The 115,343-nt window shown below is 60.9% G+C and carries 91 protein-coding genes and 3 pseudogenes (1 of these 94 running past the window's edge); 49 read left to right on the top strand and 45 right to left on the bottom strand.

Annotated features, from left to right (window positions below):
- The first annotated feature begins 380 nt into the window (after positions 1-380).
- Entirely contained in the window at positions 381-1,439 is a 1,059-nt protein-coding gene (locus EV283_RS15910) for a nitronate monooxygenase (protein WP_130327346.1), read from the top strand.
- A gap of 213 nt (positions 1,440-1,652) precedes the next feature.
- Here EV283_RS15910 and EV283_RS15915 read toward each other — a convergent pair whose 3' ends face one another.
- Together EV283_RS15915 and EV283_RS15920 are read right to left on the bottom strand one after the other, a co-directional pair.
- The gene (locus EV283_RS15915) at positions 1,653-2,750 is read right to left on the bottom strand and encodes a biotin carboxylase (RefSeq protein ID WP_130327017.1); all 1,098 of its coding nucleotides are present in this window, start codon (positions 2,748-2,750) and stop codon (positions 1,653-1,655) included.
- Between the two features lie 151 nt (positions 2,751-2,901).
- Positions 2,902-3,450: a TetR family transcriptional regulator gene (locus EV283_RS15920; RefSeq protein ID WP_130327019.1), complete on the bottom strand. Its 549-nt coding sequence runs from the start codon at positions 3,448-3,450 to the stop codon at positions 2,902-2,904.
- Between the two features lie 71 nt (positions 3,451-3,521).
- Here EV283_RS15920 and EV283_RS15925 point away from each other — a divergent pair, with 71 nt between their 5' ends.
- Together EV283_RS15925 and EV283_RS15930 are read left to right on the top strand one after the other, a co-directional pair.
- Complete coding sequence (locus EV283_RS15925) at positions 3,522-4,211, top strand: DUF1349 domain-containing protein (protein WP_130327021.1); 690 nt, start codon at positions 3,522-3,524, stop codon at positions 4,209-4,211.
- Between the two features lie 5 nt (positions 4,212-4,216).
- Positions 4,217-4,762: a sugar O-acetyltransferase gene (locus EV283_RS15930; RefSeq protein ID WP_278044232.1), complete on the top strand. Its 546-nt coding sequence runs from the start codon at positions 4,217-4,219 to the stop codon at positions 4,760-4,762.
- A gap of 207 nt (positions 4,763-4,969) precedes the next feature.
- Here the strand turns inward: EV283_RS15930 and EV283_RS15935 are convergent, their stop codons facing one another.
- Together EV283_RS15935 and EV283_RS15940 are read right to left on the bottom strand one after the other, a co-directional pair.
- A complete protein-coding gene (locus EV283_RS15935) occupies positions 4,970-5,989 on the bottom strand; it encodes a LacI family DNA-binding transcriptional regulator (RefSeq protein ID WP_347400223.1) in 1,020 nt (339 codons plus the stop codon).
- A 4-nt stretch (positions 5,990-5,993) separates the two neighbouring features.
- Positions 5,994-7,235: an MFS transporter gene (locus EV283_RS15940; protein WP_242616012.1), complete on the bottom strand. Its 1,242-nt coding sequence runs from the start codon at positions 7,233-7,235 to the stop codon at positions 5,994-5,996.
- 134 nt (positions 7,236-7,369) lie between these two features.
- Here EV283_RS15940 and EV283_RS15945 point away from each other — a divergent pair, with 134 nt between their 5' ends.
- From EV283_RS15945 to EV283_RS15965, 5 genes are all read left to right on the top strand, one after another.
- The gene (locus tag EV283_RS15945) at positions 7,370-9,691 is read left to right on the top strand and encodes a glycoside hydrolase family 3 C-terminal domain-containing protein (RefSeq protein ID WP_242616013.1); all 2,322 of its coding nucleotides are present in this window, start codon (positions 7,370-7,372) and stop codon (positions 9,689-9,691) included.
- A 137-nt stretch (positions 9,692-9,828) separates the two neighbouring features.
- Entirely contained in the window at positions 9,829-13,101 is a 3,273-nt protein-coding gene (locus EV283_RS15950; protein WP_130327025.1) for a TonB-dependent receptor, read from the top strand.
- Positions 13,102-13,156: 55 nt separating this feature from the next.
- Positions 13,157-13,858: a SapC family protein gene (locus EV283_RS15955; RefSeq protein ID WP_130327027.1), complete on the top strand. Its 702-nt coding sequence runs from the start codon at positions 13,157-13,159 to the stop codon at positions 13,856-13,858.
- Positions 13,851-14,885, top strand: a complete 1,035-nt coding sequence (locus tag EV283_RS15960) for a cupin-like domain-containing protein (RefSeq protein WP_130327029.1) — start codon at positions 13,851-13,853, stop codon at positions 14,883-14,885. Before EV283_RS15955 ends, EV283_RS15960 begins: the two co-directional genes overlap by 8 nt.
- On the top strand, positions 14,882-16,381 hold the full coding sequence (locus EV283_RS15965) for a tryptophan halogenase family protein (RefSeq protein WP_130327031.1): 1,500 nt from the start codon (positions 14,882-14,884) through the stop codon (positions 16,379-16,381). Before EV283_RS15960 ends, EV283_RS15965 begins: the two co-directional genes overlap by 4 nt.
- A 308-nt stretch (positions 16,382-16,689) precedes the next feature.
- On the opposite strand, the gene EV283_RS15970 is transcribed toward EV283_RS15965, so the two are convergent.
- From EV283_RS15970 to EV283_RS15985, 4 genes are all read right to left on the bottom strand, one after another.
- Positions 16,690-18,123, bottom strand: a complete 1,434-nt coding sequence (locus EV283_RS15970) for a sulfotransferase (RefSeq protein ID WP_130327033.1) — start codon at positions 18,121-18,123, stop codon at positions 16,690-16,692.
- Positions 18,124-18,203: 80 nt separating this feature from the next.
- The gene (locus EV283_RS15975) at positions 18,204-21,209 is read right to left on the bottom strand and encodes a TonB-dependent receptor (protein ID WP_130327035.1); all 3,006 of its coding nucleotides are present in this window, start codon (positions 21,207-21,209) and stop codon (positions 18,204-18,206) included.
- A 2,109-nt stretch (positions 21,210-23,318) separates the two neighbouring features.
- Positions 23,319-23,621 (bottom strand): hypothetical protein, encoded by a 303-nt coding sequence (locus EV283_RS15980; protein WP_130327037.1) that lies wholly within the window; start codon positions 23,619-23,621, stop codon positions 23,319-23,321.
- A gap of 948 nt (positions 23,622-24,569) precedes the next feature.
- The gene (locus EV283_RS15985) at positions 24,570-25,136 is read right to left on the bottom strand and encodes a hypothetical protein (protein WP_130327039.1); all 567 of its coding nucleotides are present in this window, start codon (positions 25,134-25,136) and stop codon (positions 24,570-24,572) included.
- Between the two features lie 728 nt (positions 25,137-25,864).
- Here EV283_RS15985 and EV283_RS15990 point away from each other — a divergent pair.
- From EV283_RS15990 to EV283_RS16000, 3 genes are all read left to right on the top strand, one after another.
- Positions 25,865-26,539 carry a hypothetical protein gene (locus EV283_RS15990; protein ID WP_130327041.1) on the top strand — a complete coding sequence of 225 codons (675 nt, stop codon included), beginning with the start codon at positions 25,865-25,867 and terminating at the stop codon, positions 26,537-26,539.
- Positions 26,540-27,027: 488 nt separating this feature from the next.
- Positions 27,028-28,854 carry a DUF885 domain-containing protein gene (locus EV283_RS15995; protein WP_130327354.1) on the top strand — a complete coding sequence of 609 codons (1,827 nt, stop codon included), beginning with the start codon at positions 27,028-27,030 and terminating at the stop codon, positions 28,852-28,854.
- A 366-nt stretch (positions 28,855-29,220) separates the two neighbouring features.
- Positions 29,221-29,634, top strand: a complete 414-nt coding sequence (locus tag EV283_RS16000; RefSeq protein ID WP_130327043.1) for a DnaJ domain-containing protein — start codon at positions 29,221-29,223, stop codon at positions 29,632-29,634.
- A gap of 988 nt (positions 29,635-30,622) precedes the next feature.
- Here EV283_RS16000 and EV283_RS16005 read toward each other — a convergent pair.
- Complete coding sequence (locus EV283_RS16005) at positions 30,623-31,210, bottom strand: helix-turn-helix domain-containing protein (RefSeq protein WP_130327045.1); 588 nt, start codon at positions 31,208-31,210, stop codon at positions 30,623-30,625.
- Here EV283_RS16005 and EV283_RS16010 point away from each other — a divergent pair.
- From EV283_RS16010 to EV283_RS16020, 3 genes are all read left to right on the top strand, one after another.
- Positions 31,171-32,238 carry a hypothetical protein gene (locus EV283_RS16010; RefSeq protein ID WP_130327047.1) on the top strand — a complete coding sequence of 356 codons (1,068 nt, stop codon included), beginning with the start codon at positions 31,171-31,173 and terminating at the stop codon, positions 32,236-32,238. The two genes, EV283_RS16005 and EV283_RS16010, sit on opposite strands and share 40 nt — an antisense overlap.
- A 15-nt stretch (positions 32,239-32,253) precedes the next feature.
- Positions 32,254-32,565, top strand: coding sequence for a S41 family peptidase (locus EV283_RS16015; RefSeq protein ID WP_130327049.1), 312 nt, complete (start codon positions 32,254-32,256; stop codon positions 32,563-32,565).
- Positions 32,566-32,723: 158 nt separating this feature from the next.
- Positions 32,724-33,404: a haloacid dehalogenase type II gene (locus tag EV283_RS16020; protein WP_130327051.1), complete on the top strand. Its 681-nt coding sequence runs from the start codon at positions 32,724-32,726 to the stop codon at positions 33,402-33,404.
- 24 nt (positions 33,405-33,428) lie between these two features.
- Here EV283_RS16020 and EV283_RS16025 read toward each other — a convergent pair whose 3' ends face one another.
- From EV283_RS16025 to EV283_RS16035, 3 genes are all read right to left on the bottom strand, one after another.
- Positions 33,429-35,849 carry a PAS domain S-box protein gene (locus tag EV283_RS16025; RefSeq protein ID WP_130327356.1) on the bottom strand — a complete coding sequence of 807 codons (2,421 nt, stop codon included), beginning with the start codon at positions 35,847-35,849 and terminating at the stop codon, positions 33,429-33,431.
- Positions 35,850-36,285: 436 nt separating this feature from the next.
- Entirely contained in the window at positions 36,286-37,296 is a 1,011-nt protein-coding gene (locus tag EV283_RS16030) for an amidohydrolase family protein (RefSeq protein ID WP_130327053.1), read from the bottom strand.
- Positions 37,290-37,997, bottom strand: coding sequence for an SDR family oxidoreductase (locus EV283_RS16035; RefSeq protein ID WP_130327055.1), 708 nt, complete (start codon positions 37,995-37,997; stop codon positions 37,290-37,292). The genes EV283_RS16030 and EV283_RS16035 overlap by 7 nt, the downstream gene beginning before the upstream one ends.
- A 128-nt stretch (positions 37,998-38,125) precedes the next feature.
- Here EV283_RS16035 and EV283_RS16040 point away from each other — a divergent pair, with 128 nt between their 5' ends.
- Entirely contained in the window at positions 38,126-39,040 is a 915-nt protein-coding gene (locus EV283_RS16040; protein ID WP_130327057.1) for a LysR family transcriptional regulator, read from the top strand.
- Between the two features lie 68 nt (positions 39,041-39,108).
- Here the strand turns inward: EV283_RS16040 and EV283_RS16045 are convergent, their stop codons facing one another.
- The gene (locus EV283_RS16045; protein ID WP_130327059.1) at positions 39,109-39,957 is read right to left on the bottom strand and encodes an oxidoreductase; all 849 of its coding nucleotides are present in this window, start codon (positions 39,955-39,957) and stop codon (positions 39,109-39,111) included.
- Positions 39,958-40,006: 49 nt separating this feature from the next.
- Between EV283_RS16045 and EV283_RS16050 the strand changes: the two genes are divergently transcribed.
- The 6 genes and pseudogenes from EV283_RS16050 (at position 40,007) to EV283_RS16080 (ending at position 48,065) form a co-directional block, all read left to right on the top strand.
- A complete protein-coding gene (locus EV283_RS16050) occupies positions 40,007-40,621 on the top strand; it encodes a TetR/AcrR family transcriptional regulator (protein WP_130327061.1) in 615 nt (204 codons plus the stop codon).
- A 1,016-nt stretch (positions 40,622-41,637) separates the two neighbouring features.
- Entirely contained in the window at positions 41,638-43,998 is a 2,361-nt protein-coding gene (locus EV283_RS16060) for an EAL domain-containing protein (protein WP_242616014.1), read from the top strand.
- Between the two features lie 821 nt (positions 43,999-44,819).
- Positions 44,820-45,575: a Crp/Fnr family transcriptional regulator gene (locus EV283_RS16065; RefSeq protein WP_165391806.1), complete on the top strand. Its 756-nt coding sequence runs from the start codon at positions 44,820-44,822 to the stop codon at positions 45,573-45,575.
- A 634-nt stretch (positions 45,576-46,209) separates the two neighbouring features.
- The gene (locus tag EV283_RS16070) at positions 46,210-46,476 is read left to right on the top strand and encodes a DapH/DapD/GlmU-related protein (RefSeq protein WP_278044233.1); all 267 of its coding nucleotides are present in this window, start codon (positions 46,210-46,212) and stop codon (positions 46,474-46,476) included.
- 99 nt (positions 46,477-46,575) lie between these two features.
- A pseudogene (locus tag EV283_RS16075) lies at positions 46,576-47,329 on the top strand (IS5 family transposase).
- Positions 47,330-47,717: 388 nt separating this feature from the next.
- On the top strand, positions 47,718-48,065 hold the full coding sequence (locus tag EV283_RS16080) for a PilZ domain-containing protein (protein WP_130327360.1): 348 nt from the start codon (positions 47,718-47,720) through the stop codon (positions 48,063-48,065).
- Between the two features lie 642 nt (positions 48,066-48,707).
- Here EV283_RS16080 and EV283_RS16085 read toward each other — a convergent pair.
- The 6 genes from EV283_RS16085 to EV283_RS16110 form a co-directional block, all read right to left on the bottom strand.
- Positions 48,708-49,112: a BLUF domain-containing protein gene (locus tag EV283_RS16085; RefSeq protein WP_130327067.1), complete on the bottom strand. Its 405-nt coding sequence runs from the start codon at positions 49,110-49,112 to the stop codon at positions 48,708-48,710.
- A 571-nt stretch (positions 49,113-49,683) separates the two neighbouring features.
- On the bottom strand, positions 49,684-51,957 hold the full coding sequence (locus EV283_RS16090; protein WP_242616015.1) for an EAL domain-containing protein: 2,274 nt from the start codon (positions 51,955-51,957) through the stop codon (positions 49,684-49,686).
- Between the two features lie 830 nt (positions 51,958-52,787).
- A complete protein-coding gene (locus EV283_RS16095; RefSeq protein ID WP_130327069.1) occupies positions 52,788-53,291 on the bottom strand; it encodes a ferritin-like domain-containing protein in 504 nt (167 codons plus the stop codon).
- Between the two features lie 84 nt (positions 53,292-53,375).
- Positions 53,376-53,840, bottom strand: a complete 465-nt coding sequence (locus tag EV283_RS16100; RefSeq protein WP_130327071.1) for a hypothetical protein — start codon at positions 53,838-53,840, stop codon at positions 53,376-53,378.
- Between the two features lie 81 nt (positions 53,841-53,921).
- Positions 53,922-55,094 carry a zinc-dependent alcohol dehydrogenase gene (locus EV283_RS16105; RefSeq protein WP_130327073.1) on the bottom strand — a complete coding sequence of 391 codons (1,173 nt, stop codon included), beginning with the start codon at positions 55,092-55,094 and terminating at the stop codon, positions 53,922-53,924.
- A 515-nt stretch (positions 55,095-55,609) separates the two neighbouring features.
- On the bottom strand, positions 55,610-55,936 hold the full coding sequence (locus EV283_RS16110) for a hypothetical protein (protein ID WP_130327080.1): 327 nt from the start codon (positions 55,934-55,936) through the stop codon (positions 55,610-55,612).
- 624 nt (positions 55,937-56,560) lie between these two features.
- On the opposite strand from EV283_RS16110, the gene EV283_RS16115 reads away from it, so the two are divergent.
- Entirely contained in the window at positions 56,561-57,085 is a 525-nt protein-coding gene (locus EV283_RS16115; RefSeq protein ID WP_130327082.1) for a DUF937 domain-containing protein, read from the top strand.
- A gap of 410 nt (positions 57,086-57,495) precedes the next feature.
- Here EV283_RS16115 and EV283_RS16120 read toward each other — a convergent pair whose 3' ends face one another.
- Positions 57,496-57,903: a DUF3597 family protein gene (locus EV283_RS16120; protein ID WP_130327084.1), complete on the bottom strand. Its 408-nt coding sequence runs from the start codon at positions 57,901-57,903 to the stop codon at positions 57,496-57,498.
- Between the two features lie 150 nt (positions 57,904-58,053).
- Between EV283_RS16120 and EV283_RS16125 the strand changes: the two genes are divergently transcribed.
- Entirely contained in the window at positions 58,054-58,647 is a 594-nt protein-coding gene (locus tag EV283_RS16125) for a DUF4142 domain-containing protein (protein WP_347400224.1), read from the top strand.
- Between the two features lie 965 nt (positions 58,648-59,612).
- Here the strand turns inward: EV283_RS16125 and EV283_RS16130 are convergent.
- Complete coding sequence (locus EV283_RS16130; RefSeq protein ID WP_130327086.1) at positions 59,613-61,136, bottom strand: sialate O-acetylesterase; 1,524 nt, start codon at positions 61,134-61,136, stop codon at positions 59,613-59,615.
- Between the two features lie 224 nt (positions 61,137-61,360).
- Between EV283_RS16130 and EV283_RS16135 the strand changes: the two genes are divergently transcribed.
- Positions 61,361-62,398, top strand: coding sequence for a cupin-like domain-containing protein (locus EV283_RS16135; RefSeq protein ID WP_056050027.1), 1,038 nt, complete (start codon positions 61,361-61,363; stop codon positions 62,396-62,398).
- Between the two features lie 78 nt (positions 62,399-62,476).
- Here the strand turns inward: EV283_RS16135 and EV283_RS16140 are convergent, their stop codons facing one another.
- A complete protein-coding gene (locus tag EV283_RS16140) occupies positions 62,477-65,962 on the bottom strand; it encodes a LamG-like jellyroll fold domain-containing protein (protein WP_130327366.1) in 3,486 nt (1,161 codons plus the stop codon).
- An 82-nt stretch (positions 65,963-66,044) separates the two neighbouring features.
- A complete protein-coding gene (locus EV283_RS16145; protein WP_242616016.1) occupies positions 66,045-66,995 on the bottom strand; it encodes an ROK family protein in 951 nt (316 codons plus the stop codon).
- Positions 66,996-67,254: 259 nt separating this feature from the next.
- On the opposite strand from EV283_RS16145, the gene EV283_RS16150 reads away from it, so the two are divergent.
- From EV283_RS16150 to EV283_RS16210, 14 genes and pseudogenes are all read left to right on the top strand, one after another.
- Positions 67,255-70,434 carry a TonB-dependent receptor gene (locus EV283_RS16150; protein WP_207223165.1) on the top strand — a complete coding sequence of 1,060 codons (3,180 nt, stop codon included), beginning with the start codon at positions 67,255-67,257 and terminating at the stop codon, positions 70,432-70,434.
- 142 nt (positions 70,435-70,576) lie between these two features.
- Complete coding sequence (locus tag EV283_RS16155) at positions 70,577-72,091, top strand: tryptophan halogenase family protein (RefSeq protein WP_278044236.1); 1,515 nt, start codon at positions 70,577-70,579, stop codon at positions 72,089-72,091.
- A complete protein-coding gene (locus EV283_RS16160) occupies positions 72,084-73,334 on the top strand; it encodes an ROK family transcriptional regulator (RefSeq protein WP_130327090.1) in 1,251 nt (416 codons plus the stop codon). The genes EV283_RS16155 and EV283_RS16160 overlap by 8 nt, the downstream gene beginning before the upstream one ends.
- A gap of 43 nt (positions 73,335-73,377) precedes the next feature.
- The gene (locus EV283_RS16165; RefSeq protein ID WP_242616018.1) at positions 73,378-74,601 is read left to right on the top strand and encodes a glycoside hydrolase family 27 protein; all 1,224 of its coding nucleotides are present in this window, start codon (positions 73,378-73,380) and stop codon (positions 74,599-74,601) included.
- Between the two features lie 544 nt (positions 74,602-75,145).
- Positions 75,146-75,418, top strand: coding sequence for a PadR family transcriptional regulator (locus tag EV283_RS16170; protein ID WP_130327374.1), 273 nt, complete (start codon positions 75,146-75,148; stop codon positions 75,416-75,418).
- 71 nt (positions 75,419-75,489) lie between these two features.
- Positions 75,490-76,053: a hypothetical protein gene (locus tag EV283_RS16175; RefSeq protein ID WP_130327092.1), complete on the top strand. Its 564-nt coding sequence runs from the start codon at positions 75,490-75,492 to the stop codon at positions 76,051-76,053.
- A gap of 199 nt (positions 76,054-76,252) precedes the next feature.
- On the top strand, positions 76,253-76,642 hold the full coding sequence (locus EV283_RS16180) for a hypothetical protein (RefSeq protein WP_130327094.1): 390 nt from the start codon (positions 76,253-76,255) through the stop codon (positions 76,640-76,642).
- Between the two features lie 343 nt (positions 76,643-76,985).
- On the top strand, positions 76,986-77,978 hold the full coding sequence (locus EV283_RS16185; protein ID WP_165391808.1) for an alpha/beta hydrolase: 993 nt from the start codon (positions 76,986-76,988) through the stop codon (positions 77,976-77,978).
- Between the two features lie 419 nt (positions 77,979-78,397).
- Positions 78,398-78,631, top strand: coding sequence for a hypothetical protein (locus tag EV283_RS16190; protein WP_130327098.1), 234 nt, complete (start codon positions 78,398-78,400; stop codon positions 78,629-78,631).
- Between the two features lie 232 nt (positions 78,632-78,863).
- Complete coding sequence (locus EV283_RS16195) at positions 78,864-79,292, top strand: hypothetical protein (protein WP_130327100.1); 429 nt, start codon at positions 78,864-78,866, stop codon at positions 79,290-79,292.
- A 213-nt stretch (positions 79,293-79,505) separates the two neighbouring features.
- Positions 79,506-79,709: a hypothetical protein gene (locus EV283_RS16200; RefSeq protein WP_130327102.1), complete on the top strand. Its 204-nt coding sequence runs from the start codon at positions 79,506-79,508 to the stop codon at positions 79,707-79,709.
- A gap of 88 nt (positions 79,710-79,797) precedes the next feature.
- Positions 79,798-79,875, top strand: a pseudogene (locus EV283_RS19230).
- A gap of 627 nt (positions 79,876-80,502) precedes the next feature.
- Positions 80,503-80,718 carry a hypothetical protein gene (locus EV283_RS16205; protein WP_130327104.1) on the top strand — a complete coding sequence of 72 codons (216 nt, stop codon included), beginning with the start codon at positions 80,503-80,505 and terminating at the stop codon, positions 80,716-80,718.
- A 179-nt stretch (positions 80,719-80,897) separates the two neighbouring features.
- Positions 80,898-81,587 carry an acyl carrier protein gene (locus tag EV283_RS16210; RefSeq protein WP_130327106.1) on the top strand — a complete coding sequence of 230 codons (690 nt, stop codon included), beginning with the start codon at positions 80,898-80,900 and terminating at the stop codon, positions 81,585-81,587.
- Positions 81,588-82,719: 1,132 nt separating this feature from the next.
- Here the strand turns inward: EV283_RS16210 and EV283_RS16215 are convergent.
- From EV283_RS16215 to EV283_RS16225, 3 genes are all read right to left on the bottom strand, one after another.
- Positions 82,720-83,352 (bottom strand): tyrosine-type recombinase/integrase, encoded by a 633-nt coding sequence (locus EV283_RS16215; protein ID WP_130327108.1) that lies wholly within the window; start codon positions 83,350-83,352, stop codon positions 82,720-82,722.
- A gap of 78 nt (positions 83,353-83,430) precedes the next feature.
- Positions 83,431-83,568, bottom strand: coding sequence for a hypothetical protein (locus tag EV283_RS19235; RefSeq protein ID WP_165391809.1), 138 nt, complete (start codon positions 83,566-83,568; stop codon positions 83,431-83,433).
- 875 nt (positions 83,569-84,443) lie between these two features.
- A complete protein-coding gene (locus EV283_RS16225) occupies positions 84,444-85,181 on the bottom strand; it encodes a Crp/Fnr family transcriptional regulator (protein WP_130327112.1) in 738 nt (245 codons plus the stop codon).
- Between the two features lie 572 nt (positions 85,182-85,753).
- Here EV283_RS16225 and EV283_RS16230 point away from each other — a divergent pair.
- Genes EV283_RS16230 through lysA form a run of 4 tightly spaced genes read left to right on the top strand, consistent with a single transcriptional unit; the run spans position 85,754 to position 88,057 of the window.
- Positions 85,754-86,017: a hypothetical protein gene (locus tag EV283_RS16230; RefSeq protein WP_130327114.1), complete on the top strand. Its 264-nt coding sequence runs from the start codon at positions 85,754-85,756 to the stop codon at positions 86,015-86,017.
- Positions 86,018-86,031: 14 nt separating this feature from the next.
- Positions 86,032-86,529: a methyltransferase domain-containing protein gene (locus EV283_RS16235; RefSeq protein ID WP_130327116.1), complete on the top strand. Its 498-nt coding sequence runs from the start codon at positions 86,032-86,034 to the stop codon at positions 86,527-86,529.
- An 11-nt stretch (positions 86,530-86,540) separates the two neighbouring features.
- The gene (locus tag EV283_RS16240; RefSeq protein ID WP_130327118.1) at positions 86,541-86,804 is read left to right on the top strand and encodes a hypothetical protein; all 264 of its coding nucleotides are present in this window, start codon (positions 86,541-86,543) and stop codon (positions 86,802-86,804) included.
- 20 nt (positions 86,805-86,824) lie between these two features.
- Positions 86,825-88,057 (top strand): diaminopimelate decarboxylase, encoded by a 1,233-nt coding sequence (gene lysA, locus EV283_RS16245; RefSeq protein ID WP_130327120.1) that lies wholly within the window; start codon positions 86,825-86,827, stop codon positions 88,055-88,057.
- A 585-nt stretch (positions 88,058-88,642) separates the two neighbouring features.
- On the opposite strand, the gene EV283_RS16250 is transcribed toward lysA, so the two are convergent.
- A complete protein-coding gene (locus EV283_RS16250; RefSeq protein ID WP_130327122.1) occupies positions 88,643-89,377 on the bottom strand; it encodes an SDR family oxidoreductase in 735 nt (244 codons plus the stop codon).
- 90 nt (positions 89,378-89,467) lie between these two features.
- Here EV283_RS16250 and EV283_RS16255 point away from each other — a divergent pair, with 90 nt between their 5' ends.
- Positions 89,468-90,367 (top strand): LysR family transcriptional regulator, encoded by a 900-nt coding sequence (locus tag EV283_RS16255; protein ID WP_242616019.1) that lies wholly within the window; start codon positions 89,468-89,470, stop codon positions 90,365-90,367.
- A gap of 302 nt (positions 90,368-90,669) precedes the next feature.
- Here the strand turns inward: EV283_RS16255 and EV283_RS16260 are convergent, their stop codons facing one another.
- The 9 genes from EV283_RS16260 to EV283_RS16300 all read right to left on the bottom strand — a co-directional run bounded on the left by EV283_RS16260 (position 90,670) and on the right by EV283_RS16300 (position 101,596).
- The gene (locus EV283_RS16260; RefSeq protein ID WP_242616020.1) at positions 90,670-92,214 is read right to left on the bottom strand and encodes a L,D-transpeptidase family protein; all 1,545 of its coding nucleotides are present in this window, start codon (positions 92,212-92,214) and stop codon (positions 90,670-90,672) included.
- Between the two features lie 183 nt (positions 92,215-92,397).
- Positions 92,398-93,024 carry a methyltransferase domain-containing protein gene (locus EV283_RS16265; protein ID WP_242616021.1) on the bottom strand — a complete coding sequence of 209 codons (627 nt, stop codon included), beginning with the start codon at positions 93,022-93,024 and terminating at the stop codon, positions 92,398-92,400.
- 495 nt (positions 93,025-93,519) lie between these two features.
- The gene (locus EV283_RS16270; protein WP_130327128.1) at positions 93,520-93,786 is read right to left on the bottom strand and encodes a hypothetical protein; all 267 of its coding nucleotides are present in this window, start codon (positions 93,784-93,786) and stop codon (positions 93,520-93,522) included.
- A 66-nt stretch (positions 93,787-93,852) separates the two neighbouring features.
- Positions 93,853-94,368, bottom strand: a complete 516-nt coding sequence (locus EV283_RS16275; protein ID WP_130327130.1) for a ferritin-like domain-containing protein — start codon at positions 94,366-94,368, stop codon at positions 93,853-93,855.
- Positions 94,369-94,750: 382 nt separating this feature from the next.
- Entirely contained in the window at positions 94,751-95,023 is a 273-nt protein-coding gene (locus tag EV283_RS16280) for a DUF3253 domain-containing protein (RefSeq protein WP_347400225.1), read from the bottom strand.
- A 559-nt stretch (positions 95,024-95,582) separates the two neighbouring features.
- Complete coding sequence (locus EV283_RS16285) at positions 95,583-95,870, bottom strand: hypothetical protein (protein ID WP_130327132.1); 288 nt, start codon at positions 95,868-95,870, stop codon at positions 95,583-95,585.
- Positions 95,870-99,133: an error-prone DNA polymerase gene (locus EV283_RS16290; RefSeq protein WP_130327134.1), complete on the bottom strand. Its 3,264-nt coding sequence runs from the start codon at positions 99,131-99,133 to the stop codon at positions 95,870-95,872. The genes EV283_RS16285 and EV283_RS16290 overlap by 1 nt, the downstream gene beginning before the upstream one ends.
- Positions 99,130-100,671, bottom strand: a complete 1,542-nt coding sequence (locus EV283_RS16295) for a DNA polymerase Y family protein (RefSeq protein WP_130327136.1) — start codon at positions 100,669-100,671, stop codon at positions 99,130-99,132. The genes EV283_RS16290 and EV283_RS16295 overlap by 4 nt, the downstream gene beginning before the upstream one ends.
- 163 nt (positions 100,672-100,834) lie before the next feature.
- Positions 100,835-101,596 (bottom strand): protein ImuA, encoded by a 762-nt coding sequence (locus tag EV283_RS16300; protein WP_242616022.1) that lies wholly within the window; start codon positions 101,594-101,596, stop codon positions 100,835-100,837.
- A gap of 194 nt (positions 101,597-101,790) precedes the next feature.
- Between EV283_RS16300 and EV283_RS16305 the strand changes: the two genes are divergently transcribed.
- Together EV283_RS16305 and EV283_RS16310 are read left to right on the top strand one after the other, a co-directional pair.
- Positions 101,791-102,237, top strand: a complete 447-nt coding sequence (locus EV283_RS16305) for a hypothetical protein (protein ID WP_130327138.1) — start codon at positions 101,791-101,793, stop codon at positions 102,235-102,237.
- A gap of 240 nt (positions 102,238-102,477) precedes the next feature.
- Positions 102,478-103,265 (top strand): annotated as a pseudogene (locus EV283_RS16310) (IS5 family transposase).
- Here the strand turns inward: EV283_RS16310 and EV283_RS16315 are convergent.
- Positions 103,235-103,369: a hypothetical protein gene (locus EV283_RS16315; protein ID WP_242616023.1), complete on the bottom strand. Its 135-nt coding sequence runs from the start codon at positions 103,367-103,369 to the stop codon at positions 103,235-103,237. The pseudogene EV283_RS16310 and the gene EV283_RS16315 overlap by 31 nt on opposite strands.
- Before the next feature lie 38 nt (positions 103,370-103,407).
- Here EV283_RS16315 and EV283_RS16320 point away from each other — a divergent pair, with 38 nt between their 5' ends.
- Complete coding sequence (locus tag EV283_RS16320) at positions 103,408-103,572, top strand: hypothetical protein (RefSeq protein WP_242616024.1); 165 nt, start codon at positions 103,408-103,410, stop codon at positions 103,570-103,572.
- 153 nt (positions 103,573-103,725) lie between these two features.
- Here EV283_RS16320 and EV283_RS16325 read toward each other — a convergent pair whose 3' ends face one another.
- Positions 103,726-104,058: a nucleoside deaminase gene (locus tag EV283_RS16325; RefSeq protein ID WP_130327140.1), complete on the bottom strand. Its 333-nt coding sequence runs from the start codon at positions 104,056-104,058 to the stop codon at positions 103,726-103,728.
- A 183-nt stretch (positions 104,059-104,241) separates the two neighbouring features.
- Here EV283_RS16325 and EV283_RS16330 point away from each other — a divergent pair, with 183 nt between their 5' ends.
- The 3 genes from EV283_RS16330 to EV283_RS16340 are packed head-to-tail and all read left to right on the top strand — an operon-like array spanning position 104,242 to position 107,487.
- A complete protein-coding gene (locus EV283_RS16330; protein ID WP_130327142.1) occupies positions 104,242-105,198 on the top strand; it encodes a YihY/virulence factor BrkB family protein in 957 nt (318 codons plus the stop codon).
- The gene (locus tag EV283_RS16335; protein ID WP_130327144.1) at positions 105,195-106,208 is read left to right on the top strand and encodes an AI-2E family transporter; all 1,014 of its coding nucleotides are present in this window, start codon (positions 105,195-105,197) and stop codon (positions 106,206-106,208) included. The genes EV283_RS16330 and EV283_RS16335 overlap by 4 nt, the downstream gene beginning before the upstream one ends.
- Before the next feature lie 34 nt (positions 106,209-106,242).
- Positions 106,243-107,487, top strand: coding sequence for a DUF2254 domain-containing protein (locus EV283_RS16340; protein ID WP_130327146.1), 1,245 nt, complete (start codon positions 106,243-106,245; stop codon positions 107,485-107,487).
- Here EV283_RS16340 and EV283_RS16345 read toward each other — a convergent pair.
- The 7 genes from EV283_RS16345 to EV283_RS16375 all read right to left on the bottom strand — a co-directional run.
- Positions 107,463-108,317, bottom strand: coding sequence for a Brp/Blh family beta-carotene 15,15'-dioxygenase (locus tag EV283_RS16345; RefSeq protein WP_130327148.1), 855 nt, complete (start codon positions 108,315-108,317; stop codon positions 107,463-107,465). The genes EV283_RS16340 and EV283_RS16345 overlap by 25 nt on opposite strands.
- Complete coding sequence (locus EV283_RS16350) at positions 108,314-109,027, bottom strand: bacteriorhodopsin (protein WP_130327150.1); 714 nt, start codon at positions 109,025-109,027, stop codon at positions 108,314-108,316. Before EV283_RS16350 ends, EV283_RS16345 begins: the two co-directional genes overlap by 4 nt.
- Before the next feature lie 132 nt (positions 109,028-109,159).
- Positions 109,160-110,506, bottom strand: coding sequence for a HAMP domain-containing sensor histidine kinase (locus EV283_RS16355; protein WP_130327152.1), 1,347 nt, complete (start codon positions 110,504-110,506; stop codon positions 109,160-109,162).
- A gap of 2 nt (positions 110,507-110,508) precedes the next feature.
- Positions 110,509-111,186 (bottom strand): response regulator transcription factor, encoded by a 678-nt coding sequence (locus EV283_RS16360; protein WP_130327154.1) that lies wholly within the window; start codon positions 111,184-111,186, stop codon positions 110,509-110,511.
- Between the two features lie 66 nt (positions 111,187-111,252).
- Positions 111,253-112,539 (bottom strand): trypsin-like peptidase domain-containing protein, encoded by a 1,287-nt coding sequence (locus EV283_RS16365; RefSeq protein WP_130327156.1) that lies wholly within the window; start codon positions 112,537-112,539, stop codon positions 111,253-111,255.
- A 15-nt stretch (positions 112,540-112,554) separates the two neighbouring features.
- Entirely contained in the window at positions 112,555-114,042 is a 1,488-nt protein-coding gene (locus EV283_RS16370; RefSeq protein WP_130327158.1) for a DUF389 domain-containing protein, read from the bottom strand.
- 35 nt (positions 114,043-114,077) lie between these two features.
- On the bottom strand, positions 114,078-115,343 hold the 3' portion of the coding sequence (locus EV283_RS16375; protein ID WP_130327160.1) for a chloride channel protein. It continues 69 nt past the right edge of the window; only the last 1,266 of its 1,335 coding nucleotides appear in the window; its start codon lies beyond the right edge, outside the window; it ends in the stop codon at positions 114,078-114,080.

Genomic DNA, 115,343 nt, shown 5'->3' on the forward strand with positions numbered 1-115,343 from the left:
TGCTGGTCGAGCCAGAAGCGAATGGCCCAGACCTGTTGCTGTTTCAGCGCCCGCTTCGCACCGATCAGCCGGCCTTCGTTCCAAGGCCGAAGTTCGTGAAAGGCGGGGTCGATTGACGAGTGACCCATCGATCATCTCCATCGGTCAATCGAGTGTACGCAGGCGCAGTAAACCGGCGGTTTGGAAATGTGGTTGATCAGCCGTCGATGATGCTGAACGAGCGGTCGGTTTCGGGCGGCGCCTCGCCGTCTCTGTGCGGCCGGAAGTGGGTCGTAGTGATTTAAACGCAGGGATCCGCCTCAGCGCACCTGGCGCCGTTCACTTAATGCTTTGGCGTCGTCATACACGGACAATCGTTCATGATCGGATCCTGCGTGGGTATGTCTCTCATCAATCTGTTTGAGCTCTCGGTGCCCTTGATCCAAGCGCCGATGGCGGGCGTCGCCACCCCTTTGCTGGCGGCAGCGGTATCCGAGGCGGGAGCCTTGGGGTCGATCGGAGTGGGCGCGACCGACGCGGCCGGTGCACGAGCGATGATCGAGGAGGTGCGCCGCCGCACGACCCGCGCGTTCAACGTCAACCTTTTCGTCCACGCTGGGGCAAAGGCCGATCTTTCTCGGGAAGCGCAGTGGCTGGATTGGCTTGCCCCGCTGTTCGTCGCGTACGGCGCAGAACCCCCGAGAGCGCTCAAGACCATCTACAAGAGCTTCGCAGATGATCCCGACATGCTGGCGGTACTGCTGGACCTCGCGCCGCCAGTGGTCAGCTTTCACTTCGGGTTGCCGTCCGCCGACGTGATCTCGGCGTTGCGGACACGTGGTATCTACCTCATGGCGACCGCAACCAGCCTCGACGAAGCACACGCGATCGAGGCGGCAGGGATCGACGCGGTCGTCGCGCAAGGGATTGAGGCTGGCGGGCATCGGGGTGTCTTCGACCCCACCGCGCCCGATGACGGGCTCGGCGTGTTCGCGCTGACCCGGCTCCTGGTGCGCAAGAACAACCTACCAGTTATTGCAGCCGGCGGAATAATGGACGGCGCTGGCATCGCCGCGATGCTCGACCTCGGCGCGTCGGCAGCACAATTGGGAACCGCCTTCATCGCCTGCCCGGAGTCGGCCGCAGACGATGCATACCGGACGGCCCTCACCGGTGCGGGCGCTTACCACACCGTCCTCACGTCGCTTATTTCTGGTCGGCCCGCGCGCGCGCTGGCCAACCGGTTCACAGCTTTGAGCGAGATGGTTGGTGAGCGCCGACCGCCCGATTATCCCATCGCCTATGATGCGGGAAAGGCGCTGCACGCGGCCGCCAAGGCTGGGGGAGAATATGGGTTCGGGGCACAATGGGCAGGTCAAGGTGCGCCGCTATCCCGTGTGATGCCGGCAGCAGCCTTGGTTGAGGCGCTGCGAGAGGAACTCGCACGGCGACGGGTTTGAGGTGTGGTCGGGCCTTGCGCCTTTCCCAGATCGGATTGGCCGCTTCTTCAACCCGGAGCCGTTTACGCGATTCGTCTAGGGCACTGAAAAGGGCGGTGAGATCAAAATGAACGAATGGCCAAAGTTGGAACGCAAAAGGGGTCGCGAATGGCCGCAACTGGGTCTGAGCCGAAGCTTGGGCAGGTACCCCCGCCCCGTAGCTGACGTTCTTACCTAAGCTCCCTTCAGCGGCTCGAGCCTCCATTTGGCAGCAAGCATCGCCTGCAAAAGATCAACGTAGTTCCACCCCTCGGCGCGGGCGGCGATCGCCGAGAGGCAATCCTGATCTTCGCGCCCCGGGCGGCCCGGCCCCGTCATGTTGGGTTTCATGTTAAGGTCGAACAATTTGAACAGACCATGACGATCAGCTCTGCAATCGATCCGGATCGCGGTGCGCGCGTTAACGAGCGCGGCTGCTGCGATGCAGCTGTCGATCATCGCCACTATCGCGGGATCACCCAGCCGCTCGGGACCGATTGCGATGCTGTTGGCGGTGACCGGAACGTCACCGTTATACGGTGCTACTCCGCCACGCTGATCGAAGCGGTACACGGGCGGCAAGGCCCAGTGCGTCGGTGCCCGCGAACCGTCCGGGCGCGGGGACGTGGGCGGCAGGATGGTGACGGTCATCTCGTCCCCGCCAAGAAACTCTTCCACCATCAGTATGTCGCCGAAGGTGGCAGCCTCGATCAACGCCGTCGCGGCATCGCGCAGGGCACCGAGATTTTCCACCAGGGTTACGCCCTGGCTTCCACGCCCGCGCACCGGCTTGACGATCAGCGGAAAGGACATGCCGCACGAAGCGCATGCGTGCTCGACATCGGCGAGTGCGCAGACGTTCTCCTTCGCCGTGCCGGAAAGCAGAAACGATTGCGCTACTGGCAGAGCCGCCTCGGCCAGAAGATGGTTGGTCTCGAACTTGTCGTCGAACGCCTGCATTGCCGAGGGAAGCTGCCCGACGATGTCGAAGTCGACCATCGCCGCTTCAAGCGGATGTCCCTCAAACAAGACGGTGTTCGCCCACAGGACCGATGCGCCGGCTGCGCCCGCGCTACGGATGCCCTCGGCCGTGTCCGGGAAGACCCAGTCGAGTGCCTTGGCAGGGTCTGGCAAGGAGGTAGGCGTGACCACATTCACCCCGGCCGCCCGTAAGGCGAAAGCAATGTCGGCACCGCCATCTGAGTATCCACCCGGTTTGGCGTCCTTTCGCAACCCGCCGATCAGCGGTGGTGGCAGCGCTTGGTAGAGAAGGGCGACCGGCGCTGTTTTCACAAATAATCTCCTACGCCCCGCGCATTAACCCGCAGCGGCGCGCTCATGAAAGGGGCATCGATTGCGGTCATGCGGCAGTGATACCTCATGCATCGGCTTGACCCTGACCGTCGCGCCATGCGCGCTGAAGTACTCCGATGGACCGGACCGGCTAACATTCGGCAATCCGCTCGACGATGGTCTTGATTGCATCGCGCTCGAGGGGCGCGCGATCGATCGAATTGTGGATGCCGATACCCTCGATCAGCGCATCGAGCGCGCGCGCCGTGAGCGGGTCGAAGAAGCGGCCCAGGGCGCCTCGGCTGCTGTCCATCCAATCTTGCATAACCGCGCTGACCGATGGGTGCCGGGCCGCGAAAGCGTAGAGTTCGTAGCTCAACAACAGCGTGCGCGGTTCCGCCCAAATCTGGTTCGCGATGATGTCGATGACTGCCGTACACGCCTCTGCGCGGTCGTTCGCGGCCTCTAGGCGCGCGCGGAAGGCTGCGGAGGATTCCGCCGCCAGCTGCAGGAAGGCCGCCGTGAGCAGGTCCTGTAGCGTCGCGAAGTAATACGTGACCGATCCCAGCGGCACCTGCGCTGCCGCGGCGATGCGGCGATGAGTCGTCGCCGCGGTTCCATGATCCGCAACGACCACCAGAGTCGCATCGATGATGCGCTGCCGCCGTGCAGGATCGTTGCGCCGGGACTGTTGGGTCATTGCCTCTTTACCTCGATCTCGGCATATGTACATATGTACATAACATCGCGGACGATGGGAAGGTAGTAGCTATGACGGACGATCGGGTGAGCAGGCGGACGGTGATCGGCGGTGCTGCGGCGCTTGCGATCGCGGGCAATGCCGGCGTCGGGACCGCGCAGGGCTCGGGAATATCGGCGCTTGGGCGCCGTGGCGGTCGCTGGCTGAATGCGCCCAAGACCTGGAAGGTCGCACCTGGCGGGGACCTGACGCTCGTCACCGACAAGGGCAGCGATTTCTGGCGCGAGACGCATTACGGCTTCACCCGGGACAGCGGTCATTTCCTCGGCTTCGCCACGCCTGCCGCGTTTACCGCCCAACTACGCATTCGCGGCCAGTATCAGAAACTCTACGATCAGGCCGGCATCATGGTGCGGGTCGACGAACGACGCTGGGTCAAGGCGGGGATCGAGTTGTCCGACGGGCGCGCCATGCTGAGCAGCGTGCTGACCGACGGAAAGTCCGACTGGGCAACCGGCCCCTACGAGCATGACGCGCAGGATTTCTGGATGCGCGCGACGGTCGCCAAGGGCGTCCTGCGGTTGCAGGTTTCAGCGGACGGCAAGAGCTGGCCTTTGGTCAGACTGGCGCCCTTTCCAATCGCCCCCGCCTATCAGGTCGGACCGATGGCCTGCACGCCCGAACGGGCCGGACTGGACGTGCACTTTTCAGACCTGAGCATCACATCCCCGTTGGGCAAGGATCTCCACGACCTGAGCTGATCGCAATGACGCAGAAGGACCGGATGCTGGCGGGCGAGCTCTACGTCGCCGACGATCCCGAACTCGTCGCGGACGCGGCGCGCGCTGCCGCGTGGCTCGACCGCTACAACCGCGCATCGACAGCTACTGTGGCCGAGCGTCATGCGCTGTTGGCGGAAGGACTTGGTCACGCGGGGAGCGGTGCGACGATCCGACCGCCGTTCCACTGTGACTATGGCTATAACATTTACCTCGGTGAGGGCGTGTTTCTCAATTTCGGGTGCACGGTGCTCGATGTAGTGCCAGTGCGGATCGGTGCGGGCACTCAGATCGGTCCGGGCGTGCAGATCCTCACCGCCGATCATCCGCGCGATCCGGTCCAGCGTGGCCGGATGCTCGAGTTCGGTCGGCCTGTCACCATCGGCCGCAATGTGTGGATAGGCGGTGGCGCACTGATTTTGCCGGGCATCACGGTCGGAGACGATGCGATCGTCGGCGCAGGCAGTGTCGTGACGCGCGATGTTCCCGATGGCGCGACCGTGGCGGGCAATCCAGCTCGCCTGCTGAGATAGTGGCAGATCATTCAACTACGCCGGACTTCGGACCGACGTGAATGAATGTACGAAGTTCGGAAGGTCAAAAGCGGCCGCGAACGTCCGGACGTGGGTCTTGATGCTTCAGATCATGGCTCTTGAGCGACCCAATGTAACCATAAGGGTGGTTGCCGGTGGCAACCACCTAAATATTGGAGCTGCTTTCGGCTAGCCTGGTTTCGTACGTTAAACCGGTCCTGAACTTGAGCGCCCGATAAAAGTATATGGTACCTGAATCGATCGTGCGGGCCGGTCGCCGACCTGTTGATATAAGGGGTCGGCCAGGATATCGATGGCCGCACTTGCAAGAAGGGCATTGGGTTGACGAATGGTCGTCAGTTGAGGCCACGCCATGCGAGAAATAGGCGCATCGTCGAAGCCCACGACGGACAGGGCCCCGGGTACGGCGATGTTCCTGCGCGCGGCGCTGACCAGAACACCCAGAGCCATCTCGTCGTTGGCGGCAAACACGGCGCTGGGACGATCGTTGGTCGACAGAATTGCGTCGCCGGCCGCCATACCCGACCTGAAGCTGAAGTCGCCGGCTTGAACCCAGGCTTCCCTGATGCCGATCCCCGCGCAACTCATCGCGTCGCAAAAGCCCGCTAGTCGTTTGCCAGACGCATCGTGCGATACGATCCCCTGAACGAACGCAATGTCGCGATGCCCCAGCGTGATGAGGTGATCGGTCATATCGCGGGCAGCCTGATAGTCGTCGATATGAATCACCGCGGCCGACGAGCCGGTTCGTGATGAATTCAGTTTCACGACAGGGATGCCGCGTTGATCGAGCAGGTCGGTGAGATCGGACCAGTCGCAGATCGGCGGTGTTAGAATGACCCCGGCGAGCTGCAATGCCTGCAACGTTCTCGATACCTCGTCGAGCGGCTCGAGCCCGTCGCGGTCGATCCGTTCGACCACAAGATGATAGCCGTGATGGCGGCAGCGGGCCATCGCGCCCAGCTGTACCTCTGCGGCGTACCCCGATGCCGGATCGTCGAAGAACAATCCGATGAGGTAGGACCGCGAACTGGACAGGCTGCGGGCGTAGGCGTTCGGGCGATAACCCAGTTCCGCGACGACCCGCAGGACATGGTCCCGCACCGCTGGCCGAACATGCGCCTCCGCGTTCATCACCCGAGAAACAGTCTTCGGGGACACGCCTGCAGCGCGCGCGACATCCTTGATGGTGACCGGCGGCATCATCGTGCTATAAATCCCATGTTCGATGCCGCCACCACGCGAACGCCGCGATGACGATGTAGCAGGCGCCTGGGAGCATGAATGACATCGTCAAGCCGGCCGCGTCCGCGAGGACGCCGGTCAGCAACGGGATGATGGCGCCGCCGACGACGACCATGCACAAAAGCATCGAGGCATAGGTGGCGGTGGAATGATCATCGGGCAGCGAAAGCGCGAAGATCGTTGGATACATGATAGCGTTGCACAGCCCGACTGCGAGCAGCGCCGCGGCGGCCACCGGCCCCTGCAAACCGATCGCCACCGCAACGAGCCCGACGGCGACGATCGCGCAACCGAGCAGCATCGTCGGCGCACCATAGCGGGTGAGGTAGAGCGCGCCTACCAGTCGACCGACCAACGCACCTGTCCAGTACAGACCTACGAGTTGCCCCGCCGCGACCGGCGAGACGTCCAGGATGTCGTGCATGGATAGGTATTCCACGAGCAGCGTGCCGATCGTGACCTCGGCGCCGACATAGGCGAACATCGCGCCGCCACCTGCCAGCAACCGTCGATTCGACAGCACGCCGGCGATGCCGGAGAGCGACACGCGACGCGGCGTTGAGGACGCGCGCAACAGGTCGCGTCGGCTGATAAAGGCTGCGGCAAGCACAAGTGCAACCAGCGCAACCGCAAGGAACGGCAGAACAACCCGTATGTGGTCTGCCAGATCGCCGGATCGTTGCCGACCCGTCCCGAGAAGCAGTGTGGATCCTGCCAAAGACGCGAGCACGGTACCAAGCGAGTTGAAGCCCTGCAGCAAGGTCAATCGCGAAACGGCGCGGCGTGCTGGTTCGACAACCGGGACGACTATGTTGGCGGCGATCTGCAGGAAGGTGACACCACCGGCGACGGCTAGGAGCGCGAGTAGAACCGTCGTGTATCCAAGCGACCCGAGCGATGCGGCCAGCAGGCCGCAACCGAGCGCGATGACGGCTAGCCCCGCCGCGATGCTTCGCATGTAGCCGAACTTCACCACCAGCACGGTGATCGGTACGGCGAAGAGGAGATAGCTCGAATGGAACGCGAACTGCACCAGCAGCGAGCGCGTGTGGTTCAGCCCTTCGATCATCCGCAACCGGGGCACCAGCAATCCGACAAGCGAGTTAAGGAATCCGCCGAGAAAATAAACGCCTATACAAAGCTGGAACAGCAGAGTTGCGCGCTGTTCGCCGTTAGCGGGCGCAAGGGGCATGCTGCTCGTGTTCACGCCTCATCCTAGCAAGGCGGCGCTGCTGCGCAATGTATGACGACGGCATCATGCTTCGCATTGACATCGATGTCGGAGTTGGCGATCACGCTGCCGAGCCGCTCGGGAAAATGCGGCATGGGAGGATATCTACGATGAGCACGGGATTTCCGCGCATCGCATGCGCGCTGCTGAGCGTCGCGCCGATGGCGCTGTCGGCGCAGACTCTGCCGGGAGTGGCACCTGCGCAGACGTCGGCGTCGAAGGCGGGCGGCGGAACAGGTACACGCACGTCCGAGATCTGGCGGGATACGACGAGGACCGCGGCGGTTCGAGCCGACGCTCTCGTGAAGGCGATGACCAAGGCTGAAAAGCTGCGGTATGTTCACGGCATATTTCCGCCGATGGCAAAGCCGATGACGTCCGACATGATTCCGTCCGCCGGTTACGTGCCCGGAGTCCCTCGTCTGGGCATACCTACGTTGCGCGAAAGCGATGCGTCGCTGGGCGTTGCCAATCAGGTCGAGCAGCGCAAGGGAGATGTGGCCACTGCGCTTCCCGCGAGCCTTGCCACCGCCGCGAGTTTCGATCCCGCCATCGCCTATGCCGGGGGCGCGATGATCGGCAGCGAAGCGCGGGCGAAGACATTCAACGTATTGCTTGCGGGCGGCGTAAACCTGACGCGTGATGCGTGGAACGGGCGAAACTTCGAGTATCTTGGCGAAGATCCGCTGCTCACAGGCGTCATGGGCGCTGCGTCGATCCGGGGCGTCCAGTCGAACCACATCGTCTCGACGATCAAGCATTTCGTCCTGAACAGCCAAGAGACCGGGCGAGCCGTTCTCGACGCGCGGATCGATCCGACGGCGCTACGGGAAAGCGACCTGCTGGCGTTCGAAATCGCGATCGCGGACGGGAAGCCGGGTTCGGTGATGTGCGCGTACAATCGCATCGACGGCGACTATGCCTGCGAGAACAAGTTCCTGTTGACCGACGTTCTGCGCAGGGACTGGAAATATCCAGGGTTCGTCATGTCCGACTGGGGTGCCGTACATTCCACGGAGAAGGCGGCCAACGCAGGGCTCGACCAGGAGTCGGGTCAGGAACTGGATGCCAAGGTCTACTTCGGCACGCCGCTTGCGGCCGCCGTCGCTTCAGGGCGCGTTTCGCCGGCACGGCTCGACAACATGGTACGCCGGATCCTCACCGGGGTCATCGCCAGCGGCCTTTACGACAATCCCACGCCCACGTCCGCGCAGCCGATCGACTATGCCGCGAACGCAGAGATCGCGCAGCGTGCTGCCGAGGCCGGCATCGTCCTGCTCAGGAATGAGAAAGGTCTGTTGCCGCTTGCAAAGACGGCGCGGTCGATCGTGGTCATCGGCGGGCATGCCGACGTCGGCGTGCTGTCCGGGGGCGGCTCGTCCCAGGTTCGCTCGGTCGGCGGCGTGCCGATCGAGATCCCGCTCAAGACCGGCGCGGCAGCGTCTTTCGCACGGGTTACCTATCATTCGTCATCGCCGCTGCGCGCCATCAAGGCCCTGGCGCCGAACGCGCAGGTGACGTTCGTCGACGGCACCGACCCGGTCGCCGCCGCCAAGGCGGCCCGCACCGCCGACCTCGCAATCGTGTTTGCAACGCATTGGCAGACCGAAGCGCAGGATGCGCCATCCCTGTCGCTTCCTGATAATCAGGATGCGATGATCGACGCGGTCGCCGCCGCCAACCGACGCACCATCGTCGTGCTGGAGACCGGTGGACCGGTGTTGATGCCGTGGGCCGCGCGGGTACCGGCTATCGTCGAAGCCTGGTATCCTGGGCAGCGTGGCGGTGGGGCGATCGCGCGCGTGTTGTTCGGCGAGGTCGATGCATCGGGCCGTCTGCCGATCAGCTTCCCCCGGACGATCGAGCAGCTCCCCCGTCCTCGGCCGGTGACTTCGCCGACTGGCGCGACCAGCAACGATGCCTCGGCCAATGCCGGTGCCGGAGATGCCAGCCTGCTTCCGGCCTATCCCGTCACCTATCAGGAGGGGGCGAACGTCGGCTATCGATGGTATGCCACCCGCAAGGACACGCCGTTGTTCCCGTTCGGCTTCGGACTGAGCTATGCCAGCACGAAGATCGGCAACCCACGGTTTTCGGGCGGGACCAATGCCAGTGTGACGTTCACCGTCACCAATCAGACTGCACGTACGGGCACCGCCGTACCTCAACTTTACGCAACGTCACCGGACGGCGGAGCTCCTCGGTTGGTCGGCTGGTCACGTCAGACGCTGGCGGCTGGCGAGACTAGAAACGTGACGATCACTGCCGATCCACGTGCGCTGGCGCAGTGGGAGACCGCGGGATGGCGCGTGAAGGGCGGTACTTACGCACTGAAAATCGCAACGGACGCGCAGACGACGGTCGCGGAAGGCACGGTCAAGCTGACTGACCGGCGTCTGGGGTCGGCCCGTGCTGCTTTTGACACACCTTAAAACAATTCAGCCCATGACGGACATCGATGTCACGCGGTGATTGACATCGATGTCGGCCGGCAGCACGGTTGAGCAACGCGGGGTTACACCGCCAGAATCATACACCGGTAGGGACATGCCGGTCAGGGAGGATGAGTATGAGGGGTTCTATTCCGTCAGCGTTCGCGCGCTCGACGTCGGTATTCGCGTTGGTGGCGGGGCTGGCCATGCCCGGCTTGGCGAATGCGCAGGCCACTCCAGATCCGACTACGACCGTTCAGGCCCAACAGGGCACACCACAAGCCGATACGTCGCCAGGCGCTCCGCAGGTTGAGACTGGTGCGACCGCGACCAATGCGATGCCCGACCAGGCACCAGGCGACGAGATCGTCGTGACCGGCGTTCGCGCATCACTCGAGCGGTCGATCGCGATCAAGCGCGATTCGTTCGGCGTCGTCGATGCAATCAGCGCGGAGGACATCGGCAAGTTCGCCAACACCAATCTTGCGGAATCGCTGCAGCGCATCACCGGCGTGTCGATTGATCGCCGCAATGGCGAAGGCTCGACCGTCACGGTTCGCGGCTTCGGCGCGCAGTACAATCTCGTCACGCTCAACGGCCGTCAGCTCGCGACATCGAACATCGTCGCGGTGGGCGGTGATCAGGGCGGCGACGGCGCGGGGGGCTTCGGTCGGTCGTTCGACTTCTCCAACCTCGCCTCGGAAGGCGTGAAGACGCTGGAAGTCTACAAGACCGGCCGTGCCGCGATCCCCTCGGGTGGCATCGGGGCGGCCGTGAACGTCGTCAGCCGTCGTCCGCTCGACTCCAAGGACACGGGTCTGCTGGGCTCGCTCGGCGTCAAGGGCAGCTACGACAACAGCTCGTCAGACTGTTTCGACTGCGGCGCGCGCGTGACGCCGGAGGTGTCGGGTACCGCCAGCTGGAGCGATCCCAACCAGCGCTTCGGCGTGTCGTTGTTCGGGAGCTACCAGAAACGCAACTTCAGCTTCTCTAGCGTCGCGCCTGACAACTGGAACATCCGGTCGCTGACTGATTTCCTCAACCCCGGCAACGGCTTCGTTAACGGGCAGACGGTAATCAATAACCGTCCGACCAACGGCAACGTGCTGGTCTCCGTGCCGAACGACTCGCGCTATCACTTCTCCGAGGCGAGCCGCGAGCGGATCAACGGGTCGGGCGTTATTCAATTCCGTCCGACCGACACGCTGACCTTCACTGCAGACGGACTCTACGCCCAGCTACGCCAGTCCGAACGTCGCTCCACCCAGTCCAACTGGTTCAACCGCCCGTTCGGCGTAGTCACGTTCGACGACGCCAGCAACGGCATCGCGACGACGAGCTTCCTGTCTGAAACGATCAACGGCGTAAAGGACGAGGCGTTCGAGCAGGCGTATCGCGCGCAGAAGAACAAGCTGTACGATTTCGGTGGCAACATCGAATGGAAGCCGACCGAGCGCTTCTCGCTGGCGATCGACGGCCACGTTGGTCGGGCGGACAGCTCGCCTGACAATCCCAATGGTCAGACTTCGACCACAGTGGCCTTCAACGCGCCGGTCGTCGCTGCACACTCGCTGACGCTCGGCAAGAATGGATTCCCGCAGCAGACGATCGCGATCAACGACGGTTCGGCCAGCACGACGCCGACCGGCCAGTCCTTCATTAAGGGCAACGGCAACGGCGTGATTGATCTGGGCGATCTGTCGAGCGCGGTACAGCGTCAGTTCGCATCCAATCAGACGCAGCGGGTCAAAGAACTACGCGCCGACGCCGGATGGGCATTGAACGATCAGCTCCGCGTTGATGCCGGCGCTGATTATCGCACAACGAATACACGTCAGACGCAGTACAATACGCGCCAGGTGCTGGGTGACTGGGGCAACTCACTGCCGCCCGACATTGCGCGTCTTGCGCCCGGTCAGGTGTTCCAGTTCTGCAACGTGTGCAAGTTCGAGCACAACGACGGAAAACCGGATGCCAACACGCTGGTGGCGTTCCGCACGCAGGATGCAACAAAGCTCTACAATACGCTGCACGACTATTATCTCGGCGTGACGAATGATGGCGTAAACCATGCCGACAACATCGACGCGAACGACGACAACCGCGTTCGCGAGAACATCTGGTCGGGCTATGTCCAGGGATCCTGGAACGGCAAACTGTTCGATCACAACGCGCAGTTGGTTGCCGGCGTCCGTTACGAGAACACCAAGGTGCGTGCGGTTTCACTCCAGCCGGTGCCGACCGCGGTCGTGTGGACTGCGGACAACGACTTCTTCGTGTTGAACACCGCCGATCGGCAGACGCTGTCGTCGCGTGGCGGTTACAGCAACTGGCTGCCGTCGGTGGATACCAAATTCGAGGTCGTCGACAACCTCTTCGCCCGCGCCTCGTACAGCAAGACGATCTCGCGTGCCGGTTACGGCGACCTGTTCGCCTCGACCAACGTCGCCGGTCCAGGCCGCCCGACGGCGATCGGTGGCATAGCGACCGGCACTGCGCACAACACCGATCTCGATCCACTGTCGTCGGACAACATCGACGTCTCGCTCGAATGGTATCCGCGCAAGGACGTGTTCCTGTCGGCGGGCTTCTTCAACAAGAAGGTCCACAACTTCATCGGCCAGACGGTGGTCAACCGCAATCTGTTCGGTCTGCGCGATCCCACTTCGGGCACCGCCGGTACGCGTTCAGGCACGGCGCGTGAGCAGCTGGCTGGCACGTTCAACGCCGACATCACCGACGTGAACCTGTTCACCTACACGGCGCTGCTGCAGCAGAATGCGGGCAACGTCGCGACGACGAACGCGCAGTTCGCAGCCAACTACAACACGCAGAGCCGCGCGTTGAACCAGGGGTTCGTCGATCAGATACTCGGCCAGTACGATATCACCGCCAACGGGCAGGATCCGCTGTTCAACTTCGCGGTCAATACGCCGATCAACAACCAGGACGCGCACATCTACGGCGTCGAACTCGCCGGGCAGTATTTTCTCGGGGATACGGGCTTCGGCGTGGCGGCGAGCTATACGCTTGTCCGCGGCAACATCGGCATCGACATCGCGGCCGATCCAAGCGTGAACACGTTCGCGCTGGTCGGTCTGTCGGATACCGCCAACGCCACTCTGATCTACGACAAGAACGGTATCTCGGCGCGCATGTCGTACAACTGGCGCGACAAGTTCCTCAGTGGCATCAACCGCGGCGGCGATCGCAATCCGGTGTTCACCGCGCCCTATGGTCAGCTCGACCTGTCTGTGAACTTCGACCTCACCTCGCGTTTTGCGCTAGGGTTCGAAGCGATCAACATCACCGAGGAGGGCGTGCGCTCCTACGGCCGCGACAAGAGCAACATCTGGTACCTGTCGGAAGGGTCTGCACGGTATTTGGTCGGAGCGCGATACCGCTTCTGACCAAGTGGCGAGAAGGCCGCTGACGACAGCGGCCTTCCTCGTCTAGGATCATCTCATGGCCTCGGTACTTCTCAACAACATCGACCACCGCGACCTGCGTGTCGCGGTCGGTCATCACGCGCGCTACGGCGATGCAATCAACCAGACGCGCGTCTTCCCGGCCGAGTTCGAGGAACTGCAGCGCGACTATGCGATCCTGCTACGTCGCGACGAGCACGGCGTCCTATTCTCGACCGTCCTGTTGGGGCTCGATCCGGATGAGAACCTGTTCCTGGACGGTGAGAAGTGGGACGCGCGGTACGTTCCTGCGGCACGAGCCCGCGGTCCATTCGCAATCGGTTCGGGTGCCGATGGCGAACCGATGATCCATGTCGATCCGGACCATCCGCGCATCGTCGATGACGGCGAACCGGTGTTTCACGAGCTCGGCGGTAACGCGCCATTGCTCGATCACGTCTCCGCGATGCTGCAGCGGATCTATGTCGGTCTAGAGACCGAGAAGGCGATGTTCGACGCGTTCGCCGCCGCCGGCCTGCTCGAACCCGCTACGCTGCAACTCGATCTCGCCGATGGGCGCCGTTATGACATTCCCGATCGCTTCACCGTCGATGCGGGGAGGCTGGCTGCGCTCGACGGCGACGCTTTGGCAAGGCTCCACCGAGACGGCTTCCTGCGTCCGGCGTTTTGGATCGCCTCGTCGCTCGGCAATCTTCGCCACCTGATCGACCGGAAGCTGCGGAAAGAGTTTCATGGCTGAGAGCTTGCGGGTATCGCGACGCGTCCGCGAGATCGATCACATCGGTGTCCTTGATCTGGAGGCATTGTTAGCGACCGAGGCGCCGGTGATCCTGCGCGGGCTCGCCATCGACTGGCCGCTGGTCCAGGCCGGACGCCGGTCGCCGCAAGAGGCTGCCGCCTATCTGCGCCGGTTCGATGCCGGCCGTCCTGTCACCGGCTACGTCGGCAATCCCGCGATCAGGGGACGTTTCCATTATGACGAGACCGCCACCGCGATGAACTTCGCCGCCAAGCGGATCGCGCTGGGCGACTTCCTTGATCACGTGCTTGGTCATCTCGGCGACGCTGAGGCGCCCGCCTATTATATCGGCTCCACCGATCTCGACACCTATCTCCCCGGCTTCCGCGCCGAGAACGATCTGGTGCCGCACGGCGACGTGTTCAATCGCCACCCGCCGCTCGCTAGCATATGGATCGGCAACCGCACGATCGCATCCGCGCATCATGACATGTCGAACAATGCCGCGATCTGCGCAGTCGGGCGGCGACGCTTCACGCTGTTCCCACCGGAACAGGTCGCCAACCTCTATCCCGGCCCGCTCGCACCTACCCCAGGGGGGCAGGTGGTGAGCATGGTCGATTTCGACGCGCCCGATCTCGATGCCCATCCACGCTTCTCCGCCGCGCTCGCCGCCGGATCTGTTGCGGATCTGGAGGCCGGCGACGTCCTCGTCTACCCGGCCTTGTGGTGGCACCATGTCGAGGCGCTCGACGACTTCAACGTGCTGGTGAACTATTGGTGGAACGCGGCGCCCGCGTTCATGGACACGCCAATGGATACTATGCTGCACGCAATTCTAAGTCTGCGCGACCGTCCCGCGCAGGAGAAGCGCGCGTGGCGCGCGATGTTCGACCATTACGTGTTCGGCGATGCGGAGGCGGTCGCGGCGCATCTGCCGCCACCAGCACGCGGACCGCTCGCACCGCTCGACGAGCCCGGCGCACGGCAGTTGCGCGCCTACCTGCTGCACAGGCTGAACCGATGAACGATACGTCTGAACCTCCACGCACCCGCGTCGTGGTCGCCGGCGGTGGCACCGCCGGATGGATCGCCGCCGCGGCGATCGTGAGGCAACTGGGGTCGCTAGTCGATGTGACCCTCGTCGAATCGGACGAGATCGGCACCGTCGGCGTAGGCGAATCCACCATTCCGACCGCGCGCGGCTTCCACGCCTTTCTCGGCATCGACGAAGCCGCGTTCATGCGTGCCACGCAGGCGACCTTCAAGCTGGGCATCGCATTCGAGAACTGGCGCCAGGTCGGTGACCGCTATTTCCATCCGTTCGGCAGCGTAGGCAGGTCCGTGGCGATCGCCGACTTCCAGCATTTCTGGCTGGAGGCACGTGCACGAGGGTTCGGTGGCGCCTACGGGGACTATTCGCTCGAACAGCAGGCAGCCGGCGCTGACCTCTTCGGTCACGACGAGCAGCATTCGCTGGCCTACGCCTATCACCTTGACGCGACCGCCTATGCGCGGTTCCTGCGCACGCTGGCCGAACCCTGGGGCGTCCGCCGCGTCGAGGGATGCATCGAGCGGGTCGAGCGTGACGGCGAGGGGGGCGACATTGCCGCGCTCGTCCTCGCCTCAGGCGAGCGGATCGCTGGCGACCTGTTCGTCGATTGCACCGGCTTCCGCGCACTGCTGACCGAAGGCACGCTTGATACTGGATTCGAGGACTGGTCGGAATGGCTCGCGACCGACAGGGCGCTCGCCGTGCAAACGGAGACGGTCGGCCCCCCCGTGCCGTACACGCGTGCGATCGCACACGGTGCCGGCTGGCGCTGGCAGATCCCGCTGCAGACGCGGACGGGCAACGGTCTCGTTTATTCCAGCGCGCACATGAGTGACGATCAGGCGCACGAAACGTTGATCAGTGCTCTGGATGGCCGCCCGCTGTTCGAGCCGCGACCGCTACGCTTTCGTTCGGGAATGCGACGGCAGGCTTGGAACAGGAATTGTATAGCGCTGGGCCTGGCAGCGGGCTTCATCGAGCCCCTGGAGTCGACCAGCATCCATCTGAACATGAATGCGGTGATCCGCCTGATCCAGCTGTTCCCATTCCGTGGCGACGATCACGGTGCACTGGCCTCGCGCTTTAACGCGCAATCGCGACACGAATGGGAGCATGTGCGCGACTTTATCATCCTCCATTACCACGTCACCCAACGCGACGATTCGGCATTCTGGCGGGACTGCGCGCGCATGACCATTCCTGACAGCCTTGCTGAGCGGATTGCACTTTTCGCGAAGACCGCTGGCGCTTGGCAGGGACAGGACGACCTGTTCAGGATCGATTCCTGGGTCTCGGTCATGCTCGGGCAAGGCGTCGTGCCCCGCGCGCATCATCGTATCGCCAGCATCATCAAGGGACAGGAGTTGCGAACCTCCTTCGAAGATCTTTCCAGAGGAATAGCAAGTACGGTGCGGCTGCTACCGCGACATTGCGATTTCCTAGCCCGGTATTGCCCGGCTGACGGCTGATGCATCACGTAGCCGCTTGTCTGGGCAGATATCTCACATGAGGGGAATACTTTAATGTGAGGAGCAGATGTTCTCTAGAAAGAGTTTCGATATCCACGGGTCACTAATTTCTATCAGCCATCGGCGCTCCCGTTTCAAAAGGCGGCGCCGCACTCTCTCTCAATATGAACGAGCGTCCGAAGTCGGAAAGCGAAAATGGGCACCGGAATGTCCGGAAGTGGGTCTGGCCGGAAGCTGGGGGCAGGGTGCCTTCGCCCATACCCAGACGCTTGAACTGGCTTCACCCTTTCCCGAAATCTGACGTTCATTCATGATGCCCCATAGACTTCCAAGAACGCACCCAGACGATGCGTATATGGATGTGCTGAATTGATTGCGTTGCGATGAATGGGGAGGCGTACCTGAGCTACACTTGATGTGAGAACATGCCGTCGTGCGAGATGAGGAGCAAGAGTAAGCGAACTATGCGCAAGACCAGCGTGTGCCACGATCCGCGGAATGATCACCCGAGGATGAGTGACCAGCGCTTCATATTCGACAACCAAAAGCCGGGTGCCAAGCCTCTCTTGCCAGAAATTGAACATTTGGTCTTCGACGGTGAAGTGCTCTGCGATCGAGGACAGCGACCAACTCCAAGGCACTCCCCGCGCGAAGTAGGTCCGAAAGCAAGACCAAGCCGCGTCAATGGCTTGCCGACGGACCCATATGATAGGGGCGGACGGCAAAACCGCCGCAGCGAATCCCAGCATCCGCCCGATATCGAGCGACTTGTCGACAATGCGTGCGCCATCACCGAACCTTTCGGCGCACAGTCGGGCGTACAGGTCCGCAAATGTAAGCGGTACGTTGCCGTGTCCGCGTGCTCTTATCCAATCAGGTCCCGTCCCACCGGCGTCGCGGGCAAAGATCGGCAACAGGTTAAGTTCTGCGCCGCCCGCGATCGCCGGATGACTGGCCAGGATCTGCTCGACGAGCGTGGTGCCCGATCGTGGCAGGCCGGTGACGAGTATGGGAGCCTTACTCGGCGTCTGATCAAGCGATGGTAGTGCGATGCCGTCCCATTCGTGGACCATTGCTGCGGCCTGCCTTCGGTCCAAGCCCGGATCGTAAACGCGGTCCGCGGCGACCAGGGCAGCCCCTGCGGAAAACGCGTCGAAGGCGTCGTCGACCTCACCGAGATCATCCAACGCCTTTCCCAAGGCGTAGAGAAGCGGGGCATTCGCTACGGTTCTGCCTGCCGCGTTGGCAGCATGCCGTAGCTGATCGAACAGCGCGTCGCCGAGTGTGAACCGGTGCATCGCGGACAACTCCAGCCAGGTCTGTGCCGAGGCGGACCGCGTGGCGATGACCGCAAGGAAATGCTGACGGGCTTCGTCGAATACGCCAGCCTCCAACGCCAGCGTCCCGGCGAAATGGCGAAACCTCACATTCGCTGGATCCGCTGCGACCAGCGCGCCAGCTCGCCGCATCGCCTCGTCATGACGACCAGCTCGTGCCAGCATCACCGCCTGGGCAAATTGCCGAGACAGATCCGCCGGTATTACGGCCAAGTATCGGTCCATCGATCGCAGCGCGAGCGTCCATTCCCCGTGCTGCGCCAGCGTCTCCGCAAAGACATTCCAGCGATCACCGACGTCTGCGTCCTGATCGAGCCATTGTTCAAGAATGTCGTTGATGACGGCGCGATCCCTGCGCGCGAATGCCGCGTTCAGATCTGCGAACGAAGCGCTACGGCGATGCATGGTCAACGATCCGTCAATTCAATGCTGTACGGCAAAAGAGGCCGGTTCCCCGGCCTCTTTCGTTTCGCTGCAGGTGCCGCTCAGAATCGCAGTTGCAGCTGCACACGGCCATAGCGCGGCGTCTGGTAGTTTACCGGCAGGCGGTAGTCGGCGCTTGCGGATTGGTTGAGGTCGTCGATGCCGCCTTCCTCGTTCCGCTGAAGCACCGCCTTCGAGTTCAGCACGTTGAACACATCGAACCGGACCGAACCGTCGAACGCGTCAGTCGGTAGCTTCACTTGAAGCGTCAGGTCGAGCGTCTTCTGCCAATTGCTCTGAAATCCGGTGCCGCGCTGTACCAGCGTGATCGGATTGTCGTCCGAAACGGCGCCATCTGCGAAGCGACAATAATTGCCGGCTACGCCATATTGCGATGCGTAAGGATCGATGGCGGTCGGCACGACGCCCAGGCAACCGAATTTACGCGGCGAAATCACCTCGATGTTCGCACCGATGTTGATGTATGCGTTGATCTGATAGCTGCCATACGCTTTGAAAGTATGGCGCCGGTGATTGGGCAGATAGCCATAGGAGCCATTGTTGAAACCCGGCTGATCGAAGTCCTGCGTCAGTCCCGCATCGGTCTGGCCGATGTCGGATTTCACGCCGCCCTCGTAATTGCCCACGCCGGCCGCGAGGGTATACGATCCCGCGAGGCTCCACTTGCCGTCGAACTCTCGATCAAACGTGAAGGTCATGGCGCGGTAGGTGCGCTTGGCCTTTGGATAACCGAGCTGCGCCGCGGTCAGCGTCGTCTGGGTGCCGTCGAGCAAGGTGACTTCGGCATCTGACCCTGGATTGATCAGCACATACTGTGAAAAGCCCGAATAGAGGTCGGCACAGGTCAGGCCGTTTTCGTTGCAGTATTTGATCGCCGCCTGATCGATCGCGGCATCCTCAAGTACCTCGTTGAGCTTCTTGTAGGTGTAATAGGCGCCGAACTTCCAGTGATCGCCCACGCGTTGCTCGCCGCCAAGGATATATTCGTCGGCGGATTGCGGCTTCAGGTTGCGCGCGACGGTCGTATCGGTAGCGGCCACGTTGCCATCTGCGCTGATCTGGCAGTTCAGGTTGGTGGTACGAAGGCAGGCATTATAGTTGTTGATCGGAGCGCCCAGGATCGGGACACCATCCGCGCCGATTCCCGCCAGCAGGAATCGTTCGGTGACGTCATACTCGGCGCCCGCCAGGCGAATGTTCGTATTGGCGGCGACAGGCATGAAATACCGGCTGAACGAACCGTAGAACTTGGTCCGCCCGTTGCCGATCGGATCGAACGTGAAGCCTAGGCGCGGACCCCATTGGTTACCCGACTTGTAGAAAGTTTCGCCGCCCGCATTCTTGTTCTCGAACCGATCGTTGCGCAGGCCGAGTTGGAGCGACAGGCGATCGCTGAACAGCGACCAGCTGTCCTCGGCATAGAACGCATCGTTCTGCGAACTGAACGCGCCGGTATTTTCGTAGGTACGGATCGTAACATAGTCGCCCAGCGTGGCGTCGTTGTAGATCCGATAATAGCCGCCGCCGGTGTAGGTGGTACCGCCGCTCGTCTTCAGCTTCTCGCGTTCGTAGCCGAAGCGGATGTGATGCGACCCCAGCAGCTTAAAATACAGATCGGCATCGCCGCGATAGAATTCGCGCTGGTCTTCGTTCGCGGTCTGGCTTGTTGTAGGGTTTGTGCCGGCGACGAGCGCGCCCGAATCGTTGGTGCGGTAATCGCGGACCGTCGGCGTGTCTGGCGTGTTCGAGATCGTGTTCTGACGATCATTGCTGCGACCATAAGCGGCAGATACCGTCAGCCAGTCGGTGAACGTCCCAGTGTAGCGACCAACATAATTGTCGCCGCCATATTCGTAGACGTTGGTCGACTTGTAGGCGCCGATCCGATTGGTATCGGCGTCGTAATCATAGAAATTATACGTGCGCGAACCCGTCGTGCGGAAATAGGTGAACTCGAGGCGCTGTCCATCGGTGATCACCGCATCGACCTTGCCGGCAAAGAACGGGCTGGTCGACTTGTTCGTCCGAAAGGTCGACGTGTCTGCCGCACCGATATCGGTCGGATTGAGCGTCGCACCCGAATTAAGGTTCCTGCTTTCATACAGGCCGTAGAAGAACAGATGGTCCTTGATGAGCGGACCCGACAGGTAGAAATCGGATCGAAGATCGGTCGCATACGCAGCGTCGTTGTCAGAATATTTCGTGTTGGGTGATGTGTCGCGCAACTGCCGGGGCTGGTAAGTGATCACCGCGCCGGCATGGAACTCGTTTGAGCCCGACTTGGTGGTGGCGTTGACGAAGCCGCCGGTGGCGCGTCCGAACTCGGCCGGGAAGCCGCCGTTCTTGACCTCGACCGTCTGGTAGAATTCGAACGGCACTTCGTTCGAGCCGAGGAAGTTGCGGAAGTTCGTGATGTTGAGACCGTTAAGATAGAACGCGTTCTCGCCGACCGAAGACCCTGCGACTGAGGCGAGATTGCCGAACGCCGCGTCGCCCGATGTCGTACCTGGCGATAGCCGGATGACCGAGGTGATGTCGCGGGCAACGGGTACGCGGTTGGCAAGGTCGGCGACGTTGATCGTCGTCCCGGTCGTCGTCCGTTCGAAGTCAGACACACGAACGCGCCCTGCCGTCACGACGATTTCGCCACCGTCGGCGGCTCCCACAGCGGCAAGCGTGAACTGGTTCGACGCGTTGTTCTGCGTCAGCGCGACGCCTTTCTCGGTATAGGCGTCAAACCCTTCGGCGGTGATGGTCACGGTATAAGTACCGGCGGGCACCTGCGGAATGCGGAAGTTCCCAGCCCCGTCGCTCGTCCCGGTGCGACTGAAGCCCTGGCTGTCGGACCGGATTTCCACGGTCGCGTTGGCAATCGCCTTGTCGTCCGTGCTGCGCACGCGTCCGCCTGCGGTGACGTTCTGGAAATCCTGCGCCATTGCAGCGGGCGCTAGCGCGAGAATGCCCACGCCTGCGCCGACAAGTGCGAGGGCTCGTAGCGCAGCGCCTGCGCGCAAAGCCTTGCGCGCCGAAATCGGATTAAATGCCAATGGATCCCCCTGTACCAACCGTCGTCGACGGCGTTGCCGGTAAATCCCCTCCTATTGTTAAAACTACGGCGTTCTAACGCGCCCTCGGTCCGTGAGAGCAAATGTAAGCAATATGACAGTGTGAAGTAAATCTAGTGAAGCATACGTCATCATCATTAGGGCAGAAGGTGTTACCCTTACGCCACGCTTTATTACAATGATGACTATTAGCTGCTCAAAATTCCAGCAATTCAATGGGCGCTGCTCAATATTGATGCAGTCAGCAGGATGGCCGATCGCGTCGTTAACGCATTGGTGGACATTCTGGCAAAAGCAGGAACCAACTACCGTGGGTCAGGACTTTTGTGGTTGCCGCCCGTGATGCAAGAGGTTCTGACCGTGTATCGCCACCCGCCTTCCCGCAAGCGGACGGGCCGCTCCCCTCTCCCATCACGACATTCGCGAGCGGGTAGCCGGACTTCAAAATCAATCATTCCCAAGGATGAACCAGCGTCCGAAGTTGGGAGGCAGGGAAGTGCGCCTGAATGTCCACTTGTGGGTCCTATCAGCTGCGCGCTGCCGGGCAGTTCCGCCCACATCCAGACGTTCAACGACCGCTGAGGCGTTCCCGATTGCAGCCGTCCGTTCAGCACTTCATTGTCTGCGGTATGGGCAAGCATGATCGACTATGGGCGCGTTACTGGGCGATCCGTGACAGTCATAAAAACGGATACTGGATGCCAATTCTATGGCATCTTGCTCTTCGGCGCGACAGTATAGCTATGACGGAGCTAAGCAGCACTTTTGCCAAAATCGGGCGAATTGCTGATCCTTTCAGTCAAAGTGGTCTCGCATATCGAGCTTATCGCGCTGGCAGCGCTCTGGGCGCACAGCACCTCGCTATGAATGCGTTCAATCGGCGCGACCTATCGGGCTATCGGTACTGGCTCGGCCACGCGGCTCGGCTTGGTGATTGCGATGCGAAGTCGGAGCATAGCCGGTTCGAGATCAGGCTACCGCATCAAAACGCTGCTTTGATCGGCCGCAAGCGCCCGCATCGCGCTTCAGACTTCGAGTAGCTGCCGGGCGACATCGCCCAGTTGCGGACGTTCGGGAGGCCCAATAGCTAACCCGAAAGCGGACGGCGTTGTTGCCTCACTGCGCTGAAAGCCTCATCCCTCGATCATGAAAACCCATATGTCAGCTTATTCAGGCCCCGCCATTGCATGCCTGTTGTCGCTCGCAGCAGCTGGCTGTGGATCACCAGCACCGAAAGTGCCGGACACAGCGCCGTTCCGGTATAATGGCACAACACTAACTTTCCCAGAAGGAACGGTAGACGCGCGAATAGAGGAGAGCGCAAAGAAAAGTGCGTATGCCCGCTTAGTTCCGGACCAGCCAAAATCGGGTAGCCCGGTTGACGCTAGATATTACATTGATCTCGGCAGGGGACATACTGGAAAGAGCTATGCTGGCGGGTATTGGCTTGGATTTCATCAATATCCGTCGAATAGCGTGCAAACTAAATTAGATAAAGATTATACAATGTTTTGTCCGGCACCGGACGGGCTGAGACTATTTTTTCGGTGCGCGGTACTTCTGCGAAGTCTGCCCGCAGCAGCGATCCAGTTTAAAAACGCACCCCTATCGCCAGAATCGGCTCGATCAATGGTAAGAGATGCCGAACTATATCTGACACGGGCGAAGGCGCAGAGAGCCACTGATCGAACGTCGGAACGACGGCGATCAGAACCAACGCCGAGAAAGCCCCTCATCTTTGTTCCGTATCCCTACAAGCATTGAGCTATTATCTTCGCTGGTAGGACTTTTGAGCGCCCGAAGCATGCCGGATGAGCGAAGGGGTGGGAAAACTAGGGTCATGGCTCGTTGGCGAACTTCCGCTTACCCGCCAATCTCCCCGAAAACGGTCAGGCCGTTATCTTTCCAATGCTGAACATTCCCGGAGCCGAGTACGGCGGAGATCCCCTCCGCCGCGCCCGGGCAGATCCCGCTTCAATGCCGTATTCCGCCGCAGGCCAGGCGGCGATGTACCCCGGCAATACCCCGTCTCAAAACGGCCAAAGTCGGACGTAACATACCGTTCTCAGTGTGCCAGTAAGCTGCCGTTCCTTAATGCCGGAAGCGTTGCCGCAACTTCGTCGCGAGCGAGACGATCAGCGCAGCAGGAATGCCGCCAACGACGCATCCGGCCGCAACCCAAAGGGCGAGCATTACGAGCATAATCGCGAACGCGCCGAGTTCTTGCCATCCCGTGATCTTCCACGGCTCCATGAAGATCACGCCAAAGCCGTAGGACAGGAGAAATGGCGCTCGAAAGCCCGGACCATTCTGTGACAGGACTGCCGCACCAACGATCCAGCAGGAAGTAATTAGCGCAGCGAGCGGAAGCACGATGAGGCCGGAAAAGTCCATCGTGTTGAGTTAGCGGCAGCTTTGACTATGATCCAGCCGCAAGCCCGCCCGTCCGCACTCCTTCTTACCTCAGCCATTCCGCGTCCGCCCAGTTGCGGCCGTTCAGCCGCATGGCATAACCCGCAAATGGTCAGCGTACGCCTGCCTTTGGGCAAATCTCTCGTTTGGGTGCTCTCCACCTTCGTGATCCTCGGGCTTCCGGCGACAAGCTGGATTTACTGGCCCGCTGTAGGAGAGTCGGGGGTACTTTCGCCCGAGGCCGACACGATCATCATACCGATGATGGCTAGCATCCTCCTTGCTGTCCTGCTTTCGCCCGTCGTTTGCGGGATAACGTGGCTCTGCCTCCGTGGGAGCGATAATGCTGGCAGCCCGCTGGCATGGGACAGAACCCGACCCATCCGTAGCTCCATAGTGACGCTCTGCTTCGCAATCCCGTTCTGCTTCGGGCTTTCGTTGTTGATAGATGAGTTCGCCGCGCCGCCCGGCTGGCACGGCCTTTGGTGGTTGCCCTATACGCTTGTTACGCTCTTTTGGCTGGCGGTGATGCGCGGGTCGGCCCTCTCAAAGCGGAATGGCAGATAACCTCCCATCCCGGCCATTCCGCTGACGCCCATAGTCCGCCGCTCAGGGGTTTGATCGACTCGCCCCGAACCTGCCGTTGGTTCAGCTTGGCATTGAAGGCGACGGTGATCTTCGGCGGGGGAAGTTTGTGCGTCACAGCGGCCTGTCCGCTTTCCTTCCCAATTCGGACATTCCGCTTCCGCCCAAAGTCGGACGATCCGGTAGGCAACTCGCAGTCTCAAAAGCGGTCATCTGTTCATGCCGATGATGCCAAACCCGGCGATGACATGATGCAAAAATCGAAAGTTTTGCATCACGAATGAGGTGGGATCAGCTCGCCTGCTAGCGCGTAGCAGCCGACACCCGCCCGCCGGCTCCTCGCTGTTACATCCAGTAAAGAGCTACAACCATACCGACGCCAATAGCTCCAATCACTATTCCGAGATGGGAACGTCGTGCCTTATAAGATAGGGATTGTTCGGTATTTAGTAAATCGGCTAAGTCCGGTACCTTGCCCGCTGTAATCCAAGGATGACGGCCTGCTAATGACTTTGCCAGATCGCGCGTGAACTCTGGACCATCGCTCCAGGTTTTGTGCCGATCTAATAGCTTTTCTGCTTCTAGTATTACGTTTTCCTTCCAAGTCGACGGATCGGATAAATATCTTTTAATAGATGACAGATTTTTAGCCGCCTCAAATACAACGTCGCCAGGACTAGTCTGAATTCCAGTAGCAGCGAGAACCTCAATTAAACCCGGGCGGCAATTTAGTTCGCCACTCAAAACTGGATGGACGGCGCGACTAAGCCTAACGCCATAATCCTGCTCCCCCCTGCTGTTGACATAACTGATTACGACACCGTCTTTTTCGATAAATGCCTGCGTATTATAACCAAGAATGCCGTTGGATTGGATAAGCGACCAGCCCTGGCCTGACACCAGCACAGCCATGGGAGGACAGACATCACTCAGCGGAAGCACTTTGGATTTAACCATCGCGCCTTTTTGACAGGCACCAATTGCGAAAACCTAAATGTCAGCTAGCCGGTTGCGATGCAAAACTCACAAGTTTTGCATCGACCAAAGGGCGGCGGAAAACCGAGCGTTCCGCCGATGCAAAAGATTGATGCATGCGGGATGCTTGGCTCAGTGGCCGGTTTCTTGGGGCGCTGCCCGCGAAGCGGAAGGTCCGCTTTCCTCTCCAAACCTGACATTCGCGAGCGGATAGCCGGGCTCCAAATCGGTCATTCGCAAAGATTAACGAGCGTCCGAAGTTGGGAAGCGGGGGAAGGGGCGTGAGCGTCCGCTTCTGGGTCCTCGTGTTTCCGGACGGTCGCGGCCAGTTCCGCACACGGGCACGATTGTTCAACCTTTCAACAGCCATAGCCGAGAGGCGATCAGAAATGACTTACAAGACGGATCGTCCCAGTCGGACGAAAGCCATCGCCGTTTATAGTGTTGTCCTGTGCGTAGGGGCGGCTCTAGGTTTGCTTGTCAGAGCGGGCGTGATCACCGACCATCTGCTCTAGTGATAGCGGCCAGCGCTGGCTCAACCGACGTTCGCTTTCCCACCATAATCTCGCGCCTAACCGGCAACCGCTTAAATTGCCGAACCTAGCGTTGCCTAGCAGTTTCGCCCAATTGCGGACGTCGCAACGCCTCGATAAGCTACGTCGGTGATGGCACTCAAACTCCCAAAACTTCTATGGGCATGTCCGCTTGTAGCGGGAGTCTCCTGCTCGACCATGGCGCAAGACACTGCATCGGTGCCCGATTCCTCCTTGGAGCATTTAGCCATTGTTGAAAGCAGGCTCTTTCCCCGTCTCAAGTCCTTGGTTTACAACGATGCTCGGTTGCGCTCTGAGATCAGGCGAATAGGATACGCAAAGGGTTGTCGTGCTGTGCATGACAGTCGCCATGAAGTGATGGAGGAATACGGGCCTAAGTTAGTGCCATTCACTGTAACGGCGATTCGCCACGTCGTGCCAGCAGGGAGGCTAAACGGCATGCGCGTACTCTCGTTCTTGGCAATGCCGCTGACGATTTACCAAGGGCGCATCGATGTCGAACTTGAAATGACTGCTGGGCCGATTTTGCAATCCGCCGACGTTGCAATGCGAGCCGTGTTTAAGGCACGGACGAAAGTTATTGCGACAGAAAGAAGCCACTCGGCAAATGTCATTGCGCCCAAGGCTGACGTTGCAGCGGCTGTTGGGATCAAGGGGACGTACGATCTCGACGATCCCTCGCAAATTAGCCTCGCCTGTGCCGAACTTTTAATTTCGCCACGTGCACGCCCGAAAATCAGCACGCCTCCTTTGCCGAAACCTTACGTGGTTATGCCAAATCCCTGATGCTTCACCTTCGGTGGTTCGCCGCTGCGAGTGACCGCTTTCGGCCATAACGGGCACCTTGGTATCACAACAACGAATGTCTGCGTTCTTCTCTATCACGACATTCGCGGACCGCCGGGCCCAGAATTATTAATTCGCCACGATGAACCAGCGTCTGAAGTTAGGAAGCGAGGGAAGGGGCGTGAGCGTCCGCTTCTGGGTCCTGTTCGCAATTCTCTATGATCTGAGGAGGTCGACGTTCTCAAAGTAGCGGTCCGAAGGGATAGTGGACCAAAATGCCGACTTGAGCCCTCCCCGGCTATTCTCGTTGGAAAACCTGCCTTGATGACCTCGCTGCCGATCCGACGTTAAGCGAGATAATCCGACCTCCAGTCGCTCATTTTGACTTGACGGGGCGCGTTGACCCTCGCGCGCTTGCGGGAACTATGGCCGCATCCTAACCCTCGCACCGTTGCATCCCAAGGAGCCGCATATTGTCCGTCAAACTGATGCTCGCCGCTCTACTGTCCACCACGCTGGCGACTGCCGCGGCGAGGGGGCAGGCGGTACCCGCGCCGGTCGTGCAGCCGGGTGAGAGTGCAGACGACGCGCGTTTGAAGCAGCTGTTCTACAACAGCGATGAGGCGAGCTTAGAACGTCATCCCATCGAGGCGGTTTTCCGTGGCGACCTGCGCTACGCCGACCAGTTCGGCGACTATCTGACCGATAGGTATCTCGTGGCCGAGCGCGCGGCAGTGGAGCATGACCTCGCGACCCTGAACACAATCGATCGTACCCGGCTGACCCCGACAAATCAGATTGCCTATGACGTCTTCAAGACGCGAAACGAGACTGATCTCGCCGGTTTTGCGCCCGCGCTCTTGAAGGTGCAGCGCGACCTGCCGATCGACCATATGAACGGGTTTCAGACCTTCTATCCTGATTTCGCGTCGGGCAATGGCGCCGCGCCGTTCAAGACGCTCGCCGACTATGAGAACAATTTAAAGCGCAACGCGAAATATGCCGTTGTCCTCGACCGCGCTATTGGCCTGTTCCGGCAGGGGATAAAGGACAAGATCGTCCAACCCAAGCTGGTCGTCACCAACATAATCCAGGAGTTCGACAACCTCATCGTGGAAGGGGTCGAGGGCTCGACCTTCTACGGCCCAGTGAAGACGTTTCCGGCAATGATCCCCGCAGCGGACCAAGCGCGTCTGAAGGCTGCCTATGCCGCGCAGATTCGCGACGTGATCATACCTGCGCATCGGCAGATGCGCGATTTCCTCGTTAACGTCTATCTGCCCGCCGCGCGCGACACGGTAGGTCTTTCCTTCCTGCCCGGCGGCGACGCCTATTACACATTTCTGATCCGGCAAAACACGACGCTGCCGATGACCGCGGAGCAGGTTCACCAGCTCGGCCTAACCGAGGTCGCGCGAATCCTGAAGAGCATGGAAGCGCAGAAACAGGCGGTCGGGTTCAAGGGCAACCTGCCGGCGTTCTTCGCCTTCCTGCGTACCGACAAGCAATTCCAGCCGAGCTCGGTGGACCAGCTGCGCAACGGTTACCGGGGAATCGAGGCGCGAATCTCAAAGCTAATCCCCGAGCAATTCTCGCTGACGCCGAAGACGACGCTGGAGATCCGGCCGGTCCCGGCGTTCAAGGAGAAGACCGAGGCGGCCGGATCGTACAACGCCGGCACGCCCGACGGGTCGCGACCGGGCGTGTTCTACTACAACACCTACGACCTGCCCTCGCGTTACATGTGGGAAATGGAGACGCTGTTCTTACACGAAGGCGTGCCGGGGCATCATTTCCAGATCAGCCTCGCGCAGGAGAACACCGCGCTGCCCGCGTTCATGCGGTTCGGCGACAATACCGCCTATGTCGAGGGCTGGGCGCTCTATGCCGAGAGCCTGTGGAAGGAACTCGGCATGGAAACCGATCCGTATCAGCGGATGGGCGGGCTGAACGACGAGATGCTACGCGCGATGAGGCTCGTCGTCGACAGCGGCATCCATGCCAAGGGTTGGACGCGGGATCAGGCAATCGCCTACATGCTCGCGAATTCGCCAATGGCGCGGACCGATGCGACGGCGGAAGTCGAACGCTACATTGCTATCCCGGGACAGGCGCTGGCCTACAAGATCGGTCAACTGACGATCGCGCGTACCAAGGCGAAGGCGCAGATGATGCTTGGCCCGAAGTTCGATCCGCGCGATTTTCATGCGCAGGTGCTTGATACCGGAGCGCTGCCGATGCCGGTGCTAGAGGCTAAGATCGACAAGTGGATCGCTGCTGGCGGCGGTGCGGCGAAGCGAGCGGCCGCCCGATAGCCAAGCGGGCTCGACGTGTCCTGACGGCTAAACAGGCTTGCCCGTATCGACTCCGCAAGGACGGCGGCACGGACTCGAAGCGCAAGTTCTATGCAGTCGGACCCCTGGTAAACCAGTCGACAACGTTGAGATTTTGTCCCGTCCGAATCCGGAATTTGGATCAGGGTACAGTGACTGGTGGCAGATGAGCTGAGCGACGAAGATAAATAAGCGACCGTCTAGGGGAGCGGCGGGCGCTGGTTGAATGTCGCTTCCATCCAACTGTTGGCCCCTAAAGCCACCCTTTGGATCTCTGAGAAGATCAAGTTAAGATCACGCGACGGGCGGACTTTCCTTTCTCGCGTTTTAGCCGCAAGTAACGGCTAGATGGCTCTCTCACCCGACTATTATGCTGTTCTAGGTGTGTCCTCGACGGCAAGTCGCTACACTATCCACGCCGCGTGGAAAGCGCTGCTCCGTCAGTATCACCCTGATGCCAATCATGGAGTGGATGTTTCTGCCCGTGCGAACGAGATCAACGAGGCGTATTCCGTTTTGGGAAAAAAGGACGCACGCGCCGCCTATGATCGCTCGCAGATCAGGCCGTCTGCCCACCGAGCGACCGCGGACCGCCCGTTTCACCCCAGGAAAGCTGGCAGGCGCCCGATGCGATCTAGCCCATCGATGCAGCCCAGCGGTAGCTTCTCGCAGCCGCTAGAGCCCAACGAATGGCTGATGGGCCTATTCCTGCTGATCCTCACCGCCGCACCGAATCGCTACAATCCTGGTTCTGTGGAATGAGGAATCCGGATTGGTACCTGCGGTTCGACGTAGCGTCTCTGCTAATCCCGTGCGTGAGCTTCCTGCAAAAGCCGTCCGCCGCTCATCGGTACAAAACTCAGACTTGGACAGCCTGCTTCCTAAACTATCGCCCATTCCCGATATTCGAGTTCGCAAAGTCAGGCGCCAAAAGCAGTCGTAACGCGGAGATGAACGAGCGGCTGTAGTTGGGAAGCTGGGTAGGGGGCGGGGACGTCTGCTTCTGGGGCTTGCCGGCCGCAAAGCGGACCGCCGGCTAGCGCCCCAGTTCCGGACATAGTGCCCTAGAGCGGCGAATGCCCGCCGCTAGTCAAGACGATTTGGCCGAGTCCAGTCGGGGGTGCCGATCCGGCATCCCCAGATGCGGGTGGGTATGGGCTTGCCACTCAGCTGCCGCGGGAATGGCCAACCGAAAAGTGCCTGCGCCATCACCGAGCATCGCCTGCCTGGCAAGCAGTTCATCCGAGTCCGGGCGATAAGCCCGGCGTCGCTTTCCCAGGAATACAGCGCCCCCTCGCCACGAAGCTTAAACCGGTCGAAGTTCCAGTTCCCGCGGCATCGCCCGACGAAGCTCGCTATCATCCGCTCCCGCCCGATGTCCGGTGACGGCGTCGAAGCAGCTGCGCTCGCCAGCGAGTCGCTGGGCACGTAGCGCGGGGTGAGGCAGCCGACGAGCATCAGAACCGCTAGCACCGGCAGCCCAAACATCCCGGCGAAGAATGACACCTTGCTCATTTTTCACAAATTACGAGCACGAGCTTGGAAACCGGTTAACGCGGGGCGTATCGACTACTTACGCGGCTTAGGATTCGGCCTGGCCGGAATGTCCGCTTCCCAGCAGTTTAGGTCGTACAGGCAACTGATTTGGACGCCCAAAAACTGCCGTCAAACCGGATGAACGAATGTCCGAAAGTCGGAGCCGGGGAAGGACCCTTTAATGTCCCTTTGTGGGTCGAGGCGGCTAATCATCTCATGGTGAGCCACGGCGCTTGGGTTTGGCATCAATCGGCGCCAAGACGAAGGCGAAGCTGGCGAGCCGGTTCCGGCCTACGGCTTTTGGCTGACTGGTGAGTTCGCTTAATCGTTTGAGCAGCGCGTTCACCTCGGCAACGTTTTCTGAGCTGAGCCATCCCTTATTTCGCGATGCCCAGAGCTCTCTCGCCGGACCGGCAACCACGGCATCGCTTCCTTCCAGAGCGTTGTCGAAATCCCGCTCGGCGATCTGCAGCAGGCTTTTGGCAAAGGCGCGTAGTTCTGCAGAGTTGCCATCTTCAGCGAGGTCATAGACGAGGCGAAGCGGGGCGCTGCCTTTGCCAACGAGACGGTAACGGCGCTCGGCTCCGCCGCCAGGCACCTCCTCGACCAATCCGCCTGATACGAGTGCGCGTAGGTGGTAGTAGAGGCCATCCGCGGGCCGACCGAGCTGATCCGCCAAATCAGTTACGCCAGCCTCTCCACCGAGCGCGGCAATCGTGTCTACCATCTCTTGACGCACCGGCGAGCTGAGTAGCCGGACCTGTGCCGGATCTCGAACTCCACGCAAATCATCATCATTCATCAGCGTGGACCTTTGTTGAAGAAGATGGTGTATATTTCAACGAATCGCATCAGGGAAGATGCCGGGTTAAAACGCTGAAAGGTAGAACGGCATTGTTGCTGCGTATCGGATCAACCCTCATTTCGACTTCCTTGGCACTGCTCGCCGCGCCGGCCAATGCGGCCGCTGCTCCGACATACGATCCCGTCGCGCTACGGGCGGATCTTCGCTTCGCACTCGACACCATCAAGCATCAGCATCCCGACCTTGGTCATTCAGTCACAACGGCGAAGCTGGAGCTGGAAGGCGAGAGGGTGCGCCGGCAACTCGACCATCCTATGAACCAGGCTGAAGCCTGGGCGACATTGGCGCAGCTCAATCGCACGCTGGCGGACGGCCATCTGTTTATTGGTCTGCCCGATTGGCGAGGGCAGAGTACGGAGGCGATCCGGCAAGGCACGGGATTCTTTCCGTTCGAGGTCAGGCTCGATGCCAAGGGCTTCCCAATCATCACTGCTGCGCTGGGCGGAGCGGCCACGCCGTTGGCCGGTCGCCGCATCCTGCGCATCGACGGGCGCGATGCGCGTGCGATAGCCCGCTCTCTAGTAGCAAGGGCACACGGGGACACGCCGGCCTTCCGCCAGGCCCTGCTGGCGCAACGCTGGTGGCTGTTTTTCGCAAAGCTGTACGGAACGCCGGTCGCCTATGATTTCGTCCTGAGCGGGCCTGGTAAGAAGCACCATGTCGTGGCGGGTTATGCGCTTCCGGCCATTTTGCAGCGGGATGCCGATTTCAACCGCCTGTTCATGTGCCGCATTGATGCGGAAGGAACAGCGCAGCTGACGGTCGCGTCGTTTGTTTGGGAGGACAAAGCGCGCTTCCTGCAGTTCACGCATGATTGTTTTAGCCGGGTGAAGGCTGCTGGCGTCAGCCGCCTCGTCATCGATGTCAGTGCTAATGGTGGTGGCAATGACGACATGTGGAAGGACGGCATTCTCCGATACATAGCGACACGGCCGTACAAGCAAGGATCGACCTATCTCAAGTGAGAACGCTCGGGTGCGGTGACCGCAGGCACGATTGAGACGCCAACGCAGCCGGTTGTCGACGAGCCACTCCACTTTTCCGGAAAAGTGACGGTTTTGATCGGGCCGCTGACCTATTCCTCCGCCGTGCTCTTCAGCAACGTGGTGCGCGATTATGGCTTCGGAACGCTGGCTGGAACTGGCGGTGCGGCTCGAATTCGACAGTCCGGAGGGGTGCAGAGCGTGGACTTGCCCAACACGGGCTTAGTTCTCTCATACCCGCGTTTCGTCGTCGATCCGCCCTCCGGATCGCGCGGACCGACTTACCTGCAGCCCGACTATTCACGGTAGTAGATGCAAGCTCAACTCACGAGAACACGCAGCTGAACGGGCGTCCGAAGTTGGGAGGCCTCAAGGGCGGGCTGAACGTCGTGTTTTGGGTCAGTCACCTCCTACGATCGTTAGGTGTATGGCATCTCGCCTGAAACGGTGGCTGGAGGCGCATGTAAATGAATAAACGACCTTTAATCGTATTTGACGTCAATGAGACACTACTGGATATCGAGGTTCTTGAACCTTTGTTCACCAATATCTTTACGACTCCCGGTCGGATGCGGGAATGGTTCGCGCAGGTGATTCTGTATTCGGAAGCGCTGTCGCTAGCCGGGCCCTACGTCGCGTTCGGCAAGCTGGGCGTAGCCGCATTGCAGATGCTTGGCCAGATCCACGGCGTTGCGGTAACGGACGATCATGTTTGGCAGCTCGGTGCGCTGATGACGGATATGCCGGTACATGCCGATGTCGCTGCCGGTCTGGCCGTGTTGAAAGACGCCGGGTTCTCGATCGTCACGCTTACCAACTCGCCGAACAGTGCCGGGCCCGATGTGCTCGACCGGGCAGGTCTGGGGTCGATGTTCGACCATCGGTTTACGGTCGATACCGTGCGGTGCTTCAAGCCGACGCCGGCAACTTACCAACTGGTACAGGACACCATGGCGGCCGCACCGGACACGACCTGGCTGATCGCGGCACACGCATGGGACACGATCGGCGCGCAGGCGTTCGGATGGAAGGCCGCGTTGGTCACGCGTGGCGTGAACGCGCCTCTCGTCCTCGACGGCATTCCCCAGCCGACGCTGGTTGCGCACGACGTCGGTGAGGCGGCGCGCGCGATCGCAGCCGGACGATAGCGGCATGCCCACACGATCCTAGGCCTAGCGTGCGGCGTCTTTCATCATCCCGGCGACCTTGGCCGTTAGCGCTTCCAGCGTGAACGGCTTCGTCAACAGCTCCATGCCGGGTTCCAGATGGCCGTTTCCGACCGCGGCGTTCTCCGCATAGCCGGTGATGAAGAGCACCTTCAGACCGGGCCGCAACGATCGCGCGGCATCGGCGACTTGGCGTCCGTTCATACCGTTGGGCAGCCCGACGTCGGTGATGAGGAGTCCGACCTGCGTGCCTGCCTGCAACATCTTGAGCCCGGCTGCGCCATCGGCCGCACCGATCACGGTGTAGCCGACTTCGCCAAGAACCTCGTCAATCAAATGACGGATTGTCGCTTCGTCGTCGACGACCAGAACGGTTCCTCTGCCAACAGTCGTCGCGGTAGAAATCGCAGCTTCCTGCTCAGGCAGACTGGCATCGCCGAGGTGGCGCGGCAGATAGATGCAGATCGTCGTCCCTATGCCCAATTCTGAGTAGATCCGGACCTGTCCCTCGGACTGGCGGGCAAAGCCGTAGATCATGGACAACCCTAGGCCGGTACCCTCGCCGAGCGGCTTGGTCGTGAAGAACGGTTCGAACGCGCGCTCCATGGTCTCTGCGGTCATCCCGGTGCCGGTGTCGGTGATGCAGATCGAGAGATATTGGCCGGGCGGCAGATCGCGCTCGCGGCCCGAGCGATCGTCGAGCCATTTGTTGGCCGTCTCGATCGTCAGCCGGCCGCCGTCGGGCATCGCGTCGCGGGCATTGATGCTAAGGTTGAGGAGAGCGTTTTCCAGCTGGCCGGCATCGATACATGCAGGCCACAGACCGCCCGCACCGACGACCTCGATATTGATTGCCGGCCCCACCGTCCGGCGGAGCAGGTCTTCCATGCCTGCAATCAACCGGTTCACCTCGATAGGCTTCGGATCGAGCGTCTGGCGTCGTGAGAATGCAAGCAGGCGCTGCGTAAGCGACGCTGCACGCCTCCCTGCGCCCTGTGCCGCCAGCACGAAGCGGTCGAGATCGTCGAGCCGCCCGCGAGCGACGCGCATCTGGAGCAACTCGAGATTGCCCATCATGCCCGTCAGCAGATTGTTAAAATCATGCGCGAGCCCGCCAGTAAGCTGACCGACCGCTTCCATCTTCTGCGCCTGGCGAAGTTGATCCTGGGTCTGGGCAAGTTCCGCCTCGCGCGCTTTCTCCACCGTGATATCCCGACCCGTCGCATAGGTCAGATCGCCAGCCGGTGCGGCAACCCACGCGATCCACCGGAACGAGCCGTCCTTGTGGCGATAGCGATTCTGGACATGGGGCCGCTCGCCAGCCTTCGCAGCCTGATAGGCGTCGACCGTGTCGCGGTGATCGTCCGGCAGGACGAACTCGTTGACATGACGTCCGACCAACTCGTCGGGCTCATAGCCCAGCACCGTCGTCCACGCGGGGTTTACCCGACGGAAGACGCCGTCGAAATCGATGACGAGCATCAGGTCGGGCGAGGTATCCCACATGCGATCGCGTTCCGCAGTTCGCTTGTCGATCTGATCTTCGAGCGTTTCGTTGAGGTCGCGCAATGCCTCCTCCGCTGCACGGCGGGCGGAGATGTCGTTGAACAGGATCGCGACCCGTTGATCGACCGCATCGCCAAAGCGAAAGGCGTAGACGTCGAACCAGCGGCCTAGCGCCGCGGAGCCCTCCTCGAAGCGAACCGGTTCGCCGGTCCGCGCGACCCGTCCGTAGATGTCGTAGAAATGCTCCTCCAGATCGGGGACCGCGTCGCGCAACCAGCGGCCTCGGATCGCCTCGACAAAGCCGGTCTGGCGATAGAAGGCCGGGTTCGCCTCAAGGACGCGGTAGTCGACCGGTGCTGCTGCATCGCCAAGGTCGACCTCGACGATGCAGAACCCGGATTCGATGGAATCGAACAGCGTACGATAGCGCGCGTCGCTGTGGGTCAATTGCTCCCGGCTGACCTGAAGCTCGTCGAAGCGGCGATCGCGGTCCGCGACGGTGCGCCGCAGATCGAGCTGTGCCATGACCTGCCGCGCCAGGACGAGCAGCGTCTCCTGCTGGAGTTCGGTAAATTCCCGCGCTCGGTGATCCAGGACGCAAAGTGTCCCAATCGCCAGTCCGTCCTCCGTCTTGAGCAACGCGCCAGCATAGGCACGGATGTGCGGGTCCCCGGTGACCAAGGGATTGCAATCGAATCGGCGATCCATAGTCAGGTCGGGAACGACGAGGAGATCGTCTTCCAGCAGCGCCTTGACGCAGAATGAACTTTCGAACGGCGTCTCGCGCACGCCGAGGCCGACTTCGGCCTTGAAGAACTGCCGTCCGTCCCCGACCAGATTCACGACGGCAATGGGGGTATCGCAGAGCTTGGCAGTAAGCGCCGCGAGCTCGTCGAACGACCGTTCGCTCGGCGAGTCCATCACGTCGTAGCATGCCAACGCCGCCAGCCGGTGCTGCTCACGATCTTCGAACTCGTCGAGGTTTGCCAATGGTCTAGTTTCTGTACTGAGAGGTGCGCCCGCGGTGCATTATCATCTCCCTATAAACGGGCAACGCACAGATTTTGTCCGCGATCGGACGTCTTGTAGACGCATGACGCGATTGTTCGCGTATCACGCTAAACGAACGTCCGAAGCTGGGAGGCGGGGAGGGGCACGTGAACGTCCGTTTGTGGGCCAGACACCCTGAGATCGGGCAGGCTTAGCCTATCGCTCCACCGATCCATGGCAGGTCACCGCGCGTTACGTATGGTGTATCACCCTTGCAACACGCATGGTATCTGGTAATGCAGCTTACGGCTAGCGCAGCTGGTTTGGCTCTCGCCTGCGCATTGACAGTCTTGGTGACTGACTGGCCTCAGAAACGCGATGCGGCTGCAGCGCCGGTCAAGCGGAGCCAGTTGCCATGCGCGAACGCCGCTTTTTCAGCATCGCTCAGACTGCAGCCTTCAAGGAAGCGACGCGCGTCGCCGCCCTCCCGGTATTGGTAGGGATAATCCGTCGAGAACAGCAGCCGATCCGGGCCGACGACCGCCATCGCTCGTTCCAAATAGTGGGGCAGGAACATGCCACTGGCGGTCACGTACAGGTTGTAGCGCAGATAGTGCGCGATCGGGTTGGACAGGTCCGCGACGCGGTCCATGACCGCCAGCCGCTCCGCGTAGAAGAGGACAAGTTCACCCCAATGGCCGAGGATCACCTGGAGGTTCGGCAAGCGATCGAACGTGCCTGCCAGAACGAGGCGTAGGAACTGGATGCCAGCGTCATAGTGCCATCCTAGTCCTACGGTCGCGAAGGCAGCGTCCACGATCGGCGAGAAGCCGGAGTAATAGGCTTCTCGTACCGGCGCTGGTGGTGTGCGGGGGTGCAGCAGCACGGGCACGCTCAGTGCTGCTGCACAATCCAGAACAAGCGCGAATGCCGGGTCGTCGAGGTGGCGCATGCCAACCCGGCCGCATAGCATCGTGCCCTTGAAGCCTAGCGTCGAAACGCAGCGCTCGAGCTCGATCGCGGCTTCGTGAGGCATGGACACCGGCAGGGTCGCCATCGCCTGGAACCTGGTTGGGTGCTGTGCGACCGCCTCCGCCAAGGCGTCGTTGGTGCGCCGTGCCAACTCCACGCTTTCCGAGCCGAGATCGTGCAGCGCGGGGGTGGTCAACGACAGTACCTGAACGTCGAGGCCGGTTTCGTCCATCAGCGCGAGCCTCTCGTCTGCGAGGGCAATGAGCCGTCGCCCGAACGCGCCTTGATGGTAGCCGACGCTCGGATCGGCCGCTTCCAGCCCGATCGCATGCCATGCGTGTTCGATCGCCGGCGTGAGGAAGTGTTCCTCGATGCCGATCAGCGTCGTTGTTGACTCGGTCACCATGGAACCGTGTTCCCGTTGCGATCGAGGAAGGCGAGACCCGGCTTACCCTGACGGCCGAGCAGTACGTCCACGATCAGGGGCACGCTATCGTCTACAACGAACGGCGCCTTTGGCCCGCCGAGTTGGGTTCGTATCCAGCCGGGTGCCATCAGCACCAGCGCGCGGCGATCCTCTGCATGGCGCGCCGCGTAGCTCCGTACGAGTTGATTGAGCGCCGCCTTGCTGCTGCGATAAACCTCGTGAAGGCCGTTGGTGTTGTTGGTGATGCTGCCTTGGCCCGATGACATGACCCCGATCAGCCCATCGGCTGCGATCAGGTCCCGGCAGGCTTCGATCACGCGCATGGGACCGAGCGCATTCGTCACGAGCACGCGCGCATATTCCTCGGTCGCGATCTCGCTGGCGATTTCGTTCCCCATGTTCGCAGTGCCGGCGTTGACGAACAACAGGTTGAACACCCTGCTGGCGAGACGGTCGCGCAGCATGGCGATCTGTTGCGGTTGCGCGATATCGACGGTCTCGATCTCGATACGATCGGGATGCGCCTCGGCCAGATCGTGCAGTTCGGTTCGGGCGCCCGCGCGCACGGTGGCGACGACATGCCATCCGCGCTTCGCGAACTGACCGGCCAAACCGAGGCCCAGGCCGCGCGATGCGCCGATCAGCAGGATTGTGCCGGGATTGGAGATGTCTTGGGTCATGGGATGCTCCGAAGTATGTCGGGGCAATATCTACTCGGCCGCGATGAATGCGCCAGACGCAGCAGATGCACAGTATCATTGCACCAGACGCCTATCGTGTTGCAACTGGATCGAGCATGGTCGCGGCTATGACCGACCTCGATTTGAACCTGCTTGATGCACTCGACGCGCTTCTGTCCGAGGGGAGCGTGACCGGGGCCGCGCGAAAGCTGGGACTGAGCGCGTCGGCGATGAGCCGGACCTTGACGCGGCTTCGCAACGCCACTGGCGATCCGCTGCTCGTCAGAGCAGGACGTGGCCTGGTGCCGACGCCGCGGGCGATCGAGCTGCGCGATGTCGTTCACGCGCTCGTGCGCGACATTCGAACGGTCCTCAAGCCGCCAACTGGCGAGATCGACATGGCGGAGCTCGACCGCGTCTTCACAATCCGCGCGAGTGAAGGTTTCGTCGAGATGTTCTGCGGTCCGTTGGTAGCCGGCATCGCATCGGCGGCGCCTCGTGTCCGCCTGCGCTTCACGCCGAAGCCTGATAAGAACGCCGAGCCGCTACGCGCGGGGCAGATCGATCTAGAAATCGGCGTACTCGGTGTTTCCGCACCCGAAATGCGCACGCGCCTCATCTTCCGCGACCGGTTTGTCGGGGCGGCGAGAACGGGGCATCCGCTGCTCTCGGGCGCGATCACGCCTGAGCGCTACGCAGCCTGTCGTCATGTCGCTGCGTCCCGCCGTGGCGCGTTCACCGGCCCGGTCGATGCCGCGCTGGCCGACCTGGGGCTGAGCCGCGATACGATGGTGGTCGTGCCGGGCTTCTCTGACGCCTTGCGGATCGCCGGGCAGTCGGACCTGATCGCGCTCGTGCCCGGTTTGGGTTTTCGTCGCAAAGCACCGGGTGCGGAAGGAATTTGCACGTTCCCGCTTCCCGTTCCTACCGCCGAGATTGCCGTGTCGGCGATCTGGCATCCACGAATGGACGCCGATCCCGCACACCGGTGGCTGCGAGAGGCCGTGATCGGGATTTGCCAAAAGATGGCGCCGGACAGCTGAGGTGGGTGGCTCTGCCGAAGTTCCATCTTCAAGCAGCGCCTCCGACTAACCCACCGGCGCTCAGGCGGTCACGATGCGAAGCTGGTTGAACGAGAGAGCGCATCCCACGCGGCGATCTCGGCTTTCATCGCATCAAGCTTCTGATGGACCACGCCCAGCGCGTCCTCGCCCAGGAACAGGCGTACCGGTGGAGTCTCGGCATCGACTATCGCGAGCAAAGCCTGTGCCGCCTTATACGGGTCGCCAGGCTGATTGCCGCTCTTGGCCTGACGCGCCGCCCGGATCGGGTCCATCACGGCGTCGTAGTCGAAGATACTGCGCGGAGTGCGATCCATCGAGCGTCCAGCCCAATCCGTCCGGAACTGGCCGGGTGCCAAGGCCGTCACCCGAATGCCGAAATCCGCCACCTCCTTGCCAAGCGCCTCGGAGATGCCTTCCAACGCGAACTTGCTACCGCAGTAGAAGCTGATCCCCGGCATCGTGATAAAGCCACCCATCGAGGTCACGTTGACGATGTGGCCGCTACGACGCTTGCGCATGCCGGGAAGCACGGCCTTCATCATCGCCACCGGCCCATACACGTTGGCCGCAAATTGACGCTGAAGATCGTCCATCGACGATTCCTCCAACGCACCTTCGTGACCGTATCCGGCATTGTTCACCAACACTTCGACCCCACCGGCGTGCCGCTCTGCTTCGGCCACGGCGGCTGGAATCGCCGCGAAGTTGGTCACGTCGAGGATCAGGGGATATGCGCGGCCAGCCGCTGCGAGCGCAGCGAACGTATCGGCGTCGCTCTCGGTGCGCACCGTGCCGATCACACGGTGGCCGGCAACCAAGGCCCCCTCGGCAAACGCGCGGCCAAGGCCGGAACTTACACCGGTGATCAGGAAGGTCTTGGCGGTGATGGTTGCCACGGGCTAACTCCATTATACTGGGTTTGTATATCATGATATAGATAGCGATATGGCACGGGACAAGACACGGGAGAACATTGTGATCCGGGGTGAGCCCGTGCGCCACCGGGTGATCGATGCTGCGGAACGACTACTGCGGAGTGGCAAGGCCGACTTCTCCATGCGCGACCTCGCCGCCGAAGCCGGCGTCAGCTTCGCCACGCCCTTCAATCACTTCGGAAGCAAGGGGGCGATCATGCACGCCCTCTCCGAACGTCGGACGGACACGATGGCGATGCGCTTCGCCGAAGCGCGGCTTCCGACTGACGCTGCATCCCGCGTGCTGCTTGCTGTCGATACGGCGGTAGCGGTGATGCTGGAGGAACCCGGTGTGAACCGCGCCGTGATGAGCTGGATCGGTACGACCGGTGGTTCGGCGGGTCAGGCCTGGGCGCGCTCTACCGCATTGTGGACGCTCGCGCTGGGAGCAGGCGAGGGCATCCCGGAGAATTGCCGGACCTACGCGCTAGACTGCCTGCCGAGGCAACTCGCCCTAGGGTTTCGCGGCGCCCTGTCGTTCTGGAGCGCTGGCGAACTGCCTGACGAGGCGTTCGGCCCCGACGCACGCGCCGTCGCAAGCACCCTGCTACTGGGCTTTACCGAGCGATCGATATCGCTTGTCTAGCTCTTGGCATGTCTCTGCAGCTAACTATCAACCCGGCATTCCAAAAAACCTTGCTGGGGATCCGCCGTGTGGCCAAGCGCTCCAGCTAATTGTTGCTTACATTAGTAAAGCCGCCCCTCAGCCGCGCATCACCCCGACGTTAGATGGTTGCAGACCTGCTGAATGCAGCCGTCTCATAAATATGAACGAATGACCGCAGTTGGGAAGCGAAGTAGCCAGTGGGAACGTCCGATACTGGGTCTGGCTGGAAGCTGTAGGTCAGGGTGCTTTCGCCCACACCCGGACGTTCAGGTAGGTAACTCGCAGTCTCGAAAACGGACATCTGTTCATCTCGATGATGCCAACCCGCCTCCGCGTTGATGCAAAAATCAAAAGTTTCGCATCACGGCTACAGGTCTATAATCTATCGGCCCATCGCGTGGGAGCAAAGCATTGCTAGCATTAGCCGCGATTGTCCTCGTGCAGTTGACCCCGCTGGCGCTTGCTCAGCGCTATGGGTTGCGGCATGGACGAGTGACGACAACTGGAAGAACATCGCGGACGCTGTCGAGGTTAAGGTTGTGACAATCCGGTAGCATCTCACGACGAGGCCCGAGCTCTTCCGCGTACCGACTGACTACATCGCCAGCTGCAGGATAGGGCAGGGGACCGATGCCCGGTTTCCCTGCGCCCCTCTCATCGGTAGAAGGCTTTAATTCTACGCCTGATCAGCACGGCTGACTGGCAACTTGGCAAGCCCTATGGCCGCTTTGACGGCGATGGCTTTGCGGCGCTCGGCGAGGCACGCTTCATACACGCTTCATAATTGTACCGGGGTTCACGCTGTGAGCAGCTTCTGTTCCTCCAGGTCTTTCGCCACCCGAGACGGCTAGTTCCCTGCGACCACGCTTTGGCGGCACAGCGCTCTTATTTTTAGGCAGAATTAGGGCCCTTTCGGCCCTCTAGTCGATGGCTCGTTAAGTTTTATTAGTTAGCCGGTCCAGATGGATAGCTCTTTATCATCCGTGATCGCATGTATGCGCGACATGCACGACGGTCGTCTGGTCCTCTTCGCAGCAATCGTCTGCGCGATCGGGACCTACGCTTCATTCGCTCTTGCGCATCACGCCGCCCGGGCGAGCGGTACTCCGCGGCTACACTGGGGTGCCGTCAGTATCGTCACCAGCGGCTGTACGGCCTGGGCGACACACTTCATCGTCCTGCTAGCGTTCAAGGCGGGAATGCCAGCGGCCTTCGACCCCATATTGACCGGCATATCGCTGGCGTGCGCAATCTCGGGTATTGGGGCCGGCGTGTCGATCTCGTTACGGGTCCGCAGGCGGTCGTTGCACTTCGTGGCGGGGCTGGTGGTCGGTTTGGGCGTGACGACCCTCCACTATGTCGGGCAATCCGCCTACTTGGTGCAGGGGAGCGTTACATGGAACATGTGGCTGGTAGCCCTGTCGATCGCGGTTAGCCTTCCTACATCCGGGTTTGCTATGATTGCAGCGGGTAGCCGCTCACCGCGTCTGCGCCTAGCAGCGCCGCCGCTGTTGCTTCTGTCGATCGCGCTGCTGCATTTCTGCGGCATGGCAGCGATGACGCTTCGCTTCGATCCAACACAGCGTCTCCCTGCCGATGCTATCACGCCCGATGCGATCACTCCCGTCGTCGCAGGCGTGTCCTTACTGTTGATAGCTCTGGCGGTGCTCGGGCTGCGCTTCGAGATCGCAGCGAAAACGCGACTGAAGCAGGATCGACGGCGCTTGCGCGAACTTGCCGACGTCGCACTTGAAGGGTTGCTGATCTGCCAGGGCGATATCGTAGTCACCACGAACGACAGCGTCGAGTCCATGGCTGGCTATGTGGCTGGCGCCCTGACCGGCAGGCATGTCAGCTCACTACTGCCCGGGCTCGACGTCGCGAGCTTGCCCGAACGCGAAGAACGCGAGATCAACCTCGTTCATGCCGATGGCGGCAAGGTTCCAGTCCGGGTTCTGCGACGGGAGATTGCCTTGGGCCACAAGGTTCAGACGGTGATCGCGGTCCGTGACCAGCGCGAGCGTCTCAAGACCGAAGCCAGAATTCACGAGCTGGCATATACCGATGCCCTGACCGGCATCGCGAACCGTGCGAGGTTCTTCGACCAGCTCGCCTTACACACGGCATCGCGACGCGCAGCTGACCGGCTGTGTGCCGTTATGATGATCGACCTTGATCGCTTCAAATACGTGAATGACACCCTTGGGCATGCTGCCGGCGATATGATCCTCAGCATGGTTGCGGATCGCCTTCGATCGACATTGCGCGAAGCGGATGTAGTTGCCCGACTCGGCGGCGACGAGTTCGCCATTATGCAGGTGGCAGCGGACGAGCCCGACGCGGCATTTGCGCTCGCGGCAAGGATCGTGGCGGTGGTGGAAAACCGTCCGTTCATGGTAGACGGCCAGCCGATCCATCTTGGAGCAAGTGTCGGTGTCGCTTTGTGCCCGAGTGACGGCGAGGATCCAGCTGACCTGATGCAGAATGCCGATCTTGCCCTTTATGCGGCGAAAGCAGACGGGCGGGGCACCTTCCGTCGGTACGATGTATCTCTCGATGAAAAGATGCGAGCGCGGCGCGCCATTGAGGCCGGGCTTCGGACTGCGATCGCGGAGGGGCATCTCGAACTTCATTACCAGCCGTTGGTCGACGCTGCGACGGGCTGTATCAGCTCTGCAGAGGCTCTGGTACGCTGGAACCATCCCGAACGCGGACTCGTACCGCCTGTTGAGTTCATCGGTATCGCAGAGGAAACCGGCCTCATTATCCCACTAGGCGAGTGGGTCCTTGGCACCGCATGCGCTGAGGCCGCGAACTGGCCTGCAAACATGGGCGTGGCTATCAATTTGTCGCCAGTACAATTCAGAGACAAGTCGCTCGTCAAGATGATCTCGGCCGCCTTGGAGTCTGCTGGTTTGGCAGCAGACCGGCTCGACCTTGAGATCACCGAAGGCGTACTCCTCTCTGACGAGCAAGGGACGATGCAAACGCTGAACGAGTTGGTTGCGCTGGGTGTCCGGGTCTCTATGGACGACTTCGGAACCGGATACTCATCACTGAGCTACCTTCGGAAGTTCCCTTTCGACAAGATCAAGATTGATCAGTCGTTCGTCAGCCAATTGCCCGAGGACGATGAGAGCGCCGCGATCGTGCGCGCGATTATTACGATGGCGAAGTGCCTCGGCATGACAACGACGGTCGAGGGCGTGGAGACGCAAGCGCAGTTCGCGTTTTCGGTAGATGCTGGTTGCGATACGCTCCAAGGGTATCTCATCAGTAGGCCGCTTCCTGGTGCGGCCCTCGCGAGCTTTGTTGCGGCCGGTGCGGATCCCTCGCTTGGGCGAGTAGCTGCCTAACTGAGTACCCTATATCGCAGCCCCCCCCCCCCCCCCCGATCCTCAAGCCATGATGTCGACACTGTAGTTAGCAAATTAAGTTCACCGGCATACATGCATAAAACTTGTTGAAGCCAGCTCGATGGAAATAAAGTGGCAGGCCCTCCGCCAACGCCCGCGCTTCATGGACTTATAAAGCCTAACGAAAGGCTGAGAGTACTGTGCCGCCAGTTGTCGTTCTTCGAAAACGCCACCTTATTTTTTCAATATATCTCGTGAGTTGCGTTCGGGTTGACCGACAGCGCACCGAACTAATCGAATAGCTCGGGCGCGGGCGGGCACAACCTTCGGGCACCGCGCTCGCCGGTTCAAACTAATGCATAAGTTAGAGATTCTGTCCCAAACATCGGATAGGAATGCGGTGTAGCATAGCTTGAGAAGCTCGCCTCATGGACGACCAGCCGGTAAACCCATCCAATCTCATTAAATCACGCATGGAGGCCTTGCTGGCGTTGCTAGTGCAAGATGACCATTCACTGCCCGCCACGTGGATGGCGATGGCAGTCGAAGCGATGCCAACGAACGACATTTGATCAGCTACGATGCGGCGGAGGAGTTATCCGCTGCAACCGGTGGAACGTCACATAAATACGTCGTTTGCGATGGCGTATTATCCGATGTATCCCAACGATACCCCACGGATCTCATCATATAAAGATGCCAGATGAATGCAGTTTGGCTAGGTTCATCAAGCGTGGTAGCGTGGTTCTCGGCAGAACTTTCGGTCCTGTTGAATGTCTGGAATGCAAGCTATCCCGCCGTGCATTTTCATGGGATTGCTAATGAAATCGGACAGCGCCAGCCCACTGGTTGGTTTGGTTGAAAAACTTGCGCTTCATGCGCCAATTTCGCACGAGGATCGGATCGCTTTAATCGCGCTCCCATACGCCTCCCGATCTTACGATGCCGGTAGCTATTTGATTCACGATAACGGCAGATCTGATCGATGCAGCATCCTGGTGTCTGGGTTCGCATACCGACATAAGACCAATGCAGCAGGCCAACGACAGATTGTCTCAATGCTTCTCGCTGGCGAGATATACGACCTGCAACAGCTACATCTCCCCACCGCCGACAGCAGCGTCCAGACGCTCACGCGCTGCGAGGTCGTGACGATCTTACACACGCCATTGCGTCAGCTATTAGCAAAGCGACCTTCCGTGGCGCATGCCTTGTTTTCAATGGCATTGGTAGAGCTTTCAATATCGCGCGAATGGACACTGAATATTGGGCGCCGCGACGCACGCACGCGTACCGCGCATTTTCTGTGCGAAATGGCGTTCAGGCTCGAAAAGGGAGGCATACCGCACGGTCAGCCATACGAACTCCCAATGTCGCAGCAGCAGTTGGGCGACGCTCTTGGGTTGACGACTTTTCAAATCAGGCGGGCCGTCAAAACTCTCGTTACCGACGGCTTGATCGTCCAAAGCAAGCGCAGTGTGACAATCCCCGATTGGGATTCATTAGTAACGGAGGCGGAATTCGGCAGTCAATATATGCATATGCTTGCTGATAGATCGATGGAGCATGTTCAGTAAAAGTGGATCAATATAGCTATGGCGGGGAGGTTTTCCGCTGGAGCTACAGGCGCTTGAGCAAACGGGCTATATAGCTTTCACGCAATGGAAAATGCAGTTCATCAAGATTATCTTGAAATCGGAAAAATCCATGAACAGCCCAAGAAATAATGTGCTTCAAGTTCTATAAATTTCGCCAGCTGATGCTCGCCAAGGTATCCGTACGGTCCGCAGTTTTAATTTGGCAGTGCAATACGGAAGCTGTTTTGCGCTGACGGCCTCATCAGCGCCGCAAAGCGCACAATTTCGCGGAGCGTTGCGGCGGCAAGCGTTCCCTGACTGCCCGGACCGTATCGGTTTCCTTTGTGACGCCACAATGTCGCAAGTTCGTCCCATGGTACATGGAAACAGTCGTTTTCGATGTCTACGTTAGGCGCCATTTTTATGATCAGCCGCTGCACATCTAGTTACATGAGGGCGACCGGCGCTGTTTTCATGAATAATATCCTACGCACCGCGCCTTAGGCAGGGGCGGCACGCGCATGAAAGGGGCATAGATTGCGGACCGCCGTTCCACTGCGACTATGGCTATAACATTCACCTCGGTGAGGACGTGTTTCTCAATTTCGGGTGCACGGTGCTCGATGTAGCGCCAGTGCGGATCGGTGCGGGCACGCAGATCGGTCCGGGCGTGCAGATTCTCACCGCCGATCATCCGCGCGATCCGGCTCAGCGTGGCCAAATGCTCGAGTTCGGGCGGTCAGTTACCATCGGTCAAAACGTCTGGATAGGGGGTGGGGCACTGATCCTGCCCAGCGTCACCGTCGGCGACAACGCGATCGTCGGGGCAGGCAGTGTCGTGACGCGTGATGTTCCCGATGGCATAACCGTGGCGGGCAATCCCGCTCGCCTGTTGAGATAGTTCTAGGGTCAGGGCCCATTCATGTAAAAGGCGCTACTTGATTCACGCTCGGTGAGAAGGCGGAGGATGGAGCTACCTGTACTCCTGACGGAGTAGCAGATGGCGTGCCTGCAGCCATATTTCCTAAATAGCCATGGCAGGCCGCGAGTTGACGACCGGCGGATGTTGAGCGACATCGTTTTTGTCAACCGTAATGGGCCGCGATGGCGTGATGCGTCCAGCGACTATGGCCCTCCCAAGACGCTCTATAATCGCTGCAAGCGATAGGGCGGGATGGGCGTGTTTCTCCGCAGATGGAGGGCTTGGCTACCGCTGATGCCGATCCTAAGACCGTCATGATCGCGCGACGTATCTCAAAGCGCACAGCACGGCATGGGGCCTGCGAGCTAAAAAAGGGGATCTCGGGCGCCCGATTGGTCGCATTAAAGGCGGTACGAACACGAAGATTTACGCTGTGACCGATGCAAACGGCCGCCCACTGAGCTTCTTCATGACCGCTGGACAGTTCAGCGACTACATCGGTGCGGCCGCGCTGCTGGACGATCTGTCCAAGGCACAGTGGCCGCTCAGCGACCGCGGCTACGATGCCGACTGGTTCAGGGATGCCTTACAGGTCAAGGGCGTCCAGCCGTGCATCCCGGGTCAGCGATCCCGGCTCGAGCCCATCAAATGCGACAAGCGCCGCTACAGGCGCCGTAGCCGCATCGAGATCATGTTTGGGCGGCTAAAGGACTGGCGTTGTGCAGCTGCCCGCTACGATCGGTGTCCTACCGTCTTCTTGTTCGCCACTGCCCTCGCTGCACCGTCTTGTTCTGCCTTTAAGCAACGAGCCCTGACCGTACCGAAGCACTGACACATCCTAACAGCTATCTTGTTAAAGCTGATACTTGACGAGGATCAATACGAATTACGTACCGCGCGATAACTTCGCGCTACTGCTACGCGATCCAGCGCCGAGGGCAGATCCCAGACTGAAAACCTTAACTTGTCAGCGCCTTGGAGCGGAAATGCCCTATGGGAGGTTCAAGCGATTTGGCGACGGCGGTATAGCCCGGATTAGATAGCGAGCCGGACGACCCAGTGCTATAAAAGCTGTAATTGCAAAGACCTACATCGCGAAGCGGTGCCACATTCGGAATCAGCGCAAGCTCTCGTTTGCACTCGTTATCAGCACCTCAGAACTCCACGCTAAATTACTCTATGATAGAGAAAAGGTGCCAAGGCTTACCTATTTTGCCAAAATGTTCAGCGCAGAGTTTGAGCCTGCTGAGGCAAATAGAAGGCGGGCAGCGAGGTCGCGAGTCGCGTTAAATGCCGAACTGGATGGTTCGCACCGCACGCTTTGCAAAGTCGCTGATATCTCTATCGGTGGCATCCGGCTTCGAACCTATTCAGCGCTGAAGGTAGGCGCAAAAATATGGATTACTATTCCGATCATAGGTCGCGTGTCTGCAACCGTAAAATGGGCTGATGATTACAACGCAGGCTGCGAGTTTTCCGAGCCAATAAGAGCCGATGTGATCGAGACTCTACTTTCCCGGGCCGGACACGGTGATGCATTCCCAGGTAGCAGGAGTGGAAGTGAGTGACCATTAATATTGGAATATCGCTCTCAAGACGAGTACGTATTTGACAGCGATGTTTAGCACGTTGAAAACATAACTTATGTCATATGGAGCTATCCATGCTTCAGGGTACCACACTGTCCAAGCAGGATGAGGCAATGAGGGAGGATGGACGAGAGACGGAGCGGAACCTTATCGAAGGCTTGTGGATTATGCGCGCCTTGGCGATACAGCTCGATCTAAAGGTCGTCGGAGCACTTATAAAGGTCGCAATAGGATTGATCCCGACAAGTATACATTAGCATGGGTCAGTAGGCCGGTATCGTATACATATAAGAAACGGGCATTCCAGAAAGGGATGTTATTTGTGCGTGCAATCGCAATATGTCCGCGGCTGTAGATACCTTAGGCACGTGGTTTAAGCGCACATTGTTGATACCAAACTGCGGGGTTTAGCACAAATAGTCTGCTTGAATACCTGTAAAGGACAAGCGCCAGTCCGTACTGGACTGCCCTGCATGCCGCGTAGAAGCCTTGTCGCTGAGACCGTCCGCTGCCCGCACAAATACCCACCGCTTCATTCGGGCAGTCGCATCGTACCCGAACAATACCTCGACAACGCCGGCACCCCAAGGCTCAGGCCCCCGACCTGAGAATTTTATTCATTCAGGCGGCATGTTTCTTCGCGAATTCTGCAAAGTATGCATGGACAATCGGATCTGTAATCGGGGCGATGAGTGCAGCTACGTCACTCGCGACTGTGCCTTCAGCGCGAGGGATGCCGGCCGGTTGATAGCCCATCGACCATTCGGAAAAGCTGCGCTCGGCAATCTCCCGATCGCTCAGTATCACCGCGGCAAAGTGCCGATCATCGGCTTTGATACGGCCGTAGGTCTTCATGACAGACTCCGAGGGGCCTTCCAGAGCCTGCAGGAACCGCCGGCCCCCAACGATCAAAAGGCCTGTGATGCCGATAGCCTGGTTGTTCCGGCGCGAAACTCGCAGAATTTCCTCCAGTTCATGCTTAGACAGCGTGGCGCGCGCCGTGCTGATATAAATTAATCTTATCAAAGGTCGCCTCCGTAACGCGCTATCATACGTTCTAAATAATGAACGCCTTTTCAATTTAGGCGTAATCTTACTTGTGATCTGCGAGCCAAGGCCTCTTACCGTCCCGATTAACGATCGTTTTCCGGAAGGCGGCAGTACCGCGCTACATCGATCGTCGCTACCCGCCTTCCTAAAGCGGTCGGCCTACCCTCCTTTCTGATCTGCGAAGTTCATAACAGAAAATCCGATGTTCGGCGTGAGTACGGAGATTATAAGTATCTGAATTTTCTAGGAGAGGGCGGGGGGCAAAATGACAAACTATAGTCTTCTAGCTCATGACGGGGAAGGCATTGGCGGAAGGCTTCGATCGCAGCGCTGCGTCACCTGCCCATTGCGACCTATCACAGGCTAACCGGGCAGCCCTAATCGGCCAACGGTGAGCATGAACAGATGGCCGAAGCTGGGAACCAGCTGGCGGCTTCCGACCGTCTGAACATGAGTCTTCGTAGACCCGCGCTGCCGGGTAGGTTTGCCCAAATCCCCAACATCGGGCGGGCCCTATCGGCTACACCCGTTGAGAAGTGTTGGAAGGTTAACGTGATTGATTGAACGAGGCTATCGGTATGACATTGTCAGCCGCCCCGTTGGGCCAGGCCATACCAGTTGGCAGTGGTTTGCCTGTAGGGCGCCCGAACAAATATCCCTGCCCCGAGTGGCAGCCCAACGCGGCGAGCCGGTTTGATTGCGCTTCGGTTTCAATGCCTTCCGCGACGACCCTTTTGCCCAAGCCCTGTCCCAGACCGATGATAGCGCGGACGATCGCCAACGTGTCTCCGCCGTCCTCCTGCATGCCGGAGACGAAAGAACGGTCGATTTTTATCATATCCACCGGCATGGTACTCAGGTCGGCCAGGGACGCAGATCCGGTACCGAAGTCGTCGAGTGCTACGTGCACTCCAGCCTCTCGTAACGTGTTCAACGCCGTGAGAATTGTAGCACCCGCTCGGTCGAGTATGACGCGTTCCGTCACTTCAATGCATAAGCTGGATGGTGATAGACCATAGGCGGCAAGGCGACTGAGAACGCGGCGCGCTGACCCCGGACCTGACAATTGCGCCGCAGTGAAATTGACACTGAGGAGAGGAATTTGATCAGGTTGATCGCGCAACGCGGTCAGCGCCAGCTCCAGGACGTGCTCCTGAATCCGTAAGCCGATCCGTTCCGCTACAAGCACATCAGCGAACCGGTCCGGCCGGATGAAGCCATAATGCGGGTGATCCCAGCGCAGCAGGGCCTCGTAGCCCCATACCTTACCCGACTGCAGCGCAACGATTGGTTGGAACTGCAAGAGAAACTCGCAGCGCCCGAGCCCAGCCTCTGCATCCCGGCTGAGCTCTACCTGAAGGTCACGGAGCAGACGCTGCAACGCATCGTAATGATAGTGACAAGCACGTCCCTGCCGCTTCGCATTGTACAGGGCGAGATCGGCGTTGTGGTAGAGCGCGTCGAGTTCCTCGGCATCCTCGGGGAAGCGCGCAGATCCGATGCTCAACGAGATTGTACGGTCGTGCTCCATAAAACGCCATGGCTGGCCCTGCATCTTCGCGAGCAGATCGATGAGGCGTGCCTCCTCACTCCGACCGCCAGGGCAAAGCAGGGCAAATTCGTCGCCGCCAATCCGTGCGATCATGATCCCGGGAGTGTTCGACGTGATCTCCTTAAGAGATAGAGCAACGCGTTTAAGAAGCGCGTCGCCCCCGCGGTGGCCAAGCCGATCGTTGGTATCCTTGAGATAGTCGACATCGATCAGGAACAGACTGAAGAGTTCGCCATGCGCGATCATGCCATCGGCGTCGGCCTCGAACGCCGAGCGGTTGCCGATCCCGGTCAAATGATCGGTTCGGGCGGCCGCCTGGAGCGCCTTTGCTTCGGCACGATCGATTTCCTGACGCTGGCGTGCGGCGTCAAGCTCCCGGCGAACCAGTCTAAAGCGATCGGCGATGGCAAGCGATAACACCAGCGCCTCAAACGCCAGGGTCGCAAATGTGGCCATGTCGACGCCATCGATCTGCGGCATCAGTCGAAGGTTCCTGGCCAACCGAGCCAAGAAGATGATAATGACGGGGGACCAACCGATCAGATAGAACCAGACGACACGACTGCGCCGTTGGACTGCTATCCAGCATGACAGCCCCACTGCAATGGCGGTAAGGGCTATGGCATAGTTGAGCAGTCGATCGGTCAATACAGGCGGAAACACCGTGTCGGCAGCCGCCACAAAGCCGAGTGCGACGCCGGATATCGCCAGCAGACGACCGCACCGAAGCAGAGCACGCGGCAAGATCCCGTCTTCGATCACGGCGAAGAAGAACATATTGCCGGTGGCCACCATTAGACCAACCAGAATGAAATCGAGGCGAACGGCAATTGGGCCGACAAGCGTTGGAACAAGATAGGCGGCTACGTTGGTCCAGACCATCCCGTAGGCGAAGGCAGCGGCGACCCACGCCAGATACCAGCGCTGGAAAGCTGGACGACGCCCGGTATGGATCACCAAGTTGTAAAGCAGCGCCGAGCTTAAGGTGCCGGCAAACAGCCCCATGAGCAGAAGCCAGCGCGCATCGACACCTGCTTGCTCAGGCTCGGGAACCGCAACGATTTTCCGCATAAGTGAGAGGTCGTCGATGCGGTTGAAACCGAGGTACAGGCTCCGAATGGCCCCGCCGCCCGTCATGATCGGAAAACGGAGCAAGCCACCCGGCGCCCAATGGCGGCGTAAATCAGAATGGTCGAACGTCAGACGGTGAAGCCCGCTGGCGTCCTCAACCAGTACCGCCATTTCGCGAAATCGGGTCTGATCGACCAACAGGTTCCACCGGGGAGGTAGGCTACGTAAGCGGCTCGCATCGAGCTTTAGCCACAGCCAACCAGCTGATTGGGTCGGCAGATCGGGGCCGCAGCGGTAGATTGCATGGCTAATGGCAGCATCCGACCTATGATCGCTTGTTGTCGCTGCGCACATACCGGCATGTAGATCGACGCCAGCCGCCAACACCGTCTGCGGCCATGTGTACAGGCACAGAAGCAATAACGCCCCCAGCCACTCCGTCTTATGTCGCAACCCTAACCCCGCGAAGACCTATTCCACCCGTTTTGGCTGTATCCTCAAAGTCCTAACAAGAGATTCGACACCGAGGGGCAAGCGACCGGCCAAGATCACGGATGGCGACGCTGCGATCGTCGAACGATACTTTTATCGGGAACCTCGCATAGATTCTCACGTATTTTGATGAAGCAACGTCGTAGAAGGGGATGAAGGGTCGATGGCTGAGGCAGCAACGGTTGCCTATCACCGCGAACGGGCTGAGCAAGAGCGGAGGCGAGCAAATCAGGCAATCGATGGCCGCAGCAAGTCTGCTCATATTGAGCTTGCGTTAGCACATGGACGAGCAGCGATGCTGGGTGGGCATCGCCTTCGTGCAGCGCACGACATTTGAGGATTGAAAGGTAACAGGACGGAGATTTTTTAACGCACTTTATTATCACCGGCGTTCGACCGTCTCTCAGGTCGTGCCACCGGATATGTGCTGGTCATAGATCCTAGTCCGTTACTCAATGACTTAGTCGTCATGTCGTCGTTTGTACGGTCTAGGTGGACCAAGGTATCGCCCGCCGGAATGCCGGCGGGCAATCAACTTACTCCTCTTCGGCCTCGACGTTGACACTCGTCTCCGCAAGTTTCGTCATGTATTCGTCTCCGCCATAGATGTCTTTGGTCGCAGCGCTGAGAACTTTGTGGTCGTCTTTGAAGCCGAGCGCCTTCGCGTAAGCCGCGGCCGTGCCGAACCCGGCGATGCCGTAGTGCGTCATTCGCTGATACTGCGCGATGATCATGACATCGAGAAGCGGCCCCTTATCCGGACCTTCCTCGAGCACATGCTTGGTCGCTTCCGCGACAAGGCCTTCCATACCTTTGCAATGCTCCTTCGAGACCTTCTCATCGTTCGATGCGATCAGGTCCTTCAGCAGGTCGATGTGCTTGTCGATATCCGTTTGCGACTTGGTCAGCATGTCCTTCAACGACGCATCGCTCGCCTTTGACGTGATCTTCTTGAGGACCTTCTTCATCTGGTCGTTGGCAGACCACAGGTCCTTCAACTCATCGGTATAGATTTCCTGGAGATCTTCGGGTGCAGACATGGGATCGTCCTTATGCGGCCACCGGGCAGCATGCGTGGTGGGTGGATTACAGGTGTGGGATTGCAGTGGCGCGATATGCCGCCGTCAACCGGCGCCGGGCTGCTTCTGCTCGTCCTCGTATCGGGCGTCGGTACCGATCTTCCCATTGGCCTCGGCTTCGGCGATGCCCGACGTTTCGACCACCGTGATCGCCTGACCTTTGGCAGCGATCGCATGGGGTTCGCGGTCGGCATCCGGATCATCGGCGATCGTCGTGCGGTCACCGCCGCCCGAACCCGCTACACCGTTGCCAGCGCTGCCGCCATCTTCGCCTGCCTGGCCGCCACCGTGGTAAGCGATGTCGGTCTGTCCGCCATGCGCCATGAACCCGGTGTTCGTCTCGGTCTTACCGGTATGTGGGTTCGGATAGGCGCCGCCACCGCTTTCGCCGTCTTCGCTGCGGCCGTGAACATCGGCATTGTCGTTGCCGCGGGGAGCGCCAGAGGCACCATCGGGTGCACCCTTGCTCGCCGGGTTGCCGGACACGGGGGTATGAACCTTGTCACTCATCGGTAGGTCCTTTTGAATGTATCGGACTAGATGCCGCCACTCCGGTCTGCTCGACCTGCGCAGACCGGGGCGGGCAGGGGATTACGGCCGCAGCACGACCTTGATGACCCCGTCCTGCTTGTCGCGGAACTTCTGGTACATCTCGGGCGCATCCTCGAGGTTTGCGGGGTGCGTCACAACGAAGCTCGGATCGATATCGCCCGCCTCGATCCGCGCGAGCAGCGGCTTGGTATAGGCCTGGACGTGCGTCTGGCCGGTCTTGATCGTCAGACCCTTGTTCATCATCGCGCCGATCGGGATCTTGTCGCCCATCCCGACATAAACGCCGGGGATCGACACCGTGCCGCCCATCCGGCAGCTCATGATCGCCTCGCGCAGCACGTGCACGCGGTCGGTCGCAAGGAAGGTCGCCGCCTTCACCTTGTCGATCACCGCATCCACCGCGCCATGCCCGGACGCCTCGGCACCCACCGCGTCGATGCAGCTGTCGGGGCCACGGCCCTTGGTGCGGAACTGGAGCTCGTCATAGACGCTGTCGACTTCGGCGAAGTTGATCGTCTCCGCACCGCCCGCCTCGGCCATCGCCAGACGCTCGGGCACTTCGTCGATTGCAATCACGCGGCCCGCGCCGAGCATCAGCGCCGAGCGGATCGCGAACTGGCCGACCGGGCCGCAGCCCCAGATCGCCACGGTGTCGCCCTCCTCGATGTTCGCATTCTCCGCGGCCATATAGCCGGTCGGGAAGATGTCGGACAGGAACAGCGCTTGATCATCGGTGACGTTGTCGGGCACCTTGATCGGGCCAATATCGGCCATCGGCACGCGCAGATACTCGGCCTGGCCACCGCAATAGCCGCCCAGCATGTGGCTGAACCCGAACAGCCCGGCGGGCGAATGGCCCATCGCCTTGATCGCAAGTTCGGCGTTCGGATTGGTCCGCTCGCATGCCGAGAACAGGCCCTTGCGGCAGAAGAAGCAATCGCCGCAACTGATCGTGAACGGCACGACGACTCGGTCGCCGATCTTCAGATTGGTGACTTCGCTGCCAAGCGCGACGACGACGCCCATATTCTCGTGCCCGAGGATATCGCCAGGCTTCATCGTGGGCTGGTAGCCGTCAAGCAAATGCAGGTCGGACCCGCAGATCGCGCAGGCCGAGACCTTGATGATCGCGTCGCGCGGATGCTGAATCTCGGGATCCGCGACAGTGTCGACCCGAACATCGCCTTTTCCATGCCAAACCAGTGCGCGCATCAGAAGTCTCCGTCGTAAAAATACTGCAAATCTCACGCGAGCGTAGTGTGCATTTTGGTACAATTTGTGGTCTTAAAATATCTATTTAACCACAAGCCGCTCTATTTACTATCGATTTGATGTTTGAAATACCGAACTTTTGGGTAACAACCTTTTGGTGCTAACATGTAACTGGTATTATAGCGATTAACGCGGGTCATCGTTCCCGAGCCGTTTTATTATCGCTAATTTATATTTTTTACTGATCGTTATCAGTATACTGTGTGGTTAGATCGGACAAAACTTTACTAATAACGTTTTATATTATACAGATTTGCTAGGGCGACATCTAGGTGGATGGGGCTCCGAAATCGGACGTCCGTTCAGCGCGTTGACTTCCTATTTTCCACTGCCGGGCAGCGATTGCGGAAACGAGCAATCGAGAAAATACCTGGGGAAAGCGGATAAACCTGACTGCTGTCAGCGCCATCGGGGGGGGGCGCCTTCCCACTAAGTGCTCACTATCGGGAAAGTCGTCAGGGTGAGAGGAGTGCTGCCAGTGATGCTGCATCCGTAGAGCGGTGCCCGCTATAGAGCGGATGCCACTCCGTCTCGACGCCGCGCTTGCCCGCCAAGTCAGCAAATTGCTGGTTTTCCTCCAAATTGCCATAGGCGTCATACAGGCCGTTCGACGGGTACGGCGCCGGATAAGCCGGCCCCGCCCGGGCGATGCCGGGGACGACCTGTTCCTGAGCCGGGAGGCGCTGTCGGCGGCTCCCGGCCTTAAGAGCGAGTATAGCGGCGAGCGGCACCGCTGGCATGTCCGCGGAGAGTTCGACACGGACGCCTACGAGGGTTTGCAATGATCCATCGCCGTGTCAGCGGGTGGCGCTACCCGCCCGTTGAGCCGGACGGTCAAGGCGGGTTCACCCGCGCGCATGCCGATCGCCTTACCGCGGTGGCGCGGGCGACCTCCCTTGGTGGCGAGGATGGCGCCGGGGTGCTGACCGACGATCACCGCCGGCTCGGCGCGCAGCAGGTGGTAGGAGTGGTAGCCGCGCCGGGTGGCAGACGATCTGCAGCTTTGGAACGACGGCGAGGATGAGATACGCCGGCGTGGCCGGTTTCGCGGTTACGATGTTCGAGTGATTGGCGAGGACGGCAACCCGATCGACTGCATCGCTTTCGCCGAACGTATAACCGGCCTGGGTAAAGCCGGCATGGTACCTTCCATCATCGTCACCGGCGGGCTATTCCTCCTCCGACGCCGTGACAACGCGCTTATGGGGGCAGGGCTGTTTGCTATCGGGGGGGGGGGGGGCTTAGTTGGCTTTCCGGCCGACCCAGTGGCTCTCGTATACCCAAACTCCCTGACTCACATTACGCAGACAGCGCATGCCTACCGATCCAGGGGCCTAGCCCGATCAAAGGTGACCGGACCTATAGGTCCCAGCGTCTGTTGGTACCGTGGCAACAAGGAAGCTAACATGAATCTCAATGACCTCCTCCCAGATGGTGGCATCGATGCACTCGCCGCCCAATTAGGCATACCACGTGAGCAAGCCCAGCGCGGTGCAGAGGCGCTACTGCCGTCGGTTCTGGGCGGCATGGGAAATAACACGACGCAGTTAGACGCCCATGTGAACACACTTGGCGGCCCAGAGCTTGCTTCAAACGTGTTGGGCAACGAGCCGACGCAAATCGATCGCGGTAATCAGATCCTTGGCGGTATCTTCGGGTCGAAGGACGGCAGTCGTAAGGTCGCCGACAACGCGGCGCAAAGCAGCGGCCTAACGCCTGAGCTCCTGAAGCAGATGCTGCCGATCCTGGTTATGCTGGTGGCGGGCCATCTGACAGGGCGTTCCGGCGGGCAGCAAGGTGGCCTTGGCGGGATCCTTGGATCTGTACTCGGCAGCCTGGGTGGCGCTGGAGTTGCAGGCGCTGCGCCCGGGGGCGGTCTTGGCGGCGGACTCGGGGGTATTCTTGGTTCGGTCTTCGGCGACCGGCGATAGAGCCGTCCGGACATAAGAGCGTCCTGCTTGATCAAACCGGTCGACTTGAGGTCCACGAACATCTTGTGGCCACGTGGCTACAGCACGGCGATAACATCGACGACATGATTGGGGAGCGCATGTGATGCGGAGACGAGGAAACAAGCGAGCCGGTCCAATGGCAATTGTCATCTTCGTGATGATCGCGGCACTCTTCGTCATGATCTGCTGGCTCGCCGCGCGTGGCTTTCAGAAAGAGCCGAATGGACCACCGCGTAGTAGTCAGACGCTGCCGGCTCAGGCAGCACGGGGAACCATAGCTGCAGCGCCTCCGAACACTAGTCCAGCTCGCTAAATTGTAAGACGGGTAAGCCCGCGGTCTAAGGCCGGAGGGGGCCGCGTAAGGTGCGGTCCCCTCCGAATTAGCCGCGTTAGTTGCGCAAGCTATCTGGAACGATACCGCCGTTATCAGCAAGCTTCTGCATCACTGCCTTATGAAGAGCGATGTTCTGCTCGGCCGAGCCGTCGGCTGCTGCATGGACATTCAGCTCGCCGGCGAGCTCCTTGCGGGCGGTCAGACTGGAATCCAGGTCTAGCAGCTTCAGAAGATCGACGATCGAGCTCTGGTAGTTGCCCCCGCCATCTTTCATCGATGCCATCTCGCTGAGGACCGCACCGACATCGACGGACTGCGGAGCTGCGGGGGCGGGCTGGGCGGTAGCGGTGGGCGCGGCTGGTGACGCAGCCTGCGGCGCTGCGGCTGGGGCTTGAGTCGGTGCCGTGGCTGGTGCGGCTTTGTGGTGGAAAACTTTGTTCATGATCGTGCTGAAGATGCTCATAGCCGTGTCCCGATAAGGCCGGCAGCTGTGCCGGCAGACGGCTAGAACGAACTCGCTTCATGATCGGTCCGGAGTTCGTTGCTCGTGCGGAACGGTCCTCAGGAGGCACGCGTTGAGCAGGCAGCGGTAATATGTGAGCAGATGGAGAATATGATGAAGTTCAAGACCCTGGCACTGGTGTCGGCAGCGGCCCTGTCATTGGCCGCATGCGGCAAGAAGGCCGACGATACGACCGCCGTCGATAACAGCACCTACGCCAACGCCACCGCCACGGACGTGAATGCAGCCGGTTCCAATGATGCCATGGCAGCACCGGCCTCAGGTGGGCATGCTTTCGTCAACATGGCAGCTGCGAGCGATGCGTTCGAGATCGAGACCTCGAAGCTGGCCGTAACCAACGGCGCATCTGCTGCGGTAAAGAAGTTCGCTGGCCAGATGATCACTGCACATGAGGGGTCGACCGCGAAGCTAAAGGCGCTGACGGCAACGCTGTCGCCAGCTCTGACGCCCAACCCGGCGCTGAATGCTGAGCAGCAGCAGAAGCTTGCCGATCTGAAAACCAAGCAGGGCGCCGAATTCGACACCGCGTACGCCGCTGTTCAGGTCGCGGGGCATCAGCAGACGCTTGATACGCTCAGGGGTTATGCTGCAACCGGCGACGTTCCGGAATTGAAGACGTTCGCGTCGGGGTTGGCACCAACGGTTGCCGCGCATCTTAACATGGCAAAATCATTGAAATCCTGACGCCCCAATCCTCAGATTTTTCTAGACTGAGAGGTATATGCCGAAGTGTACCTCTCAGATTCTTTGACAGTGACGCCGGCTTACCGGCATTGCTAACTTGTGGTCCGTACGTCCTTTCGGCAGTAGTTCCGTCGAACGACCATTTGTCCTGAGTTGAGGAGCCACGGGGCACTTACATCTGTAGTCATCCGGAACCGTCCCTCAGTAACCAAAACCGAATGTGCACTTTAAGCGAGATAGATCCGCTAGAACAGCAGTCACGTGTCCAAAAATCGCGACCGCCGCGGCTTACATAGCCTACTGAGACCCACCATCCTCTTCGCGCTATTTGACCGTTCGTCCTGCAGCTTTTTCATTTCCTCCGCCTCGTCGACTTAGGTTGCGTAGTCGGTTTTCGAATTGTGAATCATGATCTTCTCATCGCATGCCAAACGCACGGCGCAGCTTTGGGGCGCAGCCGTTCGCTATCTCCGTTATCGCGTCCGGCCTTGTCGGCTCTCACGTAACTTCCGCTGAAGGCGAACAGATCACTCTATTCCAAGCCATTCCCGCAACTCATCTTGGTCGCCGAAAACGGCTTAAACGCATGATGAACGAACGGCCAAAGTTGGGAAGCGGGGAGGATGGTCTGAACGTCTGAAAGTGGGTCTGTGTCCTGTGGTTCGCGTAAATTCGCGATCGTGTCGTGGCGCGGTGTGATCAATCGCAACACCGCCAAGACGGCGTTGATGATTGCGTGAGCCAACGCGCTAGTTGGTAGCTCGGACCTGCTTGAACAGGATCGACAATTTTGGGAATCGATACCTTTTCTGGTACGAGGAACATGATATGTGGTAATTTATCTCCTGGTGATTTGATACAACTGTTGGATTAAAAGTACGGGTAGGCGGGGCATGGTGTTCAGCCAAAAAGCGGCATCGGGAATTTCACGTTGTTGTGTTAGCTCAGGACGGCGAAGAGTTCTTCTAAGGGTAAGTTAAATGACCTCGGATGCGCTCTTCAGAGGTGAAGGTTGACATAGGCAAGCCTGCGGCATTGTAGAGGCTGCCGGGTACAACGTTGCTCCAATTGTAGCGAACGTAGCTGGGCTTCGATACCGCACCAGTTACGACCACGCTCTCGCCATCGATCCGCGCTGTAGCCGTAACAAATCTTCGATCGGGCCCGGCGATTTCGAAGCCCACGACGGCTGCGCCCCGGCTCGTCAGGCCTTCAGCATGATCGAACCAGATGCGCTTTCCACCCGGTTCGCCACTCACTTGGCGGAACAGCGGGCTTTGATACGCGACGCGCTCGCCATACGCGACGCTGCGGGCCGCGAGAGCAAGTCGGGCGGCGACTGTCTGCTTGTCGCCCGGATGGACGTTGCCGGGATCGCCGACGTCGGTCGTCACCACCATGGCGGTGTCGGTCAGCACAAGCGCACGACGTTGCGCATCGCGTACCAAACCCCATTCTTCCTCGGGTGAGTTAAATGAAGAGATCTGTGCAAAGAGGAATGGGAAAGCACCTTGCGCGAAATTGTGTCGCCAGTCGGTGATCAGTCCCCGGAAGAGGTCGGCATAATATGGCGCCCGCGCGACATTGCTGTTCGTCTCGCCCTGGTACCAGATGACGCCCTTGATGCCGTAGCCGGTGAACGGCGCAACCATTGCGTTGTACAGCGATGACGGCCGGTACGCATCCTCGGGGGGGTGCCAAGGGTGTGGGGGAGGCTTGCCGCCCGACGCAACGATGGCAGCATCCTCGCGCGCTTCGGCAATGGTGGCGAGGTCGGCGTCGGTCTGGTCCTGCTGGAATCGAGCACGGGCGTCGATGGCCGGCGCCAGCGCTGCGTCGGACGCGAGCGCGTCGGTCGACACCCAGCTGTCAGCAGGTGTGCCGCCCCAGGTCGAGTCGATGACGCCTACCGTCACGTGCTCGCGCGCCGCGATCTCGCGCGCAAAGAAATAGCCGATCGCCGAGAAGTCGATGGCGGTCGCGGGCGTGGTGGTCGTCCAGTTTGCATCGATGTCACGTAGCGGGATGGAGCTGCTCTTGTGCTCGATCCGGAGAAGCCGAACTTGCGGGTCGGTCGCTGCCGCGATCTCCGCAGCGGCATTCTTTAGCGGCGCGCCGTCGAAGCCCTTGAGCGGGAACTCCATATTCGACTGGCCCGAGGCGAACCAAACGTCGCCGAGCATCACATCCTGTACCTGGACCTTACCCTCTGCTGTGCCTCCATCGACGACGAGGACATAGGGTCCGCCAGCAGCTTCGGGCTTCAACCACGCATTCCATCGACCGAGGCGGTCGGCGACTGCCATTACGCGTTGGTTATGCAGCGACACGGCAACGTTCGCGTCCGCACGCGCCCAGCCCCAGACGTGCAGTGGCCTGTCACGCTGCAACACGCTGTGGTCGCTGAACAGACGAGGCAGCTTAAGCTGTGCGGCCGCAGGTGACGTTGCCGTGGCAGCGAGGAGGGCGGTGTAGAGCAAAAGCTTCATGATCGGCATTATCCCTGACGTGCGGCGCTGACTGTCGCGACGTCTTAGCCACAGAATATCATCAAAGAAGCGCATGACCAGTTGGCATGCAGCTAGCAGTCGCACCTGCCCTGATGCGATGGCAACGGCGCGGCGCTTCGGCAATCGTGACATGCGCATTGGCGCAGCGAACGGTCTTCAGCTTCGAGGGAACCGACGCTAGAAGGCGGCGAGGAGAGCCGGTTATGACGATTCACGCCCAGGTCGATGAAACCGGCCCCGTCGATGCGGCCCAGTTCGCAGAAGAAATCGCGACGCGGGACCGGCCCATCGTGTTGCGCGGTCAGGCGAGACGGTGGCCTGCCGTTGCGGCAGGGCTCCGCTCTAACGAGGCACTGGTCGATTACATGAAGGCGATGGACCGCGGACGTCCGGCCGAAGTGCTGATCGGTCCCCCGGAGATCGATGGTCGATTCTTCTACGATGCGTCGATGCAGGCCTGCAATTTCCAAAAGCGGTTCGGCTCGCTCAGCGGACTGCTCGACAAGCTGCTGTCGCTTCGCGGGGAGGCGGAGCCAGCCGCGTTATATGCAGGCGCTGCTGCCGCGGACGATCACCTGTCCGCCTGGATCGCAGACAATCCCCTCTCGTTCTCGTTGCCGGGTGCCAAGCCGCGGATCTGGGTCGGCAATCGCACGCACGTCGCGACGCATTTCGATGAGGCGAGCAACGTCGCGGTGGTCGTGGCGGGGCGGCGGCGTTTCACGCTGTTTCCGCCCGAACAGGTCGGCAACCTCTATGTCGGCCCATTCCACTTCACGATCGCGGGGCCGCCGGTCAGCATGGTGGATCTCGAGAAGCCCGACCTCGAACGCTATCCCAAATTCGCAGACGCCATGGGCTACGGGCTCGTGGCCGACCTCGATCCCGGCGATGCGCTCTTCATTCCGCCGATCTGGTGGCACAGCGTCAAGGCGACCGCCGCGTTCAATGTGATGGTGAATTATTGGTGGGCCGAGCCGCATGCGCTTTCGCCGATGGGCGCGCTGAGCCACGCCGTCCTCGCGATCCGCGATCTCGCGCCGGCTCAGCGCATGGCATGGCGGCGCTGGTTCGAACATTATGTGTTCGACGACGCGGCACCCGATGCCGGCAATCACCTGCCGCCGCATGCTCGGGGCGTACTCGCGCCGCCATCCGAAATGCGGAATGCCCACTTTACGGCGCAGATCGCCGAGGCGCTAAGTCCGCCGCCAACGCCCGCAGCGCGCAAAACCCGCTAACGCGCGCTATTAGCCAGGCCGCCGATGGGTCGACCCAGCGTGCGAGGTCGGCGCAACCGAGGTTGCGCCGACAGGTCGCTATTGCGCCTTCCCGGTACCGCCGTTTTGGGGGGAGAGCGTGATGAAGCGATTCGCCTGCGCGACGTTCCATCCGCGCAGCGTCAGCGCGGCCGCCGTCTGGCCGGTGGCTTTGGGATAGCGGATGTCGATGCGCTTCTCCTCGCCGGGCAGGAGCGCGACGTAATTGTCGCTGTAGAATGCGGGCAGGACGCGTTTGCCCTGTGCATCGACCAGCGTCAGCTTGGCGTTCAGTGCCGGAACCGCGGTTCGATTGGCCAGCGTCACCGTCACGACGTTGTCCTCGCCGTCGACCGCCTGCGCCGCGACGGAGCCGGTCAGGGCAACGCTCTGCAGCGTGTTCAGCATCCGGTAAGCGGCTTCGTCTTTTCCGCGCCAGTAGAAGTTGTCGGCGACCGTCTTGCCCGCCGGATCTATCAATTCGAGCTTGACCAGGAGCATCGGGTTGGACGCGAACAGGCGATCGAGCGGGACCGCTGCGAGCGGCGTCGCCATGTTCGCACCCGCATCGACTCGGTCTTCGCGCGTGAAGAGTTCGGCGTTGTCGAGCCCGACGACACGCGTGCGGACTCGCAATCCCGGTTGCGCCTCGCGGGTCGTATTGAGAACGACCAACTCATTGCCTGGCAGGTTAAGCTGAACGTGCAGCGGTTCCGCGGCCTTCTTTGCACCGTAATAGGAGGCTTGGGTGTCATAGTCCCAACTGTAGATCTGCCATGTGTTCGACGGCCATGCGGGATGCGTCATCCACAGCAATCTACCAGAGTTCTTTGTCCACAAATGGCCGAGGAACCCTTCGTACATCGCCTTGTGCGTCTCAAGGTTCATCATCTGCGCCTTCCGCTCGAAATCGGCGAAGCTGGTCCCCGCCCCGAACATGGTGTCGAGCGTGGACATGAACGTCTTGGTGTCCCCGTTCCCCGCAAAATGCCAGTCATGATAGGCCAGCGTGTCGCTGAGCGGCCAGGTTTCGCTATCGGGCATGGTCGCCCGGACGGATTCTGGGGTGGAGAGTGAGGGCGTTCCTGTCTCGACCGAGAAACCGGTGGCGAGGCCAGTGAAATAACCGACTGGCGGACGATAGTTATACGGCCCCGATCCTTGCAGGTTGACGACGTTGGAGCTGCCCGTGAACCAACGCGTCCCATCCTCGCGCGCGATCAGGTCGTCGAGGCCTTCGTTCAAGGCCGGGTAGGGCACCCCCTCATTGCGGCCGAACCACAGGATGATCGACGGGTGGTTGCGGTAGCGGCGAACCACGTCGTCGGCGTTCTTCAGGAACAGTGCCGGATCTTCCGGCTCGACCTGGAAATTCTGCGTGGATTGCCAGAAGTCGTTGAGGATCATCATGCCGTTCTCATCGGCCAGGTCGTAAAACTCCTCTTCGGTATTGTTGCCCATCCAGTTGCGGATGACGTTCATGTGCGCCTCCTTCTGGAGACGGAAATAGGGAGCGAGGCGTGCGCGTCCGATGCGCTTCATCGCATCGTCCATGCCCCAATTGCCCCCGCGCGCGGCGATCTGCACGCCGTTCACCCGGATCGTCATATGCGGTTCGGGCATCGTCGCTTCGACCGATGTTACCGCCGGGGAACGCTCGCCCTGCGGTGTCAGCGATTCCGCCCAGCCATTGGGCGACTGCTTGATGGCCTGATGGCGAACATCGATCAGTCGCTCTCCGCGCAGGCTGCCATCCGTGAACTGGAGGTTGACCCGGCGCAGGGCCCCTGCCGCATCGAATAGCGACAGGTCGTAGCTGACTTCGCGAATACCGAACTTGTCGGTGCGCGTATCCGAGATCTGGCCGTCAGCCAGCGCTTCGAGCGACAGTTGGTAGAGAGCCTGCTCGCCATAGCCGTTCGGCCACCAAAGTTTTGGATTGGCGACGTGAAGCTGCGCGAACTCCTTAGGGTTGAAGACGACCTTCGTCTCACCGGGCGGCGCGATGACCGTCTTCTCCACTCGGACGCCGCCAAACGCTGCACGCACGGTCACGCTTGCGGCTGTCGCACCAGCGTTCTGGACCGGTACGGTGATATAGACGTCAGCACTGTCAGTACGCGGCAGAGGGAGATCGGTGACGATCTTGGGATCGAGCAGCCGGACGGTCCCATGCGCGAGCAGTTCCACGGGCCGCCACAGCCCCGTGTTACGGTCCCGAATACCCGGTATCCAGTCCCAGCCTTCGGTTGCGACGAAGGTTGGGCCGTCGATCGCGAGCTGGCCCCCGTTCTCGCCGACGCCGCCGCTGATCGACTGCTCGTGCGGGATGCCGGGATGGGGAGGCGGCGAAACGCGGACCGCGACCACATTCTCGCCGGCGACAGGTACGAGATCGAACTGGCCGCGGATGAAGGCGCCGTGGGTGTCGCCCAGCTTGCGGCCGTTTGCCCAGACGTCAGCGGCGTAGTTGATGCCGCCGAAGACCAACGTCAGGCGCTTGCCCGCGGCGGCTGCCGGCACCGTAAAGCTGGTGCGGTACCAATAGTCCTGACGTGCCAGACCCTCGGGAATCTTGAGGTTGTTGAGCCCGTAATAGGGATCGGGATAGACGCCGCGGTCGACCAGCGTCGTCAAGACGGTGCCCGGCACGGTCGCCGCACGCCACGTGCCCGTGGCAGGGCCCGGACGCGACAGGGTCGCGGCATTTTCGCGGACCTCGGGGGCTGCGGCGAGCTGCCAGCCATTGACCAGCCAGCGACCGTCGCTTTCGCGCGCCAGTCCCGTCGGGGGCAGGGGCAAGTGCGCGATCGGCGCCGTGGTCGCGCTCACGCGCGCCTTCGGCAAGGTCCAGGCATCCTGCTGCTGGGTAAGGCCGATATTGGCCTGCTTCTGGAACGGCCAGCCGACGCCGACCTGCCAGAATTGCACGAGATCGAAATCCGGCCGCGCTCGGATGGCAGCCGTGATCTCGCTGGCGCTCAGCGCCGCGCCGTTGAGTTGCGCCGCAACCAGCGATCCGCCAAAATGGCGAGGCGCTTTAGCGCCGTTCGTCACCGGTGCGACGGCGAGGCGGGCGACGACTTCGCTCGGGCGGTTCGCGACGGCCGCGACGACGCGACCATCGACATAGAGGGTCAGTGTCCGTCCGTTCGCCACAGCGGCGACATGCGTCCACTTGCCGGCGGCCAACGCCGGTCCGCCGGTTACCCGTGTCGCTCCGTCCACGGCAGACGCGCGCCCATTGGTAAGGTCGAGGCAGCGACAGGCCTTTAGCGGATTACCGACGGCCAGCAGCGAACCATCCGCGCCGGCAGTGCTGGGGCGGACCCAGGCGGAGAGAGTCCAGGGAGCGTCTGCACGGACCGCTGCCTCGGCGCCTGTCAGATCACGCTCGACCCCGGTCCCGCCTGCTAGGATGGCGACGTTGTAGGGGCCGGCATTCGCGATCGCCGGCCGCATGGTCGGCACCACGGTTTGTGCAGCCAGCGAGGAGGAAAATGCGGCACCGAGCAGCAAGGCGGCTGTTAGTGGCAACGATCGCATGGATAGATTTCTCCTGAGTTCCCGGCTCGATATTCTACCGGCCGGTTGGTTCTTATGTTCGTCTTGCCGGACCTTGGGTCGGTCAGGCGTCCCCAGTCCACAGTCGTGCGGCGCCGCGCACGCCTGACGCGTCGCCCCAGCGCGCGGGCACGATACGACCCTCCCATAGGTCCGAGAAGGCATAGCGGCGGACGATGGACGGAAGTTCTTCATAGATCTCGGCGACGTTCGACATGCCTCCGCCCAATACGACGACCTCGGGGTCCAGCAAGTTGGCAACCATGGCCAGTACGCGTCCCAGCCGGTCGACATACGCATCCAGTGCAGCTCGGGCGGCGGGATTCCCGGCGCGGGCGGCTGCAACGATCTCCGGCGCGCTGAGCGACAGACCATGTTCTGTCCTGGCGGCACGCGCGAAACCCGTGCCGGAAACCCAGCTTTCGATACACCCCGTCAGGCTGCACCAGCATGGCGGCGGAGACAGTTCGTCGCTGCGCGGCCAGGGTAGAGGTAAGTGCCCAATCTCGCCGGCAATGCCGTGGGCGCCGTCGAGACAAGCTCCCGAGAGTACGATGCCGCCACCGACGCCCGTACCGATCACCAGCGCGAACACGCTGCGCGCACCGGTCGCTGCGCCATCGGTGGCCTCGGACAGCGCGAGGCAGTTCGCGTCATTGACCAGCCGCACCGGTCGGCCGAGAACAGAGGTGAGGTCTTCGGAGAACGATCGACCGTTCAGGTAAAGAGAGTTGCTGTTGCGCATCACGCCGGTACGTGGCGACGGCGATCCGGGTGCGCCGATGCCGACGGTACATGCCGTGCCCCCCGCGATGTCGGCAGCCACGACGAACTCGGCGATAGCGGCTACCGCGGTATCATACGTGCCGGGATTGGGAACCCGCTGCTGCCAAAGCGTCTCACCGTCTGCACCTAGCAAGACGGCTTCGATCTTGGTGCCACCAAAGTCGATTCCTAAAGCCGGTACAGATGCTGGCTGCGGCTCGATAGCCCGAGCAGCGATACTGTTTTGCAAGGCAATGCTCCCCTCTTTACTGGCGTGACCGCTGCTCGGCCATCGTCAACCAAGCATGCCAGCGATCGTTATAAACGCAAATTGATTTTGTTATTGACCGGATCCACCGGACGATTAAACACGCGATGTCGAGACAACGGAAAGTTGCGACTGGCAGGCAGGAGAGGGTGGGGCGGTAAGTCGCCGATCGGCTCGATCTTAGCGTGCTAAAACGTTCGCCAGTTCCTGGCGATTTCGGGTGCTGAGGGAGACGGTCGAAATGTTGCGTGCACGTTCCAAGAATATGTTGATGGTCGCGGCGTCAGTTACGGCGCTGGTGAGCAGCGGCACCGCACTTGCCCAGCAAACGTCGACAACACAGGGGGTGTTGCAGAACGCACCTACCGATCAAGCCGCATCGCCCTCGGCGGCTGCTGCCGACCAGATGAGCGAAGCTCAGAACCCGACAACGCCCGCGAGCGACGCGGCTGCTGAAACGCAGGACATCGTCGTCACCGGCATTCGTGGATCGCAGCAGCGTGCGGTCAACCTCAAGCGCGATGCCGCGTCGGTCACCGACTCCATCTCGGCCGAAGACATCGGCAAGCTGCCCGATGTGACGATCTCGGACTCGCTCCAGCGTATCCCCGGCGTGCAGATCCGCCGTGATGCCGGTGAGGGCGCGGCGATCAATATTCGTGGCCTGCCGCAGGTTACGACGTTGCTCAACGGTGAGGCCTATCTCGGCGCTCAGTCGATCACGACGATCCAGCCGAACTTCAACGATATTCCGTCACAGCTGTTCGCTGGCGCGGACGTCATCAAGTCGAGCACGGCCGATCTGCTCAACGCCGGCATCACCGGCACCGTAAACCTGCGCACACGCCGCCCATTCGATCTGAAGAAGGGCTTCACCGTCGCTGCCGCTGCCGAGGGCGCCTACGGCGACAAGACCAAGGAGTTCGATCCGAACCTGAACGGGCTGTTCGGCTTCCGGGGCGAGAAGTTCGGGTTCCTGGTGTCGGGCGCTTATTCGAACCTGCATCTTTCGAACTCCCACAACGGGATCCAGGAAGGCTACGGGGCCGCACTGCACAACGAGCAGTTCAATACCGCGGCCAACCCGACTGGCGACGTCAACCTCAGCAACGGCTTCTCACCCGCAAATCGTCCCAAGGGGACGATCGTGGGGACGGGCCGCGACGTAAATGGTGACGGCGATGCCAACGATGCTTTCATCGTTCCTCAGGGCTTCACCGCCTGGGACAAGGTCAACCAGCGCGAGCGGATCGGCATCAATGCCTCAGCGCAGTGGGAGATCAGCGACGCCCTGACGCTGAATGCCGATGCATTCTTCACGCGCCAGAACGAGAATGATCGCACAGCCGGCATCCAGATGCAGAACGTCAACTGGCAGGCTGGCGAATTCGTGCCGGGCCAATCGCGCAACACCGGCTCGACCGTGTCGCTTAGCAATGGCGGCGTCACGCGCGATTATGATCTGAATACGACCCAGATCTATAATTACGACCTCGGCAATTTCGACTCGTATGCGCAGAATGACAAGTTCAAGTCTCAGTCGCAGAACTACAATGCCGAGCTGAAGTACGACAATGGCGGCCGGTTCAAGGCAAGCCTGCGCGGCGTCTACGGCAAGGCCTATTCTAACTACGACCAGAGCTATCTGCAGTTCAGCCCATCGAACGGCGCGCAGTGGCAGCCGGGCGGGATTGGTCATTATCCGACGGGCGACGTCGCGTTCAATCCGGGCGGGTATGCGGTCAACACGATCGCCGGATCGGCATCGTTGCCAGCGACGGTCGATTTCACCGGTAACCAGCCGGTCTTCACTCTGCCGTCGCAGTTGACGACGGCGCTCGGCAACATCGACAGCTACGCGATGAAGACAACGTCTTCGGAGGGTAACTATCGCCGCAAAGGCGACCTGAAGATCATTCGCGGTGACGTTTCGTACGAGGCCAATGACAATGTAAGCCTGAGCGCTGGTGGCCGGTACAGCGAGCGCTCGGTCGACGACTTCGAATTCGATCGCGCCGCGCCGCTATATGCGGGGCAGGCGTCTCAGCCTGGTGGGTGCCTGGTCAAGTGGAAGGCGTTCGACGTACCGCTAAATGATGCGTCCTGCTATGCGGGTACGGGCACGTTCGGGACGGCAAATTTCAGGCCTTACACCTCTGGCGTTGTCCGCAAGGCGAGCGATCCGATCTTTAACGGGCAGGTTAAGCAGTTCAACCTGCCGGGTGCCGGCTTGCCGCCGATCTACGTGCTCGACCCAAAGGTCATGGACAACGCGCTCGCATTCCAAAACAGTTTCTACCCAGGCAACGTCGAGATTCAGAACCCGGGCGCCTCGTTCAACGTCGGCGTGAAGCAAATCTCGGGCTATGCGCAACTCAACGTCAAGGGTGACGTGTTTGGCATTCCCGTCTCCGGCAATGCGGGCCTAAAGGTCATCAACACCAAACTCGACATAACCCAGTTCGTGACCGGTTCGCCGCGCCCATACGGCGTTGCAAATACGGTCAACGGCACGGTCGAGACCAAGCGGAGCTTCACCGACTTTTTGCCGGCATTCAACTTGGCGTTCAATTTCGCCGACAACCTGAAGTTGCGCCTGGCGTATTCCAAGACGATGACACTGCTGGATCTCAACCAGTGGGGTGGAGGACTCAATCCAAACTACGCGATCGACACGAGCAATCCAGGATCGCCTGTGTTTCGCGTCACTGGCGGTAGCTCCAACGGCAATCCGCAGCTGGATCCCTGGCGCGCCACGAACGTCGAAGGCTCGCTTGAATACTATATCGGACGCAGCAGTCTGCTTAGCTTGGGTGCCTTCTACATCGACGTCGCCAGCTTCATTCAGTCGGGCAACATCGTGCGAACCGACCTGCCGGACAATGACGGCGTGGTTCGCAACCGGACCGTGTCGATCAGCACCCCGGTTCAGGGCGACGGTGGTACGCTTAAGGGTGTCGAAGCGGGTGCCAAGCTGTCGTTCAACGACTTCGGCTTCATTCCAACGGTGCTCTCCAACTTCGGCATAGATGCGAATATTACCTACTCGCCGTCCGATTCAGGCGCGGTCGATTTGAAGGGCGACTCGATCCCGTTCCAGGACAATTCGAAGATCCAGACTAACCTTGCTGGCTTCTACCAGGACAATCACTTTCAAGCTCGCGTCGCCTGGAATTACCGCTCGAAGCGTGCGGTCCAGCAGGACTTCGGCGGCATCCGAGGCCTCGAACTGTATCAGCAGCCGACGAACTACATTGATGCGTCGATCAGCTACGACTTCACGCCAAATTTGACGCTGTACGCGCAAGGGTCGAACCTGACCGGTGAGTATGAGAAATACTATCTCACCTTCCCGGATGAGAAAGCGTACAACAACATCTACGAGCGCCGGTTCATGGCGGGCGCACGTTTCAAGTTCTGATCTGCAGGTGAGACTGTAAGCGCCCGCCACCCTATTGCGGGGGTGGCGGGTGTTTGCACGGCAACGCACAGGATGGGAACCGAGCGTGACAGATGGAGCAGGAACAACGCGTAATTCAGGACCGCTACGCTCGATCGTGATTGTGGGCGGCGGCACTGCGGGGTGGATGGCAGCGACGCTCCTCGCGCGCAGGCTTGATCGTCAGTCCGTGACAATCACGGTCGTCGAATCCAGCGATATTCGCACGGTGGGGGTCGGTGAGGCGACCGTTCCCGGCATTCGGGATTTCTTTAGGGAGATCGGCGTCACCGAGCAGGACGTCATGGCGGCTGCGCAGGGCACAGTGAAGCTCGGGATCGAGTTCGTCGACTGGAAGCGCGAGGGTGAGCGATTTTTCCACCCATTTGGTCTGTACGGGATGCGATCGCGAGGGGTGGCGTTCCACCATTACTGGCGCAAACTGAATGCAGCGGGGCGACCTACGCCGTTGTCCGAATTCTGTCTCGCAACCGCGCTTGCCGAGCGTAACCTGTTCATGCGACCGACCGACAGTCCGGTGCATGACCTGCTGTTCTTCGACTGGGCCGTACATTTCGACGCAGGCCTGTTTGCCAAGTTTTTGGCAAAAAAGGCGGGCGAATGGGGCGTCAAGCACATCGACGCCACGATCACCGATGTTCTTGTCGATCAATCTACGGGATTCATATCCAGCGTCGATACCGAGTGTGGCAAAACGATCGCGGGCGACTTCTTCATCGATTGTTCGGGCTTTAGGTCGCTATTGCTCGGCGACGCGCTGGGCGTACCGTACGAGGATTGGACGAACCTGCTTCCGTGCGATCGCGCGGTCGCTATGCCGTGCGAACGAGCAGAACCGCTTACCCCATATACGCGCAGCACGGCACTGACTGCCGGATGGCAATGGCGGATTCCGCTGCAGCACCGGGTCGGTAACGGCTATGTCTATGCGAGCCGCCACATTTCGGATGACGAGGCCGTTGCGACTTTGAAAGGTCGGCTCGAAGGCGAAGCGCTGGCCGAGCCTAATATGATTCGTTTCCGTACCGGTCGTCGGACCGCATTCTGGCAAGGGAACTGTGTCGCACTCGGACTCGCCGCCGGATTTATGGAACCCCTGGAATCGACGAGCATCACGCTCATCCAGACCGGCTTGGAGAAGTTACTCGCCTTGCTGCCTGATAGGAGTTTTGATCCGGCGCTGGCGAATGAGTATAATCGAACCACGGGCCTCGAATATGCGCGGATCCGCGATTTCCTGGTCCTGCACTATTTTGCCAATGGTCGGCAGGGTGAGCCGATGTGGGATCGCTGCCGAGGCACCGCGCTCCCAGAGCAGCTGGAGCGCAAGCTGAAATTGTTCAAGGCTCGTGGACACCTCGTGCGCTATGAATGGGAATCGTTTCAGGACCCAAGTTGGCTCTCCATGTATGCCGGATTTGGCATTGATGCCGCTGCGCATGACCCGCTGGCGGATCATTTCTCCCTGTCAGATCTCGAGGCAGCGTTCGAACGGATGAAGGGTTCGATACGTGATGCCGTTGCGCTTGCCGAACCGCACGAAACGTTTCTCAAGTCATTTGCCCCCGCGTCAGCTCCTCCTGCATCCCGGTCAATGAACTTTGCCGCGAATGGATAAGCCCTCGAATTTCAAAGTTTCAGGAAGATCGGCTAGCGGCAGCGTTACCGCAGACGACCGATCTGTCAGGCTTGGGCCAAGCCTGTCGGGCACAAACCTGGAACGTGCGGGTGACTATAATCAGCGAGTCGTCACGCAGATCATTCGGCGTAATCCTGACATCACGCGAAACGAAATCGCGGTGATGACCAATTTGACCGCGCCGACGATCGCCAACATCGTAGGGCGATTATTCGAGAACGAACTCGTGATCGATGCCGGACGACGCTTGGGCGGTCGAGGGCAACCGGCGACCCGCCTCCGGATAAATCCGGAAGGGGGCTTCGCCATTGGCCTCAACATTGATCGCGATCATGTTACGTTGGTATCACTCGATCTAGCTGGCACGGTGCGCTCTCGATTTACCCAACAGATCGCATTCGCGTCGCCCGACGACGTCGTACGGGTCGTCGAAAAGGGGATCGCGGCAATCGTTGGTACCGATGCGATACGCTTGGATCGGGTGCTTGGGATGGGTGTGGCGCTTCCCGACGACCTCGGGCGTGTCGACCTGCCGCATCGCCCGGCCGGGTACGAGCAGTGGAGCGATGTCGATATCCAGGCGATGCTCGCACCTATCGTCCCCTGGTCGATACACATCGACAACGATGCCGCGGCAGCAGCCATCGGCGAGGCACAGTTCGGCGACGGGCACCATGCGAACTTTTTCTATATTCTCGTCAGCGCGGGGCTAGGCGGTGGAGTCGTGATCGACGGCGCCTATTATCGCGGGGCAAACGCCCGCGGCGGGGAAATCGGGTTCTTGCCGCTCGCCAGGGATCCAAACAAGATCCTGCAGGACGTCGTCTCCCTGTCGGCTTTGTCGAGCTATCTAGAGACTGCAGGACTGGACCCGGCGGGTATGGATCCAACGCAACCGTTTCCCGCAGCGTTCAAGCCGCACGTTGCCGCTTGGCTCGACGACGCATCGGACGCGCTCGTGCCAGCGCTGACGGCCGTGAACTGCCTAGTCAATCCCGCGATTGTTCTCGTTGGAGGGCGGCTGCCGGACGATATCCTCGATCAGCTCGCTACGGATACCTACCGAAAACTGCGAACGGCAGCACCCAATATCCCTATAATTGCGCCGATCGCTCGGGCGAGTCTCTCGCGAGATAGTCCGGCAATAGGCGCAGCGATCCTGCCTTTTCTCGACCGCATCCTGCCGTCGGACGGGATCCTCATCAAGATGCAATCGGCTTAGCCAAGCGAATGATCAGACGAGTTGCTTTAGAGGGGAAGTGCTTTTGAAAAAGCTGGCGCATCTAACTGTACTTGCCTTTCTGCCGTTTGCGGTCGGCGTCGCGAGCGCCCAGGATCAGTTTGTCGATCCGAACACGCTGCGTCCTTCGTTGGACCCAAACCGCAAGGCCAATGGGTTGGCACCAACGCCGCAGATGGGATGGAACAGCTGGAACAAGTTCGGCTGCAACATCGATGAGAAGACGGTGCGTCGCATCGCCGACACCATGGCGACGAATGGCATGCGCGATGCGGGGTACGAGTATGTCGTCATCGACGACTGCTGGCACGGTGAGCGCGATGCCACCGGCTTCATCACGGAAAGTCGAGAGAAGTTTCCATCGGGCATGAAGGCACTGGCCGATTACGTCCACGCTCGCGGCCTCAAGTTCGGGATATACTCCGATGCCGGCGCCAAGACCTGTGGCGGCAAACCCGGCAGCTTGGGACATGAATATCAGGACGCGCTTACATACGCTCGGTGGGGCGTTGACTACCTAAAGTATGACTGGTGCTCGACTGGCACGTTGAATGCCGAGAGCGCCTACGCGCTCATGTCGGATGCCCTCAAAGCCACGGGGCGGCCGGTTCTTCTGGCGATGTGCGAATGGGGCAACAATCGTCCGTGGGAATGGGGCAAGAAGATCGGCAACTCGTGGCGCACGACCAGCGATATCCGCGATGCCTGGAAGGGGCGGGACAAATGGTCGATCGGTATGGTCGACATCGTTGACGCGAACGAGCCGCTTTATCCGTATGCGGGGCCCGGGCACTGGAACGATGCCGACATGCTCGAGGTCGGTAACGGCGGAATGTCCGATACCGAGTACCGCTCCCATTTTAGTCTGTGGGCGATGATGACTTCACCACTGATTGCCGGCAACGATATCACTAACATGAGTGCAGCAACGCGCGACATTTTGTTGAACAAGGAGGTAATCGCGGTCAATCAGGACCCCCTGGGTCAGCAGGGTCGTCGTATACGCGATGATGGCGATCTGGAGGTCTGGTCGAAGCCGTTGAGCGATGGAAGCCGGGCCGTGATACTATTCAACCGCTCCGAAAGTCCTGGCAAGATCGAGGTCAATTGGCCGGAAATAGGTCTGACCCGCTCGGTCCGTGCAGACGTACGCGACGTGTGGAGCCATCGCTCGATAGGCAAGGTTACTGACCGATACGCCGCACTGGTGCCAGCGCATGGGGTGATCATGGTTAAGGTTACCCCCTGATCGCGCCACCGGGCTCTATCACGCGTCGTCGGGCAGACGAACACCGGATGCTAGTTTGTGGCGAACCTGCCGTTCGAGAGGTTGCGTTAAGCCTAGCAGCAAAGCCGTCAGTTTGACCGTTTATTAGCGTTGCTGGGCAGTTGAGAACCATGAACGAATGTCCGAACTTGGGAAGCACAAGAAGGACGCTGAGCGTCCGCTTGTGGGTCTGGCCGGAAGCCGGAGGGCAGGGCGTGTTTTCACCAGCTATCGGTCATCCATGGGGTCCTTCCCTCCCAACTTCCGCAGTTTGTTCATTTCGCTTCATGATGGCCAACCGCGATCAAGTTCAGCCATTTGAACGAATTAAATTGGTCGATCCACGTCGTTACGGCATCGCTCAAAGTTTGGTGCTGTGTGGCATGCGTCCTCGCTGACCGCCAGCAGGCAGGCACCATCGTCGGAACGGCGGATAGCAGGTCCATACTGCCTGTTGGACGGTTGACAGATAACTCTACTTAGATTGAGTAGGAGCATGGGCCGTAATCGTCGACCATCGAAGCAAATGCTCCTATTGTTGGAGGCGCTGTCGGCGCACACTCAGCAGTGGCGCCACGGCTACGATCTGATGAAAGAAACGGGGCTCCTGTCTGGAACGCTGTACCCACTACTGATCCGCATGACCGACCAAGGGCTCGTCGAGGCCGAGTGGCGCGAACCGGAATACGCTGGCCGTCCTGCTCGACATGCGTACCGTCTAACGAATGCTGGAGTGGCATTTGCGCGGATGGCGCCACCTGCCGGCCCACTGACATTCACTAAGGCAGCTTTCGCGTGACACTAGCTGTGTCGCGGGCTTTGCTGTCAATGGCCAGTCGGTCTCTGGGCTCGGATCGCCGAACCTGGGCGATGGCTATGGAAGCGGAGTTCGAAGCCGCAGTGGAGGATCGGCGTCCATTCCTATTCGCTCTCGGCTGCCTGTTTGCAGCGTGGCGAGAGATTGGGAAGCACAGCGAAGGACGCCTCATCCTTGCGAACTACGCGCTCGCCTTGGGGTTACTCATCCCGATGGCAGTTTTGCAGTTCCGGCAGGCGGTCGGCTTCCTATCGTCGGCAGGAGGTCCGCCTTTCGGCATCCCAAGCGCCGCCGACGGACCGAATCTCTATTTAATCTGGTCTCAAAACAGCGCCATCCCGATCTTGCTTATCACGTGGCTTCTGCTCGGTATGGCGCACCTTTGTCTTGCGTGGATGCTCGTAGAGGGGGATTGGCCGCGCATCGTGAAGTGCGGCACGCTGATTGGAGCGGCAATGATCACGCTGTCGCTATTCATGGGCGTATTGATGCTCGATTTGTCGTCCTTGAGGGCGCAAGTTGCGGAGCTGGCCATCGAATTTGTGGCGGTGGTATCTATTTCGCGCTGGCACAATCGGGTTCTTGCAGGCGCCTCGCGCGCTTTGCTTGCCCGATAGCTTGTAGGGACCCTTCAACAATCCACGCGGCTGGTTGAACCTCTACGGACCTCTATGGACCTCTTGACTCATAAATCTACATATGTTGCTATGTGTCTAGCACGAGGGTGGTGAGGCTCAACGTGAAGGGGCAACGCATCGCCGAAGCCGAGTACGAGTTGCGAGGAAACAGCGTCCGACACGCGAAAGGGAAGCGAAGATGCGACGTGTACTTAGCATAGGTGTCGTTGCAGCCGGCATTGTCTTGCTCGTTGCTTTATTTCTCTTCCTTCGTGAGCCTGTTGTTGACGCCAGCGCGAACGGCCTGTTCGCAAACGACTTCTGTGGCACGATAAAGCTCGCCGACGGCGAGATGCTGCTCAACGATCAGAAAACCATAACATACATTATCGGTAGAGATGCAGATGGGCCGTACATCTTGCCACGCTTTGACGTCGGTGCCGTATCCGATCAAGGGCTCGACGTGGATGGAACACGCTCGGTGCGGAAGCTGCGCCTCGACAGGCTACCTTCACCGAAAAAGCTTACGCTACATGAAGGTTTGACACCCTATTTCTTCGAAAGGGTGACGCCAAATCTTCACAACTAATCTCGAATAATCTGTTAATCAGCTTGAATGATCAGGTCCAAAGCCAGCATAGCTGGACCTGCAGATCTACATATGTTTCCGCAGCGGGAGCCAAGGCTGCTGAACGCCACGAGCAACTGGTCGGCAGCGGACGGTGGGAAGACTTCGGCTCGGCATACCGGCCGTGCTGCACGGTGAGGAGGTGGAGCAATGATAAAAGCCATGACCAATGCGTTCCGGGGGGGGGGCTATACGGCTGTTAACGGTCCTTCTCCTGCTTCTCGCGACAGGCATCGCGGGCGGCGTAGAGGCGCAGTCACAGGCAGAGGTCGGCAAACCTTCGCCGAACCGGCTTGGCTTACCCGTGCCCGGGCCGATCGCGACCGAAGTTCGCATTTCATCCGAGCCGGATGTTGTTTTGGCGGGAACGCCGTACCTGCCGGCCGGCCACGGCAAGGGTCCTTATCCCTTGGCCGTGATGATCCAGGGGAATGGACCCAATAAACGTGGCGGCTTTTCCGAGCTAATCAAACGACTGTCCGCCGACGGCATCGCTGCTCTGGAATATGACAAGCGCGGGGTCGGGCAGTCGACCGGCATGTATGAAGAGGATCTCGACCGGCTGACCGCGGACGCTGCCGCCGCTGTTGCGGCGATGCGCCATCGCTCGGATATCGCCGGCAGCCGCATCGCTTTGGTCGGCCATAGCGGGGGCGGTGTGATCGCGCCCCGAGCGGCAACTGCCGATCCCGACATTGCAGCCGTGGTGACGCTGGCGGGCAATGTTGGCGACGGGCTGCCTTACGTCAGGAAGGGGCTTTACAGGCAAATGATGAAGATGGTTGTCGGCGGTCGTGACACCCTCGTCGGCCCGGCGACTGATGCGGCTATGACTTTGCTCCAGGCTCGCGTGGACAGCAGAGATGCGGCAACGATCTCACGCCTTCGTGCAAACGCTGTCGACCGGTTCGAGGCAGCGGGGTTCCCGCGGCGGCAGGCGGAACAAGCGCTCGCGATGATCGACGTTCCAGATGCCTGGAAAGGGAGCAAGTTGCGCTCGGCTTCGGATCTCAAGGCTCTGCACATACCTGTTCTAGCGATATACGGGACCAAGGATACGGTGGTGGACGACGCACCTGCGGCACGCGCCGCCTTGACGAGCAACCCCCACGCTCGAGTTGTAATGCTGGACGGGCTCGGCCATTCGTTCCAGGAAAGCATGGTCACAGACGCGCCGGACAATGCGTCGGAGTTGGGCCCGTACCTCGGATCACCTCGCCTTGTGGCAGTCGTTGGCGACTGGCTTAGAGATACACTATCGTCGAAAAGTGGCAGGGGGATAGGACAAGTGCGGTAACGCAGACCTTCTCGCCGCTCGACGACTAGTCGATTGCTGCTTCTGGGCGTCGGTTCTTAGCCTTTAAAGGGCGCCTGACGGCGCTAAGTTGCGGTTCGCTCTACATGATCATTCATCGGCTTTGTGCCTGTTCTTACTCGAACAGTAGCCGTTCCGCTCTTCTCTCTTATCACGACATTCGCGAGCGGATAGCTGGGCTTCTAAATCGATAGTTCGCGAAGATGAACCAGCGTCCGAAGATGGGAAGCGAGGGAAGGGGCGTGGACGTCTGGTTCTGGGTCTGGCCGGAAGCTGGGGGTAGGGTGCCTTCGCCCAATGACGGAAATTTGCGCTGTTCACGACCTGCCGATAACCGGTCGTTCATTCAATTTCGGGTAACGGCTTGTAGCGTGTCGTTGGATAGGTTGCAGGATAGTTCTGTGTCGGCAAAACCCAAAATTGACGAGATAGAATATGTGCCTGCTTGGGCAGTAGCTAAAATACTGACGCTGGCTGTTTTCATCATTGCGAACCTTGAATGGTGGGTTGGACGCTCACCGCTAATGCTAGCCGTCGACCTACTCCTCATCGGGCTGTGGCTTGCAATTCGCCGCTTGAGGCCGGCGGATTATGATCCTGCCTGGCCGCGCAAAATGAAGAATGACCTGTTGTAGAGCCGTTGCTCAAACTTCAACTGCGCTGGCTGGAAGCAGTCGGGCCGCTACCCTCTCCCCCCTCAATCCAATCCGCCGGCAACGATCTCGAGCGCGCCCGCGTCTCTGCCAAGATAGTATCCGATGGCTGCACGGTTAGGCGAGTCCGACGCGGCTGTTAAAGGCTGGGAAGGCCTTGGGGGCTAGACCGCGCTCCAACGTGGCATTGGGCCACGCGTCCGGAGTAGGCAACTTGGCGACATCCCTCTCGATCCGGTTGTTCGCGGCCTTGTTCGCGATCAGTCTTATGTTTTCAGCGGCACTGACTTACTACGCCACCCACACAATGAGCTTCGCCTTTCCGATCACACCTGAGGCAATGACGACTTTGGTCAAGCGGATCCAAGCGATCCGGGCAGTCGGCTTAGGGCTAGCCCTGTTCCTAATGTTACTGGTAGTCCTTTCGGCGTCGCGCTTTGCTCGCGATGCGCTGGCTTTGCGCTGGATCCTCGGTGTCATGACAAGTAATGCGTTTCTGCGTGGATCAGGGCTGATCCAACCGCTGGCGGAGCACGACACTGCGATCATTGCAACCTCCGCTTTCCAACTCGCGCTGGAAGCGTTGGCGATCCTGTCGCTTTATGGGGAGGATGCGACCGACTGGTTTGAAGCGCGCCGCTGACCATGTCGCGGCCGCGTTGCTCATGGTCGTCGCAGCGCAAGTCCGTTATGTTGATTACGCCCATTTGTCGCCATTCCGAACCGTGAGACGCTTGCTCGAATGCGGCCATTCGTTCAGCATCGCTCGATGACGGATCGAGAGCCCTTTCATGCCTTGATGACGGAGGTTTGCGTAGAACGCGGTTGGTGCGGATCAGTCGTCGATGATCGTCCGATGCACGTCACCGATTTCTTGCCTGATAAAGGAATGGTGACGGCCGATCAGTTCGTCAGGTGGCTATTCGAAGCCGATGGCGTCGATCCGAGCGAAGACCTCCCAAAATGGCAAAAGCACATTGATGGGCTTCGCGATGCGTTCATACGCCACATGGGCAGCAGTTCCGTCGATGTCGAACGTTTGGCGTGGTTCGACAGCTAACGCCCAAACGTTGCCATTCCACCAGCGAGCTCCGCCACCCGAAACCGGACATTGCGTAACGACGGGATTTGCCCGAACATTGTGCGTGCCGGCGTGACGGAATTGGTAGACGTATCGCTACAGCGATCCCGGCGACGGGTGCGGGTTCGATCCCCTGCCGTTGGAAACTTCGCTCAGTTCCGGTCAGTTCAGCTGCTTGCTTGTCCCGATACGTCGCATGAGCATGCAGATTTAGGCGTCGCCGATCAGTAGTAGTAAAACTTAGTTTTTGCTTTGCCACCCGCGTCTAACGAAAGAGTAAAAGAAGTCCATTCCCCTCCCGTATGACATTTCATCAGCCCCCAAAGCTTCGTGCAAAGCTCGGCATTGTCGGTCGCATATCCAGCCGCAGTATCTGGATATTTCTGCGTCCCTGTTGTATGACTGAAAGCGAGCTGCTGACGGTGCTGTAACGTTCTACATATTCGTATTCACACGTGATAGATTCGTAGGGACCCTCGACCTGATCGAGCATCAGCTGAGCCAGTTCCGTCATTATCTCGGCCTGCTTTTCTATTGGGTTCATTTCCAAGCTCCGCTTTTGCATCATCCGCTACCAAACAGTGTGAACCTTGGTATCCCAGCGATGCAAACCTAACGCATCCCGACCGAATAAGGGGGGTGTTTTCGACGATCCTGAGCCGAAAGCCGCCCGTCCGCTTTCCTTCCCATACCGGCCATTCCGCTAACGCCCAATTGTCGCCATTCGATCATGGTTCTAGCATGCCTGAAAGCGGACGCTCGAAGGAAAGAGATGATCAGCAAGAATCCAGTGATTGCGCTTGTCGCGGGGGCAATCTCCATGATCGTCGCAGGCGTCGGCACCTTCTACTCGGTCTTGGCCGTGGGAGTAAGCGACGGACCGGGCCATCTGACCGCCCAGTTTATGCTCGCGGTTTGTATCCTCGTTGCGCTGGCAGCGTTGCTCGTCGTGGCACGTTCAACACGGGCATTGTGGGCACGCCTTTGAAAGGCGGCGATCGCCCAGAGGCAGACGTTCCGGTGGGCAGCTCGCGGTCTTTAAAGCGGACATCTGTTCATCACGACGGCGCCAAACTCGGCAATGAAATGATGCAAAAATTAAAGATTTTGCATCGACGTTGGCGGGTAGGAAAGCAGCCGCTACGACGGCCTTGAGGAGACGTTGTAATGCGGACTTCATTGGGTTTAGCGGGCGATTTAGACGACGTTGAGTTGGTGGAAGATATCGAGCGCGCGTTCGATATTCAGCTGGCCGACGATCAGCTGAAGCACTGCAAGACGGTAGGTGACCTCTTTAGGCTTGTCGTCGCCAGATTGCCCAATGAACAAGATCGGGGTGATCGCTGTGCTTCCGCGATGTGTTTTTACCGCCTGCGTCGGGTAGTGCTGACAATAGCGCCCCATCTTGAACTGCGCCCCTCCAGCCCGATTGAAACGCTACGGTCCATATCGGTGAGGGCCCTTTATCGCGCTATTCAGCGTGCTGACGGTTTAAGGCCGCCTGCCCCGTATCTGTCGGTATGGGGCGGGGGCAGCCTTCTTGGAGCAGTCGTCGCGCCGCTCGCGCTTCTATGGATGGGTGCGCCCTGGTGGGCGGCGGGTGTTGCAGTGCTCGTTTCGATAGTCCTGTACCGGGTTTCGCCGGTCCGCCTGCCCCCAGCACTCGGCACCTTTGGTGATCTCGTCGAACTTGTTACCGCACGCAGCATAGGCACCCTCGCCGCCCATGGGGCAAGATTACGTCCGGCGGAGGCTTGGAAGGCCCTACAAACCGTTTGCGCAGACCATGCCGTCACGACTGGTGGCGAAATTCACGAAGGCACCCTGATACTCCAACCGCGTAAGGCCGCAGCGTAGCTGTCGGCGTGATGCAAAACTCACGGATTTTGCATCAGCCAGAGAACGGCAGGAAAGCTAGGTATCCGTCGATGCAAAAATCTGATGCATTTGGCGGGCGCATTCGATGGCTGGTTTCTCGGAGTGCAGTTCCGCAAGCCGCCCGTCCGCTTTCCTTCCCATTCCGGCCATACCGCTTTCGCCCACACCCGGACGTTCAACGGTCGCTGAGGCGTTCCCGATTGCAGCCGTCCGTTCAGCACGTCATTGTCTACGGTATGGGCAAGCATAATCGACTATGGGCGCGGTACTGGGCGATCCGTGACAGTCGTAAAAACGGTTACTGGATGCCGATCCTATGGCATCTTGCTCTTCGACGCGACAGTATAGCTATGACGGAGCTTAGCAGCACTTTTGCTAGAATCGGGCGAATTGCCGATCCTTTCAGTCAAAGTGGTCTCGCATATCGAGCTTATCGCGCTGGCAGTGCTCTAGGCGCGCAGCACCTCGCTATGAATGCGTTCAATCGGCGCGACCTTTCGGGCTATCGGCACTGGCTCGGCCACGCGGCTCGGCTTGGTAATCGCGATGCGAAGTCGGAGCATAGCCGGTTCGAAATCAGGTTACCGCATCGAAATGCTGCTTTGATCGGCCGCAAGCGCCCGCATCGCGCTTCAGACTTCGAGTAGCTGCCGGGCGACATCGCCCAAGCTCGGCCGTTGAGAGGGGTAGACCCTAATCCCGATAGCGGACATTCTTCAGAAGTGACTGATGGGCCCTCGCAAACCAAACTATGGCTATTTCGGCTCGTTGCTGGCGTCTGGTTGGCGACCGCCATTCCGATTATCTTGTTGAGTGCCCTCCTTCTCGAACTGCCGATGTGGCCGACGTTTGGTCCGGACACCACGACGGAGGGCATTGTGATATGGGCGGTGATTGCGGCGTGGTTCTACGTCACACCCGCCGTGCTGATCGTCGTAGGTCGTCGCTGGAACAGACTGTCTGCTTCCTAAAGCAGACAGTCCGCTTTCCTTGCCCCATCACGATTTCGCGAGCGGAGAGCCGGGCTAAAAGATCGGTGACTCGCAAAGATGAACCAGCGTCCGAAGTTGGGAAGCGAGGGAAGGGGCGTGAACGTCCGGTTCTGGGTCACTCAGACCTCGGTGCGTTCGGCCAATTCCAAAGCGTCCTCCACGTCAACGCCCAAGTAGCGCACCGTGCTGTCGATTTTGGCATGGCCGAGAAGGATCTGAACGGCGCGGAGGTTCCCAGTCGCCTTGTAGATGATCGATGCTTTGGTGCGCCGTAGCGAGTGCGTCCCATAATCCTGCGCCGGAAGGCCGATGCCGACCACCCACTCGCGCACAAGGCGGGCATATTGCCGCGTGCTCATGTGGTCCATGTAGTCGTTGCGGCTTGGGAAGACGAAGTCGTTCAGTGTCCCGCCACGTCGCTCCAACCACGCCCGCATCGTCTTTCGCGCCGTGTCCATTATCTCGAACTGAACCGGTCGTTTGGTTTTCTGCTGAACTACGACGGCGCGGTCACGGACGCGCCCGCCGGAAACCACATCGCCGATCCGCACCCTGACCGCGTCACAGCCGCGCAGCTTGCTGTCGATGGCGAAGTCGAACAGCGCTCGGTCGCGCAGTCGCCTATGCTGGTCGAGCCAGAAGCGAATGGCCCAGACCTGTTGCTGTTTCAGCGCCCGCTTCGCACCGATCAGCCGGCCTTCGTTCCAAGGCCGAAGTTCGTGAAAGGCGGGGTCCATTGACGAGTGGCCCATCGATCATCTCCATTGGCCCAGATCGGTCAGTCGAGTGTACGCAGGCGCAGTAAACCGGCGGTTTGGAAATGTGGTTGATCAGTCGTCGATGATGCCGAACGAGCTGTCGGTTTCGGGCGGCGCCTTGCAGTGTCTGTCCGGCCGGAAGTGGGTCAACGCCCAGGGGCGGCGTAGTGTCGTCGAAAGCACGAAGTGGCGGATGGGAATGATATCCATCTGACTGTTGACGCCTAAAGCCACCCTTTGGATCACCGAGAAGGTCAGGTTTAGATCACGCTCCAGGCTGACTTTCCTTTTTCGCGTTTTAGCCGCAGATAACGGATAGATGGCTCTCTCACCCGACTATTATTCTGTTTTAGGGGTGCCCTCGACGGCAAGTCGCGACACTATCCACGCCGCGTGGAAAGCGCTGCTCCGTCAATATCACCCCGATGCCAATCATGGTGCGGATGTTTCTGCTCGTGCGAAAGAGATCAACGAGGCGTATTCAGTTTTGGGAAAGAAGGAAGCACGCGCCGCCTATGATCGGTCGCAGATCAGGCCGTCTGCCCACCGAGCGACCGCGGACCGCCCGTTTCACCCCAGGAAAGCCGGCAGGCGCCCGATACGACCTAGCTCGTTGATGCAGCCCAACGGTAGCTTCTCGCAGCCGCTAGAGACCAACGAATGGCTGATGGGCCTTTTCCTGCTAATCCTAACCGCCGCACCGATCGCTACAATCCTAGTTCTGTGGAATGAGGAATCCGGATTGGCACCTACAGTTCGACGCAGCGTCGTCACTCATCCCGTGCCTGAGCCTCCTGAAAAAGCCGTCCGCAGCTCATCGGGCACAAAACTCGGACTTGGACAGCCTGCTTCCGAAACTTTCGCCCAGGCGCGCCGTTCGAGTTCGCAGGGTCCGGCGCCAAAAGCGGTCGTGACGCGGAGATGAACGAGCGGCCAAGTTGGGAAGCTGGGAAGGGACCGCAGACGTCTGCTTCTGGGTGAAAGTAGCCATTGCCTCGGAGGATATGCCTCCGTCGCAGCTTATAAGTAGCCCCAGAAAACCGCGGTGTTCAACAGCCCGGAAGCGCAGAGGCCCCATAGAAACCCTACTGATTTTGAGCTTCGGTGCTCGCCCGCAAATGAAGGTAACGGGCCGAAAAATCGCCTGCCATTCGTAACGTGTCGACGCATGGTATTCGAATTTGGCTGCCCTTCCTCTTTTCAATGAGGTTATCAGCCTCGAGTGATCTAAGCATCCTGTTGACGTGGACTGCGGTCAGACCTGTTGCGTCGCCCAACTGTTCCTGGGTCAACGGGAAATACATAATGTCTCCAGTGGTGAGGCCACGCGCCCTTGTCCGCACCATGTGCTCACAAAGCAAATGAGCAATACGTGTGCGGGCATCTCGCCGACCGATGTTCAATGACCATTCTCGACTAACCGACGATTCGACCAGCGCTTTCACCATGAATGCTCGAGCAACTGCCGGGCGTCGTTGCGCCAGTTCGCGAAGTAGTTCGCTGTGGACTACGGCTGTTTCGCAATCCGTTAAAGCTCGAATGTCGTGATCGGCAGCAGCCAGAAACAGGTTGGGTAGGTCCAGAGCGTCTCCGGGTATGGCCAGTGAAACAATCTGCCTGGCATTGAAGCAAGCCAACTTTTGGCAATATGCCAAGCCGTCAATCAGTACCGAAAAGGTACTTGAAGCAGTTCCCTCGCGAGCGATATAGCCGCCGGCTGGTATCCTTTTCTCCGACACCGGAAGTGAAAGAATGCCCTCCCGGTCGTGCTCTTCTAAGGGGGACAACACCCCCAAATGCTCGACAAAAACTGATAACGTCACGAATTCCCCTGTCCGACGCACGCACGACTCCAGGAGGAACCAGTACGCCGTTAAATCTCAACAGGGCTGCGCTTAACGAACAATATCCTTTATAGCGAGTGGCTTAGCGGTATTTTATAGCCGCCTTGGCGATCTACGTATGGCACAAATTGCCGTTTTTTTTAACGGCATACCCAATGGACTCGCTTCGCTCTCGCAAGGGTCTGCAATGGCTACCGATGGTCCGAAAATCGGACGGTCTGTATTCCTCTCCTTCACGACATCCATGTCAGACGATCGTTCGCCAAGCTCACTCAGCGCGGGGATGAACGAATGTCTCAAGGTGGGGTAACGGGGAAGGGGGCGTCAGTGCGCAGGTTTGGGTCGTTGTATTTCTCCGGTCGAACGTTCTGAGTGGTGAACGCAAGTATCGCGAGAAACGAGGCCTTTAAGTGTCGAGAAGGCGGTGAACCGAGCGCAATGCTATGCGCGCACTATGAGATCGGCTTGGATCGATCTCGAAGCGCTATGCCGTGACCCGTACATACCGGAGGCGGGCAGGACGCTCGTGATACGAAAGGCACTCAGACGAAATGTCGTCCGAACCCATATCGGAGCCCGATCCTACTGGGCTCGTCATCTATGTCGGCCAGGATCGCGCAGGCCATTGGCTGGTCCAGGACAGCCGGCGCACCCTCGAAGGCCGCTTCATCTCGTACGGTGCCGCGATGGGCTATGCACAGGCCGAGCGGGACATTTACCACGCCAGCATCGAGATCGCCGAACTGCCGCTAACGCCGCTTGTGTCCTTTGCGCCCGTCGGTCGTGACGAGCGCGCCTTGCTCCGCGCGGCGTGACGGGAAGAATGGCGATGAACGTCCACAACCTACCTATCTGGTCGCGTACCGTCGTCGGCGCGGTCAAGCGGACCTGTACTGCGCAACCCGGCTCGGAAGCGGCCCATGATCAGCGCTGGCCCCGTATCGAGGCAGCCTTGTTGGCACTACAATCCAGTGGACGGCATGCAGTCCGCATCGTCGATGCCGACTGCGGTGCCGGAACGCTGCTGCTGCATGCGCTAGGACATGCAAGGCAGCTGGGATTCACTGCCGTCGAGGGACACGGCATAGATCGATCGTCGCTATTGATCGGTCGCGCGCGATCGGCAGCGAGGCGTGCTGCCGACCCGGCGCTCGGCGTGGACTTCGAGGTGGCGGACATCGTCGCCGCCTTGCGCGACGAGCAGGACCTGTCGGCTGATATCGTAATCTGCCACGACCTCGCAAGATACCGTCGACCGGAGGCAGTGCGTGCGCTCCGGAACGCTGGGCGGATCATCATCGCCGATGATGCCGCATGCCATGTCTAGGGGATCGCTGCATGACCCGGCGCGATATCGTCTGGCGCGGCATAGGCGTGATGCTGGCCGTCGCGGCCTATGGCGTGGCCGCGGCGATGAATGGGTCCGCGCTGGCGATGCTCGTGTTTCCGATCGCGCTGCTGGGCCTGACGCTGATGATCAACGGCAAGCGCGTGGTGGTTGTGCTGCGGGCCGAACGTCATGGTCACGGGCATACCGCCGAAGCGATCCACGCCGTGCGCCTCCGTCGCTCCCGCCGGCGCGTCGATCCGCCCTATTCCTGATTACCGGACACCGAACATTCATGACTTATTTCAGTCCGCAGGACGGCGTCCTGTGCGCCGAAGGTGTGCCGCTGCCCGTCATCGCCGAGGCGGTGGGGACGCCCGTCCACGTCTACTCCGCCGCCGCGCTGCGCGATGCCGCGCACCGTTTCAGGTCGGCGCTGGCGATCCTCCCAAGCGTACGTGTTGCGTTTGCCGTCAAGGCGAACCCGAACGGCGCGGTGCTGCACTTGCTGGCCGGGTGCGGCTTCGGCGCCGACATCGTCTCGGGCGGCGAGATGCGGCGCGCGCTCGACGCGGGGATCGCGGCGTCGGACATCGTCTTCTCGGGCGTCGGCAAGACCGACCGCGAACTCGCCGACGCGCTCGCTGGCGGTATTGGCCAGTTCAACCTCGAGCTGGAAGAGGAGGGCCAGGTGCTCGCTGCGCTGGCGCGCGCGCGGGGCAGGCGGGCGACCGCGGTGCTCCGCGTCAATCCCGACGTCGATGGCCGCACGCATGCCAAGATTTCGACCGGACGGCGCGGTAACAAGTTCGGGGTTGCGATCGCCGACGTCCCCGCGATGTACGACCGGCTGTCGCAGCTCGAGGGTCTCGACCTAGTCGGGGTCGCGTTGCACATTGGCAGTCAGTTGCACGATCTCGCACCGCTGGAGGAGGCCTATGATCGGATCGGCTGCCTCGTGGCGGACTTGCGCGCGCGCGGCCATGTCATCAGCCGCGTCGACCTCGGCGGCGGTCTCGGCATACCCTACCACGCCGACGACGTGGTTCCGACGCTCGACGCCTATGCGGCGATGGTCGGCAGGGTCACACGCGACTGGGATGTCGAACTCACGTTCGAGCCGGGGCGGGTGGTCGCGGGGCTCGCCGGCGTGCTGATGACGCGAGTGATCTGGGTGAAACCGGGTGCGGACCATCCGTTCGTGATCGTCGATGCCGCGATGAACGACCTAGCGCGGCCGGCTCTGTACGATGCCTTTCATCGCTTCGAGGCGGTCGCGCCGGACGGCGAGCGGATGGTCGCAAATATTGCCGGTCCGGTCTGCGAAAGCGGCGACGTGTTCGCGGTCGCGCGCGACATCGACCGGGTCCGCCGCGGTGACCTCGCCGTCCTGCACGCCACCGGCGCTTATGGCGCGGCGATGGCTTCGACCTACAATTGCCGCGCGCTCAGCCCGCAGGTTCTGGTCGACGGCGACCGGTTCGAGATCGTCGCCGATCGCTATCTACCCGAGGAGTTCGCGGCGTAGGGAGGCGGCCGGTGAGGTACGCGTGAACGATTTCGACCAGTTCCGCGGTCGCCGCCGTGCGCCGATCATCATGCAATGGGCCACCGTTGGTGACAAGGCAGCTCGAACACGTTTTGTCTAATGCCCGACAACGTCAACGAATGTCCGAAGCTGAGAAGCGAAAGAGCCTTGCGAATGTCCGCAACTGGTTGTTGCAACCGTGCCGCTGGCGGGCTCGCTCGCGAACCTAGATGCGCTTGCGTCCGGAGGTAGTGCCTGACAATCGGGTTCTGGGAAGCGACTATCCACCGCGCTTATTCGAACCAGATCCCGATCATCAAGACGACTTGCGATCAGGCGGCTAGCGAAACGTAGGATCGCAGTTCATCGAGGACCGAACGCCGCGACGCACGCCAACCAAGCTCACGTTCGCCCGGATAGCCCGGGGGCAACTTGCCCGTGTTGCCGGCTTGGCGATCGGCGAACAGGAACAACGCGTTCAGAACCCGTACCAGGCTCGGCTTGGAAGCCGTTTACCGTCAAAACGAGCGCCCGCTGTCGGCCACGAAACAAGCGCCTGTAGCTGCGGACGTGCCTGAAACCTGGTCAGACGAAACCACCATTGGCGCGGATCGTCTGACCATTGATCCAGCCACCATCGGGGCTGGCAAGAAACGCCACGACCGATGCGATGTCGTCGGGCTGGCCAAGCCGCTTCAGCGGATTGGCGTCGATCATCGATTGTACCAAGGCTTCCGACTTGCCGTTCATAAACAATGCCGTCGCCGTCGGCCCAGGCGCGACTGCGTTCACGGTAATGCCACGCGTGCCCAGTTCCTTGGCGAGGATACTCGTCATTGCCTCGACCGCAGCCTTTGTCGCGGTGTAGACGCCGTACCGGGGGAGTAGCGCGCCGACGACGCTGGTCGAGAAACTGATGATGCGACCTCCATCGTGCAAGCGACGTGCGCCTTCTCGCATTCCGCGAAAGACACCAGCGATATTGACCGCAAGCTGATGATCGAAATCGGCGTCACTGACATCGGCAATCGGCGCGAAGATGGCAACACCTGCATTGTTGACGAGGACATCGAGGCCGCCGAAAGTCCGTTCCGCAGCGTCGAACAGCGATGGTATACCGTCCGGCGTGCTGACATCGGCCTGTACCGCGATCGCTTCGCCGCCGGATGCGGTGATTTCGGCCACAACGTCTTCAGCATCCTCGCGACCGCTCGCGTAGTTTACGATCACGGCCATACCGTCGGCGGCAAGGCGCTTGGCGATGGCAGCGCCGATGCCCTTCGATCCTCCGGTAACCAGTGCAATCTTACGTCCCGTCATGATCCGTCTCCTTCTGAGACTGCATGTACGCTGTCGTGCGGTCGGAATAATCGGTCAGCCCTTGCGAAGTGCATTCGGATATGGCGAACAATGCGCATGGATCGCTTGGAAGCCATGCGGCTGCTAGTACGTATCGTTGAACGTCGTAGTTTCACTGCGGCAGCAACCGATCTCGATATGTCGCGCTCGACGGCTACCGAGGGCATCAAGCAGCTGGAAGCGCAGTTGGGCGTGCGCCTGCTGGAGCGAACGACACGGATCGTGACCCCCACGCTCGATGGCGACGCCTATTATCGTCGGTGCATCGCAATCCTGGCCGATATCGAAGAGGCGGAGGGAGCGTTTCAGGATGCCGAGCCGCGTGGGCTGCTTCGGATCGACGTCCATGCAATGATCGCGCGGCGCTTTCTCATCCCGTACATTCCCGCGTTCCTCGACCGTTACCCGCGGATCGATCTTCATATTGGCGAAGGGGATCGTCTCGTTGATCTCGTGCGCGAAGGCGTGGATTGCGTCATCCGTGCGGGAGAGCCAACTGAAAGTGGTTTGATCATGCGTCGTGTTGCCACGCTGAACGAGATGACGTGCGCGAGTCCGGCGTATCTCGCACGCCACGGCGTGCCAGCGACGCCCGCCGATCTCCAGGGTCATCGAATGATCGGCTATCTGTCATCGCGAACCGGCGAGATCATCCCCTTAGAGTTTATGGTCGAGGGCCGGCTCGACTACGTCACCTTGCCCAGCCGCGTAACGGTCGGCGGTGCAGATGCGATGGGGGAGCTGGCCCGGCTGGGCATGGGGCTCATCCAAGCCCCGCGTTATCGCTTCGTCGACGATTTTGCTGCTGGCACGCTGACAGAGGTGCTGGCCGACTATCCACCGTCGCCGACGCCGCTCGTGGCGCTCTATCCGCAGAACAAACAGCTCTCACCGCGTGTCCGGGTTTTTCTTGACTGGGCTGTAGGCATTTTCGCAACGGCCGATCTCTAAGAAGAGGTGCCCATACAGTTCGGCGCGATCTCTGACGTTGCGGTTGATCGGCACAAGTTAACACGACTGTGCGGCAAGCTTTTGGAAGCTGGATGTGACCCTTGTAAAAGCGCAAATGTACGAAGCGTTGGAATTGAGATGCGGGGGAGGGGCGTGAATGACCTCAATTGGGTCTTGCTAGGCCCCCATTTCCGAGCGGTCCCGCCGAGGCTTGGACTGCAATCCGGGGACAGACGATAGCCAGTGGTCAGCGTGACCGGTCGATCGATATGTTTGGTCGCGGCAAACAGGAGGATTTGTGACTAAGGACCGATGTCGATCGCCTGAGCCTCCGCGCGACGCGAGGACGACTTGGCAAAATTGAGTTGCTCGGCGATCGGATCGTTCCATCCGTACGGGTCGGTGCGGAAGGCTATCGCCCCTTCGGCATCGACATAGACATTGTGGTAGAGCAGCCGGACCGGAATACGATGCGGCAAGGGCACGAAGGTCATCTCGCCCGTCGCCTGCGCGGCCTGCCAGGCGTCCATGACGCCCCCGTCCTCGGCGAGAATCTGCGCGAAGCCGAGCGCGTCCTCGACGCGGACGCAGCCATGGCTGAGATGGCGCTGGCTGCGCTCGAACAGGGCCGGTGCCGAGGTGTCGTGCAGGTAGATCGCCTGGTTGTTGGCCATGTCGAACTTGACGAGGCCGAGCGCATTGTCGGGCCCCGGCTGCTGGACGATCCAGCCGTCACGCAGCACCATGTTATGCGCCTGCAGATATGCGTCGTCGACGTTCGCCATTTCACCGTTCTGGATCGATTTCGGCACGGTCCAGGTCGGGTTGGCGACCAGTCTGAAGATTGGCGATGCGAGCGCCGGGGTCTCGTGCCCGGGTTCTCCAACCACGACCTTTCGCTCGTCCGCCACCGTGCCGTCGCGGTAATAGCGCAACTGTGACGCCGCGGTGTTGACATCGATCCGCGTGGCCGGTGGCGTGCGTTCGAGCCAGCGCCGGCGCTCCAGCGCAACGGCCAGCGCCCGGGCGCGGTCGCCGGCGCCTAGGTTGAGCACCTTCAGCGTTTCGGGGCCGACGACGCCGTCTGCAGCAATCCCGTAATCGGTTTGCAATCGCTTCAACGCGTCCGCCAGTGCTTGCGTGTAGAGCGCCGACGTCGGGGAGGGGGCGAGCTGCGACAGATCGGTCGCTAAACCGGCGGGCGCCAGATACCCGCTTTGCGTCAGCTGATCGGCAATGGCCAAGACGCGCGGGTCGTGATCGCCGACGCGGATGAGGCCACCGGTAATCGGCTCGGTCGGCCCAGCCGCGGCCGCGGCCTGGCTGAAGCGGAGATAGGCGTCGGAGAAAGCCCGATATTCTGCGTCCTGCGGCGCCAGCGACGCCAGCCACTCGGTGAGTTTATCGGTCGCGAGCGCGACGCCGAGGCCGTCTGTAACGTCGGTTTTCGGACGAGGTAGGGTATAGACTTCGTGCAACGAGGCAGGATCGATGCGTCCTCCAGCCAGCGCTTCGGCATACGAGAGGGCGGCGCGCGATAGTGCTACGTCGGCGACGGCGGGGCTTGTATCCGTTGCGCTCGCAGCGGCGAAGGGCAGATGATCGAGACCGTGCCGGCCGCGGTCGGCGAGCGCGGATTGGAATGCCGCGATGCTCTGCTTTGACCATAAAGCCCGCCATTTCGACTTGGCGTACAACGTCCGAAGCTTGGGGTCCGTCACATCGGCCTTGTCGATCGCTATGGGGTCCGGACGAGCTATGGCGTCGATCGGAACGACCTGAGCGTGCGCCGCTCCATGGGTCAGCAGGATCAGCAACGGGATCGTGGATCGGTACAATGTTTTCAAGGGCATGCCAGACTAACGAGCCAGTTGGCAATTTGGACCAGCACGATGGACGGTTGCAGCAGAGGTGCGCCGTTCGCCGTGCTATCGCTGGTCCAAAACCGGTCGTCCTCGCTAATCATCCGGCCCCCAAGAGTTCTGGGCGGTCCCGCCGAACGGCAGGTCGAAGACCTGTGAGCGTCGCGTTCAGGCGATCCCGATGACCGCGATCAAGGGGTCACTTCTACTGCCATCGGCCAACACGTCTGCCGTGATATCTGCGAACCCGGCGCGATCAAGATAGAGGCGAACGAGTGCGGTATGACCGCTTGCATCGAGCGCTTGCCAGATGGCGACCGCTTTGGTTGGAAAGGAGCGGTTCGAGAAGCTGACGATGAACGGCGAGCCGGGCGTCAGAATGCGGCGTATCTCGCCGAACACAGCCACCGGCTGTTGAAGATACTGGATACCGACGCAGCACAGGGCTGCGTCGAATGATTGATCTTCAAGCGGCAGGATGGGATCGCGATTGAGATCTTGGACGAACGTGCGGTCTAGCCGCGGATTGGCGGCGAGTTCGGCGGCGTTCATTCCGTGGCCGACGACTATGGAATATTGCCGGTCGGACGGCAGGTGGCTTATCCAGCTCGACATCAGATCGAGAACGCGTCCGTCGGACGGCAGCCGTGCGCGATAACATCGGGTCAATGCTGCGACCGCTTCCTCATCAATATGCGTGACGAGCCGGGGCGGCCTGTAAAAGGCCAGATCATCGTCCGCATCTTGTTTGGCAAAGGCACCGGCGGGGAGTTCGGAGAGGATATCCTTGGTCAATGTACCATTTCCGAATGCGCGAACCAGTCGACATGAGAGTAGATGCGACGATAGGCCGACGTAAATGGGGCGCGCAGCCATGCAACGGCTCCGGAGGCGATTAGCAGCATTTCAGTTTGTCACCATACACTACGTTCGCACATGCTGATGTTGCCCAATTGGTTCCCAACGATCCACAGATTCTATCCGACCCGACTGTACAGTGCCTCGCCAACGCCGTCGGCCATACCTAGCATTTTTTGCGATCACTCGCGATTTGAGACCTAACAGATAGTCATAGATGGGGATTATCGATACCAATTCAGCACCATCCGTTGAAGTTTGGGGCGTCGCATCATCTCCGCCAGACCGCAACCGCAGATCGATAATAAATGTTATGTTAAATAGGGATCGGTCTATTTTCGTTATATGTAGCGAGTACCGGTCGCGCACGAAACGATACGCCAACTCTTTGTCGGGGAGCGGGAACACATACTCTGTCACGCCTAGTCGAGTTTAATGCTCGTTGGAGTGCCGATCTTCGACTGGGGTATAGTAGCGGGCAATATCGGCTTCGGCGAGGACATGACCGCTCGATTCTGTGACGAGCGCAACGATCTCGCAATCGGTCCTACCAGCATTCCGGAGTTGCTCGATCTCGTCGCTTACCATGTTGATGAAAGCAGGTACTGGAAAACGTTCCTCTCCTAACCCTAACGCATCGCGCAAGTGCTTTTGGGCACGAAGAGCTTCGGGAAGCGTAAACGCGATTTCATCGGCCATCGGGCGTGTCCATTTATGCAGATTGAGGGACGGTCGGGGGGCCAAGGCCCCCCGACACTGCAAAATTTATGCGGTGACCGCTTCGGCCTTTGCATTCACGCTCGACGTTGCCATCGTCGTGAGCTTATCGTCGGTTGCGTATTCCTCATCGAGCGTCACCTTGAGAATCGCTGCAATATCCGTGCGCCCGAGCTGGTTGGCCCAGGCAATCAGCGTTCCGTATCGTGTGATCTCGTAGTGCTCGACTGCCTGTGCCGACGCGATCAACGCGGCATCGAGAACCGCTTTATCCTCGATCTCGCCAGCGACTTCATTGGCCTCCTTGATAATGCCGTCGATCGCCGGGCAAGTCACTGCCTTCGCCTTTTCGCCGAGCAGCTCAAAGATGCGCTCAAGACGCACGATCTGTTCTTCAGTCTCAAGCAAATGCGTTTCGAAACTCTGCTTCAGCGCTGGTGCGGTCGCCTTGTCTACCATCTTTGGCAGCGCCTTAGTGATCTGGTTCTCTGCATAATAAACGTCCTGCAACTGATGCAGGAAAAGGTCGTCGAATGTCACGATGTCTTTGGAAAACAGGCCCATGATAGTGTCCTCGCTGAGCAGATAGCCGCGAAGCAAGGTGCTCCGGTACAGTCCAAACGCGCCGACTTCCGAGTAAGTTTCGCTTGGTCTGGCGCGATCGGTAAAGAAGATAAACCGGCATCGGCTGCCTTATCCCTAGCATGAATCCGGTTACCGATCGGCTTGAACATTCTATATATGAGGGCACTGGCTCTAGGTGGGTCAACTCATTACCACCTTTAAATTGCTGATCGCGAGGCTGCGGAACCGACGTCACTATGCAGAGGCTGATTGATTTTTATGACTAGCCGAATGTGTGGATACAATGGCTAAAGCAACAACAGCGGAGGCTGCGTAGCTTTACTAAAAATATGATTAACAACGAATTTTATTTAGACTGCCGTCACGATTTTCGGATCCGGTAGGCTCCGGTACGTGTCTTCAGCGCTTTGCCTTTCCAGCTGAGTTGTACCGCCCCTTCAGCCATCAACTGGTCAATGGCTGCATGGACGGCTGGCATTGCAGTGCGCCAATCTTTCGCGGGGTCGCTAGCAGTTAGCGCCCTTGCCACCTCGCTTGGACAGATCGTGCTAGTCTGCTGACGGCGGTCCAATAAGGCGAGCGTCTCCTTCCTGGCATTTTGGGTTACCACTTTTGACCCTTCGGTATCAAACACGTCGCATGCGACCAGCTATGTGCCACGGGTACTCAACGGTCGCCTCGCCCATCGGGCCGACTTGCCCGAATCGGCCATAACCAAGTTGCCAGACAGCCGTAGAATGCAAGCGTAGCATGCAAAGCTTTAGTGAAGAGAGAGCAAAAGGTGAACCGGACCCGATTCTCGTCTCCCCTATCCTGTAGCCGCCAAGGCAGTCAGCCATTCGTGAGTAAGGAGCGCGCGCTTCGTCATAGGTTGCTGCCGGATGATCGCATCCTGACGTCAATGGCGTTCGCGCTCTTCCTCCAGTTGTGGTCGCTAGTCCGTGCCGATAACCCATTCCGTTGGGCATGCGCCAGGCAGAACCATTCCCCAAAGCGATCAAAACGAGATCTGCAACCGCGCCACCAAGAGATAGCACTTCCATATCGCGAGCCTCTACCTGTTCACCACCACCGTCTACTGGAATACCCTGTGTCCGATCATGTCTTCGAAGCCCGACGTGGTGCATGCCTGGATACGCCCGACCATCTTCTTGACCATGCTGCACCGCTTGGATGGGCCCCTATCCTCATAGTTACGGATCGGACACTTCTTCGTAACAGCCAGCGCGCCGCAACTGGCGAACAATCCCGTTGAACGCCGCGGTCACGCCCTGTGCTCTGCCGATTTCGTTCTCCTGCCCGGCCGCGTCCCAGTAGAGCTCAAGTGGCCAGCGTTCCGGGCAGTGCGGGAGCAGGCAGCGCAGCGCCAATCGGATCTCGACGACATCGACGCGGGCGGCCGAGCAGCGCGCCACACCGCCGCGCAAGATATGCACCGATAGCGCGATGACAACGCGTTGATGACGGACGAGCTTGGACATCAATGGAAGTCGTGAGATTTGAATTTCACGACAGCTTCTGGGTCCATGCCGTCCGCATGGGGCGGCCAGTAAGAGTTGCGCGGGTTCGGGCTCCAGCCCTTGTCACCGCGGTCGGGGGAGCCGGTATGCTTCGCACCATCGCCGCGGCCGGTCCGGTGCGGGAACGACATCTCGCCGACCCGGTGTAGCAGGTCGCCATGGTCTATGATCCGGTCGCAGATGACGTGGATGACCTCGCCTTCCTTCTGCACCCTGCCCTTCATGCCAATCATCGACGCGGACATGACGGTGCGACGTTGGCGCTCGAACCGATCAGGCCACAAGATGCCGTTGGCGATGCCGGTCTCGTCTTCGATCGTGAGGAACAGCACGCCCTTGGCAGACCCGGGCTTCTGGCGAACGAGGATGATGCCGGCGACCTCGACATGTCGCCCATCGCGGATCGTCGCTAGGTCCGCGCATCTGGTCACGCCACGCCTGGCCAGTTCATCACGCACGAAAGTCAGCGGATGCGCGCGCAGAGAGAGTTGCAGCGCGCGGTAGTCCTCGATCACCTCGCGACCATCGGTCAGTGGGCGCAGTTCGACATCAGGCTCGATCCCTTCCGCACTGACGGCCTGGTCGGCGCGATCGGCCGCGGCGAACAGCGGCAACGGCGCTTCACCGAGCCCCCTCACCTTCCACAAGCCCTGGCGACGATCGGCGCCAAAGCTATGAAAGGCATCACCGTCCGCGAGCTTCTCGATCGCCGCGCGCTGGACACCCGATCGCCGCCATACGTCCTCTACGCTCTCGAACACGGTCAACTCGCGCGCGCCAACGATCTTGGCGCCGTCCGCGTTAGACAGGCCGCGGATCTGCCTGAGCCCCAACCGTACGGCGAGGTAGCGCCCGCTATACGGCTCCAGCGTGCAGTCCCAGCGGCTCGCATTGACGCAAGGGGGGCGAACCACGACGCCGTGCTCGCGCGCGTCGCGGACGATTTGCGCGGGCGCATAGAAGCCCATCGGCTGCGCATTCATCAGGCTCGCGCAGAACACATCGGGATGATGATGCTTCATCCATGACGAAGCGTAGGAGATCTTGGCGAACGACGCCGCGTGGCTTTCGGGGAAGCCGTAGGAGCCGAAGCCCTCGAGCTGGCGGAAGGTGCGCTCGGCAAACTCACGGGGGTAGCCGCGCTCAACCATGCCTCCGATAAGCTTTTCGCTGAAGTGCGACACGCCACCCGTAAACTTGAACGTCGCCATGGCGCGGCGCAGCTGATCCGCTTCGGCTGGCGTGAAACCGGCACCGACGATCGCGACCTTCATGGCCTGTTCCTGGAACAGCGGCACGCCGAGCGTCTTTTCCAGTACCGCGCGTAACTCAGGTCGTGGGTATTCCGGCTTCTCCAGCCCTTCGCGCCGGCGCAGATACGGATGGACCATGTCGCCCTGGATCGGCCCCGGCCGTACGATCGCGACCTGAATGACGAGATCATAGAAGCGCCGCGGCTTCATCCGCGGCAGCATCGACATCTGCGCGCGGCTTTCGATCTGGAAGGTGCCGAGCGTGTCGGCCTTCGAGATCATGGCGTACACGTCGGGATCGTCGTCCTGCAGGTCGGCCAAACCGACGCGCAGCCCCTTGTCCGCCTCGAGCATGTTGAAAGCGCGGTTCATGCAGCCGAGCATGCCGAGACCCAGCACGTCGACCTTCATGAACTTCAGCGCATCGATGTCGTCCTTGTCCCATTCGATGATCTGGCGGTCGTCCATCGCCGCGGGTTCGATCGGGACGAGATCGTCGAGACGGTCATGGGTGAGGACGAAGCCGCCCGGGTGCTGTGACATGTGGCGCGGCACGCCGATCAGCTTGCGGGCAAGCTCGAGCGTCAGGCGCAGGCGACGATCGCCGATGTCGAGGTTCAACTCGTTGACCTGCTTTTCACCGACGCCCTCGGCCGACCAGCCCCACACCTGGCCGGCCAATGACGAGGTCAGATCCTCGGGCAGACCGAGCGCCTTGCCTACGTCGCGTACGGCACCGCGCGCCCGGTAGCGCGTGACCACTGCGGTCAACGCGGAATGGTTGCGGCCATAGGTCTCATAGATCCACTGGATGATCTCTTCGCGGCGCTCATGCTCGAAGTCGACGTCGATGTCGGGCGGCTCGCGGCGCTCGCCGCTGACGAAGCGCTCGAACAGCAGCTCGTGCTTGATCGGGTCGATCGAGGTGACGCCAAGCACGAAGCAGACGCAGGAATTGGCGGCCGAGCCGCGGCCCTGGCACAGGATACCCCGCCGGCGGGCTTCGCGAACGATCGCGTAGACGGTCAAGAAATATGGCGCATAGCCAAGCTCACCGATCAGCCGCATCTCGTGGGCGATCTGCTCGGTATAGGCAGCCGGCACCGTACCGTTGAACATCACGTCGACCGCGTCTTCCGCCAGCTTCTGCAGCGCCTCTTGCGCGGTCAGCCCGTCGATCAGCCGCTCGTGCGGGTATTGATAGGCCAGTTCGCCCAGATCGAAGGTGCACAGACGCGCAATATCGACGCTCGCACGCAGCGCGTCGGGATACGCTTTGAAGCGCCGGACCATCTCGTCGGGAGATTTGAGCGCACGATCGGCGTTGACCTCGCGCCGGTAGCCAAGCTCGTCGACGGTGCATTTCTCGCGCACGGCCGTCACAACGTCCTGCAGCAGCCGTGCTTCTGGCGCGTGGTAGAGGACATCACCCGTCACCACCGCGCGAACGCCCACGCCGCCCGCCTGCCGCGCCAGAGCGTCGATCCGCACAGCATCGTCCGGCCGGCGTCGCTGGAACAGCGCCATGTACCCGCGACGCCCATAGACCGTCTTCAGATCGGCGAGCGCCGAGAGATTATCCTCGTCCGCCTCGTGCGGCAGCAGGATGGCGATCATGCCCTCCGACCAGGGTTCGAGGTCATGCCAGTCGAGCAGGCATCCGCCCTTCCCCGCCCGCTTCTTGCCCACCGTCAGCAGCCGCGTCAGACGCGACCAGGCGGGGCGGTTGGTCGGGTACAGCAGCAACTGCCGCCCGCAGGAGAGGTTGAGGCGCGTGCCGGCGATCGAGCGAACGCCCGTCGCCTTCTGCGCTTCCCATGCACGCACCACCCCCGCGACGGTGCCGATATCGCTGACCCCAATCGAGGGATAGCCGAGCAGCGCCGCTGCCGCGAACAGTTCCTCAGGGCTCGACGCGCCGCGCAGCAGAGAGAAATGCGTGAGGACCTGGAGTTCGACATAGTCGGTCATGCGAACACGCCGTGCATCCACCAACTCAGATCGCCGGTGTCCTCGACGAACCCGTCGCCACGCCGGAACACCCAGTAGCGACCGCCTGTATCGTCCTCGACGCGGTAATAGTCGCGCACCGCCCACACTTCCGCGTCACGACGCCACCATTCACCGTGGATCCGCTCAGGGCCGTCGCCGGCCACGACCTTGTGCGGACGGCCACGCCATTCGAACCGTCGTGGTGGCTGATCGGGCATGAGCGCTATGACGCCCCATAGCGGTTCGGGCCTGGCCAACAGGCGCGTCGGTCGTCGCCATTTCGGCCAGCCCGCGGGCGCTACCACCGGGTCGGCGCGCATGACGGCGCGCTCGGGCACGTGACTTTCAACAGGGGCGATCCGGAACACGGCGTCAGCACCAATGCGGCCGGCCACGACGTCGACGAGACGGGCCGGATCGCGCACGAGGACCTCACCAACAAGAACCGCGCCGAGGTCGACCGCATCGAGTGGCTCGGTGTGCGGCGCCGCCAGATAGAATTGCTCGAGCCCCAAACCCGGATCAATCCGTTCGATCCGGAGCTTCATGAGCCGCAAAAGGTGCGAGACCTCGCGCGTCGGGCGTGATGTACCGACGGCCACAATCTGCTCGGTACCATCGACGCGTAAGCCACCAAGCCGTAACGATCGTACGCCAAGTCCCTCCTCGCGCAGCAGTTCGGCCATGTCGCTGAGCAAATCCTCCATGACCTGCGCGATCGCGTCTGCGGTAACGATCGGTTCGAGCAGCCGGCGCTCGACGGTCGGTATGACCTTGTCGGTCCGCGTCGTGATGGGCTCGGCGACCGCACCGAGGGCTTGATCGAGTCGCGTAATCGCCGCCAGCCCGAGCCGGCGTGCCAACGGCCCGCGCGCGACAGGCAGGAGATCGGCGACGCGCTCGAAACCGAACTTGCGGGCGGCGACAAGCGCAGTGCCGGCAAGGCGCAGCGCAGCGACCGGAAGAGCGCTAAGCGCGTCGACCGTCCGCCCTGCCGGGACGATCGTGATGTCGGCAGACCCGAACCGCGCAACGGCGTGGGCCGCGCCCGGTGTGTCCGCCACCGCCACGCGCGCCGTGAATCCGGCACGCTGGCAAAAGGCGCGCAGACGCCGACAGAACCGCTCTTCGCCGCCATGAAGATGCGCGCAGCCGGTCAGGTCGAGCCACAGCCCATCGGGCGGCGTGGCTGCTGCGATCGGCGACCAGCGGCGCACCGCACGCAGCGCGAGCTGGTCCAGCAACGCTGCATCCGCCTCGGTCTCGGACGGTCGGATGTCGAGATCGGACACCAGCGCGCGCGCATGGGTCGCGGCCATTCCGATTGTGATCCCCAACGCCGCAGCGCCATCGCAGGCGGCCACCACCTCTTCGCGCCGGCCCACCTTGCCGACCAGTGCGAGCGGTGCCCGGTGGAACGCAGCGACGGTCGTTGCGACCCTGTCGTGACTATCCGCTGGCGCAAGTCCGTGGAACGGATGGTTCGCCGCTTCCGAACGTCGGCCAAGTTCACGCATGGGCGGTTTGGCATGCGTAGGCAGCGCTGCGATCGAGCCTTCGACATCGTGCCTGGTCGGCATGTCGGCACGTGCCCACCGTGCACCCGGCCGCCACCCGCCGCCCCGCGGTACCGAACACGGACCGGGATCGTCGTCGACAGGAAGCTGAAGGGCTGGCCCCTCAGGCGGCCGCGTAGCGTGCCGGTCCAGCCGTCTCAGCCGCTCGATGGCCAAGTGCGGCAGGAACAGCGAGACAACCCGTCTCATCGCAGCCCTCCAAAATCATCGAAAATGCTTCGCCGCCACGCTGCCGTGCGACCTCGACCCACCACCGTGACCGTCCAACGCCTGCAACACCCAGGCGCTCGGATGACGCACTGGCGATGCGCCAGCGTGTCCAGGCAGCGGACGGTTCGGTGAGCGGATCCTGGTCGCGGGTGCGTCGGCGCCGCAGGATAAGAATGGGGATGTCGACGTCGGCCGCTACCAGTTGCAGGCGCCGGGTCACTACCATCGACATCCGGCTTACCTCGGCGATCACTGTCGACGGCGTTCCGTCGCGCACCGCATCCTCGACGACAGCGAGCAGGGCCGCATCGTCACGGGGTTGTGCGTGGATCAGGTCGGCTGACGATAGCCCGGCCTGTTCAAGGCCAGGTGCGTAAAGATCGTTGCGACAGCTCACCCACAGCACCGGTCCGCGTGTATGGGCAGCCTCTCGTGCGGCGATACCTGCCAGGAACAGCGTCGCCGCAGCATCGTCGACCATTGAACAGCTTTGTGCGGCCACCTCATGCAGCGCGCCTGCGCGCAGCCCCCCGCTCGCGAGACGATCGTCAAGCGCAGGGATACCGAATGGCATGATGCGGTGATCCACCGCCGGCGTAGCGATAGTCCGCAGGTCGGCGATGGTGGTCGGCAGGGACTCGAGGGCGGTGTTCATGACGGCTAGACTCTATACGTTCTCTTTATGTTCCATCACGGGATAGGGTTGGTCAACTAGGTTTATGTCCCGCAGTTCAGACTCTTTGGTCTTGACCACGGCTCACCGCGGTACGGAACGGTTGCGAAACGGAACGGAAACAGATCGGAACGAATTTGCTTTCGTTCTCGCTGCACCTGACTCATAGAACCGTCATGCCGATCCGCCCCGAGAACCGCTGGCTCTACCCGATCGACTGGCGGCAGCTGTCGCAGACTGTTCGGTTCGATCGTGCGGGTGCTCGATGCGAGGGATGCAGCAGGCCACATCTGCGCCGTGTCGTCCATCTCGGCGACGGACGCTGGTGGGATGCCGATGTCCGGTGCTGGCGGTCGGACCGCGGCAAGCGTGTTTCCATGAAAGCAGGGTTCGTGCTGGCGTCGATCCGGGTGACCTATGTAGTTCTGGCGTGTGCGCATCTCGATCATGATCCCGGCAACAGCGCGTCTTCGAACCTTAAAGCCCTATGTCAGCGTTGCCACATGATCCACGATGCAGCCGAGCATCGCTGGCAGCGCTGGTGGAATGTCTTTCGGCTCCTTGCGGTCCGTGATCTCTACGAAGATCCTCGTGTCACGCGAGAACGCATCGCCAGCCGTTAGAAATCAATGTTTCGAGTGCGCATCGCTTCGGCTGCGAGGTCCGCGATCGGCCCCCGCCCAGATGTAGCCTCATAGACTTTGCCTTACATCGTGACCGGCAGGCTTACTTGGCCTCAGCTGCACAGCTGCGACGCTGGCGGAGTCCAGTACGGTCTTTGTGCCGTCGTTCGCCATGGCTAGGGCTAGGACCCATTGATGTAAGAGACGCGATCTGATTCAGGCTCCGTGAGGAAACCTGGGATGAGCGACCTGTACTGGCTGACGGACGAGCAGATGGCGCGCCTGCGGCCATACTTCCCCAAGAGCCATGGCAAGCCGCGAGTTGACGACCGATGGGTATTGAGAGGCATCGGTTTCGTGAACCGCAATAGGCTGCGCTGGCGTGATACGCCTATCGTTTACGATCCGCACAAGACGCTCAAGAATCGCTGGAAACGGTAGGGTGAAATGGGTGTGTTCCTCCGTGTAATGGAGGGGCTGCCTGCTGCTGATGCCGATCCTAAGACCGTCATGATCGCGCGACGTATCTCAAAGCGCACAGCACGGCATCGAGCCTGCGAGCTAAAAAAGGGGATCTCGGGCGCCCGATTGGTCGCATTAAAGGCGGTACGAACACGAAGATTTACGCTGTGACCGATGCAAACGGCCGCCCACTAAGCTTCTTCATGACCGCTGGACAGTTCAGCGACTACATCGGTGCGGCCGCGCTGCTGGACGATCTGTCCAAGGCACAGTGGCCGCTCAGCGACCGCGGCTACGATGCCGACTGGTTCAGGGATGCCTTACAGGTCAAGGGCGTCCAGCCGTGCATCCCGGGTCAGCGATCCCGGCTCGAGCCCATCAAATGCGACAAGCGCCGCTACAGGCGCCGTAGCCGCATCGAGATCATGTTCGGGCGGCTGAAGGAATGGCGCAGCGTTGCGACCCGCTCCGATAAATATCCGACACTCTTCTTGTCCGCCATCGCTCTCGCTGCCGTCGTTATTTTCTGGCTTTATCAACGGGTCCTGACCCTAGCACCGCGTTGAGGAGGCCTGAAGCGCCGGTCGAAATCAGAACGGGGCAGCATGCTGATCATTTCGCGCCCAGTTTGGGTCGTCTCGATTAAACCTGCAGCGCGAAGCACCCTCAAGTGGTTAGACAGCGTGCTCTTGGGAATCGACTTGCACGGTGCCGCATATCGCGCTCCACCCCTTCATCATGGGGCAGGCACACCGTGTATCCGCACTCGCCCGCGTCCTGACGGAGCTTCGGGAAGCGGACGATCCGCGTATCTGGTGGACGACCGCCGGCGAGATCACCGACCATGTCGAGGCGAATGGCCTGGCGGTCTGACCGGCCCGTATCACACTAGCTGACGGCGCGTGCGTGGAGTGCTCGGACCTCGTCGGAAAAGTCGAGCACCGGGCCAGTTACGTCCGCATCTGGCACCACGTCAGTGACGCGCAGCAGAGCGATGCCGAGCGATGGCTTACCCAGCTCCTGCATTCAGTGACTCAGCTGTGGAGTGGACGTCGCGTAGACGATACGGCGCAACCCGACGAGCCCGTGCGCTGCTGCACACATCGCGCAATGTTCGCCAGAAGTGTAGACGACAGCATGTCGCCGCTCGTCTGGCGACAGATGTTCGACTGCCCAGCGCGCGATCGCGAACTCCGGATGGCGTGTTGGGTCCCCGCCGCCCGTCCGATTTCGATCCTCGAACAACACAATTCCGTCGCGCGATACAAGGATCGAGCCGAATGGTTGATCGCCCGCGTCGACCGCTGCTGTCGCCAGCGCAACGCACCGTTGCAAATGCCGTATGTCCACGTCGCTCATTAAATTTCCTCGAAAAAACGGCCGTTAACGGCGGGCGGTATACAGACGACCCAATTCCGAGTTGGATCCGGCGACTAGGTCCGTACGACGCGCGGGAACTCTGTCCCCATCTCGAACGGTATGCCGGTGCAATGTTGAGCCGACCGTGACCGACTTATCCTGCCGCTGCTCCAAGGCTTGCTCATGGACCGGAAACATCGACTCATGACGGCTACGGATTTGAAAGGTAGACAAGCCATTCGTGCGGGCGTTCGCCTGCTACGATTCAAGAAGTCTACCCAAACGCTTGGCCGGATTGGGCTGTGGGCTGTGCTATCGGCCCGAACGGTCCGTAGCGCGCTACGTGACGACTTCGGCATAGCAGCGAGTTCGATTGCGTTTGCCGCCTTCCTGGCACTGATCCCGCTCGCCGGCGTCATTGCGGGCGTTTATGGCATGGTGGTTCCGCGGACCGCGGTTGCTGGCAATATGGACAAGATCGTCGCTATCCTGCCGGTCAGCGCGCAGCATCTGGTGGCCGCGAACGTGAATCGCGGACTTGCCAGCGGTCGCGGCGGGATCGTTGCGCTGATCGTGTCGCTCGGGATCGCGCTGTTCAGTGCGCGTCGTGCGGGCCGGTCGCTACTTCACGGCATTAACCTTGCCTATCGGATCGAACGCGAGCGTAGCGGACTGCGTCGACAACTGGTGTCGACGATCGTCGTGCTGGGCTGCGCCGCGCTTGTACTTACGGCGCTTGTCTCGCTGTCCGTCCTCACTTTCCTGCAGAGCTATGTTCCCGACGGACTGCCGGGTGCCCGGTTGGCGTCGGCGATTACGCTGTTCGGTTCATTGACGCTCGGCGCAGGTGGCGGCCTGATCATGCTTTATCGCTATGCCCCGGCGTCGGAGGCGATCCCGTGGCGCAGCGCCCTGCCCGGCACGATCGCCGGCGTCGCCCTGTGGCTGACCGCGACGATGATGTTTCGCGCCTATGTCGCGCGGTTCGCGCGCTTCGACGACACCTATGGCTCGTTGTCTGCGGTCGTGGTGCTGATGCTCTGGCTGATGGTGTCGGCCTGGGCCCTTCTGCTCGGCGCGCGGCTCAATGCCGAAGCCATGCGCCATGCCGGCGAACACATAAAGGAACGTGCCGAATGACCGAGATCCCCGTGCAGGACCGCTATCGCAACCGCCTGCTCGGCATCATCACCGCGATCCTGCTGATCGCCGCGCTGCGCATCGGCTTTGCGGTCATCATGCCGATCGCCTTTGCCGCGATCATCGTCGCCGCGCTCTGGCCGCTGAAACGCTGGCTGGCGAGGTTCATGCCCTCTTGGATCGCCTATACGCTGACCCTCCTGTCGCTGGTTACGATCCTCGGAGCGTTCGCCGCGGCGGTGTACCTCTCGGTCGGCCAGGTGATCGGCGCGGTGGCGTCGCAATGGGCAGGTCTCGAGCGCGGTTATAACCACCTCGCCACTTGGGCGGCGGACCGCGGCGTGCCAATCGCCGGTACGATCAACCGGCAGCGGATCACGACTCTTGTCCAGATGCTGGGGAGCGGCGTCTACGCCTGCGTCACCTATGTCGGGTTCATCGGGATCGTCGTGATGCTCGGCCTGCCCGAAGTGCCACGACTGCGGCGCAAGCTGTACGAGATGTTCGAGGGTGGAGCGCGACGCGACATGCTCGAAGTCGGCGAGGAAATTTCCGGCCAGATTCGCCGCTATCTCGGCACCACGCTTGCGACCAGCATCCTGACCGGCGTCGCATCGTCCCTATGGTCATGGATGACGGGACTCGAGCTAGTGCTGGTCTGGGGTATCATCAACTTCCTGCTGAACTTCGTCCCCGTCATCGGCAACATTGTCGGCATCGTCCCGCCCGTGCTCTTCGCGTTCATCCAGTTCGGCGGGTGGCAGATGCCGTTGCTGGTATTCGCAGGATTCGTGGTTCTACAGATGACGATCAGCAACGTCGTCTACCCGATCCTGCAGGGCAAGCAGCTGTCGCTGTCCCCGCTCGCGATCATCGTCGCGATGACGTTCTGGAGCTGGGTATGGGGCATCGCCGGAGCACTGATTGCGGTGCCACTGACCGCGGCGATCGTGATGATCTGCGGCCAGTTCGATCGCAGCCGCTGGATCGCCAAGCTTTTGTCGTCATGATGATCGGGGACAACGACCGCTCGAGGAACGCAGCATGAGGCAATGGTCATGGATCCTGAAGCGGATCGTCCGGCAGATCTGGTTCCGCGCGGCGATCATCAGTCTGCTCAGCGTCGCGCTGGCGATCGGCGCCGGGCTCGTCACGCCGTATCTACCTTACACGTTCGATGCCGATATCGGGCAGCGATCGGTCGGTACGATACTCCAGATCATGGCCTCCAGCATGTTGGCAGTCACGACCTTTTCCCTGACCGCGATGGTCAGCGCCTATTCCTCGGCGACGCAGCTCGCGACACCACGCGCGACCCAGCTGATGGTCAGCGACCCGACCTCGCAGAACGCGCTGTCGACATTCCTGGGCGCCTTCGTCTTTTCGATGGTGGGCATCGTCGGGCTGAACACCAGCGCCTACGGCCATGACGGCCGGATCATCCTGTTCGCGGCGACGGTGCTCATCATCCTTCTGGTGGTCGGCACGCTGTTGCGCTGGATCGGTCATATCACCGCGTTCGGACGGATGGCCGACGTGATCGACCGCGTCGAGGAGGCCGCGACCAAGGCAATGCGGGATTTCGCCGCGCATCCGTATCTCGGTGGGCGGGCTCCTGTCGCCATCCCCGCCGACGCCGTGGCGCTCAGCGCTCCGCAGACCGGCTATATCACGCATATCGACGTCGCCGCGCTCGGCACCATCGCTGACCGCCACGGTTTGACGGTCTATGTCGACGTCTTGCCCGGCGCGATGATGCACCCCGCGCGTACGCTCCTGCAGGTCAAGGGGGAGCCGACCCACTCGGTCCAGACCGCCCTGGTCAGGACCTTCACGATCGAGCGACATCGCTCGTTCGATCAGGACCCGCGGCTGGGCTTGATCGCATTGTCCGAGATCGCGAGCCGTGCGCTGGCGCCGGCAACCAACGATCCGGGCACGGGGATCGAGGTCCTCAATGCCTTGCTGCGCGTGTTCCTGACGCTCCGGCCGAGCGCATCGCGCCTTGATGACAAGGTCGAAACCCATCCGGTTCACATCGGCAGACCGACAATGGCCGATATGCTGACGGACGCGTTCGGGCCGATTCTGCGCGAAGGTGTTCAAGAGGTCGAGGTATCGCTGCGGCTGACAGCGACGCTGGCGGCGCTGCACGCGAACCTGCCTGATGCAAGAGTCGCGATCGAACGCTGGGCGCACCGCCACGCAAAGCGGGTGACGACCACCATCACGGATCCTGACGATCTGACGGCCTTCGATACGGCTTACAGGAAGCTCTGGCGTGCTTGAGGCTGGGGCATAATCCCTGATTGCCGGGCAACCCCTTCGAAATACGGGGTCACCAGCAGATGCGGCATTGCTAGTGCCGCGATGCCGGCAAATAGCGACCGCACGCCCGAAGAGTCCCATCGCAGCAGTAACCCGCCCACGATCCCCACCAGCGTCACGGCCGCGACGAGGACCGGGGCCGTGGTACGAAGGTACGCGGTGGTCGTGACGCACTGCAAGCGATCGCGACGCTCTTTCGTCTGCGGCACCGCGTGCAGCACGAGGAACCCCACTGAAAACCCGACGAGCGGGGGTAGAACCAGAAGTGCCGTCGTTCCAACCAAGAGACGTCGATCGTAACGTGCTACGCCGATGATCGCGAGGCACCCGGCGGCTATGCCACCGGCAATCGCCAGACTGCTGACCATGGTCGGCAGACTTGATGCTTGAACGCCGGCAAGATCGAGAATGCGGGTCAGGCTCGCCGCATGCAGCGTCGCAGGCGTGGCAACCAGGCTTATGCCGCGGGCCATCCTCTCGAACGGCCGGCTTGCCGGGGCATCCTCAAGGCCAAAATGAACTGCGGATGTCAGCAGAAATGCGGGAAGTGCGATCGCGGGATCGACGATCCACCACCAGAGACAGACCAGTAGCGCGGAAACGTACAGTGCCAGGAATGCCGGGCGTCGCCGGTGCTCGATGATTTCAAGATCGCTACCGCCGTGCACCATGCCGACGATGCCGACCGCGATAGCTGCGAACGTAAGCTGTACGGCGAGCGAACAGAAAGAGGCGATCGAGGCCGCCCCTAAAAGGAAGCCCCAGCTTAGGGCCGGGGCGTATCGTGTCATGCCCGGTAGCCGCGTTCGCCGGCATGCTGCGCGAACGCCGTGTCGAGGTTGGCCGCCGCGTAGAACGCGTAGACGACCTTGGCGATGACATCCATGATCAGGAATACCCAGACCGAAGCGGGATCGGTGATCAGCTTCAGACCCTCCGGCCCGACCAGGAAGACGATCGGGTAGAGGAACCAGATCAAGGTCAGGAAGATGAGGTTCTTGGCGTAAGCCGTGCCCAACGCGGCGCCACGGCTAAGAGCCTGTGACCGCAATGGACCCCAGAGCAAATACAAGACGCCGAGAAACGCGACGCAGGACCATCCGTACCAGATCCATTTCGCCAGCGATGGGGCGGCAAGCGACGATATCAGGCCCGTGACGATCATCAGGACATCGAGGACGATGACCGACGTCAGATACCCGCCGACTTCACCTGTCTTTCCGTGCTCGTGGAACGCCAGCAGCACCAGCCCGGACAATAATATCGGCGTCGTTACCGACCAATCGACATAGCGTGCCAGATAGGTCGCCGAGCCGTCGCTGTTCATCAGCGTGCCGATCCCGAAGGCCATTGCGAGATACGCGGTTGCCGCAATGAACGGGACGCTGGCGTGCAGGAGCGTATGATGACCCGACGGCTGCGTCTTCTTACCCGTCGCGTATATCGCCAGCGACGCGACCGACATCACGCTGAAGCCGATCAGAAAAGCGGTTTGATCCACGAGGGAGCCCCCTATCATGAGGACGACCCAGCGCCGACCTTAAGCCCCTAACATCGCGCACATGTTTTGGGTCCTAGCTCGCAATAAGTTCATGAATGCGTCATGTTTGGCGACGTCACGACAGACTGATGCTTACGCCTTCGGGAAGTGGACAGCCGCACGAAGCCCTGGCGCGTTGTCGCCCAGCGTAAGCGAGGCACCATGAACGCGGGCGGCGACCCGCGCGATGCTGAGACCAAGGCCACTGCCTTCGGAGTGACGGCTGGTATCGAGCCGAGCGAAGCGGGTCATGGCATGCTCGCGCTGGTTGGCCGGTATACCCGGTCCCGTATCCGCCACGACGAGCGTGACCCCATCGAGCCTGCGCGTAAGCGTCACCCGGATCGACCCGCCGGGCGGCGTGTACTTGATCGCGTTGTCGAGCAGATTGGCGACGATCTGCCCCAACAGCGAACGAACGCCGCCTACCGTCACCGGCGTGGTCTCGATCGCAAGGTTCAGACCATGATCGTCTGCCAAGGGTTCGAACAACTCCACGGCCTCGATCACGATCGCCGTCAAATCTACCGGAACGAACTCGCTGGCCATCGTTGTCTCTGCTCTAGCCAGTCGTAGCGTGTCGTCGATCGTCCGGAGCAAGGCATCGAAATCTCCGCGCATATCGGACGTCGCACCATTTTGATCCCCGCCAAGGGCCGCAAGTTCGAGCCGAGACCGGATCCGCGTCAGCGGCGTCTTGAGATCATGAGCAAGCGCATCGGTCGCGGTTCGCAGCGAATCCACGAGGCGTTCGATCTCCGCAAAGCTATGGTTCAGTGTCGCTGCAAGGCGGTCATATTCATCGCCTCGCCCCGTCACGGGCAAGCGCTCGTCCAGATGCCCGGCCCGAAAACGATCGCCGGCGGTGCTGGCGGCATCAAGGAAGGCAAGCCCGCGCCGGCTGTACCAGAAGCCGAACAGCAGGCCGATTACGCCGGTAGCCGCGAGTGACCAAGCCAGCGCGGAAATATAGCGGTCATGCAGCAGGCGGCGATCGTCCGAGAGGCTGCCGACGAGCAGTCGATAGTCGCTGCCGAGAAGCACCGTCCGCGCGGCGACCTGTCGCTCGATGACCGTGCCCCGCGTCGTCGCGACCTGCGTATCGAACGTACGATACCCGGTACGGTCGATCTCACTGGGCCATTTTGCCAGGTTTCCAGCGACCGGCTGGCCCGAAGCGTCGGTCATAAGATAGATGAAGTCTGTAACCCGCGGGCGCCCGACCGCACGCGACACTGACTGTGCGACGGCAAATGGCCCCTCGCTCTGATACCGCTCAATAAGCCCTGCCGTCTCGTCGTCGACCGCTGCCTGCGCGCGGGCGTCGAGCAGGCGTACCGTCTGGACATATTGTACGCTCAGGGCGATCCCCGTCGCGATTAGCGCAATCAGCGTGATCCAGAGTGCACCGCGCAGAGCGGCTGTCGACGGCCAGCGCATCGTCAGACAGCATCCAGCCGATAGCCCGAGCCGCGGACGGTTCGGATCATCGGACTATCGTCTGGACCGTCGATCTTGGCGCGCAGGCGGCTGACATGGACGTCGACAACGTTCGTCCCCGGATCGAAATTGTAATCCCAGATCGCCTCGATCAGCATCGTCCGCGTCACCACCTGCCCGGCATGGCGGGTCAGATAGTCGAGCAGTTGATACTCCTTGTTGAGCAGTTCTATACGCCGGCCCTTGCGCATGGCCGTGCGGCCGAGCAGGTCGAGCGTCAACGAGCCCGTCTGGCGAGTGCCTTGCGTTGTGTCGGGGTCGCGGTGGCGACGGACTATCGCCTCTAGGCGTGCAACGAGTTCGCCAAACGAGAAGGGCTTGGCCAGATAATCGTCACTGCCAGCCTGAAGGCCCGCAATCCTGTCATCCACCTGCCCGAGCGCCGACAAAAGCAGTACCGGCGTCCGATCGCCTTTTGCACGCAATGCCTTCAGCACCGACAGTCCATCGAGTTCGGGCAGGTTCCGGTCGAGAATGATCGCGTCATATCGGCCGACGATTGCGGCGGTGAGGCCGTCGATGCCGGTGGCGGCGTAATCGGACACGTGGCCAAGCTCTACCAGCCCGCGGCGAACAAAGTCTGCGGTCTGTGCATCGTCTTCGATCAGGAGCAGCTTCAAGGCCGGAAATTTCCCTTCGAGGTACCAAGGGAGCGGACGCGTGTACCGCCCCCCGGTTCCATCGGCTCAGGACTGGCCTATCGCTTCGCCTGCGATACGCAGGTTCAGAGAGACCTGGCGGCCATCACGCAGTACCTGTGTCGGAACGATCGAACCAATCCGAGCCTCCGCTACAGCGCGGGCAAGATCGCGCCCATTATCGACCGGCCTGGATCCGAAGCGCCGAACGACGTCGCCGCGTTGCAGGCCCGACCGCGCGGCTGCCCCGCCCTGTTCGACCGCGGCGATCAACGCGCCCTTGGTCGCGTTCGAACCCATCGCGCTGGCGATCTCCGGTGTCAGGTCCTGCAACGAGACGCCAATCCTGCCGCGCGACACGTGGCCCGTTTGCGCAATCTGAAGCGCGACCTTCCGCGCCATGGCGGCAGGTATCGCAAACCCGATGCCCACATTGCCGCCAGTCGGGGAGAAAATTGCGGTGTTCACGCCGACGACCCGGCCCGCGCTATCGAACAGCGGACCACCCGAGTTGCCGGCGTTGATCGCAGCATCGACCTGCAGAAAATCGTCGTAAGGCCCCGCCCCGATTTCTCGCCCACGTGCGGATACGATGCCTGATGTCACGGTGTTTCCAAGGCCGAACGGGCTGCCAACGGCAAACACACTGTCTCCGACGCGGATATGGTCGCTGTCGCCCCATTTGATCGGGGTGAACTTACCCTGCCCGTCGATCTTGACCACGGCGACATCGATTTTGGGGTCACGACCCAGAACGCGACCGGAGAATTCGCGGCCGTCCGACATCTGGACGGTAACGCGGTCGGCACCGTTGACGACATGGTTGTTCGTGATGACGATCCCGGATGCATCGACAATGAACCCCGAGCCAAGCGATCCGCGCTGCTGGCCTTGCTGTTGTGGCGCCTCGGATTGCCCACCGCGATCCTGCATGCCGAACCCGAACAGCTGACCCAGTCGATCGGCCAGTTCGCCGTCATCCGATCCGAACTGCGTCGGTTCGAATTGCTGCTCCTGCACAGACGCGGGCTTGACTTGGATTTGAACGACGCTTGGTCCGACAGCCTCGACCATGTCCGATAGCGAGGCATGCACCCCTGTCGACGCGACAGCAGCGGGCCCGGGTGCCGTGAACCGCTCGGCGATGCTGGTGCGGCCGTCATCCGCGGCAATCGCCCCGCCTGCGACACCGACGAGTGCCGTGGTTCCCAGCGCGACGGCAGCGATCAGCGGGCGTACGGTCAGGCGACGGTTGAGTATCACAGTCTTTCTCCTCGTCCTGTGAGCATGTGCTCCTTTTGGGACCGGACGATGAGCGCCGCCTGTTGCGAACATTACATCGCTGTAATCTTACGGGGCAGCCTGCTTGCCCGGTGCTACACCGCCGCTTTGGGCGCCGGGCGCAGCTTGGTCGGTATCGACCGACCACCTCAGGCGAAGGCGGCCGCCCGCACGCCCGGGTTCCGCCCGCCCCCCTCGCGCAACGATGCCCTCTGCTGTTGCCGTGCGCTGTCGCAAGCTCCCACCCGATACGGCGAGCGTGCGCGCGAGCCGCGCCGATGCCCAGCTTGCTTCGCCGAGCGTCTGATCGTCGATAACCCCCGAGTCGATAATGACGTCCGGCAAGACGACGTCGTTCGGTGGATCGAGAACGACGTGCCAGTCGGCTATCGCAGTGTCGGCCCGTCGTTCCAGATCGCGGTAGCCAGCAATGCCGAGGCCGGTCAGCGGCGCCGCAGCGGCGCGGATCGTTCGCGCGGCTAGATCAAATTGCACGGACGATAGAGGAACGCCTGCGATCAGGGCGACGTCTGCGATCGCACGATCACGCTCGCGCGCGGTGCGCAGTGCATCGCCATTGCCCGCCCGCGCGATCTGTGCGGCCTCGACAGCGCCGGTTTCCGGTGAAATGCGCACCTGGTCGACATGGACATCGACTGGTCGCGAGAGCCGTCGGCGAAGGTCGGCCGCGAGCTTGCGATCCGCGCCCGGTTCGATCCGCGGCGTCAGCATGACCGCGCGGACACGGACCGGGTTCGCGCCATGGTCGATCTCGACCTGGCTCAGTCGCGCGCCGGGCGGAAAATCCTCGCCCAGCGCATCGCGCACCTGCCGCTGCGCGACCGCCTCGAACGCGATCCGGCGCAGCCCTGCGCCGAGCGGGATCGACAGGACCCCGATCGCGACCGCGAACAGCACGAGTTGCCAGCCGGTATGGTGCGGCGAGAGATGGCTGCCAAACCCGTAGCAACGTGCGACCAGGGCCGCCGTCAAGGCGATGGTGATGGCGTTGGTCATAAACAGCAGCAACGCGCCCGAGAAGACCACCCAGTTCCATGTCGCAACGCCGAACCCGACTACAACCAGCGGCGGCATGAGGGCGATCGCGATGGCGACCCCGACGACCGTACCCCCGCGCCCGCGGATCAGCGCATAGCCCCCTGCGATTGCCGACAGCAGCGCGACGAGTAGGTCGAACAGCGTCGGCTGCGTCCGCCCGGCGATTTCGCTGGTGATAGTCTGTACCGGCGACAGCAGGATGAGCACGACGGACAGCGCCACCGCGATCGCCGCGCCCAGAATCAACGCCGTCGCGGCGCGGCGTATCTCGTGAAAGTCGAGGGTGGCGATGCCGAAGCCCAAGCCGATGATCGGCATCATCAGCGGCGACAACAGCATGGCGCCGATCAGCACCGCGACCGACGGCATCAGCAACCCAAGCAAAGAGATCGCGGCCGAGATGACGATCAGGAAGGCATAGCGCCCCGACCACCCCGCTTCTTCGGCGATCTGTCGCAGGACGCCGTCATGGTCGACGCCTTCGGTAGCCTTGGCCATCCACGCCCGGGGGAGCGTAACGAATTTTGATAGGCTTAGATGGATCGGTTCGTCTCCGTCATGGCGAAGGTCTTCGACAGACCATGGTACAGCTTCTCGCGGCACACCCACTGGCTGGCCGCGTCCGCTATGAACGCGGTCGCGAACATCGGCAGCATGAGGCCGCGGCTCGCCGTCGTCTCCGACAGGATGATGACCGCGGTCAGCGGCGCACGGACGACGCCCGCGAAATAGGCGACCATGCCCAGGATCACGATCGCGCTGGCAGGCTCGCCAGGGAAGATCTCCCGCAGCAGGTTGCCGACGCCGGCGCCAACCGCGAGCGACGGCGCAAAGATCCCGCCCGGCAGGCCCGCGATCGCCGTCGCGGCGGTGGCGACCAGCTTGGCGGGCCCGAACCAGAGCGGCGCGTCCACGCCGACGATCATCGCGCGCGCCGGCGCATAGCCGGTCCCCCATGTCAGCCCGGTCACGACGCCGAGCATCGCGACGACACCCCCGCAGATACCGGCGAACGCGACGGGATGCGCGCGCGTCCATCCCGTCACGCGAGTGCGGCTGACCGCCATCGCCAGGAGGATGCGCGAGAACAGCCCGCCGGTCATGCCACCCGCGATCCCTGCTACCGGCGCGACGAGCAACGCGGACAGCAACGGCATATGCGCACCGATCGCACCGAAATAAATATAGTCGCCCTGCACCGACTGCGCGACCATCCCCGCGATGACGATCGCGGCCAGGACGAGCAGAGTCACCCTCTGCTCATAGGCGGATGCGAGCTCTTCGATCGCGAACAGCAGCCCGGCGAGCGGTGTGTTGAACGCCGCCGCCACACCCGCAGCACCACCAGCGATGACGACCCCGCCCCGCAAGGGCACGCGGACAAGACGGTGCGTGAATCCCATGACGGACGCCGCCAGCTGGACGGTCGGCCCTTCCCGACCGACCGATGCGCCACCCAGCACCGCGCCGATCGTCAGCACCGCCTTGGCCGCCACGGTCCGGATCGAGATGAGCGTTCTGATGGCGTCGTTCGGATTGGCCTGCGCCGCGATTACCTGCGGAATACCGGATCCCCGTGCGAGCGGTGCATAGCGACGGGTCAGCCAGACCAGCCCCATGAAGGTCAACGGCGTCGTGATCAGTGGCATCCAGTGCCAGGTCGCGGCAAACCAAGCGAAAACTTCGCCCGCCCAATCGGCCGCCTCGGCAAACAGGGTCGCGACGATCCCGATCAGGATCGCGCCGACCAGGATCGCGCCACGCGTCCGAAACTGCGTCGATCGCGGTCCGCGTGCGCG

Origin of the sequence: Sphingomonas sp. BK036 (genome assembly GCF_004216825.1) — a bacterium.
Classification (GTDB): Bacteria; Pseudomonadota; Alphaproteobacteria; order Sphingomonadales; family Sphingomonadaceae; genus Sphingomonas.

Coding starts and splice junctions, on each gene's coding strand:
- EV283_RS15910 (WP_130327346.1), top strand. CDS start 381: ATGTCTCTCATCAATCTGTTTGAGCTCTCGGTGCCCTTGATCCAAGCG.
- EV283_RS15920 (WP_130327019.1), bottom strand. CDS start 3,450: ATGACCCAACAGTCCCGGCGCAACGATCCTGCACGGCGGCAGCGCATC.
- EV283_RS15925 (WP_130327021.1), top strand. CDS start 3,522: ATGACGGACGATCGGGTGAGCAGGCGGACGGTGATCGGCGGTGCTGCG.
- EV283_RS15930 (WP_278044232.1), top strand. CDS start 4,217: ATGACGCAGAAGGACCGGATGCTGGCGGGCGAGCTCTACGTCGCCGAC.
- EV283_RS15935 (WP_347400223.1), bottom strand. CDS start 5,989: ATGATGCCGCCGGTCACCATCAAGGATGTCGCGCGCGCTGCAGGCGTG.
- EV283_RS15945 (WP_242616013.1), top strand. CDS start 7,370: ATGAGCACGGGATTTCCGCGCATCGCATGCGCGCTGCTGAGCGTCGCG.
- EV283_RS15950 (WP_130327025.1), top strand. CDS start 9,829: ATGAGGGGTTCTATTCCGTCAGCGTTCGCGCGCTCGACGTCGGTATTC.
- EV283_RS15955 (WP_130327027.1), top strand. CDS start 13,157: ATGGCCTCGGTACTTCTCAACAACATCGACCACCGCGACCTGCGTGTC.
- EV283_RS15960 (WP_130327029.1), top strand. CDS start 13,851: ATGGCTGAGAGCTTGCGGGTATCGCGACGCGTCCGCGAGATCGATCAC.
- EV283_RS15965 (WP_130327031.1), top strand. CDS start 14,882: ATGAACGATACGTCTGAACCTCCACGCACCCGCGTCGTGGTCGCCGGC.
- EV283_RS15970 (WP_130327033.1), bottom strand. CDS start 18,123: ATGCATCGCCGTAGCGCTTCGTTCGCAGATCTGAACGCGGCATTCGCG.
- EV283_RS15980 (WP_130327037.1), bottom strand. CDS start 23,621: ATGGACTTTTCCGGCCTCATCGTGCTTCCGCTCGCTGCGCTAATTACT.
- EV283_RS15985 (WP_130327039.1), bottom strand. CDS start 25,136: ATGGCTGTGCTGGTGTCAGGCCAGGGCTGGTCGCTTATCCAATCCAAC.
- EV283_RS15990 (WP_130327041.1), top strand. CDS start 25,865: ATGGCACTCAAACTCCCAAAACTTCTATGGGCATGTCCGCTTGTAGCG.
- EV283_RS15995 (WP_130327354.1), top strand. CDS start 27,028: ATGCTCGCCGCTCTACTGTCCACCACGCTGGCGACTGCCGCGGCGAGG.
- EV283_RS16000 (WP_130327043.1), top strand. CDS start 29,221: ATGGCTCTCTCACCCGACTATTATGCTGTTCTAGGTGTGTCCTCGACG.
- EV283_RS16005 (WP_130327045.1), bottom strand. CDS start 31,210: ATGAATGATGATGATTTGCGTGGAGTTCGAGATCCGGCACAGGTCCGG.
- EV283_RS16020 (WP_130327051.1), top strand. CDS start 32,724: ATGAATAAACGACCTTTAATCGTATTTGACGTCAATGAGACACTACTG.
- EV283_RS16025 (WP_130327356.1), bottom strand. CDS start 35,849: ATGGACTCGCCGAGCGAACGGTCGTTCGACGAGCTCGCGGCGCTTACT.
- EV283_RS16030 (WP_130327053.1), bottom strand. CDS start 37,296: ATGGTGACCGAGTCAACAACGACGCTGATCGGCATCGAGGAACACTTC.
- EV283_RS16035 (WP_130327055.1), bottom strand. CDS start 37,997: ATGACCCAAGACATCTCCAATCCCGGCACAATCCTGCTGATCGGCGCA.
- EV283_RS16040 (WP_130327057.1), top strand. CDS start 38,126: ATGACCGACCTCGATTTGAACCTGCTTGATGCACTCGACGCGCTTCTG.
- EV283_RS16050 (WP_130327061.1), top strand. CDS start 40,007: ATGGCACGGGACAAGACACGGGAGAACATTGTGATCCGGGGTGAGCCC.
- EV283_RS16060 (WP_242616014.1), top strand. CDS start 41,638: ATGCGCGACATGCACGACGGTCGTCTGGTCCTCTTCGCAGCAATCGTC.
- EV283_RS16065 (WP_165391806.1), top strand. CDS start 44,820: ATGAAATCGGACAGCGCCAGCCCACTGGTTGGTTTGGTTGAAAAACTT.
- EV283_RS16080 (WP_130327360.1), top strand. CDS start 47,718: ATGTTCAGCGCAGAGTTTGAGCCTGCTGAGGCAAATAGAAGGCGGGCA.
- EV283_RS16095 (WP_130327069.1), bottom strand. CDS start 53,291: ATGTCTGCACCCGAAGATCTCCAGGAAATCTATACCGATGAGTTGAAG.
- EV283_RS16100 (WP_130327071.1), bottom strand. CDS start 53,840: ATGAGTGACAAGGTTCATACCCCCGTGTCCGGCAACCCGGCGAGCAAG.
- EV283_RS16105 (WP_130327073.1), bottom strand. CDS start 55,094: ATGCGCGCACTGGTTTGGCATGGAAAAGGCGATGTTCGGGTCGACACT.
- EV283_RS16115 (WP_130327082.1), top strand. CDS start 56,561: ATGAATCTCAATGACCTCCTCCCAGATGGTGGCATCGATGCACTCGCC.
- EV283_RS16120 (WP_130327084.1), bottom strand. CDS start 57,903: ATGAGCATCTTCAGCACGATCATGAACAAAGTTTTCCACCACAAAGCC.
- EV283_RS16125 (WP_347400224.1), top strand. CDS start 58,054: ATGATGAAGTTCAAGACCCTGGCACTGGTGTCGGCAGCGGCCCTGTCA.
- EV283_RS16130 (WP_130327086.1), bottom strand. CDS start 61,136: ATGAAGCTTTTGCTCTACACCGCCCTCCTCGCTGCCACGGCAACGTCA.
- EV283_RS16135 (WP_056050027.1), top strand. CDS start 61,361: ATGACGATTCACGCCCAGGTCGATGAAACCGGCCCCGTCGATGCGGCC.
- EV283_RS16140 (WP_130327366.1), bottom strand. CDS start 65,962: ATGCGATCGTTGCCACTAACAGCCGCCTTGCTGCTCGGTGCCGCATTT.
- EV283_RS16150 (WP_207223165.1), top strand. CDS start 67,255: ATGTTGCGTGCACGTTCCAAGAATATGTTGATGGTCGCGGCGTCAGTT.
- EV283_RS16160 (WP_130327090.1), top strand. CDS start 72,084: ATGGATAAGCCCTCGAATTTCAAAGTTTCAGGAAGATCGGCTAGCGGC.
- EV283_RS16170 (WP_130327374.1), top strand. CDS start 75,146: ATGCTCCTATTGTTGGAGGCGCTGTCGGCGCACACTCAGCAGTGGCGC.
- EV283_RS16175 (WP_130327092.1), top strand. CDS start 75,490: ATGGCTATGGAAGCGGAGTTCGAAGCCGCAGTGGAGGATCGGCGTCCA.
- EV283_RS16180 (WP_130327094.1), top strand. CDS start 76,253: ATGCGACGTGTACTTAGCATAGGTGTCGTTGCAGCCGGCATTGTCTTG.
- EV283_RS16200 (WP_130327102.1), top strand. CDS start 79,506: ATGCACGTCACCGATTTCTTGCCTGATAAAGGAATGGTGACGGCCGAT.
- EV283_RS16205 (WP_130327104.1), top strand. CDS start 80,503: ATGATCAGCAAGAATCCAGTGATTGCGCTTGTCGCGGGGGCAATCTCC.
- EV283_RS16210 (WP_130327106.1), top strand. CDS start 80,898: ATGCGGACTTCATTGGGTTTAGCGGGCGATTTAGACGACGTTGAGTTG.
- EV283_RS16215 (WP_130327108.1), bottom strand. CDS start 83,352: ATGGGCCACTCGTCAATGGACCCCGCCTTTCACGAACTTCGGCCTTGG.
- EV283_RS19235 (WP_165391809.1), bottom strand. CDS start 83,568: ATGGATATCATTCCCATCCGCCACTTCGTGCTTTCGACGACACTACGC.
- EV283_RS16230 (WP_130327114.1), top strand. CDS start 85,754: ATGTCGTCCGAACCCATATCGGAGCCCGATCCTACTGGGCTCGTCATC.
- EV283_RS16235 (WP_130327116.1), top strand. CDS start 86,032: ATGAACGTCCACAACCTACCTATCTGGTCGCGTACCGTCGTCGGCGCG.
- EV283_RS16240 (WP_130327118.1), top strand. CDS start 86,541: ATGACCCGGCGCGATATCGTCTGGCGCGGCATAGGCGTGATGCTGGCC.
- lysA (WP_130327120.1), top strand. CDS start 86,825: ATGACTTATTTCAGTCCGCAGGACGGCGTCCTGTGCGCCGAAGGTGTG.
- EV283_RS16250 (WP_130327122.1), bottom strand. CDS start 89,377: ATGACGGGACGTAAGATTGCACTGGTTACCGGAGGATCGAAGGGCATC.
- EV283_RS16255 (WP_242616019.1), top strand. CDS start 89,468: ATGCGCATGGATCGCTTGGAAGCCATGCGGCTGCTAGTACGTATCGTT.
- EV283_RS16270 (WP_130327128.1), bottom strand. CDS start 93,786: ATGGCCGATGAAATCGCGTTTACGCTTCCCGAAGCTCTTCGTGCCCAA.
- EV283_RS16275 (WP_130327130.1), bottom strand. CDS start 94,368: ATGGGCCTGTTTTCCAAAGACATCGTGACATTCGACGACCTTTTCCTG.
- EV283_RS16285 (WP_130327132.1), bottom strand. CDS start 95,870: ATGTCCAAGCTCGTCCGTCATCAACGCGTTGTCATCGCGCTATCGGTG.
- EV283_RS16290 (WP_130327134.1), bottom strand. CDS start 99,133: ATGACCGACTATGTCGAACTCCAGGTCCTCACGCATTTCTCTCTGCTG.
- EV283_RS16295 (WP_130327136.1), bottom strand. CDS start 100,671: ATGCGTGAACTTGGCCGACGTTCGGAAGCGGCGAACCATCCGTTCCAC.
- EV283_RS16300 (WP_242616022.1), bottom strand. CDS start 101,596: ATGAACACCGCCCTCGAGTCCCTGCCGACCACCATCGCCGACCTGCGG.
- EV283_RS16305 (WP_130327138.1), top strand. CDS start 101,791: ATGCCGATCCGCCCCGAGAACCGCTGGCTCTACCCGATCGACTGGCGG.
- EV283_RS16325 (WP_130327140.1), bottom strand. CDS start 104,058: ATGAGCGACGTGGACATACGGCATTTGCAACGGTGCGTTGCGCTGGCG.
- EV283_RS16330 (WP_130327142.1), top strand. CDS start 104,242: ATGGACCGGAAACATCGACTCATGACGGCTACGGATTTGAAAGGTAGA.
- EV283_RS16335 (WP_130327144.1), top strand. CDS start 105,195: ATGACCGAGATCCCCGTGCAGGACCGCTATCGCAACCGCCTGCTCGGC.
- EV283_RS16340 (WP_130327146.1), top strand. CDS start 106,243: ATGAGGCAATGGTCATGGATCCTGAAGCGGATCGTCCGGCAGATCTGG.
- EV283_RS16345 (WP_130327148.1), bottom strand. CDS start 108,317: ATGACACGATACGCCCCGGCCCTAAGCTGGGGCTTCCTTTTAGGGGCG.
- EV283_RS16355 (WP_130327152.1), bottom strand. CDS start 110,506: ATGCGCTGGCCGTCGACAGCCGCTCTGCGCGGTGCACTCTGGATCACG.
- EV283_RS16365 (WP_130327156.1), bottom strand. CDS start 112,539: ATGTTCGCAACAGGCGGCGCTCATCGTCCGGTCCCAAAAGGAGCACAT.
- EV283_RS16370 (WP_130327158.1), bottom strand. CDS start 114,042: ATGGCCAAGGCTACCGAAGGCGTCGACCATGACGGCGTCCTGCGACAG.